Annotated in this window: 95 protein-coding genes and 5 pseudogenes (1 of these 100 running past the window's edge); 49 read left to right on the forward strand and 51 right to left on the reverse strand. The window is 60.7% G+C overall.

What is annotated here, in order from left to right; genetic code table 11:
- On the forward strand, positions 1 to 1,327 hold a 1,327-nt coding region (locus QN219_RS16820; RefSeq protein ID WP_405052157.1), incomplete at its 5' end, for a tetratricopeptide repeat protein.
- A gap of 108 nt (positions 1,328 to 1,435) precedes the next feature.
- Here QN219_RS16820 and QN219_RS16825 read toward each other — a convergent pair.
- The 5 genes and pseudogenes from QN219_RS16825 to QN219_RS16845 form a co-directional block, all read right to left on the reverse strand.
- Entirely contained in the window at positions 1,436 to 1,708 is a 273-nt protein-coding gene (locus QN219_RS16825) for a DUF2798 domain-containing protein (protein WP_309486596.1), read from the reverse strand.
- An 80-nt stretch (positions 1,709 to 1,788) separates the two neighbouring features.
- A complete protein-coding gene (locus QN219_RS16830) occupies positions 1,789 to 2,046 on the reverse strand; it encodes a hypothetical protein (RefSeq protein ID WP_284000894.1) in 258 nt (85 codons plus the stop codon).
- 984 nt (positions 2,047 to 3,030) lie between these two features.
- A pseudogene (locus QN219_RS16835) lies at positions 3,031 to 3,663 on the reverse strand (epoxide hydrolase); the annotation flags it as partial.
- A gap of 200 nt (positions 3,664 to 3,863) precedes the next feature.
- On the reverse strand, positions 3,864 to 5,198 hold the full coding sequence (locus tag QN219_RS16840; protein ID WP_405052158.1) for an epoxide hydrolase family protein: 1,335 nt from the start codon (positions 5,196 to 5,198) through the stop codon (positions 3,864 to 3,866).
- A 391-nt stretch (positions 5,199 to 5,589) separates the two neighbouring features.
- Positions 5,590 to 5,706: pseudogene (locus QN219_RS16845) on the reverse strand (GNAT family N-acetyltransferase); the annotation flags it as partial.
- Between the two features lie 552 nt (positions 5,707 to 6,258).
- On the opposite strand from QN219_RS16845, the gene QN219_RS16850 reads away from it, so the two are divergent.
- Positions 6,259 to 7,299 (forward strand): efflux RND transporter periplasmic adaptor subunit, encoded by a 1,041-nt coding sequence (locus tag QN219_RS16850; protein WP_284000896.1) that lies wholly within the window; start codon positions 6,259 to 6,261, stop codon positions 7,297 to 7,299.
- A 10-nt stretch (positions 7,300 to 7,309) separates the two neighbouring features.
- Positions 7,310 to 10,450, forward strand: a complete 3,141-nt coding sequence (locus tag QN219_RS16855; protein ID WP_284000897.1) for a multidrug efflux RND transporter permease subunit — start codon at positions 7,310 to 7,312, stop codon at positions 10,448 to 10,450.
- A gap of 855 nt (positions 10,451 to 11,305) precedes the next feature.
- Here QN219_RS16855 and QN219_RS16860 read toward each other — a convergent pair.
- The 5 genes from QN219_RS16860 to QN219_RS16880 form a co-directional block, all read right to left on the reverse strand.
- Positions 11,306 to 12,706 (reverse strand): carbohydrate ABC transporter permease, encoded by a 1,401-nt coding sequence (locus QN219_RS16860; protein WP_284000898.1) that lies wholly within the window; start codon positions 12,704 to 12,706, stop codon positions 11,306 to 11,308.
- The gene (locus QN219_RS16865) at positions 12,703 to 13,791 is read right to left on the reverse strand and encodes a sugar ABC transporter permease (protein WP_284000900.1); all 1,089 of its coding nucleotides are present in this window, start codon (positions 13,789 to 13,791) and stop codon (positions 12,703 to 12,705) included. Before QN219_RS16865 ends, QN219_RS16860 begins: the two co-directional genes overlap by 4 nt.
- Positions 13,792 to 13,860: 69 nt before the next feature.
- Positions 13,861 to 15,084, reverse strand: a complete 1,224-nt coding sequence (locus tag QN219_RS16870) for an extracellular solute-binding protein (protein WP_284000901.1) — start codon at positions 15,082 to 15,084, stop codon at positions 13,861 to 13,863.
- A 563-nt stretch (positions 15,085 to 15,647) separates the two neighbouring features.
- Positions 15,648 to 15,977, reverse strand: coding sequence for a hypothetical protein (locus QN219_RS34175; protein ID WP_405052159.1), 330 nt, complete (start codon positions 15,975 to 15,977; stop codon positions 15,648 to 15,650).
- 394 nt (positions 15,978 to 16,371) lie between these two features.
- Positions 16,372 to 16,956: an XRE family transcriptional regulator gene (locus QN219_RS16880; protein ID WP_284000902.1), complete on the reverse strand. Its 585-nt coding sequence runs from the start codon at positions 16,954 to 16,956 to the stop codon at positions 16,372 to 16,374.
- A 163-nt stretch (positions 16,957 to 17,119) separates the two neighbouring features.
- Here QN219_RS16880 and QN219_RS16885 point away from each other — a divergent pair, with 163 nt between their 5' ends.
- The 7 genes from QN219_RS16885 to QN219_RS16915 all read left to right on the forward strand — a co-directional run bounded on the left by QN219_RS16885 (position 17,120) and on the right by QN219_RS16915 (position 22,456).
- Complete coding sequence (locus tag QN219_RS16885; RefSeq protein ID WP_284000903.1) at positions 17,120 to 17,605, forward strand: fasciclin domain-containing protein; 486 nt, start codon at positions 17,120 to 17,122, stop codon at positions 17,603 to 17,605.
- A gap of 29 nt (positions 17,606 to 17,634) precedes the next feature.
- Positions 17,635 to 17,859: a DUF378 domain-containing protein gene (locus QN219_RS16890; RefSeq protein ID WP_284000904.1), complete on the forward strand. Its 225-nt coding sequence runs from the start codon at positions 17,635 to 17,637 to the stop codon at positions 17,857 to 17,859.
- Positions 17,860 to 17,918: 59 nt separating this feature from the next.
- A complete protein-coding gene (locus QN219_RS16895; protein WP_284000905.1) occupies positions 17,919 to 18,407 on the forward strand; it encodes a TspO/MBR family protein in 489 nt (162 codons plus the stop codon).
- A complete protein-coding gene (locus QN219_RS16900) occupies positions 18,404 to 18,913 on the forward strand; it encodes a hypothetical protein (RefSeq protein WP_284000906.1) in 510 nt (169 codons plus the stop codon). The genes QN219_RS16895 and QN219_RS16900 overlap by 4 nt, the downstream gene beginning before the upstream one ends.
- 311 nt (positions 18,914 to 19,224) lie before the next feature.
- Positions 19,225 to 19,527, forward strand: coding sequence for a hypothetical protein (locus QN219_RS16905; RefSeq protein WP_284000907.1), 303 nt, complete (start codon positions 19,225 to 19,227; stop codon positions 19,525 to 19,527).
- A 263-nt stretch (positions 19,528 to 19,790) separates the two neighbouring features.
- Positions 19,791 to 21,551, forward strand: a complete 1,761-nt coding sequence (locus QN219_RS16910; RefSeq protein ID WP_284001128.1) for an adenylate/guanylate cyclase domain-containing protein — start codon at positions 19,791 to 19,793, stop codon at positions 21,549 to 21,551.
- Between the two features lie 68 nt (positions 21,552 to 21,619).
- A complete protein-coding gene (locus QN219_RS16915) occupies positions 21,620 to 22,456 on the forward strand; it encodes an SHOCT domain-containing protein (protein ID WP_405052160.1) in 837 nt (278 codons plus the stop codon).
- Positions 22,457 to 22,764: 308 nt separating this feature from the next.
- On the opposite strand, the pseudogene QN219_RS16920 reads toward QN219_RS16915, so the two are convergent.
- Positions 22,765 to 23,953, reverse strand: a pseudogene (locus tag QN219_RS16920) (epoxide hydrolase family protein); the annotation flags it as partial.
- Positions 23,954 to 24,459: 506 nt separating this feature from the next.
- Here QN219_RS16920 and QN219_RS16925 point away from each other — a divergent pair.
- Positions 24,460 to 27,825, forward strand: coding sequence for an adenylate/guanylate cyclase domain-containing protein (locus QN219_RS16925; RefSeq protein ID WP_284000909.1), 3,366 nt, complete (start codon positions 24,460 to 24,462; stop codon positions 27,823 to 27,825).
- Positions 27,826 to 28,634: 809 nt separating this feature from the next.
- Here the strand turns inward: QN219_RS16925 and QN219_RS16930 are convergent.
- Positions 28,635 to 29,528: a GNAT family N-acetyltransferase gene (locus QN219_RS16930; RefSeq protein ID WP_284000910.1), complete on the reverse strand. Its 894-nt coding sequence runs from the start codon at positions 29,526 to 29,528 to the stop codon at positions 28,635 to 28,637.
- A 329-nt stretch (positions 29,529 to 29,857) separates the two neighbouring features.
- On the opposite strand from QN219_RS16930, the gene argE reads away from it, so the two are divergent.
- The 6 genes from argE (at position 29,858) to QN219_RS16960 (ending at position 36,758) form a co-directional block, all read left to right on the forward strand.
- Positions 29,858 to 30,982 carry an acetylornithine deacetylase gene (gene argE, locus QN219_RS16935; protein WP_284000911.1) on the forward strand — a complete coding sequence of 375 codons (1,125 nt, stop codon included), beginning with the start codon at positions 29,858 to 29,860 and terminating at the stop codon, positions 30,980 to 30,982.
- A gap of 22 nt (positions 30,983 to 31,004) precedes the next feature.
- Positions 31,005 to 31,928 carry a glyoxylate/hydroxypyruvate reductase A gene (locus QN219_RS16940; RefSeq protein ID WP_284000912.1) on the forward strand — a complete coding sequence of 308 codons (924 nt, stop codon included), beginning with the start codon at positions 31,005 to 31,007 and terminating at the stop codon, positions 31,926 to 31,928.
- Between the two features lie 119 nt (positions 31,929 to 32,047).
- Positions 32,048 to 32,401 (forward strand): cupin domain-containing protein, encoded by a 354-nt coding sequence (locus tag QN219_RS16945; RefSeq protein WP_284000913.1) that lies wholly within the window; start codon positions 32,048 to 32,050, stop codon positions 32,399 to 32,401.
- Positions 32,402 to 32,768: 367 nt separating this feature from the next.
- The gene (locus QN219_RS16950; RefSeq protein WP_284000914.1) at positions 32,769 to 34,232 is read left to right on the forward strand and encodes an aldehyde dehydrogenase family protein; all 1,464 of its coding nucleotides are present in this window, start codon (positions 32,769 to 32,771) and stop codon (positions 34,230 to 34,232) included.
- A gap of 9 nt (positions 34,233 to 34,241) precedes the next feature.
- Complete coding sequence (locus tag QN219_RS16955) at positions 34,242 to 35,285, forward strand: tartrate dehydrogenase (RefSeq protein ID WP_284000915.1); 1,044 nt, start codon at positions 34,242 to 34,244, stop codon at positions 35,283 to 35,285.
- A gap of 18 nt (positions 35,286 to 35,303) precedes the next feature.
- Positions 35,304 to 36,758 carry an NAD-dependent succinate-semialdehyde dehydrogenase gene (locus QN219_RS16960; RefSeq protein ID WP_284000917.1) on the forward strand — a complete coding sequence of 485 codons (1,455 nt, stop codon included), beginning with the start codon at positions 35,304 to 35,306 and terminating at the stop codon, positions 36,756 to 36,758.
- Positions 36,759 to 37,004: 246 nt separating this feature from the next.
- Here the strand turns inward: QN219_RS16960 and QN219_RS16965 are convergent, their stop codons facing one another.
- Positions 37,005 to 38,279: an FAD-binding oxidoreductase gene (locus tag QN219_RS16965; RefSeq protein ID WP_284000918.1), complete on the reverse strand. Its 1,275-nt coding sequence runs from the start codon at positions 38,277 to 38,279 to the stop codon at positions 37,005 to 37,007.
- Between the two features lie 17 nt (positions 38,280 to 38,296).
- Positions 38,297 to 38,965, reverse strand: coding sequence for a haloacid dehalogenase type II (locus QN219_RS16970; protein WP_284000919.1), 669 nt, complete (start codon positions 38,963 to 38,965; stop codon positions 38,297 to 38,299).
- A gap of 316 nt (positions 38,966 to 39,281) precedes the next feature.
- Here QN219_RS16970 and QN219_RS16975 point away from each other — a divergent pair, with 316 nt between their 5' ends.
- From QN219_RS16975 to QN219_RS17005, 7 genes are all read left to right on the forward strand, one after another.
- A complete protein-coding gene (locus tag QN219_RS16975; protein WP_284000920.1) occupies positions 39,282 to 40,118 on the forward strand; it encodes a GNAT family N-acetyltransferase in 837 nt (278 codons plus the stop codon).
- A 13-nt stretch (positions 40,119 to 40,131) separates the two neighbouring features.
- Positions 40,132 to 41,508 (forward strand): aspartate aminotransferase family protein, encoded by a 1,377-nt coding sequence (locus tag QN219_RS16980; RefSeq protein WP_284000921.1) that lies wholly within the window; start codon positions 40,132 to 40,134, stop codon positions 41,506 to 41,508.
- A 242-nt stretch (positions 41,509 to 41,750) separates the two neighbouring features.
- Entirely contained in the window at positions 41,751 to 42,464 is a 714-nt protein-coding gene (locus QN219_RS16985; RefSeq protein ID WP_284000922.1) for an HAD-IA family hydrolase, read from the forward strand.
- Positions 42,465 to 42,534: 70 nt separating this feature from the next.
- The gene (locus tag QN219_RS16990) at positions 42,535 to 44,145 is read left to right on the forward strand and encodes an ABC transporter substrate-binding protein (protein ID WP_284000923.1); all 1,611 of its coding nucleotides are present in this window, start codon (positions 42,535 to 42,537) and stop codon (positions 44,143 to 44,145) included.
- A gap of 84 nt (positions 44,146 to 44,229) precedes the next feature.
- Positions 44,230 to 45,180, forward strand: coding sequence for an ABC transporter permease (locus tag QN219_RS16995; RefSeq protein ID WP_284000924.1), 951 nt, complete (start codon positions 44,230 to 44,232; stop codon positions 45,178 to 45,180).
- Positions 45,177 to 46,040: an ABC transporter permease gene (locus QN219_RS17000; protein WP_284000925.1), complete on the forward strand. Its 864-nt coding sequence runs from the start codon at positions 45,177 to 45,179 to the stop codon at positions 46,038 to 46,040. Before QN219_RS16995 ends, QN219_RS17000 begins: the two co-directional genes overlap by 4 nt.
- Positions 46,040 to 47,695, forward strand: coding sequence for an ABC transporter ATP-binding protein (locus QN219_RS17005; RefSeq protein WP_284000927.1), 1,656 nt, complete (start codon positions 46,040 to 46,042; stop codon positions 47,693 to 47,695). Before QN219_RS17000 ends, QN219_RS17005 begins: the two co-directional genes overlap by 1 nt.
- A gap of 179 nt (positions 47,696 to 47,874) precedes the next feature.
- Here the strand turns inward: QN219_RS17005 and QN219_RS17010 are convergent, their stop codons facing one another.
- Entirely contained in the window at positions 47,875 to 48,351 is a 477-nt protein-coding gene (locus QN219_RS17010) for an Lrp/AsnC family transcriptional regulator (RefSeq protein ID WP_283975803.1), read from the reverse strand.
- A gap of 235 nt (positions 48,352 to 48,586) precedes the next feature.
- On the opposite strand from QN219_RS17010, the gene QN219_RS17015 reads away from it, so the two are divergent.
- The 3 genes from QN219_RS17015 to QN219_RS17025 all read left to right on the forward strand — a co-directional run bounded on the left by QN219_RS17015 (position 48,587) and on the right by QN219_RS17025 (position 52,114).
- Positions 48,587 to 49,912: an FAD-binding oxidoreductase gene (locus QN219_RS17015; RefSeq protein ID WP_284000928.1), complete on the forward strand. Its 1,326-nt coding sequence runs from the start codon at positions 48,587 to 48,589 to the stop codon at positions 49,910 to 49,912.
- Between the two features lie 232 nt (positions 49,913 to 50,144).
- Positions 50,145 to 51,140, forward strand: coding sequence for an ornithine cyclodeaminase family protein (locus QN219_RS17020; RefSeq protein WP_284000929.1), 996 nt, complete (start codon positions 50,145 to 50,147; stop codon positions 51,138 to 51,140).
- Entirely contained in the window at positions 51,137 to 52,114 is a 978-nt protein-coding gene (locus QN219_RS17025) for a threonine/serine dehydratase (RefSeq protein ID WP_284000930.1), read from the forward strand. Before QN219_RS17020 ends, QN219_RS17025 begins: the two co-directional genes overlap by 4 nt.
- Before the next feature lie 499 nt (positions 52,115 to 52,613).
- Here the strand turns inward: QN219_RS17025 and QN219_RS17030 are convergent, their stop codons facing one another.
- Entirely contained in the window at positions 52,614 to 53,387 is a 774-nt protein-coding gene (locus QN219_RS17030) for a response regulator transcription factor (protein ID WP_284000931.1), read from the reverse strand.
- An 829-nt stretch (positions 53,388 to 54,216) separates the two neighbouring features.
- On the opposite strand from QN219_RS17030, the gene QN219_RS17035 reads away from it, so the two are divergent.
- From QN219_RS17035 to QN219_RS17050, 3 genes are all read left to right on the forward strand, one after another.
- A complete protein-coding gene (locus tag QN219_RS17035) occupies positions 54,217 to 55,017 on the forward strand; it encodes an ion channel (protein WP_284000932.1) in 801 nt (266 codons plus the stop codon).
- A gap of 294 nt (positions 55,018 to 55,311) precedes the next feature.
- Positions 55,312 to 57,177, forward strand: a complete 1,866-nt coding sequence (locus QN219_RS17040) for an adenylate/guanylate cyclase domain-containing protein (RefSeq protein WP_284000933.1) — start codon at positions 55,312 to 55,314, stop codon at positions 57,175 to 57,177.
- A 758-nt stretch (positions 57,178 to 57,935) separates the two neighbouring features.
- Positions 57,936 to 58,118, forward strand: coding sequence for a hypothetical protein (locus QN219_RS17050; RefSeq protein ID WP_284000934.1), 183 nt, complete (start codon positions 57,936 to 57,938; stop codon positions 58,116 to 58,118).
- A 109-nt stretch (positions 58,119 to 58,227) separates the two neighbouring features.
- Here QN219_RS17050 and QN219_RS17055 read toward each other — a convergent pair whose 3' ends face one another.
- The gene (locus QN219_RS17055; RefSeq protein WP_284000935.1) at positions 58,228 to 58,584 is read right to left on the reverse strand and encodes a low affinity iron permease family protein; all 357 of its coding nucleotides are present in this window, start codon (positions 58,582 to 58,584) and stop codon (positions 58,228 to 58,230) included.
- Between the two features lie 308 nt (positions 58,585 to 58,892).
- A complete protein-coding gene (locus tag QN219_RS17060; protein WP_284000936.1) occupies positions 58,893 to 60,041 on the reverse strand; it encodes a hypothetical protein in 1,149 nt (382 codons plus the stop codon).
- A 490-nt stretch (positions 60,042 to 60,531) separates the two neighbouring features.
- Here QN219_RS17060 and QN219_RS17065 point away from each other — a divergent pair, with 490 nt between their 5' ends.
- Entirely contained in the window at positions 60,532 to 62,271 is a 1,740-nt protein-coding gene (locus QN219_RS17065) for a hypothetical protein (RefSeq protein WP_284000937.1), read from the forward strand.
- A gap of 158 nt (positions 62,272 to 62,429) precedes the next feature.
- Positions 62,430 to 62,972, forward strand: coding sequence for a helix-turn-helix transcriptional regulator (locus tag QN219_RS17070; RefSeq protein ID WP_284000938.1), 543 nt, complete (start codon positions 62,430 to 62,432; stop codon positions 62,970 to 62,972).
- A gap of 258 nt (positions 62,973 to 63,230) precedes the next feature.
- Here the strand turns inward: QN219_RS17070 and QN219_RS17075 are convergent, their stop codons facing one another.
- From QN219_RS17075 to QN219_RS17085, 3 genes are all read right to left on the reverse strand, one after another.
- Positions 63,231 to 66,365: a multidrug efflux RND transporter permease subunit gene (locus QN219_RS17075; RefSeq protein WP_284000939.1), complete on the reverse strand. Its 3,135-nt coding sequence runs from the start codon at positions 66,363 to 66,365 to the stop codon at positions 63,231 to 63,233.
- The gene (locus QN219_RS17080) at positions 66,362 to 67,528 is read right to left on the reverse strand and encodes an efflux RND transporter periplasmic adaptor subunit (protein WP_284000940.1); all 1,167 of its coding nucleotides are present in this window, start codon (positions 67,526 to 67,528) and stop codon (positions 66,362 to 66,364) included. Before QN219_RS17080 ends, QN219_RS17075 begins: the two co-directional genes overlap by 4 nt.
- A 338-nt stretch (positions 67,529 to 67,866) precedes the next feature.
- A complete protein-coding gene (locus QN219_RS17085; RefSeq protein WP_284000942.1) occupies positions 67,867 to 68,346 on the reverse strand; it encodes a YqhA family protein in 480 nt (159 codons plus the stop codon).
- A gap of 305 nt (positions 68,347 to 68,651) precedes the next feature.
- On the opposite strand from QN219_RS17085, the gene QN219_RS17090 reads away from it, so the two are divergent.
- From QN219_RS17090 to QN219_RS17120, 7 genes are all read left to right on the forward strand, one after another.
- Positions 68,652 to 70,079: a basic amino acid/polyamine antiporter gene (locus tag QN219_RS17090; RefSeq protein ID WP_284000943.1), complete on the forward strand. Its 1,428-nt coding sequence runs from the start codon at positions 68,652 to 68,654 to the stop codon at positions 70,077 to 70,079.
- A 418-nt stretch (positions 70,080 to 70,497) separates the two neighbouring features.
- Positions 70,498 to 71,919 (forward strand): basic amino acid/polyamine antiporter, encoded by a 1,422-nt coding sequence (locus QN219_RS17095; protein ID WP_284000944.1) that lies wholly within the window; start codon positions 70,498 to 70,500, stop codon positions 71,917 to 71,919.
- Positions 71,920 to 71,934: 15 nt separating this feature from the next.
- A complete protein-coding gene (arcA, locus tag QN219_RS17100) occupies positions 71,935 to 73,194 on the forward strand; it encodes an arginine deiminase (protein WP_284000946.1) in 1,260 nt (419 codons plus the stop codon).
- 109 nt (positions 73,195 to 73,303) lie between these two features.
- Positions 73,304 to 73,594: a glycine zipper 2TM domain-containing protein gene (locus QN219_RS17105; protein ID WP_284000947.1), complete on the forward strand. Its 291-nt coding sequence runs from the start codon at positions 73,304 to 73,306 to the stop codon at positions 73,592 to 73,594.
- 139 nt (positions 73,595 to 73,733) lie between these two features.
- The gene (locus tag QN219_RS17110; RefSeq protein WP_284000948.1) at positions 73,734 to 74,228 is read left to right on the forward strand and encodes a DUF1269 domain-containing protein; all 495 of its coding nucleotides are present in this window, start codon (positions 73,734 to 73,736) and stop codon (positions 74,226 to 74,228) included.
- Between the two features lie 48 nt (positions 74,229 to 74,276).
- The gene (locus QN219_RS17115; protein WP_284000949.1) at positions 74,277 to 74,474 is read left to right on the forward strand and encodes a hypothetical protein; all 198 of its coding nucleotides are present in this window, start codon (positions 74,277 to 74,279) and stop codon (positions 74,472 to 74,474) included.
- A 155-nt stretch (positions 74,475 to 74,629) separates the two neighbouring features.
- Positions 74,630 to 75,268 (forward strand): HdeD family acid-resistance protein, encoded by a 639-nt coding sequence (locus QN219_RS17120; protein WP_284000950.1) that lies wholly within the window; start codon positions 74,630 to 74,632, stop codon positions 75,266 to 75,268.
- A 72-nt stretch (positions 75,269 to 75,340) separates the two neighbouring features.
- Here the strand turns inward: QN219_RS17120 and QN219_RS17125 are convergent, their stop codons facing one another.
- The 6 genes from QN219_RS17125 to QN219_RS17150 form a co-directional block, all read right to left on the reverse strand.
- Entirely contained in the window at positions 75,341 to 76,399 is a 1,059-nt protein-coding gene (locus QN219_RS17125; RefSeq protein WP_284000951.1) for an AI-2E family transporter, read from the reverse strand.
- 85 nt (positions 76,400 to 76,484) lie between these two features.
- Positions 76,485 to 77,789 carry an amidohydrolase family protein gene (locus QN219_RS17130; RefSeq protein WP_284000952.1) on the reverse strand — a complete coding sequence of 435 codons (1,305 nt, stop codon included), beginning with the start codon at positions 77,787 to 77,789 and terminating at the stop codon, positions 76,485 to 76,487.
- Positions 77,790 to 78,620: 831 nt separating this feature from the next.
- The gene (locus tag QN219_RS17135; RefSeq protein WP_284000954.1) at positions 78,621 to 79,418 is read right to left on the reverse strand and encodes an inositol monophosphatase family protein; all 798 of its coding nucleotides are present in this window, start codon (positions 79,416 to 79,418) and stop codon (positions 78,621 to 78,623) included.
- 81 nt (positions 79,419 to 79,499) lie between these two features.
- Positions 79,500 to 81,014 (reverse strand): sulfatase-like hydrolase/transferase, encoded by a 1,515-nt coding sequence (locus QN219_RS17140; RefSeq protein WP_284000955.1) that lies wholly within the window; start codon positions 81,012 to 81,014, stop codon positions 79,500 to 79,502.
- Between the two features lie 316 nt (positions 81,015 to 81,330).
- On the reverse strand, positions 81,331 to 82,155 hold the full coding sequence (locus QN219_RS17145) for a glycerophosphodiester phosphodiesterase family protein (RefSeq protein ID WP_284000956.1): 825 nt from the start codon (positions 82,153 to 82,155) through the stop codon (positions 81,331 to 81,333).
- 37 nt (positions 82,156 to 82,192) lie between these two features.
- The gene (locus tag QN219_RS17150; RefSeq protein WP_284000957.1) at positions 82,193 to 83,215 is read right to left on the reverse strand and encodes a LacI family DNA-binding transcriptional regulator; all 1,023 of its coding nucleotides are present in this window, start codon (positions 83,213 to 83,215) and stop codon (positions 82,193 to 82,195) included.
- Between the two features lie 111 nt (positions 83,216 to 83,326).
- Here QN219_RS17150 and QN219_RS17155 point away from each other — a divergent pair, with 111 nt between their 5' ends.
- From QN219_RS17155 to QN219_RS17190, 7 genes and pseudogenes are all read left to right on the forward strand, one after another.
- Positions 83,327 to 84,700, forward strand: a complete 1,374-nt coding sequence (locus QN219_RS17155; RefSeq protein ID WP_284000958.1) for an extracellular solute-binding protein — start codon at positions 83,327 to 83,329, stop codon at positions 84,698 to 84,700.
- A gap of 75 nt (positions 84,701 to 84,775) precedes the next feature.
- Positions 84,776 to 85,729 (forward strand): sugar ABC transporter permease, encoded by a 954-nt coding sequence (locus tag QN219_RS17160; protein WP_284000960.1) that lies wholly within the window; start codon positions 84,776 to 84,778, stop codon positions 85,727 to 85,729.
- A 1-nt stretch (position 85,730) separates the two neighbouring features.
- Positions 85,731 to 86,831, forward strand: coding sequence for a carbohydrate ABC transporter permease (locus QN219_RS17165; RefSeq protein WP_284000961.1), 1,101 nt, complete (start codon positions 85,731 to 85,733; stop codon positions 86,829 to 86,831).
- Positions 86,832 to 86,836: 5 nt separating this feature from the next.
- Positions 86,837 to 87,900: pseudogene (locus QN219_RS17170) on the forward strand (ABC transporter ATP-binding protein).
- A gap of 50 nt (positions 87,901 to 87,950) precedes the next feature.
- Positions 87,951 to 88,859 carry a glycerophosphodiester phosphodiesterase family protein gene (locus tag QN219_RS17180; protein ID WP_284000963.1) on the forward strand — a complete coding sequence of 303 codons (909 nt, stop codon included), beginning with the start codon at positions 87,951 to 87,953 and terminating at the stop codon, positions 88,857 to 88,859.
- Between the two features lie 664 nt (positions 88,860 to 89,523).
- A complete protein-coding gene (locus QN219_RS17185; RefSeq protein WP_284000964.1) occupies positions 89,524 to 89,832 on the forward strand; it encodes a hypothetical protein in 309 nt (102 codons plus the stop codon).
- Positions 89,833 to 89,875: 43 nt separating this feature from the next.
- Positions 89,876 to 90,096, forward strand: a pseudogene (locus QN219_RS17190) (efflux RND transporter permease subunit); the annotation flags it as partial.
- A 602-nt stretch (positions 90,097 to 90,698) separates the two neighbouring features.
- Here QN219_RS17190 and QN219_RS17195 read toward each other — a convergent pair.
- From QN219_RS17195 to QN219_RS17260, 14 genes are all read right to left on the reverse strand, one after another.
- Positions 90,699 to 92,012, reverse strand: a complete 1,314-nt coding sequence (locus QN219_RS17195; protein ID WP_284000966.1) for a TRAP transporter large permease — start codon at positions 92,010 to 92,012, stop codon at positions 90,699 to 90,701.
- Positions 92,009 to 92,521 carry a TRAP transporter small permease gene (locus QN219_RS17200; protein ID WP_284000967.1) on the reverse strand — a complete coding sequence of 171 codons (513 nt, stop codon included), beginning with the start codon at positions 92,519 to 92,521 and terminating at the stop codon, positions 92,009 to 92,011. The genes QN219_RS17195 and QN219_RS17200 overlap by 4 nt, the downstream gene beginning before the upstream one ends.
- A 162-nt stretch (positions 92,522 to 92,683) precedes the next feature.
- Positions 92,684 to 93,658 (reverse strand): C4-dicarboxylate TRAP transporter substrate-binding protein, encoded by a 975-nt coding sequence (locus QN219_RS17205; protein ID WP_284000969.1) that lies wholly within the window; start codon positions 93,656 to 93,658, stop codon positions 92,684 to 92,686.
- A 223-nt stretch (positions 93,659 to 93,881) separates the two neighbouring features.
- The gene (locus QN219_RS17210; protein WP_284000970.1) at positions 93,882 to 95,159 is read right to left on the reverse strand and encodes an L-fuconate dehydratase; all 1,278 of its coding nucleotides are present in this window, start codon (positions 95,157 to 95,159) and stop codon (positions 93,882 to 93,884) included.
- Positions 95,160 to 95,181: 22 nt separating this feature from the next.
- Entirely contained in the window at positions 95,182 to 96,027 is an 846-nt protein-coding gene (locus QN219_RS17215) for a fumarylacetoacetate hydrolase family protein (RefSeq protein WP_284000971.1), read from the reverse strand.
- 22 nt (positions 96,028 to 96,049) lie between these two features.
- Complete coding sequence (locus QN219_RS17220) at positions 96,050 to 96,784, reverse strand: SDR family oxidoreductase (RefSeq protein WP_284000972.1); 735 nt, start codon at positions 96,782 to 96,784, stop codon at positions 96,050 to 96,052.
- Between the two features lie 10 nt (positions 96,785 to 96,794).
- Positions 96,795 to 97,241: a MaoC/PaaZ C-terminal domain-containing protein gene (locus QN219_RS17225; protein WP_284000973.1), complete on the reverse strand. Its 447-nt coding sequence runs from the start codon at positions 97,239 to 97,241 to the stop codon at positions 96,795 to 96,797.
- 2 nt (positions 97,242 to 97,243) lie between these two features.
- The gene (locus QN219_RS17230; RefSeq protein WP_284000974.1) at positions 97,244 to 98,323 is read right to left on the reverse strand and encodes a Gfo/Idh/MocA family oxidoreductase; all 1,080 of its coding nucleotides are present in this window, start codon (positions 98,321 to 98,323) and stop codon (positions 97,244 to 97,246) included.
- Entirely contained in the window at positions 98,316 to 98,645 is a 330-nt protein-coding gene (locus QN219_RS17235; protein WP_284000975.1) for an L-rhamnose mutarotase, read from the reverse strand. Before QN219_RS17235 ends, QN219_RS17230 begins: the two co-directional genes overlap by 8 nt.
- An 11-nt stretch (positions 98,646 to 98,656) precedes the next feature.
- Entirely contained in the window at positions 98,657 to 99,769 is a 1,113-nt protein-coding gene (locus tag QN219_RS17240) for a mandelate racemase/muconate lactonizing enzyme family protein (RefSeq protein ID WP_284000976.1), read from the reverse strand.
- Between the two features lies 1 nt (position 99,770).
- On the reverse strand, positions 99,771 to 100,868 hold the full coding sequence (locus tag QN219_RS17245; protein WP_284000977.1) for a sn-glycerol-3-phosphate ABC transporter ATP-binding protein UgpC: 1,098 nt from the start codon (positions 100,866 to 100,868) through the stop codon (positions 99,771 to 99,773).
- A gap of 5 nt (positions 100,869 to 100,873) precedes the next feature.
- Entirely contained in the window at positions 100,874 to 101,740 is an 867-nt protein-coding gene (locus QN219_RS17250; RefSeq protein WP_284000978.1) for a carbohydrate ABC transporter permease, read from the reverse strand.
- Positions 101,740 to 102,636: a sugar ABC transporter permease gene (locus QN219_RS17255; RefSeq protein ID WP_284000979.1), complete on the reverse strand. Its 897-nt coding sequence runs from the start codon at positions 102,634 to 102,636 to the stop codon at positions 101,740 to 101,742. The genes QN219_RS17250 and QN219_RS17255 overlap by 1 nt, the downstream gene beginning before the upstream one ends.
- Positions 102,637 to 102,810: 174 nt before the next feature.
- The gene (locus tag QN219_RS17260; RefSeq protein WP_405052161.1) at positions 102,811 to 104,130 is read right to left on the reverse strand and encodes a sugar ABC transporter substrate-binding protein; all 1,320 of its coding nucleotides are present in this window, start codon (positions 104,128 to 104,130) and stop codon (positions 102,811 to 102,813) included.
- A gap of 167 nt (positions 104,131 to 104,297) precedes the next feature.
- Between QN219_RS17260 and QN219_RS17265 the strand changes: the two genes are divergently transcribed.
- Complete coding sequence (locus tag QN219_RS17265; RefSeq protein WP_284000981.1) at positions 104,298 to 105,086, forward strand: IclR family transcriptional regulator; 789 nt, start codon at positions 104,298 to 104,300, stop codon at positions 105,084 to 105,086.
- Positions 105,087 to 105,196: 110 nt separating this feature from the next.
- A complete protein-coding gene (locus tag QN219_RS17270) occupies positions 105,197 to 106,033 on the forward strand; it encodes an amidohydrolase (protein ID WP_284000982.1) in 837 nt (278 codons plus the stop codon).
- A gap of 53 nt (positions 106,034 to 106,086) precedes the next feature.
- Here QN219_RS17270 and QN219_RS17275 read toward each other — a convergent pair whose 3' ends face one another.
- The 4 genes from QN219_RS17275 to QN219_RS17290 form a co-directional block, all read right to left on the reverse strand.
- A complete protein-coding gene (locus tag QN219_RS17275) occupies positions 106,087 to 107,223 on the reverse strand; it encodes an ABC transporter substrate-binding protein (RefSeq protein ID WP_284000983.1) in 1,137 nt (378 codons plus the stop codon).
- Positions 107,220 to 108,380, reverse strand: a complete 1,161-nt coding sequence (locus QN219_RS17280) for a CaiB/BaiF CoA-transferase family protein (protein ID WP_284000984.1) — start codon at positions 108,378 to 108,380, stop codon at positions 107,220 to 107,222. The genes QN219_RS17275 and QN219_RS17280 overlap by 4 nt, the downstream gene beginning before the upstream one ends.
- Positions 108,381 to 108,388: 8 nt before the next feature.
- Positions 108,389 to 108,940 (reverse strand): MaoC family dehydratase, encoded by a 552-nt coding sequence (locus QN219_RS17285; protein ID WP_284000985.1) that lies wholly within the window; start codon positions 108,938 to 108,940, stop codon positions 108,389 to 108,391.
- Between the two features lie 508 nt (positions 108,941 to 109,448).
- Positions 109,449 to 109,952, reverse strand: a complete 504-nt coding sequence (locus QN219_RS17290; RefSeq protein ID WP_284000986.1) for a DUF2214 family protein — start codon at positions 109,950 to 109,952, stop codon at positions 109,449 to 109,451.
- A 67-nt stretch (positions 109,953 to 110,019) separates the two neighbouring features.
- Between QN219_RS17290 and QN219_RS17295 the strand changes: the two genes are divergently transcribed.
- Complete coding sequence (locus QN219_RS17295) at positions 110,020 to 110,625, forward strand: TetR/AcrR family transcriptional regulator (protein ID WP_284000987.1); 606 nt, start codon at positions 110,020 to 110,022, stop codon at positions 110,623 to 110,625.
- A 70-nt stretch (positions 110,626 to 110,695) separates the two neighbouring features.
- Here QN219_RS17295 and rfbD read toward each other — a convergent pair whose 3' ends face one another.
- The 6 genes from rfbD to QN219_RS17325 all read right to left on the reverse strand — a co-directional run.
- Positions 110,696 to 111,589: a dTDP-4-dehydrorhamnose reductase gene (rfbD, locus tag QN219_RS17300; RefSeq protein ID WP_284000988.1), complete on the reverse strand. Its 894-nt coding sequence runs from the start codon at positions 111,587 to 111,589 to the stop codon at positions 110,696 to 110,698.
- Positions 111,586 to 112,656, reverse strand: a complete 1,071-nt coding sequence (gene rfbB / locus QN219_RS17305) for a dTDP-glucose 4,6-dehydratase (RefSeq protein ID WP_284000989.1) — start codon at positions 112,654 to 112,656, stop codon at positions 111,586 to 111,588. Before rfbB ends, rfbD begins: the two co-directional genes overlap by 4 nt.
- A 13-nt stretch (positions 112,657 to 112,669) precedes the next feature.
- Positions 112,670 to 113,230: a dTDP-4-dehydrorhamnose 3,5-epimerase gene (gene rfbC / locus QN219_RS17310; RefSeq protein ID WP_284001131.1), complete on the reverse strand. Its 561-nt coding sequence runs from the start codon at positions 113,228 to 113,230 to the stop codon at positions 112,670 to 112,672.
- Positions 113,223 to 114,104 (reverse strand): glucose-1-phosphate thymidylyltransferase RfbA, encoded by an 882-nt coding sequence (gene rfbA / locus QN219_RS17315; protein WP_284000990.1) that lies wholly within the window; start codon positions 114,102 to 114,104, stop codon positions 113,223 to 113,225. Before rfbA ends, rfbC begins: the two co-directional genes overlap by 8 nt.
- Positions 114,105 to 114,174: 70 nt before the next feature.
- Entirely contained in the window at positions 114,175 to 115,281 is a 1,107-nt protein-coding gene (locus QN219_RS17320; RefSeq protein WP_405052164.1) for a glycoside hydrolase, read from the reverse strand.
- A 34-nt stretch (positions 115,282 to 115,315) separates the two neighbouring features.
- Positions 115,316 to 115,343, reverse strand: the 3' portion of a protein-coding gene (locus QN219_RS17325) for a polysaccharide pyruvyl transferase family protein (protein WP_284000991.1). The gene runs 1,145 nt beyond the window's last position; 28 of the gene's 1,173 nt are visible here — the last part of the coding sequence; the start codon falls outside the window, past its right edge — the gene reads right to left on this strand; the stop codon is at positions 115,316 to 115,318.

The raw sequence follows: 115,343 nt of genomic DNA on the forward strand, positions 1-115,343 counted from the left end.
ACTCAGGAGTGGAACGACTTCCTCGACAGCTTTGTCGACGACGAAGAACTCATCGCCCGCATCAAAGCAAAATCTCCGCGGTAGCAATCGGCCGGTTACATCCGATGTTTTCGCGCTGCAGGATAAAGTGACGAGTGGCATTGCTGATGCATTGGCAATCCGATTGACGTCAAGCAATGAAACAAAAGAGCCAGGTTATCAAACAGCGGTTTCGGCCGCCTTTGATGTTTTCCTGCGCGGTTGGGAACACCACCGTCGCAGCACGCCCGAAGACCTGGTCAAGGCGATACCTTTCTTCGAACGGGCTATTGAGCTCGACCCTGAATACGGACGTGCCTATGCCGCGGCGGCCATGGTGTATGCCCGTATATATCTGTGGCGTTGGCATTCACAATTGCGAATATCCCGATCCGAGGCGAAAGCCAAAGCGGTCGAGTACCTTGAATCAGCACGGAAAAGCAAAACGGCACTGGGACATCAGGCTGCGAGTCTTCTCTCTGAAGCCGACTGGCAGCACCCCGCAGCACTTGCTGAACTAAAAGAAGCTATCGCCCTTGAGCCTGGAGACTCGTGGAGTTATGCCCTTATGGCCTTTGTGCTTACTTCGTCAGGGCGTCCCGAAGAAGCCATCCCTCACATCCGCACCGCAATGAGACTGGACCCTAAACCTCCTTCATTTTTCATGTATGTCCTCGGCCTGACGGAGTTCAGCATGGAGAATTTCCAGGCGGCGGCGACGGCAGCCCGAACCAGCACCGAACTCAACCCCGAGGATGACAGTTCGCTTCTCCTTCTGGCGGCCGCCTATGGACACCTTGGTCTCAAACGGAACGCTGCGGCAGCCATCACCAGGTTCAACAAGCTGAGCGTTGAGCACGGCGGAATCGCCGCTACGATCTCGACCTGCCCCTCACTGGATTTCGCTCTTCCACCCGATAGAGAACGGCTTCACCGCGGACTACGTTTGGCGGGAGTACCTGAAAATCCGACCGGGATCGATAGTGGGAAAGAACTCGGGCCCGACGAGATACGTTCGCGGTTGCTCGGGCATAGGCTGCGTGGACGGGTGTTAGGATCCGGAGAGGCGCACGAAATGATCATCTCGCCCGGTGGAAGGGCTACGTTATCAGGAGGTTGGACTTCTTTTGGGACCGGCAACCTCACTGACGTTGAGGTCCGCATCGACAAAAACGAGGTTTGCTTTTCCCAGAAGGAGGCCGCTTTGTGCGGCGTGGTCCTCAGGAACCCCGGAGGACTTCCGGCCAGCGAAAACGAATTTGTTTGGTATCAAGGGGATCAGGCATTCACGTTTTCGCCTTTGGACTGACGACGCTCATGTAGCCTAACTGCGCTGGAAGCAGACGGCAGATCTAACGAAGAAGTCGATCCCCAGCTTCGGGATTTGTGGACAAGCTCTCGCGTGCGCACACCCCTACTATTGGAACTCGCAGAGTGAGAAAACGAGGCGCGTTACAAGCGGTCGAACGATCAGCACGCAGACGAAGGCAACGGGCATCGCGAGAGCATACGACGTGATCACTCTAAGCGGATATCCGTCATCAAAACCCGTATTCGCCGCGACAGTCACGCTGGACATCAGCAGCGCCATTATCGCTGACATGAAAAACGCGAACACAACCGGGACCGATTTGGCCGGCATCTTTCGGCTGCGCTGTGTCTCCGACCGCGGAACGGAACCATCCGGCATGTTGACTCCTCACCTGCCAACTTAAAGAGCGAGGAAACGGCCTACGCTTGCGCGCCTGGCCGCTTCTGTCGCCACGTTAGTCAGTTGCGCTGAATACCCCGGTAGTACTCGCCCTCCCCGCCCTTGATGAAACGGTGAGCCTTACCGCCGTCTTGGTCGCTGCTGATGCTGCCCGTGGCAAAGCGATCAATTAACGAACCCTGTTTGGTCGTCCGGATCGTTGCCTGCCGTTGCGTACCTTGGTAGTACTCGCCACGGTCCGGCGCGCGAGCGAACGATGCGCCGGCGGTAGCAGTAATAATCGCCATGGCGATTGCAGATTTCATAAGCGTCTTCATCGTTGATACTTTCCTTTGTTGGATCGGTCCGAGCGGTTTCCGATCTCGGGATAGAACGCTCGGATTTATTCACCATGACCGATCGGGTCATGGGCGATATAGTCCCCTGCGTTCGTATCTTGGGTGTGCCCGAATGGACGGTGAACTGTAACAACGTGGCCTGGTGAGTGGTTGATGAGTTGCAACACCGCAGTAGATGTCGCACCCAAGAATCTACAACAATTACAAGTGATTAATTTCAGGGTTCTGGAACAAAAAATTCACTCAGATGGGCGCGAATTCTACATGGACATACAAAATGTTTAGGCGTGCGACGAAGAACACGAGGCGGCATGCTCGACGGTCCGCATCCCCCCGAAAAGCTTGGACCACATCCCAAGATTCAGTTGGCGAGCACGCGTTCTGTGTAGCCGCCAATAGCGTGAGATGGCTCGTCGAAGGCAGAACGCCCCAGCACCCCGCGCCCCATAAACGAAGAGGCGCTGGGTCTTTGTTGGCGGACGCTATCGCGGCTTTCATCGAGGTTTGTTGATGTTGCTATCGCCAACACGCAAAGTGACGGTGCCCATAGCCCGTCCGGGCCTTGTCGTATTGGTTCAGCCGTTTCGGACCATCGGAGGGAGTTCATTGCCTGTGGAAGGCCCCCCGATGGCTGACGCGTTCTGCTGCGATCATCGAGTGCCGACGCAAATAGTGTCGGGGGGGCTTCACAAGAAGATGTGTCCTTGCAGCCGCCGCGCATTGACACGCATCGATCGACCCGGTGCGAAGGCTCGGATCACTGAGACCTCTGCCGCCGCGATGGCACGTTCTGAACGGCCTCTATTCGGCTGCCGCCGGGGGGCGAGTACGCTCCGCGGGCAGGTCGAGGAGCGATGAACATTCGCCGGTTGTAGGTCCAATTGCGGTGGAGGCATCAGGCCGAACAAAGGGAGAGAGGGAGGGTAGAGGCGACCTCCCGGTTGCCCCCTACCCTGGGACCGACTAACGCAGAGACCTGAACGCGGTCCTCAGTTCTTCGGTGAAGAATTCCGGTTGTTCCCAGGCTGCAAAGTGCCCGCCGTTGGGGAGGCGATTATAATGGATGAGCTTCCGGAACGCCTTTTCCGCCCAGGACTTCGGTGCCTGAGCTCGTCCGGGAAGATACTGACGGCCACCGGGATCTGCACGCCGTTCGGCTGGAAGAAAGCAAGCTTGTTTTCGCAATCGAGCCGCGCCGATGACACGGCGGTATTGGTCACGCAGTAGAGCGTGATGTCATCGAGCACGTCATCACGGCTCAAGCCCTCCGACTGACCATCGAAGACGCGGGCGATCAGTTCGTAGCTGCGGGCGTCATGGTCCAGCATCCAGCTGGCAAGCCCAATCGGCGAGTCCTCGATGCCATAGAGCGTCTGCGGACGCTTACTCATCCTGGGCATAGGAAAGCCCGTTCTTGTAGAAGAAGTCGAGCTGGTCATAGGCGCGACGCTCGTCGGCGGAAAGATTGGATGGCGCTGGGCCACCGGCGTCGAGGCTCCTCTGGATCTCGGCCGGAACGGTCGCCGGCATATTGCTGTGGATGCCGAGCAATCCGGCGGGCTGCTGCAACGCCATCTGCTCCGTGACGGCGGAGCCCGGCTAATGCGGTGGCCGCAATGTAGCGCCGTTTGTCGATGAGCGAGAACGTCCAAACATGTTTTAACTCCGATAGGGAGCCACAATGGAACGCGTCCACATGGCTGCCGTGAAAAAGCAAGGACGCGGACGCCAAGGGCTCGTCCGCGTCCTCCGAGCGCAATTCCGGCGAGAGGAAGCCCGGAATTGCGCAGGACTCATCAGCGAACCGATTTGAACCCGTCGCGGAGCTCCTTGGCGAAGAGCATGGGCTGCTCCCATGCGGCGAAGTGGCCGCCTTTTTCCACCTTGTTGTAGTGGATCAGGTTCGGATATGCCTTCTCCGTCCAACTGCGCGGTGCTTCATACTGCTCGCCGGGGAAGACGCTGACGGCAACCGGGATCATCACGCCCTTGGTGTTGAAGAAACCACCTTTGTATTCCCAATAGAGGCGCGACGCCGAAACGCCCGTGTTCGTGAGCCAGTATAGACTGATGTTGTCGAGGATCTCATCACGGGTCAGTTCCCCCTTGGAACTCGCCTTCCGCGTGAGTGCGGTAGCGACGGCGGCGGCCGGCTGGCCGTCTGCGTCATTATGGTCGAGGAGCCAGGCAGCGAGCCCGACCGGCGAATCCGCAATGCCGTAGAGCGTCTGCGGGCGCGTCGCCATCAATCTTGCATAGTCAACTTGCTTGAAAGTTCGGACCAACTGCTGGTAGGCGCGGTTCTCTTCGCTTGACAGGCTCGAGGGCGCCGGCGCGCCGGCAAGAAGTGCCTTGTCGACATCAGCGGGAACGGTCGCCGGCATGTTGGTGTGCACGGCGAGCAACCCCTTCGGCTTTTGGAGACCCATCTGATCGACCACGAAGGCGCCCCAGTCGCCGCCCTGGGCGACGTAACGCTTGTAGCCGAGCCGCTGCATAAGTTCATGCCAGGCGCGGGCCATCCGCTCGGGTCCCCAGCCAGTGCTCGCCGGCTTGTCGGAGAAACCGTATCCAGGCATCGAGGGGATTACGACGTCGAATGCATCGGAGGCTTTACCGCCGTACGCAGTCGGGTTGACCAACGGGTCGATGATCTTCAGCTGTTCGAAAACGGAGCCGGGCCATCCGTGGTTGATGACGAGCGGCAGAGCGTTCTTGTGTTTCGAACGCACGTGGATGAAATGGATGTCCAGCCCGTCGATCTCGGTAACGAACTGCGGATACGCGTTTAGTTTCGCCTCGCCCTTTCGCCAGTCATAATCCTTCGCCCAATAATCCGCGAGTTTACGCATCGCCGCGAGCGGAACGCCTTGAGAGGAATCCTGTACCGTCTCTTTTTCGGGCCATCGCGTTTCCGCGATGCGCTGACGCATTTCCGCCAGCTGTTCGTCAGGAATATTGACTGTAAACTGGCGGATCTCATCAGATGCCGCCATGACTTGCGAGGGCTGAAGACCAACCGTGCTCACTATGGCCGCAACTGCGAACAGTGCGCCGCGAGTAGCGGTCACTCCAAACACGGTATTGCGATATTGCGTGGCTGTTTTATTCACTTCGTTTCCTTTCGACATGTGACGCATTAGTGGTTCGGACTGCCGAAAGGAGTTGGCGCTTCGTAAGTGTACGGCGTATTTCGTTTGAAGATCCGAAATGTAAAAAACTGCTACTCGGACGCTTATCGGATACAGTGATTTACAAAATCGCCGGCAGGAAATGTGCCGGCGTTCGTCGCGGCGGCCGCATTTTACGCTGCGAGCCTCTTGGAGAAGGCGTCAGCTACAAACGAATTTTCCCCACCCAAACGCGCGGAACGCTGGTAGCTTGTAAACGGTTGTCTTAGCACGGCGACTTAGAAAACCCGCGCGAATACCGATCTGCTTGAAACTCTCGCAGGTGCTGCAGCTCCCGCTGTAGTCGGGAGCGTGGGATACATAACCATGTGCCGACGAAGCAGTCCCTGCATCCGAAGCGCTCAGCCGCACGTTTCGAAGGCAGATTTAGATCGCTGCATTTCCACTCGAACCGGCGGTATTCCAGTCCGAAGACGTAGTCTGCAAACAGGGCCTCAGTCGCTACTTGCGACGCGCCTACGTCAGGGGCGTGCGATCCGCTGTTATTGCTGTTGGATCGCGTTCGCTCGGCCACCCATTCGGCCGAATACCAACGTTTCTTAACTACGACACGCTCGGTCGCCGTAACGCGACCTAGTCCGCGATGCAACGGTCCACCTGTCAACAAGCCGTTGACAGTCAGTTCCCGGCCGCATCCATTGCGCACCTACTAAGACTAATCTAGTCGTAGTTTATCGGCAAACGCTGACGGTCGCGCGTCCTGTGCGGTACTCGACCGAAATTCCACTGGACGATGTCCAGCGACAGAGGCACCAGCATTTCACCGGAGATATCGATGAACCTCCCAAAGGCCCTTTATATCGCTCAGCACTGTCGCCAGGTCCGTTCGTATTGTGTCGAACCTACGCGATCTTCTGCTACGTTTCAGATCCGACCGGACCCAGGCCTGCTTGGGACCATGTTACAGCCGAAGCGGGCCATTTTTGCCCTGGCTCTGCTAGCTTCCGGGACTGCTCTTTCGGCGTGCACCGAGGCTAAATCAGAACCAGGAAGCCCGCCGTTGACCGCGGTCGACGTCGCTCCAGTAGTCGAAAAACGCGTCCTTGCTTGGGACGAATTCAATGGCCGTATCACCGCGGTGGAAACCGTGGAAATTCGGCCGCGTGTGACCGGTTACATCGACAAGGTGAACTATCGCGAGGGCGACGAAGTCCGCCGCGGCGATCTACTGTTTTCCATTGATCAACGTCCCTACCGCGCCGCACTTGCGAGCGCCACTGCGCGTCTTGCGCGGGCGCAAGCGGCCGTTTCCACGGCGGAAGAGCGGAAGGAGCGCGGCGTTTCTCTGCGCAAAAGCCAGTACATTTCGCAAGAGGAAGCAAACGATCGAAGCAGGTCTTACGAGCAGGCCCAGGCAGATGTTCTGGAAGCCGGAGCCGCACTGGATCTTGCCAAACTCAATCTCGCCTTCACGGAAGTGCGGGCTCCGATCGACGGCAAGGTCGGCCAGGCGAAACTGACCGCAGGCAACCTGGCGGTGGCCGATCAATCCTCGCTGACCACCGTCGTCTCGCAGGACACCGTCTATGTCGATTTCGATCCCGATGAGCACAGCTTCCTCCGCTATGCCGCGCAAGCACGAAGCACCGGCTCCTCCATCTCGGATCTCCTCGTCAAGGTGGGGCTGGCAAACGAAGACAGCTTCCCTTACGCGGCCAAGATCAGCTTTCTCAACAACGAGGTTGATGCTGCAACAGGCAGTATCCGGCTGCGCGCCCTTCTCGACAACGAGGACAAGGTCTTTACGCCTGGACTGTATGCTCGCGTCCAGGTGGCCCGAGAGAGCGAAAGCAATGCCCTGCTGGTTGACGACAAGGCGATCCTGACAGATCAGGACCGGCGCTTCGTTTACGTCCTCGGATCGAACAACACCGCCATTCGCAAGGACATAACCATCGGTCGACTGGTTGAAGGCCTCCGCGTCGTCGATGCCGGCCTCAACGCCGGCGACAAGGTGATCATTTCCGGATTTCAGAAGATTTACGCGTCGGGAACGCCCGTTTCGCCTTCCGAAGTCCCGATAACTGCTGCGATCAACTAGGGAGGAGACGATGAACTTTTCACGCTATTTCATCGACAGGCCGATCCTTGCCGTCGTCCTGTCCGTGTTGATTTTCCTCGTCGGTTCCGTGTCCATCCCATTTCTTCCGGTCGGCGAGTATCCCGAGGTCGTCCCGCCCAGCGTCGTTGTGCGGGCGAGCTTTCCCGGCGCAAATCCGAAAGAGACAGCCGAAACTGTCGCTACGCCCCTCGAAGAGGCCATCAACGGCGTCGAAGGCATCATGTACATGAAGTCTGTGGCCGGGTCCGATGGCTCGCTGCAGATCGCCGTCACGTTCTGGCCGGGCATTGATCCGGACACTGCCGCCGTCCGGGTTCAAAACCGCGTCAGCCAAGCCCTGAGCCGGTTGCCGGACGCCGTTCGCCAGATCGGCGTCACGACCCAAAAACAATCGCCGACGCCGCTGATGTACGTCAGCATCACCTCCCCCGACAATTCGTACGATTCACTGTACCTGCGCAATTACATCCGCCTTAATGTCAAAGACGAATTATCGCGCATCACCGGCATCGGGGATGTGGTGGCGTATGGTGCCGGCGACTACGCGATGCGCGTCTGGCTGGATCCAAACAAGCTCGCAGCCGTCGGTCTCACCGCAGGCGATGTGCTCAAATCCATTCGCGAACAAAACGTTCAGGTGTCAGCGGGTCAGCTGGGCGCTGAACCGTCACCGACGACGACAGACTTCCTCCTGTCGATCAACGTTGCCGGACGGCTGCGAACCGAGCAAGAATTTGGCAACATCGTGCTCAAAAGCGGCGAAGCCGGTCAGATCGTTCATCTGTCTGACGTGGCTCGGATCGAACTCGGTTCGGGCGACTACACGATGCGCGTCAAGGATGACAACCAGAACGCCGCCATGGTCGGTATTTTCCTTTCGCCAGGTGCAAACGCGCTCGGCGTCGCGAGTGCCGTTTACGAGAAACTGGACGAGATCTCCAAGACCTTCCCGAAGGGCATCATTTACCGAGCCACCTGGGACCCGACGGTCTTCGTCCAGGATTCGATCAGCGCGGTGCAACAAACTCTGCTCGAGGCGGTCGTACTGGTTGTTCTCGTCGTCATCCTCTTCCTGCAGACCTGGCGGGCGTCGGTCATCCCGCTGGTAGCGGTCCCCGTCTCGATCGTCGGGACGTTCGCCTTCCTCTACCTGCTGGGGTTCTCGATCAACACTCTGACCCTCTTCGGCTTGGTCCTGGCCATCGGCATTGTCGTCGACGATGCCATCGTGGTCGTCGAGAATGTCGAACGCTTCATCGCCCGAGGTTTATCGCCTCGTGACGCGGCGTATGCCGCGATGAAGGAGGTTTCCGGGCCAATCATCGCCATCGGTCTCGTTCTCTGTGCGGCGTTCATCCCGATGACGTTCCTGTCCGGCGTGACGGGACAGTTCTACAAGCAGTTTGCGGTAACGATCGCGATTTCGACCGTAATCTCCGCGTTCAACTCGCTCACGCTTTCGCCTGCGCTGGCAGCCAAGCTCCTGCGCGACCACCATGCACCGAAAGATCAGCTGTCTAAGCTTATAGACAGGATTTTCGGTCCCTTCTTCAGTCGCTTCAACCGCTTTTTCGATAAATCGGCTGCGGGTTACGAAAGCGCCGTCAAAAGGTCGTTCCGGCGCCGGGGACCAGTAATGCTGGTTTACCTGGTCCTGCTGGGTGCTACGGCGGCATTCTTTCAGATCGTTCCCGGTGGCTTCATTCCGACCCAGGACAAGCTCTATTTGTTTTCCGGAGCCAAACTGCCAGAAGGCGCGTCTCTCTCTCGCACCACCGAGGTAGCCGACAAAATGGACGAGATTGCCAAGTCCGTAGAGGGCGTCGCCTCGATCTCATCTTACGTCGGGCTGAATGCACTGCAACTGGTGAACACGCCCAACGTCACGGCATCGTATATCATCCTCAAGCCGTTCGATCAGCGCCACAGATCGGCCCAGGAGATCAATGCCGAGCTCAACAGCAAGCTGTCCACCATCAAGGAGGGTTTCTCTTACGCACTCATGCCTCCTCCGATCCAGGGGCTTGGCAATGGCTCAGGCTATTCGCTGTACTTGAAGGACAAAGGGGGCCTCGGCTACGCCGCACTCCAGCAAGCTGTGAACACAATGCAAGCGGTGATCGCCCAAACACCGGGCATGACCTATCCCGTTACCTCGTACCAGGCGAACATCCCGCAGCTGGAGGTTAAGGTCGATCGCGCAAAGGCAAAGGCCCAAGGCGTTACTCTCACGGATCTGTTCGAGACGCTGCAGACCTATTTGGGGTCGTCCTACATCAACGACTTCACCCGCTTCGGTCGCGTCTATCGCGTCGTGGCGCAGGCCGATACACCGTTCAGGCAACACGCCGAAAGCATCGGCAATCTGAAAATCCGCAACGGCAAGGGGGATATGGTTCCGATCGCGTCGATGATCAGCGTTGTTCCGACCTTCGGTCCTGATCCGGTGGTTAGGTACAACGGCTCCCCGGCTGCCGACCTGATCGGCGACTCGGATCCGCGGATATTGTCGTCTTCGCAGGTCATCGCAAAGATAACAGAACTCGCAAAGGAAAACCTGCCTGCCGGGATTGAAATGGAATGGACGGACCTCAGCTATCAGCAGGTCAACCAGAGCAACTCGGCAGCCATTGTCTTCCCGATCGCGGCTCTGCTTGTCTTCATGGTCCTTGCGTCTCTCTACGAGAGCTGGACGTTGCCGCTTTCCGTCATCCTGATCGTTCCTGTCTGCATGTTCTCGGCCCTGTTTGGAGTATGGCTGACGGGCGGTGACAACAACGTCTTTGTTCAAGTCGGATTGGTCGTGCTCATGGGTCTCGCGTGCAAAAACGCGATCTTGATCGTCGAATTTGCCCGTGAGCTTGAACACCAGGGCAAATCCACAATCGAAGCGGCATTGGAAGCCTGCCGACTGCGTCTGCGTCCCATCATTATGACGTCGGTCGCGTTTATCGCCGGCTCGGTCCCTTTGCTGATCGGTCACGGGGCCGGCGCGGAAGTGCGTTTCGCCACTGGTGTGACTGTCTTTGCGGGTATGCTTGGGGTCACTCTGTTCGGTTTGTTCCTCACGCCCGTGTTCTTCATCATCTTGCGACGAGCCAAGGTCATAAAAGGAACTGAGAACGCCTAGCCAGAAACCTGAACCAACTCCATGACAGGCCCCGTTGCAGACCGCAGCGGGGCCTGTTCGCTGGACTGTCCTCCCGCCGAATTTCGGCTGACACCAGCCAGTGTGCGCCGGCGTACTCGACTACGCTCATAGGCTCTATGAATTGACCCCTTTGTTTCTGTTCCGTTGACACAGCGTTTTCGGCAACGCCTGCGATTACCATTGCACGTTAACTACGACTACCTTAATCTTTGTTTTGAAATCCGATTGTGATCATCGCCAGATCTGTCTCCGCACAGAGACGCGGCCGGGCGAAATGTGCCGACGACCCCTGACGAAGAAGAAAAAGCCATGAGCGAACCAATTCTCATTATGGGGTCTCACGCTGTGGGCGTGTGGCTGGCAACCGCCGCGATACAGTCGCTGGACCAGAAGGGAAAGGCAGGCGGATCTGTCGAGGTTGCACAGGCCACCCCTGCTCGGAGTTGCACCTCGTCTGGCAGCTCCCGCAGTCAACGTTAAGAGCAGACGATGTTGCGGGAACGCGTGTGGGCCGAAAAGCCGATTTCAACCCCTCGCCTTGAGCGGGCTCGAACCCAAGACCCCAAGTTTTGCAGGCCATCTCGCCACAAATTGCGAACGTCGCGATCTCGCAAATAAGACTTTCACTGTTTTGGCCTGAGCGGCCTCTTGGCACCTTCGTAGCGTCCGGGTCCAGCCATCTAACGCTTCTCACAAGGCGTAAAGCTCCCAACGGCTTCTCAAACCTTTCAGACGGTATTTCCGGCCTATGCTTGCCGCCGTCTGACTCTGCGCTGTGTCAGACTGTCCGGCGTGGACGATCTCTTCCGGAAAGCCACCACCACACCGGGGGTTCTATGTGATGTCCTTAGTAAACTGAGTGGGGACAATGTGCCGCTGGAAGAGCACGAAAAGGATAAGGACCGGCACGACCGAGAGGAACGCACCTCCCAGAACGAGTCCCCAATCGCCCTGCGCACCCCCGAACGAACGACGTAAGCTGAGAAGCCCGACTTGGACCGTCAGCGCTTCGGGTGGGCTGGTGATAAGGACAAGAGGCCAGAAGAAGTCGTTCCAAGCGCCTTGAAAGGCGAGAATCGCGTTGACCAACAAAGCCGGCTTGGCGTTTGGCAGGATGATCTTCCAAAACACCTGAAAGTGGTTGGCGCCGTCGACGATTGCAGCTTCCTCTATCTCTCTTGGGAACCCCTCGAAAAACTGCTTCATTAACAGGACATTGGCCGAGGCGACGAAAACCACGATTACGCTCCAGGGGGTATTTAGAAGCGACAGATCCCTGAAAATCAGATAGTTCGAGACGAAGGTCACTTGCGCCGGAATCGTCATTGAGAAGATCAGTGCGGCGAACAGTAGGCGGCTGCCCCTGAACTTGAGCCGCGCAAGCGCATATCCCGCAAGGCTGGCGACGACAAGCGTCAGGAGCAGGCGCCCTGTGGCGATGGCAAGACTATTGATCAGCCAGCTTCCGAACAGGCTCTTCCCTGTCTGCAGGTCAGCCGTCTCGTTTATAACCCGCCGGTAGTTGTTGAAGATCAGCCCGAGAGCGCCTGGTGTGATGTTGTCCCAACTCAGCAGACGTCCCCGGCGCTCGGCTCGCGATGGCGAAATCGGACTGTCTATAAGCGTTTGAGAGGTCGGAGCAGTGAGGTTGAGGGGCGTGCGTTCGATACGGGGTCCGTTCTGACGGTCGCTGCGGTAGGTGATCTCATAGACGAATGTCCGCGTCTGCCACGCTTGCAAAATTCCCCCCTCGTCACGGACCTGCATCGTTGCCGAACTCGAGCTTGTCAGCGCAATTGACGCGTAATCGGCCGCATAATACCGCGTGAGCGCAGCGGCGATACCCGAGCCCGGGCGGCGGCGAGGAATCTCGGCCTTCGGTTCGATGATCGTAGTGTCGGTGGGTGCTGCGTAAGTGACGCTGAAGTCGACTTTGGCGCCAGGAGAAAGCCCTCCCCACAATACGTCACCCGCGCCCTCCTGCCCCAGACGGGCGGCGTCAATCCATGCGGCCGGATTGACCTGATCGAAATAGACGCGGAAGGGTCTCTCCAGTGGATCGACCTTCAGGCTCGCCATGAAGGCAAGAACGAATGTCCCCGCCAGGATGGTCGCCACGGCAAGAAAGATCAGATACAGCCAGGCGCTAGCCGCAAGCTGGCGGCGGCGAAGCGCGCTAGCCGGCAGGCGGCGGCGCGACGGCACGGCCTCGGTAGCGGTTAGCCTCGCCATCATTCGGCCCTTTCCTTCACACCGACCGATTTTTGAACGTAGACGACAGCGATTGTGAGAATGCCAAGGACGAGCGCCGCAGCACTTGCCATGCCGATCCGCGCAGAGGCGCCTGCCGGAAAGGCGTTCTCGTAAATGTAGTAGGCAAGCGTCACGCGACTTGCGAAGGGCGCCGCATCCCCCAGAATCGCGACCTGATCGAACATCTGCAGGGTACCGATGACGCCCATCGTAACGACGGCAAAAGTCACCGGCCTCAGCGCCGGCACGGTTATGTGGCGAAATCGCTGGAAAGCGTTGGCTCCATCGATCTCGGCCGCGTCGTATAAGGCGCTCGGGATCGATTGTAGCCCTGCCAGGAACAACAACATCAGCGTCGGGACCGTTGTAAAGACATTCATCAACGCCACGGACCACAATGTGACCGGCATGAAGAGAAAATGCCGCTGGGTGTTCAGCCAGGAAATAAGCAGATCGCTATCGAAAACAGGCAGCAATCCCGCAAGGGCACAGACAACGGCAAGCGCCAACGCGCCGGCGGCGGCGACGAGCAGAAAGAAGGGATCGAAGATAGAAACGCCTTCGTAGCTCCGCCGGGCGTTGAGAACAAGTGCGCCCTGCAATGCAGCCAGGCCCGCGAAGAAGAAAAGGATGTGCCGGCGATAGGCGAGGACGGCGCTGACGCTCGCGGTCATCAAGCCATCTCTCTGAAAGAGCCATAGAAAGATAAGCGTCATGGCCGCGCTGGACATGATTGATGGCAGGTAAAACACCGTCCGAATGAGTCCCCTCGCCCGGACGGCATGGTTCACGAGAGCCGCCAGGGCAAGCGCAAGCACCGTCTGGACCGTTGTGACGATGAACGAGAAGCCGATCGTATTGCGCAGGGCGATGAGGAAAAGTTCATCGGAGATCAGTGCCGTGTAGTTGGAGAGGCCGACGAAGCTCGGAGCCTTGAACAAGTCGTAATCGGTGAAGCTGTAGAAGGCTGTTCGGACGATCGCGTAGACAAAAAACAGCGTCATCGAGATTGTGAAAGGCAATACGAAGAGCCAGCCGCTCCTCTCTTCCGAACTTCGTCGCGACATGCATGGTCCTCCCGCGGATGCTCCCGCTTCACGCGTCCTCGAACCGTTGGGCTCCAGAGCAAGTCAGCCCTACTTGGCGAGCATCCGGTCAAAGGCGCTTTGCGCCGATGCCAAAGCGGTGTCGGCATCCGCCTCCCCGAGGATGACGGAATTGAGCGCGGCATTGATCGGCTGCATCCAACTCCCTCCGACGTCTCCGAAGAAATATGGCGCGACGTGATCGTCCGACAGGCCTTCGAGAATCACTCGGCTTGCCATCTGTTCGGGCTGGCCGCCCCGCAGCCAGGGGTTGTCAGCCAGAGCGGTTCGGCTCGGGAGGGCCAGTCCCTGCTCCAAAACCCATTGCTGTGCCTCCTCGGTGGTCAGGAGCTCGGCGACTTTTGCAGCAGCCTTGCTGACCTTCGAGGCCGCGTTGACGGTCCAACCGACGGTAAAGACGATATTGCCTCGTTTGCCGCTTTCAGGGTCTTTCGGCATCCGGGCGGTGCCGAGATTCATGTTTGGGGCACTATCGCGCAGGGCGCTGATGATCCAGGCGCCCTCGATCGCTATGGCAGCCCGCTCGGACGCCAAGCAACCGCCGGCCCAGCTTTGACCTGCGTCGGCGGCCATGACGGCAGCCCCAGACTTCACGAGACCGGTGTAAAAATCGAAAGCCCGCCGAAAACGTTCGTCGAGAACGGTTTTTCCCTGACCATCGAAAGGGGTCCAGCCTGTCGACAAGGCAAAGGCGCCGAACCGGGCATATTCCGGCACGATGCAGAGGCCATCGACCTCCGGAAGAGCCTTGTGCACAGCTACCAGTTTCTCCTGCAGCGTTGTCCAGGTGTCGTCGTCGCTCGGATAGGCGACCCCCGCATCATCGAAGATGTCCTTGTTGAAATGGACCGCCAGCGTGTTGAAGTCCTTCGGGATTGCGTAAAGCTTCCCGTCATAGGTGAAGGCCTCGAGGAGATTGGCTGCAAAACCAGAAGCGTCCTGCGTTACCGGTGCTGCTTGACCGGCGCTGAATACGGAGCGCGCCCAAAAGACATCGACATAAAAAAGGTCCGGAGCCGTACCCGCCGACAGACCGTTGAGAATGAACTGCGAAAAGTCGCCATCAACGGGCTCGTACTTTACCGTGATGCCCTCTTTCGCGAGCTTTTCGGCAGAAACGTTCGTCAATAACCCGTGGACAATGGCGACCTCGGACCCGCCCCAACCGGATATGCGCACGGTCTCGTCAGCGAACGCCGGCAAACCAAGAAGCATGGTCGCTGCGGCGAGCGCTCTCGCAGGACGGGACAGCATATCCGTCTTTCCTCCGATCAGATGCAGAACGTCAACGACGGGACAAAGGCGTCCCGCTGCTGAAGAGGTAGATAGCTTCGTATGCGAAAACGTCGAGCGGCGCCCCGCGGCGTTGGTAGCCGCTGCCGGTGTTCGCGAACTCAGGGATCCTTGCCTTCTCCACTCGGCAGGTCACCTGCGGCTCGGCCCCCTCCTATCTGATATCGACTACACGGTTGCCCGCTGCGGGGTCGTGTCAACATGGGCGAGCCGCAACTTCACCGGGCATTCGGCACACTTACGACGCTGTTCCGATACATTATGCGATCTTCTGTAACGGGCTTTGCGTCAATCCCTTGTGAGCTTAATCCCTCGCCGAGTGCTTGCTTCTGTCCGCAGTCGGAGCTGGGCCGCTGCTCTATGGGGTCTGCCTGAGGACCGGTTGGCCAATCTTTAGAGGCGCAGTCACCTCGTGCTGCTGATCGCATAGCGGCCTAACCCGTCCATCGTCCCGGCGAAGGGACCTTGCTCCGGAGGGCTGATGGCTGTGCCCGTCCGAAGGCCTGTCTTGTCGTCTCCTCCGATCAAGCCGCCTGGGCTGGCGCCACCTTATGAGCAATGAAGTTGGTTCTGTCGCTGAGCATGCGATGCGACAGCACCGCCAGCTTGCGGGCCAGCGCGACACGCGGCTTTCTGGGACCGGCACGTCTGGCGACCGCCAACGCCCAGCCCTTCAGATCGGAACTTTCGACCGCTTCCAAGGTCGAATGGCCTGCAATCAGCACGCGGATGCGCCCCGCGGAAGTGCGCCGCGTCGTCGGCCCTACCTTGAGGCCGAAGCCGCGCAGGATGCCCCGGATGCTCATCTCGATGTCGTGAAGCTTACCCTGAATGAGCTTGCGGTCGGTCAGCACGCACCTCCTGGTTTGCAGTGGACCGGTCTGAACCAGCCAAGCCGCATCAGCTGCGCAATGCCCCGTGCATGGTCGTCTCTGCGCGCTGCTATGGAGCAGGCCACTCCTCCGCAAACCACCATTGTGAGGGACGACCACCGGCCCTTCAAACCTGGCGGGCCGCCCGTTACACCATCTTTCTGGCTCAGAACGTGAACATCCTCGCAACAAGCCGTGCACAGGGCTCGTGAAGAACGGCTCCCTTCGACCCTGAGGCGACGTCCACGCTTAAGTCTGTGAACGGCAGCACTGCGCCTTCATCTCGGCCGTTGACTAACCGCGGCTCCCCACCTGAAAGCCGACTTCCTCCACCAACGCTGGCAATGCATAAGGATGAGTTTCTTCAGGCGGCGGCCTATGAAGAAGTCACAACAATAGCGGTTGAAGTTTCCTTGCCTTCACGGCGGTAACTATGCGGAACGCTAGAGTCGAAATATATGGCGTCCCCCGCATCCAGGGCGGCCTCCTTGCCATCCACATTGACTATAAGCCGACCGCTGAGCACGTAGATGAACTCAGCGCTGCCATGCTGATGCGGCTCTGAGGGCGGCGAATCGACCGGGAACTCGGCGTAGAACGCCTCCATGCGGCGGTCAGAAGCGGGATAGTCCAGGCTTTCGAATAGAAACGCCGGATGCTTTTCGCCCGGCGGGCTTGGAAGTTTGAGACGCTGCTGCTTTCGCACGACCGCGATGAGCGGCTCCTTCTTGTCGGCATTGAAGAAGTGATCGAGGCCGACGCCGAAAACCATGGCGATCCGAAGCAGCGTGGGCAGCGTTGGAAACATCTGCCCGCGCTCGATCTTCGAGAGCATCGCAGGCGAGAGCCCTGTATGCCCCGCCAACTGCACCAGCCCCAGCTTCTTTCTCAGACGCAGCGCCTTGATACGAGGGCCGATCGCGTAGCGCTGGAGCTCATTAGACAGCGTGTCGGAGAGCACGTCGCAAACTCCTTTTCGTTTCGCGAAACTATCACAATGATAATTATCTTCACAAGATAATTCTGTTTCTGTTCACGATAATTTGAGTGGTAAGAAAATGAATTTTCTCCCAATGAAAAGGAACGAGGTGCATCTCGCACCCGCCATCGAGAGGAGAAATGCCATGAAGTTGAAGGGCCTTTTGTTCGCTGCAGCGATCACGCTCGGCAGCAGCGTCAGCGCGTTCGCCGCGGAGAAGGATGTCGTCGACACCGCCATGGAGGCGGGTAAATTCAAGACGCTGGCTGCCGCGCTCGAAGCGGCAGGCCTGGTTGCCACTCTCAAAGGAACCGGACCGTTTACGGTCTTTGCTCCGACCGATGAAGCCTTCGCCAAGTTGCCAGCCGGTACCGTCGAGAACCTGCTGAGGCCGGAGAACAAGCAAAAGCTCACTGAGATCCTCACCTACCATGTGGTCGCGGGGAAGGTGATGGCTGCGGACGTGGCAGGTATCGATGAAGCGAAGTCGATAAATGGCAATATGATCGACATCGAAGTCGACGGCTCCACCGTCAAGGTCAACGACGCCGCCGTCACTGCTGCCGACATTGCTGCCTCGAACGGGGTCATCCATGTCATCGACAAGGTGATCATGCCGCCGGAAGGCTGACCCTCATCCCTCGACCCTGGAGAAGAACCATGAAGTTTATCAACATTTTCACGCTCATTCTCGTAATCGTAGGCGGGCTGAACTGGGGGCTGGTCGGACTATTTAGCTTTGACCTCGTGGCCGCGATCTTCGGGGCTGGCTCGGGGCTCGCCCGGACCGTTTACATCCTGGTAGGTCTATCGGCGGCCTGGCAGATCATCCCCCTGTTTTCTGGAATGGGCTCCGGCGAGTTCGCCGCTGGCCAGAACCGATAGGCCTTCGGAGGGACCCGCTTGCCTCGTCGGCGGTTCCTTCCATCTTTTGCCGGATGGACATGCATTCCCTTCTCGTGCTGGTCGCCTTCGAGGTCGCGAGCTTCGCTGCGGCGGCTACCGGCGTGATCTTTAGGCCAGGCGACTGGTACAAGCAGCTCGACAAGCCAAGATGGCGCCCGCCCGATTGGCTGTTCGCTCCGGTCTGGACGGTTCTCTATGCATTGATCGGACTGTCGGGCTGGCTCGTATGGCTAGAGGCAGGCGTTGGCGGCGCAGCACTGCCTCTCAGTGTCTATGCAGTCCAACTTCTGCTCAATGCTGCGTGGACGCCGATCTTTTTTGGACTTCACCGACCGGGGCTGGCCGTGGTGGAGATCATAGTGCTTTGGGTTGCGATCCTGGCGACGATTGTAATGTTTCACCCCGTGAATGCGGCTGCTGCCTTGCTGCTTGTTCCTTACCTGGCGTGGGTGAGTTTCGCGGCGGCACTTAACTTGTCCATCTGGCGGCGCAACCGCTCGAAACCACTGTCGCGGGGCGCCCGATGACACCCCGGTGGGTCGTCGTGAATGATCGGATGCAACAAGGCTACCGGTACGCTCTCGTTGCGCCAATTGGCCGTGACTTTCATCCCGATTTCCGGCCAGACTTGAGGCCCGCCGAGATGCTCGCGATCGGCGTGTTCGGCGGCAAGTACATGACCGATTGTCGCGACGAATTCCCCAACAGTTGGTTTTTAGAGGCCCGGCTGTCGCCGCTGCGAAAAGATCCGTCACTTAACTGGTTCGGTGTCGACGCCAGCCAACCGCTCAGCGTCTGGCTAGCCAAGGGATGGATACATCCCGACGATCCGCGTGGCTGGTTCCAGTGGTACTGCCGCTATCACCAAGGTCGTCGCATGCCCGGCGAGGACGAGCGACAGATCGCCCGTTGGAAAGCTATTCGCCGCCATATCGCTCAGCTTCGCCGAGCCTGCGAGCCTGGGGATTGCTGGTGCCGGCCGCGTCAGCGCCAGGCTCTGCTGCACTGGGCATATGACAGCCGTTCGATTTGACTATTATGCCGCTGCTGTGCAGAAAAATGTCCGGTATGATCGAGAACCGCAAAAAACTGCTCGATCGCGCCGCTATCGACAAGGTTAAGATGTCAACGTAGCACTCGTGATCACGACGTCCAGTAGGTCTGATGACTGCAATCAGAATGCCAGCGCGTGTCGGCCGACTTGCTGCTTTGCTCCAAACGCAGGAGTTATCCCGGAAATGGCCAGTCTCCGCTCTCGACCAATGCGTCATTCCGGATATCCCCCGATGCACGCTACCGCTCGGCCGCTGGCGCGGGTATCATCGGCGTCTTGGATTTCACCCGGTGGCTAAATTGGATTTGCAGACCTTCAGAGATTCGATTGCGAAGCCACAGCCGCCCGCCGGCTTCAGCTCTGCCCTGCAGGCGCTGTGGTGGGATGCGAAGGGCAATTGGAAAAAGGCGCACGAGCGCGCGCAGGAGCACGACGATGCGGCGGACATGCGTGTGCATGCCTACCTCCATCGCAAGGAAGGCGACCAATCGAACGCAGAATATTGGTATCGCCGCTGCGGCGCCGCGCCGTCAATCTTAACGCTTGATGAGGAATGGCAAGAGTTGGCGCAGGGACTTTTGGAGCGAGGCTGAGCTCTGCTCGACCCAGCGTCTGGTTCCGGCGCATTTGAGGCGACGAGCGCATCCGCTCAGTTTCACTAGAACCACGTCGAAGGACAGGCTCGGTTGGAGAGCGGAAGTTCCCGTCCCTCCCTTCAATGAAGATAGGCGTCGCACAAGTGAAGTTGCGCACTTTAACGTTGGTTGTCGACCAAGGCCAGCCTCAAGCCAAATAGACATGGCAGCAATACGCCAGTAAAATTTGGCCAATGGGTGCTAGGAAGGCTCCATTGCATATGACCAACGAAGCCATCAAACGCCGGCTTGCTGCCATTTTGGCCGCTGACGTGGTCGGTTACAGCCGGCTCATGGAGCGGGACGAGAAGGGCACGCACACGCTGCTCATGGCGCGGTGGAAAGAGGTGCTGGAGCCGCTCGTCACAATCCATCAGGGCCGCATCTTCAAGCGGACCGGCGACGGCGTGTTTGTCGAATTCGGCAGCGCCGTCAACGCCGTCGAGTGCGCCGCGGCCCTTCAGCAGGCCATGGCGGCCGCGAACAGAGACATGCCGGAAGACCGGGCCATCGTTCTCCGCGTCGGTGTGAACCTGGGCGACATCCTGGTCGAGGACAGCGACCTCTACGGCGACGGGGTCAACGTGGCTGCCCGTCTCGAGACGCTCGCCACTCCCGGTGGCGTAGCGATTTCGGACGGCGTCCACGAATATGTGCATGGCCGCGTCGGCCTCGATTTCGTCGACAGCGGCTATCACGAGGTCAAGAACATCGAGCGCCCGGTGCATGTCTGGAGCTGGTCGCCGAACCGCGGCGGCGATGCTGTCAGCCCGTTCGTGGAAGACCAGCCGCGGCTTCCGGCGAAGCCATCGATAGCCGTCCTGCCGTTTGACAACATGTCCGGCGACCCGGAGCAGGGTTATTTCGCCGACGGCATCACCGAGGACATCATCACCGATCTTTCCAAGGTGTCCGGTCTCTTCGTCATCGCCCGCAATTCCTCCTTCGCCTACAAGGGCAAGACGCCGGACATCCGCAAGGTGAGCCGGGAACTCGGCGTCCGCTACGTCCTGGAAGGCAGCGTGCGCAGGGCCGCCGACCGCATCCGCATCAACGCCCAGATGATCGACGGCACGACCGGCGGTCATCTGTGGGCCGAGCGCTACGATCGCGGCATCGAGGATATATTCGCGGTTCAGGACGAAGTGACCCGCACCATCGTCGACGCGCTCAGAGTGAAGCTGACGGCCGGCGAAGAGGAGCGGCGCGAGAGCCGCGGCAAGGTCGATCCGGCAGCCTATGACCTGCTCGTCCGCTCTCGCCAGACGATGCTGCAGTTCAGCGCCGTATCGTCCATGGAGGCGCGCAGCATGCTGGAGCGGGTCGTCGCCATCGATCCGGGGCTGGCGGCCGCCTATGCCCGGCTGTCGATCATCGCCTTTGCGGAATACGTCAACCAGTGGAACGGCGCGACGCCTGAAAATCTCACACAGGCGTTTGAACTGGCCCACAAGGCGATCGATACGGACGACACCGAGCCGCTAGGCCATCACGCACTCTCGCTTGTCCTTGCCTGGATGCGGCGTCTGGACGAGGCGGAGGACGCCGCAGAGCGGGCGATCAAACTCGACCCCAATTCGGGCGACGCCTATACCGCACTGGGCACTATAAGGGAATTCGGAGGCCGGTACGAAGATGCCGTCGCGCTCTATACGCGGGCCCACCGGCTCGACCCGCAATTCGACCTGTCGCTGCATTTCCTGGGGCGGGCTCTGTTGAGTCTCGGGCGCTTCGACGAGGCCGAGATCGCCTTCAAGCGACGGCTGACACTTGCGCCACGATCGGACATGACGCGGTTTTATCTCGCCTGTCTCTATGGTCGCATCGGCCGCCACGAAGAAGCGCAACGCTATTGGCGTGAGACACTGGAGGTTAACCCGAACTTTTCTGTCGATCACCTCAAGCGGGCCTTACCATACCGCGATGCCAATCTGTTCGATCGGCTGGTGGACGGGCTCCGCGAGGCCGGAGTCTCCATCTAAATACGAAACTAAATACGAAACGGGACAGACATGCGTCCTCAGCGGAGAGGAGTAAGGAAGCGATCGCGATGAGACAACTCAGTGAAGAGGGCCGACGGACCCTGGGAGGGATTGCGGAGCGGTACGGGGTCAGCGTCGGCGCGGTGGAGCACCTTCTGATGGCGATTATCGCCGGGCAGGCGACACAGGCCCAGTTCAACCATCCCGATCTGGGTGGGATGGGGCAATGGTCGCAGGGCGGCATGATCATGGTTGGCGACATGTTCAACAATGCGCTGAAGGCGAAGGTGGCCGGGATTTGTTCCGAGCTTGCGGCCTTGGTGCGCGGCATGGATTTGCTTGGCCCGCAGACGTCGCGTCAGTCCCAATATCAAGGTCAGGGCGGCGGCGTCAGCCTGTTCGTGCCTGGCACGCTGTCGGCTGGGAACTGGTGGCCCGAGGAGTTAGGGCATCCTGCCTCGACCGGGGCGCAGAATGACCTGCGCTATGCCTTTTTTCCGACAACCCGACGGCTGGCGATCGAGATCGGCGGCCGGGTTACGGTCTATGACACGAAGGACCATCGCATTGGCGGGTTCTCGCAGCAGCAAAGCGGCGACCAGTCGCTGAGCTTTACCTCCCAGCATGGGCTGGTGAAAGTTTCGGAGCTGGATGTGGTACCGCCCGGCGGCAAGAAACCGGCGAACACGCCGGGTACCGGAACATCCGCCGCCACGGCTGCGCCGTCGATATTCGCATCGGAATCCGCCGAGCCACAACAAGGGGCACATCCAGCGCCGGAGGCGGTTCGGTCGGATGAGCACATCTTCGACAAGATCGAACGCCTCGCCGCACTTCATGCGAAAGGCATTCTCACGGATCAGGAATTCGAGGCCAAGAAGTCGGAGTTGCTCAGCCGACTATAGCATCCAATGAACGCGGCCTGCCACACGGAGGTGAATGGAAGGCTTTCCATCGAGCCGCGCCGGGCGATGACGACCGTCAATGACCTCCGACAAAACCACAATCCGATTGAGTTCGCGCTCGCTCATCAAAGCCCATCCCGTCTCCGGGTATATCGGGTGAAGTTTGGACAACGATGTCCGCTTCCGACCACGACCGACAAGCTCGGTATGAGCACAATGGGCCTGCTTTCGGGTGGATAGTAGCTCCACGTCGGTGGCGCTTGGGACGCAGGATGGCGGGCAGCGTATCGCCGCCCGCCATCCTGAGGTCAGCGAACCGACCGGAATCCCTCGCGCATATCCTCGACGAGCACCTGTGGCTGTTCCCACGCCGCGAAGTGGCCGCCCTTCGCATGGCGCTTGTAGAAGATCAGGTTGGGGAAGGCCTTGCGCGACCAGTTTTCCGAGCGGTGTAGATCTCGTCTGGGAAGGCGCTGACCGCGACCGGAATGGTCACGCCCTTGGGCGCGAAGAAGGGCAGCTTGCTTTCCCAGAAAAGGCGGCCCGAAGAGAGCCCGGTATTGGTCAGCCAGTAGAGCGTGATGTTGTCAAGGATATCGTCCCTCGTCAGTCCTTCCGAAGCCCCGTCAAAGACGCGGTTGATCAGCTTCTGGCTTTCCGGATCGTGGTCGATCATCCAGGCGGCGAGCGCAATGGGCGAATCGTCGAGGCCGTAGAGGGTCTGTGGCCGAGCCCCCATCTCCAACGCGTAGCCGACACGGTTCTTGTAGAAGAAATCGAGCTGCTTCCACGCATATTCTTCATCGCCTTTCAAGCCCGTCGGCTGCGGACCGCCGGCCAGCGCCGCCGAAATCTCGTCCGGAAGAGTGCCGGGCATGTTGGTGTGGATGCCGAGCAGCCCTGCAGGCTTCTGCAACGCCATCTGCTCGTTGACAGCGTCATCCAAGTCGCCCCCTGCGCGACATATTTCTTGTAACCCAGGCGGTCCATCAGAACGGCCCAGGTACGTGCGACGCGCTGCGGATCCCAGCCGAGTTCGGTCGGCTTGCCCGAAAAGCCATAGCCGGGCAGTGACGGGATGACCACGTCGAACGCATCGGCTTCAGTGCCGCCATGCGCGGTTGGATCGGTCAGGCGGTCGATGATCTTCAGTTGCTCGATGATCGAGCCGGGCCAGCCGTGCGTGATGATCACGGGCAAGGCGGTTTTGTGCTTCGACTTCACATGGATGAAGTGGATGTCGACGCCGTCAATGGTGCCGAACTGGGGATATTTGCTGAGGTTCGCTTCGGCCCTGCGCCAGTCATACCGCTTCACCCAACAGTCGGCAAGTTTCTGCATGGTCTCAAGCCGAACGCCCTGGATGTCGTCTGCAACCAACTGCTGGCTCGGCCATCGCGTCGCCTTGACCCGCTGCTTGAGCTCGGCCAGTGCCTCCTCGGACGCTTGGAAGCTGAACGGGCGGATCGAAGCATCCTGTGCCGGTTGCGCGGCCGCGCTTCCTGTCCGTGCGTCGGGCTCCGAGGTCGCCGGTTGTCAGCCGAATGGCCGGAAAGCCGACCTCCGCCGGTGTTGGGTTCAATCGGCGCCTTACCAACGACAGCGAAACGTCAGACTCCTCTCGTTCCCGCTGCATCAGCCGGTCGAGCACGGCAAAACCGAAGCGGCAGCTAAATTATCGTAACAAAAGTTCCCAAGGTAACTAAAACGGCCTCGTTTTTACAATAAAGTAGCTATTGGCGCAGGTCGGTCCACTGGCAACAGCCGACCGGTATGGATAGCGTTTCAATTCTGTTACTCCCGCTCCGGGAATTTAGCGTCACGCGGGCAAACCGCGGACTCGGACGAGCCTTCAGGAAAGGCGGTGGTGGTCGGCCGCTTGTTGCTCGTGGGACTGAATTGACGAGGACTGATCAGGGCCACAGGTGTAAACTGTATATCCTCGACTCGTGGGAAAGCGCATCAGAACAAGCCGAATTCGACCATGTCAGAGGATGCTAGTCATGCCCGACATCGGAGACTGGCTCGCCAGCATCAGGCTTGAGCGGTATCGCCAAATCTTCTTGAAGAACGGCATCGATCTCGATGTCGTCGACGAACTCACCGATGCCGACCTCAAGGAGCTCGGACTGTCCCTTGGTGACCGCAAGCGTTTTCTCAGGGCGGCCGCGACCCTGCCTCAGCCGCCGCCCGTCCGCGGGGGGACCAAGCCCCCCGTGTCACTGATCCACACCGAAGCGGAACGGCGACAGCTCACGGTGATGTTCTGCGATCTCGTTGGATCGACAGCACTCTCCGCCCGCCTAGATCCAGAAGACCTACGGCAGTTGATCGTAGCGTACCGTGCCTGCGCCACCGAGATCGTCGGCCGGTACGACGGCTTTGTCGCCAAGTACATGGGCGACGGCGTCCTCGTGTACTTCGGCTATCCGCAGGCTCACGAGGAGGATGCCGAGCGGGCGGTGAGGGCCGGTCTCGCGGTCGTGGAGGCGGTCGACCGGCTGGATGCGGCAGGCGAACATCTGGCTGTTCGGATCGGAATCGCCACCGGCCTGGTGGTGGTGGGCGACATCATCGGCACCGGCGAGGCCGAGGAATGCAGCGTCGTAGGGGAAACTCCGAACCTGGCCGCCCGGCTACAGGCGCTGGCCGGGCCCGGCACAGTAGTCATTGCCGAAGCGACTCGCGCATTGCTGCGTGGGCAGTTCAAGCTCGAAAGTATCGGGCTGCGGCCGATCAAGGGGTTTTCCGGGGCGGCTGAAGCGTTTCGGGTGCTCGGCGAAGTGCGCAGCGACGACCGCTTCGAGGTCGGTCATGCGAGCGTGCTGCCGTTGGTCGGGCGCGACCAGGAACTCGCGCTGTTGGTCGATCGCTGGAATTTGGCCAAGACCGCCGAAGGCCAGGTCGTCCTGCTCGAAGGTGAGGCTGGGATCGGCAAGTCGCGCCTCGCCCTCGCCCTTCGCGAGCGTCTCTTTCGACAACCACACAGATTGCGCCGCTACTTCGCCTCGCCCTACTACGTCAACAGCGCGCTTCGTCCGGTGATCGCCCAACTCGAACAGGAGGCGGGATTTGAACGCGAGGACTCATCGGCCGAGAAGCTCGCCAAACTCCAGGCACTGCTCGAAAAACAGATGGGCGAGGTGAGCGAAATGCTGCCATTGTTGGCAGAGCTTCTCGGCATTCCGGGGACCGACCGCTGTCCAACACTGGATCTTGCGCCCCAACAGCGTAAGAAACGAACCTTCGAAGTGCTCATCGCGCAGCTTGCCGGACTGGCTGCGCAGCAGCCGGTGCTCATGGTGCTCGAGGACGCTCACTGGCTTGACGCGAGCAGCCTCGAGCTGTTCGGTTTGTTAGTGGGCACGATCCGGCGGCTCCCGGTGCTGCTGGTCATCACCCACAGACCCGAGTTCGTCCCGCGCTGGGGTAGCTGCCCGCACGTGACAAAGGTGATCCTGAACCGTCTCGACCGGATGCAGGCTCAATCGCTGGTCGAACGGCTGGCCGGCGGAAAGCGCCTGCCTGCCGTCGTGCTCGACTACATCCTGGCCAACACCGATGGCATCCCGCTGTACCTTGAGGAGTTGACCAAGACCATGCTCGAATCCGGTCTCCTGGAAGTAGGCGGCGATCAGTTTGGACCGGGTGCACATTTGCCGCCGCGGGCGATCCCGGTGACGTTACACGACTCGCTGATGGCCCGCCTTGACCGTCTCGGCAGGGCCAAGGCGGTGGCCCAAATCGGCGCCTGCATCGGGCGCGAGTTCTCCTATGAGATGATTGCGGCGCTAGCAGTGCTCGACAAGCCTGAGCTGCAGAGGGGACTTGATCAACTGGTTGCCACCGAGCTGGTTTTCCGGCGCGGAAGTCCGCCCGATGCGGTCTACAGCTTCAAGCACGCGCTTGTCCGAGATACCGCCTATCAGTCGCTGCTCAAGAGCCGACGCCGGGACCTGCATCGCCGCATCGGCCAGGTTTTCGAAGAACTCGCCCCGCACGTCGTGTCCGCTCAGCCGGAGCTCCTGGCCCATCATCTGACGGAGGCAGGAGAGTTGCCGCAAGCGATCGTGTTCTGGCACCGGGCTGCCGAGCACGCCAACGAGCGGGCGGCGAATGCCGAGGCCGTCGGCCACCTGGCCAAGGCACTCGACCTGCTCGCCCGGATGCCCGAGAACCCGGAGCGCCTCGAGCTTGAGCTAACATTGTTGATCACCATGGGACGAGTGCTTACCGCCGCGAAGGGCTATGGCCACCCGGAGGTCGAGCGTGTCTACAACCGTGCTCTCAACCTGGCGGAGCGCATTGAGGAAACGCCCAGGCTGTTCCCGGTGCTCCTCGGCCTCACCATTCATCATGCGGTGCGGTCCGAGCTATCCGCGGCGCGGGACCTTGGCGAACGGCTTCTGAGGTTGGCGCAGCAGATCTCGGATCCTGTGCTCGTAGTCGAAGCGTCCTATGCTTTGGGCATTACCTGCTCCTGGCGCGGCGAATTCGCCTCGGCATGGAAGCACTTCGAGCACGGGATCAGCCAGTACGACATCGCCCAGCACCGGGCCCATCTCGCGCTCTATGGACAGGATGGAGGACCGATATGCCTGTGCCGTGGCGGCATGGCGCTCTGGTATCTCGGCCACGATGACCGGGCGCTGGAGCTGATGGACGAGGCGCTCGCCATGACCGCGAGACTCGGACATCTGTTCAGCCGTGCCTATGTACTGACATGGGCGGCGATTTTGCACGTGCATCGACGCGACATCGCCAAGGCGCAAGAGGCGGCGGAGCTGGCATTGAAGTTCGCGGCGGAGCACGAATTTCCATTCTGGCACACCCAGGGGGTCTTTCTGCAGGGGTGGGTGCTGGCAGAAGAGGGCCACGTCGGGGAAGGCATCGAGCGGTTGCGAGAGGGGTTGGCTGGGATGCAGGCGATCGGGTCGGGAATGACGGCGCCTTGGGCGATGGGCCTGCTCGCGGAGGCGCATGGAAAGGGCGATCGTTTTGCCGAGGGCAGCACCTTGATCGACGAGGCGCTCACCATCGTCGCGCGCACCGGCAACCGCTGGTGCGAAGCGGAGCTGCATCGGCTCAAGGGCGAACTCATATACTCGAGTTCAGAATGCGATCCCGCCGAAATCGAGGCGTCCTTCCGCCGTGCGCTGAATGTCGCTCGCGTGCAGGAGGCCAAGATGTGGGAACTGCGCTCGGCGGTGAGTCTGGCGCGGCTTTGGCGAGCACAGGGTCATGGAGCCCAGGCTTGCAAGCTGCTCGAGCCCCTTCTCGGCTGTTTCTCGAACGGCCATGGAACGCTCGATCTTCAGGACGCTCAAGCAGTCGTTGAGAGCTGCGGAGGTGGCAAATTGAGCACCTGATTGCTCCGCTGAAACGACTTTGATATAACTCCCGACTAACGCGATGGTTCTGAATTTCGACAGGGGTATTGGGCCGACTGGAACCGCGGCGAACCAGACCTCAGCCGAGGGAGCGTCGAACTTCGGTTTCCCACCCCAACTGAGACGGATCGCGAACCGGAAAGATCGACCCTTTGCCGCCGTCCGCCAATATTACCGGCCATGTCTGGATTAGGGCGTAAAGGCGGCGCACATCTACAAGAAGACAGGCGACCTGCGCGCCGTCCAGCTCTTGCTCGGCCACAAAAAGCTGGAGAGCACCGTGCAATACCTCGGAATAGAGGTGGACGACGCCCTTGCCATTTCCGAGCAAGTGGAGCTGTAGCACTCAAGGGCGGCGCTTCGAAGCGAAGCGCCGCCCGCTGGCCTACTGAGGCGAAAGATCGACCCAAAGCCGCCATTCACCGAAAGCGCTGGGGATGTCCGGTACTGGCCCCCAGAAAGCGGACCTTCACGCGTCTGCGTTCCCAATCGAGGAAACGATTTTTTCCAAGGCACGTCGCACTAAACATATCGAAGCCGGAATTCGCATGGCTGCCTACGACTGCAAGGCAGCTTGTAACAATGCTCAGATTCCGCCTGCCGCAATGAACTGTGTCCGTGAACTTCAATACCATCCGTTTTCTTTCCGAGGGCCGCCACCTCGGCGCTGTCCGGCGGACCTGGCCCGCGTGCTTGAGCCCGCGCCGGCGCTCGACTCGACATAGGGGATATCCGTTCGAGGACCAAAGTTGCTGTGATAATCTTGCCGTTGCAGAAGCCGTAAAGGCTCAGCCAAGAGCGTGGCTTGCCAAGCCGTAGAGGTTTGTTCCCGGTATCACGTCCGCGCGGCCTTTGCCCCGACGGGACATTGCGAGCACCGTGTCGAAGACGGTTAGGCCGGACTGTGAGAGGAATGTGGCGAAAGTGCCGGTCTCGACCGGTGTGTCGAGCCTCAGAAACTGATTTTCGTGAGCGGCGACATGCCGTCGGATAACGGCGATGGCGTCAGCATCAGAGTCCGCAACGACCGGGCCGATAACATGGCCCCTGCCAAAAGGACGGCAAAGCGCGAAAGCGTGCAGCCGACCGTCGCGAAACAACCCGTAGCCTTTGGCTTGTGCGAAGAGTTTGCCAATCAGCGCCGCCCGCAGAATACCGAATGCCCGTGTATCCAGTTCAGCGACGGCGGCCAGGTCCTCCCCTTCCAGCCGCCGAACCGCTGACTGCTCCTCCGGCGAAGACCTCTCGGTCGAGAGGCGGACAATGCCTTGGCATTGATAGATGATCCGCAAGGGCTGGAAACCGAGCGAATGATAAAGACGGCGGGCGGCCCTCGTCGCATTGAGCCTGAGATTGCGTCCCTGGCAATCCGAAAGCACGTGATCCATGAGCCAACGTGCGGTGCCGTTTGTCTGCAGCCTAGGGGAAGTGATCACCATGCCTATGGTCGCGAAATCGTCGCCATGCGGGAACCACATGGCTGAACCTGTTAGCCGGCCAATATCATCGCGTGCGACATAGCCGTGGCCGCACTCGCGCAGAAACTGCAAATCCTCGGAGCGGAGAGGCCACCCGACGGAAACGGACAAGGCATGCAACTGCTCGAGATTGGCGCTCTCGATTGTGGCCACATGCATTTTGAAGCTGTCAATCAATTTAGATTCGGCTGCCGGTGCGTCCACCCCTTGCCTCCCCGCCATTGTTTTTGCTTTCGTCTCGTCTTCGCCAATACGGTTTCAGCCAGGCCGTGGCGAAAGCTTTCTTGCTCACAATAGGACCTGGCGCACGATACGTTTCGCTTGAGACCGCATTGCGCGCACAACAATCCTCCGAATTCGACGCGCTTTCAGCATGTAAATCGTTCACAGGCTTCTAAGGTACCGAGCGAAAAGCGAGCCGCCGGTCGCTTGCCTGTCACCGCATGCGGTGACGCGTCAATATCAAACCTTCGTTGTGAACGCATGATCGACGGCATCGATCTCGACAAGCCGGGCATGTTGTGAGGGCACCGATGCAAGCAACGGAAATCCTGGAGAAGCTCGTTGGCTTTCGTTCTGTCGTGGGCCTGCCCAACGGAGACATAGTGGCTTGGATCCGCGGGTGTCTGGAAAGCCACGGTATCACAGCCACTGTCCTTCCCGGTCCAGAGGGCGATCGGTCGAACATCTTCGCCACCATCGGACCGAACGAGGCGCGTGGCTATATTCTCTCGGGTCACATGGACGTCGTTCCGGCGGCTGAAACCGGCTGGACGAGTGATCCCTTCTGCCTGCGCGCCGAAGAGGGCCGGCTCCATGGGCGCGGCGCCACCGACATGAAGGGCTTCCTCGCCGCCGTTCTCGCCGCCGTTCCCAGGCTTGCGGCCAAGCCGCTTCGCCAGCCGCTGCACCTCGCCTTTTCCTATGACGAGGAGGCGGGCTGTCGCGGCGTGCCGCATATGATCGCGCGCTTGCCGGAACTCTGCGCGAGGCCGCTCGGTGCGATCGTCGGCGAGCCGAGCGGCTTGCGGGCAATCCGCGCCCACAAGGGCAAGGCTGCCGCCAGGCTGACCGTCAAGGGCCGTTCCGGCCATTCTTCACGTCCCGACCAGGGGCTGAACGCCGTCCATGCTGTCACGGGTGTCCTTGCCCGCGCGGTCGCAGAAGCCGACCGACTGAACCGTGGTCCCTTCGAGTATGTCTTCGAGCCCCCCTACTCTTCCCTGCAGATCGGCACGGTAAAGGGCGGCCAGGCGGTCAACATCATTCCGGACACCTGCGAGGCCGAGTTCGAGGCACGGGCGATTTCCGGCATCGATCCGGCGGAACTGCTCGCGCCGGTGCGAGAGGCCGCCGAGGCGCTGTCGGAACGAGGCTTCGAAGTGGAATGGCAAGAGCTAAGCTCCTATCCGGCGCTTTCGCTCGGTCCCGATGCACCGCTCGCGCGGCTGCTTGAAAAATTGACCAGTCTCGAGGCACTCCCGGCCGTCAGCTACGGTACCGAAGCGGGACTTTTCCAACGGGCCGGCATCGACGCGATCATCTGCGGCCCCGGCGAGATCGACCGCGCCCACAAGCCCGACGAATTCATTCACGTCGACGAGCTCCTGGCTTGTCAAGCGATGATCGAGCGGCTCGGCGAGAGTTGCCGCGCCTGAGGCTTCGAGAAGGAGACGCGCGATGACCTTCCTCTTCAATTCCGACGCAAAACGTGGCGCAATCTTCGCCAAGGCTTTTTCGCGTGAACTGCCGGACATTCTTTTCGCCATGGACCCGGCGGCGGTCGATCCGGAAGCGGTGCGCTACCTGATCACCTGGACAGTTCCCGAAGATCTCTCTCGCTATAGCAATCTTGAAGTCCTCTTCTCGATTGGCGCCGGCGTCGACCAGTTCCGCATCGATGCCGTGCCGCCGCATGTGCACGTGGTGCGCATGGTCGAGGACGGCATCATCCGGATGATGCAAGAATATGTGACGCTTGCTGTGCTCGCGCTTCACCGCAACCTGCCGGCCTATCTTGAGCAGCAGCGAGGCGAGAAGTGGCAGGCCATTGCGCCGGTCCAGGCGGCCGAACGCCGCGTCGGCGTGCTCGGCCTCGGCATGCTCGGAACTGCGGTACTCGATCGGCTGATGCCTTTCGGCTTTCCGCTCTCCGGCTGGAGCCGCAGCCCGCACGAAATCGAAGGCGTGAGATGCCTGAGCGGCCGGAACGGTCTTGATGCTTTGCTGGGCTCGACCGACATTCTCATCTGCCTGCTGCCGCTGACCGACGAGACGCGTGGGCTGCTAAATGCCCAACTCTTCGCCAGGCTCCCGGCGGGTGCGGCGCTCGTCCATCTCGGGCGCGGACCGCAACTCGACCACCAGGCACTCCTCCAGGCGCTCGACAGCGGCCATCTCTCCGGGGCCGTGATCGATGTCACTGACCCCGAACCGCTGCCGCCGGGTCATCCCTTCTGGGGCCACCCGAAGATCCTGCTAACGCCGCACATCGCGAGCGTCACTCAGCCGGAAACCGCCGCCAAGGCCGTGATCGAGAACATCAAACGGCATCGGTCAGGTCTGGAGCCGTTCGGGCTGGTCGACCGCGGTCGCGGCTACTGAAGCGGACCCAAGCGGAGCCATGCGTTACGCTTCACGTCTTTTTCATGCTTGTTATCCCGAGGCCGCAGCACACCTCCGGGCGACAAGGCATCAAGTTCTAAACCTAGGAAAGGAAAACCATGTCGCTCTTGAAAACCATCGAGACCAACCCCTCCTTCGCGCCGCGCGAGTCCAGCCCGCTCCCAGAACGTCTGATCTCCGGCGATCCTGCTTTCAAGACCTGGGCCCAGGACGTCGCGCGCGGCGAGATGATCCACACCGGCGTCTGGGAAGCGACCCCCGGAGAGACGCACTCGATCAAGGGCGAGACCTTCGAGTTCTGCCATATCCTTTCCGGCGTCGTCGAACTCACGCCGGAAAACGGAGAGCCGGTCGTCTACAAGAGCGGCGACAGCTTCGTCATGAAGCCGGGTTTCGTCGGCATCTGGAAGACCATCGAGACGGTGCGCAAGATCTACGTGACAGTGATGTGACGGCGATGCCGCGCGACCCGATCGTCGTCCGGGTCGCGCAAGAGCTATTCTCAGTACATTTATGCTGAAGATGGCACGCTCTCTGCTCGTCGGGCGTGTCATCATCGACTGCGCCTTCTCCGCTCGATCATGTGACGGTTCTCCGCTGCCCGCCCCATCTCGGCGAAGCTTTCTCTTCCTCGCGCCCTCCTCGGATCGCCTCCACCTTTGCCGACGTGTGGCACGGCTGGCGTCCGAGTGACCGCCGAAGATTCGGCTGTCGCGCAGCCAAAAACATAATTTTCCGCCACCTCGCCATCGAGACTCGATGCATGATGCTCGCGTTCCTCCACTAGCTTTGGGTTCAAGCCCATGCCGAGGACGCGCGATGATACTCAGCTTTGATCCGGACAGTCTCCCCCTGCCCATCGGGCACTTCATCGGCAGTCGGCTGGTGCCGGCCGAAGGTCTCATCGACATGCACCGCCCCTCCGATGGCAAGCCTTATGCAGGCTGCCCGCTTGCGGATGAGGTGCTGGTCGACCGCGCCGTCGAAACTGCCAAGAAGGCGCTCAAGGCGAGCAACTGGGGCGGCGTGCGGCCGCGCGAGCGCACAGTCGTGCTGCAGCGCTGGGCAGACCTGATCGAAAGCGAGGCGGAGACCCTCGCCAAGCTTGAGGCGCTTTCCTCGACCCGCCCCATTGGTCATCTCGTCGCCGGCGACATTGCCGTCAGCGCCGAGCAGATCCGCTTCTTCGCGGAATTCGCCGACAAAGAAGGAAGCGATCTCGTGCCAACCGACGACAGCAATCTCGGCATGATCATGACCGAGCCCTATGGCGTCGTCGGCGCCATCACGCCGTGGAACTTCCCCGTTTCGATGGCTGCGTGGAAACTTGGGCCTGCGCTTGCGGCCGGCAATGCCGTGGTGCTGAAACCCTCGGAAATGACGCCGTTCTCGACGGTTTATCTCGCGGAGCTCGCGATACGCGCCGGCCTGCCGGCTGGCCTCATCAATATCGTGCTCGGCGATGGCGCAGTCACCGGCAATGCGATCACCGGTCACCCGGACATCGCCAAGGTGAGCTTCACCGGCTCGACCGGGGCCGGATCTGCCATTATGGCCAATATCGCCCGCACCGGCATCAAGCCGATGACGCTGGAACTCGGCGGAAAGAGCCCGCAACTGGTCTTCGCCGACGCCGATCTCAACAAGGCCGCCGCGGCAATCGCCCAGAGTATACTCTCCAATGCCGGCCAGGCCTGCGTCGCGGGCTCGCGCCTGATCGTGGAGGAAAGCATTGCGGCCCCGCTCGCCGAGGCGATCATCGCCCGCTTTTGGGAGGTCGAGGCGGGCCCCACATGGCACGAGACGACGCAATATTCGCCGATCATCTCGAAGCGGCAGTTGAACCGCATCCACGACGTCGTCCAGTCGACCGTTGCTACCGGCGCCGAATGCCTCGCCGGCGGAAGGCCGATGGACTCCTACGGCTATTTCTATGAGCCGACGCTGATCGCCGGCGTTGACCAGAGCTCGCCGGCCGTTGCCGAGGAAATCTTCGGTCCCGTCCTCACCCTGCAGACCTTCGCCGACGAAGAGGAGGCGCTGGCGCTCGCCGATCACCCGACCTACGGCCTTGCCGCAGGCCTCTTCACCCGCGACCTGTCGCGCGCCCTGAGGCTGACGCGAAGGCTCCAGGCCGGAACCGTCTGGGTCAACCGCTACGGCCGCTCGCGCGACCACATCCTGCCGACCGGCGGCCACAAGCGCTCTGGCATCGGCAAGGATCTCGGCCGCGAGGTGTACCACGCCAACCGCAAGAGCAAGAGCGTGCTCATAAGCCTCTAAGGAGCTTCAATGAAATCCTATTCGATCGCACTCATCCCCGGGGACGGAATCGGCCAGGACGTGACGGACGCCGCCTGGCAGGTCCTTTCGACCGTCGCCAGGCATTCCGGCTTCACGCTCACCGGCACGCCCTTTCCCTGGTCCTGCGCCTTCTACAAGGAGACGGGCGCGATGATGCCGGCGGACGGCATCGAGACGTTGCGCGGCTTCGACGCGATCCTGCTCGGCGCAGTCGGCTGCCCGGCAGAGGTGCCGGATTCCGTTTCGCTGCACGGCCTGCTTCTGCCGATCCGCAAGGCCTTCGTGCAATATGCCAATATCCGCCCGCACCGGCTGCTGCCGGGGGTCCAGGGCCCCTTGAAGGCGGAAGCCTTCGACATCCTCTGCATTCGCGAGAATACCGAGGGCGAATATTCCGGTGCCGGCGGCCGCGTCCATCAGGGGACGGTGGACGAGGTGGCGGTCGAAACCTCGATCTTCACCCGCACGGGCGTCGAACGGATCCTGCGCTTCGGCTTCGAACAGGCACGTCAGCGTCGCGGCAAGCTCGCCTCGGTGACCAAATCCAACGCCCAGAAATACTCGATGGTGTTCTGGGACGAGATCACGCGAGAGCTTGCTGCCGAATACGCTGAGGTGGAGGTGACGAGCTACCACATCGATGCCATGGCCGCGCGCATGGTGATGGCGCCTGAGAGCCTCGACGTGGTCGTCGCCTCCAACCTCTTCGGCGACATCCTGACCGATCTTGGCGCCGCCATTCAGGGGGGCTTGGGCTTCGCCGCATCGGCCAACATCAATCCGTACAGGAGCGCCCCATCGATGTTCGAACCGGTGCATGGATCCGCTCCGGACATCGCCCATCTCGGCATCGCAAACCCCATCGCCTCCATCTGGTCCGGCGCCATGATGCTCGAGCATCTCGGGGAAAGAGAGGCAGGGCGGAGGGTCATGGACGCGCTCGAAACAACGACCGCCCGCGGCATCGGCACGGTGCCGGGAAAAGACAGAACCGAAACCATCACCGCGGCGGTTGTCGCCGCGCTCGACTGATTCCAGGAGGGACAGCACATGAAATTGAAGGACAACGAACTTTTCCGGCAATCCGGGCTGATCGGCGGGGAGTGGATCGATGCCGGCTCTGGTTTGGTCGTCGAGGTGATCGATCCGGCCAGCCAGGCGGTCCTCGGCACCGTCCCGGACATGGGAACGGGCGAAACCCGCGCCGCGATCGAGGCGGCGAATGCCGCCTTCGGGCCCTGGAAGAAGAAGACGCATGCTGAACGCGCCGCGCTGCTCGAGCGCTGGTATGCGCTGATGATCGAAAATCTCGAGGATCTCGCGCTGCTGCTGACGATGGAACAGGGCAAGCCGCTCGACGAAGCGCGCGTCGAGATCCGCTACGGCGCTTCCTTCGTCAAATGGTTCGCGGAGGAAGCGCGGCGCATCGGCGGCCAAACCATCCCCTCGCCGACTCCGGACCGTCGCATCGTCGTGCTGAAGGAAGCGGTCGGCGTCTGCGCCATTGTGACGCCATGGAACTTCCCGAACGCGATGATCACCCGCAAAGTGGCACCTGCCCTCGCCGCAGGCTGCACGGTTGTCATCAAGCCTTCGGAATTCACGCCCTTTTCGGCGCTCGCCCTCGGCGTGCTTGCCGAGCGCGCCGGTATTCCGGCCGGCATCATCAACATCGTGACCGGCATGCCCACGGCAATCGGCAACGAGTTCATGGCGAACGAAACGGTGCGCAAGATCTCCTTCACCGGCTCGACGCGTGTCGGGTCGCTCCTGATGCGCGGCGCAGCCGATAGCGTCAAGCGCCTCTCCCTCGAACTCGGCGGCAATGCCCCCTTCATCGTCTTCGACGATGCTGATCTCGATCTTGCCGTCGAGGGCGCGATCGCCTCGAAGTTCCGCAATGGCGGCCAGACCTGCGTCTGCGCCAACCGCATCCTCGTGCAGGCCGGCGTCTATAATGCATTCGCGGAGAAGCTCGGCGCCCGCGTGAACGCCATGAAGGTCGGTCCAGGCATGGAGCCGGGCATCGCTATTGGCCCGATGATCAACGAGGCGGCGATCGAGAAGATCAACCGCCACGTCGAGGACGCATTGGCCAAAGGCGCGACGGTCGCGGCACGAAGCAAATCGCTGCCGGAGGGCAAGCAATACACCGCCCCGATCGTGCTGACCGGTGCCACGACCGACATGCTGCTCGCCAGCGAAGAGACTTTTGGCCCGGTCGCCCCGCTCTTCCGCTTCGAGACGGAGGAGGAGGCGATCGCAATCGCCAACGGCACGCCGTTCGGCCTAGCTGCCTATTTTTACACGGAAAGCCTCAAGCGCTCCTGGCGCGTCGGGGAAGCGCTGGAGTTCGGCATGATCGGACTCAACACCGGCGCCATCTCCACCGAAGTCGCGCCCTTCGGCGGGGTCAAGCAATCCGGCCTCGGTCGCGAGGGCGCTCAAGTGGGCATCGAGGAGTATCTCGAGATGAAGAGCTTTCACATTGGCGGGCTGGAATAGCCCGTCGGTTCTCGGCGCATCGCCTCACCCGTCTGCCGACATCTACAAGTGTCAGCATGATGATGCTGCCGGGCGGTCGATCACCCCTAGACTGGGTCTAGCGCCCGTGCGGGTAGGTAAAGCAAGGGTGATGGTTTACACGCGGTGAGGAGTCTTCGTGATCTGGCATGGGCATCTTCGGGGGCAATCCAGAAGGCTTGAACATGTGCCGGGAAAGTGCATGCGGATATGCCCCTCGCGGCTAGCCTACTGGATCCTGTCCAGCATCTTGTAATACATGCCGACAAAGGGCAGGAACCAGGGCTTGCCGAAATGGCCTGGCACCGCCGGCCATTCGAGACCCTTCAGCGGATTGCGGTCAGGCCGGTCGAGCATCGCGTCCGCCATGATCATGCCGAGATGTGTCGAAAGTTGCGCCCCGTGGCCGGAATAGCCCATCGCGTACCAGACCCCGTCATGATAGCCGGCACGGGGAAAGCGGTCCTTGGTCATGTCGACCAGTCCGCCCCAGCAATAGTCGATCTCGACATTGGCAAGCTGCGGAAAAATTCCCGCGAGGCTCGCCTTGAGGATGGCGCCGCTTTTTGCGTCCGAGCGCTGGTCGGAAGTCGCCGAGAAGCGGGCGCGGCCGCCGAAGATCAGCCGGTTGTCGGGTGAGAGCCTGAAATAGTTGCCGATGTTCATCGACGTGACGCAGGTGCGGTTGCCAGGCATCGTCGCTGCGATCTCCGCTTCGGTCAGCGGCCGGGTGGCGATTATAAAGCTGCCGACCGCGATGATGCGACGGCGGAAAAAGCCGAAGGTCGCAGGCGTATAGGCACCGGTGGCGATAAGCACTGCATCCGCAGTGACGCTGCCCCGCGCTGTTCTCAGGTGATGACGGCTGCCCGCCTGTCGATGTTCTGTTACGGCTGCCTGCTCGAAGATGGTGGCGCCGTGGCGTTGGGCCGCTTCGGCGAGGCCGACGACGTAGCGGCCCATATGCATCATCGCGCTCTTCTTCGAGAGCATGGCGCCGAAGAAAGGCGCGCCAACTTCCTGCTTCAAGTCGTCTGCGCTGAGAAGCGCGGTATCGGGGTCGACCTCCGCGTGCACGGCTTCGAAGTTGCGCGCGACGGCGTCAAAATGCTGCGGCTTGGAAGCGAGCTTCAGCTTTCCGGCGCGGCGGAAATTGCAATCGATCCCTTCCTCCGCGATCAGCGCCTCGAGCGTGTCGATCGAGTCGTCGAAGGCCTGATAGAGTGCAATCGCCCGCTCCTTGCCGAGCTCCGCCTTTGCCGCCAGATAGCTGTGTGCGAGCCCGTTGTTCAAGTGGCCGCCATTGCGGCCGGAGGCGCCCCAGCCGATGTTCTCCGCCTCCAGCACGACGACCTTCGCACCCGCCTTGGCGAGCTGGCGGGCGGCGCCGAGGCCGGTGAAGCCGCCGCCGATCACTGCGACGTCGTAGTGGCCATTGACCGGACCCGGAGCAGCCCCGGCAAAGGCCGGGGCGGTGTCGTGCCAGTAGGATAGGAATTTCATGGCGGTGTGCCTTCTCTCTAAAGACCGACGACGCCCGGTAGGCCGGAGATGTCGGCGATCTCGACGTAGCCGTAATAGGGATTGGCCGGCTCGTGGCCGCGATTGACCCAGACCTTGTTCTTGATGCCGAGGTCATGCGCCGACATCAGGTCATAGCGGAAGGAGGACGAGCAGTGGAGAATGTCCTCCGGCCCGCAGCCGAGCATGTCGAGCATGTATTCGAACGCCTTGAACCGCGGCTTGTAAGCCTGTGCCTGTTCGGCGGTGTAGACGGCGTGGAAAGGAGCGCCCAGCTTTTCGACATTCGACATGATCTGCGAGTTCATCGCATTCGAGAGAATGACCAAAGGAATCTCCTTGGCGACCTTGGCGAGACCGGCAGGTACGTCGGGATGCGGACCCCAGGTCGGGACGCGCTCATAGACCATGCGCGCCGCTTCCTCGCGGAATTTTACGCCATTGCGCTTGCAGGTCCGTTCGAGCGAATTGTGCACTACCTCCGCATAGGGCTTCCAGTCGCCGAGAATCTCATCGAGACGATAGGCGGCGAAATTCTTGATGAATTCAGCCATGCGCGCCTCGTCGAGCTGTTCGCCATAGAGGTCGCGCGCCGCTTCTGCCATCTGGAAGTTCGTCAGCGTGCCGTAGCAGTCGAAGGTGATGTATTTCGGACGGAAGGTCGTCATGTGCATATCCTTGAGAGAGCGGGACCAAGTATGTGTAAGGATCATAAGCCCGGCCCCGCCCGCGCCTCGCCTGATTTGGCTGCGTTCGAAGCAGATTCTATCGTATCGAAAGCCGGCTTTGGCAGAAGGTTGTGCGGCTCGCCGATTGTTGGCGCGGTCGCCCGCCTCGGTGCCCTTCCCCGCGCCCCCCTTGCCAGCATAAGATGCGGCGGCCGGTAAGTGCAAAGCTATAAGATACCGCGCGGGCGAGAGCCTTCAGACGATCTGCCGGCCGGCACTCCTTCAGACTTGCGGGCAGGAAATGAAGGAAAATGCCATGCAGACAAGTCAGATCGACATTGCCGCTTTCGCGCCTGAGCATCTGGAGGCCGCCGTCAAGCTCTCCCGGCAGGCCGGCTGGCCGCATCGCCTTGAAGATTGGCAAATGGCGCTCGCCTTGAGCGAAGGCGTGATCGCGGTCGAACACGGCCGGGTCGTCGGCACGGTGCTTGTTACACTGTACAAGGCGGAGTGCGCGACCATCAACATGGTCATAGTCGACGAGACGATGCGCGGCCGCGGCCTCGGTCGCAAGCTGATGGATGCCGCGTTGAGGCTCTCAGGCGATCGCCCCCTCAGACTGGTGGCGACGACCGAGGGCCTGCCGCTCTACGAAAAGCTCGGCTTCCGCGAGACTGGTCGCGTGTTGCAGCATCAGGGCATTGTCGGAGAAATCACTGCGCCTGGCGAAGCGGTGCCCGCGGCCGCGGCCGACATCGAAGCGATCGTCGCGCTCGACCGCCTCGCGTTCGGCGCCGACCGCGAAGGGCTGGTTGCCTATCTCGCCAAGGTTGGCGAATTCGCGGTGATCCGCCGGAACGGCAGCGTCTCCGGCTTCGCCGCCGTCCGCCCCTTTGGCCGTGGTGAGGTCGTCGGACCCGTCGTTGCCGGCTGTCTCGATGACGCCAAGGCGCTCGTGGCTCATTTCATCGCCCTCAGACCCGGCCGTTTTCTCCGGGTCGATACCACTGCCGACGCGGCCATTTCGCCCTGGCTCGCCGAAAAGGGGCTTGCCCATGTCGGCGGCGGCATCGCCATGATGAAGCCGCCGATTCAGCGCGCCGCCGATCCCACTGCCACCACCTTCGCCCTCGCCAACCAGGCGCTCGGCTGATCCGGAGATCGTCATGTACAGCAATTCCCTCATTGAACTCGACCGCGCCCACCTCATTCATCCGGTCGCCTCCTATCGCGGCCACGAAAAACTCGGCGTGCGCGTGCTCGCCTCGGCCAAGGGCGCGACGGTCACCGACGCATCGGGCAAGCAACTGATCGATGGCTTTGCCGGCCTCTGGTGCGTCAATGCAGGCTATGGCCACGAAGCGATCGTCGAAGCAGCAGCTCGTCAGATGCGCAAGCTTCCCTATGCCACAGCCTATTTCGGACTCGGCTCCGAGCCCGCGATCCGCCTTGCCTCGGAACTCGCCGAACGCGCGCCGGGCGATCTCAACCACGTCTATTTCACGCTCGGCGGCTCCGACGCCGTAGACAGCACGATCCGCTTCATCCGCTACTATTGGATTGCTCGCGGCGAACCGCACCGCGATCAGTTCATCTCGGTCGAACAGGGCTATCACGGCTCCTCGACCGTCGGCGCCGGCCTGACGGCGTTGCCGGCCTTCCATGCCGGCTTCGGCATTCCCTTCGACTGGCAGCACAAAATTCCGTCTCACTATGCCTACCGCAATCCGGTGGGAGGGGATCCGCAAGCGATCATCGAGGCGTCGCTGGCCGCACTCCGGCGCAAGGTCGAGGAAATCGGTCCCGAGCGCGTCGCCGCCTTCTATGCCGAACCGATTCAGGGCTCAGGCGGCGTGCTGGTCCCGCCCAAGGGCTGGATGAAGGCGATGCGCGAACTCTGCCGCGAACTCGGCATTCTCTTCGTTGCCGACGAGGTGATCACCGGATTCGGCCGCACCGGCCCGCTCTTTGCCTCCACCGAGGACGAGATCGTGCCGGATTTCATCACCACGGCCAAAGGTCTTACGTCCGGCTATGTTCCGATGGGGGCCGTCTTCATGGCCGACCACGTCTATCAGACGATCGCCGACGGCGCCGGCGCTTCCGCCGTCGGCCACGGCTACACCTACTCGGCGCATCCGGTCAGCGCCGCTGTCGGCCTCGAGGTGCTGAAGCTCTACGAGAACGGCCTCTTGGAAAACGGTGTCAAGGCCGGTGCTCGGCTGATGGAAGGTCTCGAAAGCCTGAGGGACCACCCACTCGTCGGCGATGTGCGCGGCCGCGGGATGCTGGCTGCCATCGAGATCGTCGTCGACAAGGCGAGGAAGACCCCTTTGCCGGCAGCCGCGGAGCCGGCGCGCCGCATCTTCGACCGTGCCTGGGAAAACGGTCTCGTCATCCGAGCCTTCGCCAATGGTGTACTGGGCTACGCGCCGCCGCTCTGCTGCACCGAAGCGGAGATCGACGCGATCGTCGAGCGCACTCGTGCGACGCTCGACGAGACATTGGAAGATCCAGATGTCCGCCAGGCGTTGAAGGCCTGATCGACACGGGACGCGATATATCGCGGAACCGTCATATTCGAAATTTTGTGCCGCGCTGTGGCACCTTTTCGGAGACTCCGGCGCGGCACAAGTGCCAAACTCAATACAAGGAAGCGGCCGGATCCCAGCATATGCGGCCTTATCCACCAAGAGCGGGGAAAACATCCCGCCGACGGGAACAGAATATTCTTCTTTTAGAAGTCCGCGTCCCGCCCGGAACGCGAAAAAACTGGGGAATTGACGTGCGCAAGAGCCTTCCGGAATTCAAATACATGACCTTCGACGTCGTCGGCACCCTGATCGACTTTGAAGGCGGCCTCAAGGATTGTCTCGCCGGTATTGCCGCCGAGGCCGATGTGGCGATCGACGGCGAGGAGGCGCTGAGCCTCTACCGAGCGGCGCGCTACTCAAAAGACGCCGATCTCTTCCCGGACGATCTTGTACGCGTCTATCTCGAGATCGCACCTAAGCTCGGCCTGCCGGTCGAACGGGAATACGGCGAACGTTTGCGGGAATCCGCGAAGACCTGGAAAGGCTTTGCCGACAGTGCTGATGCACTGGCGCGGCTTGCGAAGGATTACCGCCTCGTCGCCATGACCAACGCCCGCCGCTGGGCTTTCGATTTCTTCGCCAAGGAGCTGGGCAATCCCTTCTACGCCGCCTTCACCGCGGACGATACCGGCACCGAAAAGCCGGACCCAGCCTTCTTCGAGAAGGTCTTCGACTTCGTCGCCTCAGAAGGCAATTCAAAAGACGACATCCTGCATGTCGCACAGAGCCAATACCACGATATCGGCATCTCGCGGCGGCTTGGGCTGACCAATTGCTGGATCGAGCGTCGCCACGCACAGAATGGTTATGGCGGGACGATCGAGCCGTCAGAATTCACCAAGCCCGACTACCACTTCACCTCCATGGCCGGCCTTGCCGATGCTGTGGCCGTCGCACGCAACTGACCAGTTCACCGGATCGGGTCCAAGCCCACGCAAGACGGGCAGCCCGCCAACAGACGAAAAGGGGAATGACATGAACGACAAAATCACCAATTGGACCGGATCCGACGACGCCATGGTCGAAAACGCCATCCGCCGCGGAGCGACACGTCGTGAACTGCTGCAGATGATGCTCGCCGGTGGCGTTGCCCTCTCCGCCAGCAGTCTCGTGCTCGGTCGCGCCTCCCATGCTGTTGCAGCGGCGCCGGTCTCCGGCGGCGCGCTCAAGGCGGCCGGCTGGTCGTCCTCGACTGCCGACACGCTCGACCCGGCCAAAGCATCGCTCTCCACCGACTATGTCCGCTGCTGCTCCTTCTACAACCGTCTCACCTTCCTCGATAAAAGCGGGACCCCGCAGATGGAATTGGCCGAGGCGATCGAGTCCAAGGATGCGAAGACCTGGACGGTCAAGCTGAGGAGCGGGGTCACTTTCCATAATGGCAAGCCGCTGATCGCCGACGATGTGGTCTTCTCGCTGAAACGCCATCTCGATCCGTCCGTCGGTTCGAAGGTCGCCAAGATCGCCGCGCAGATGACGGGCTTCAAGGCGGTCGACAAGCAGACGGTCGAGATCACGCTCGCCAATCCGAACGCCGATCTGCCGACCATCCTCTCGATGCACCACTTCATGATCGTCGCCGACGGCACCACCGACTTCTCCAAGGGGAACGGCACCGGCGCTTTCGTGAGAGAAGTCTTCGAGCCGGGCGTGCGCTCGGTGGGCATCAAGAACAAGAACTACTGGAAGTCCGGCCCGCACGTCGATTCCTTCGAATATTTCGCGATCAGCGACGATAGTTCCCGCGTTAATGCGCTGCTGTCCGGCGATATCCACTTGGCCGCTACGATCAACCCGCGCTCGATGCGCCTTGTCGAGGCCCAAGGCGACGGCTTCGTCCTGTCGAAGACCACTTCGGGCAACTACACCAATCTCAACATACGCATGGACATGGAGCCCGGCAGCAAACGGGACTTCGTTGAGGGCATGAAGTATCTGGTCAATCGCGAGCAGATCGTCAAGTCAGCACTTCGCGGCCTCGGAGAAGTCGGCAACGACCAGCCGGTTTCGCCGGCCAACTTCTACCATAATGGCGACCTGAAGCCGCGGGCGTTCGATCCGGAGAAGGCAAAATTCCATTTCGAGAAGGCCGGTCTCCTGAGCCAGTCAATCCCTGTGATCGCATCCGAGGCGGCAAACTCCTCGATCGACATGGCAATGATCATCCAGGCCTCCGCCGCCGAGATCGGCCTGAAGCTTGACGTTCAGCGCGTTCCGGCCGACGGCTATTGGGACAATTACTGGCTCAAGGCGCCGGTTCATTTCGGCAACATCAACCCGCGTCCGACACCGGACATCCTGTTCTCCTTGCTCTACACTTCGGAAGCGCCGTGGAACGAGAGCCAGTACAAGTCGGAGAAGTTCGACAAGATGCTGATAGAGGCGCGCGGCTCGCTCGACCAAGAAAAGCGCAAGGCGATCTACAACGAGATGCAGGTGATGGTCGCAAACGAAGCCGGCACCATCATTCCGGCCTATATCTCCAATGTCGACGCGATCACCGCCAAACTCAAGGGCTTGGAAGCCAACCCGCTTGGCGGCCAGATGGGTTATGCTTTCGCGGAATATGTCTGGCTCGAAGCCTGATGAAGCGAACGGTCGGGGTTGCAGCCGCGCCGCTGCAGCTCCGATCCTTGGTTTGAAAATCTCGAATGCCGAAAGGGAACGCGCGTGAACAACCGTGTCCTATCGCTTGTCCTGAGCAGGCTGCTCATCGCCGTGATCACGCTGGTGATCGTCTCGTTCGCCGTCTTCTTTGCGACGACGCTGCTGCCGGGAGACACGGCAACGATCCTGCTCGGCCAGGCCGCCACGCCCGAGGCCATTGAAGGTCTGCGCAAGGCCATGCATCTCGACGAGCCGTCGATCTTCCGTTTCCTGCGCTGGATTGTCGGCTTGCTGCAGGGTGACCTCGGGACTTCCTATGCCAATGAGATGCCGGTCGCGGATCTAATCGGCGGGCGCTTCGTCAACACGCTGCAGCTCGCGGGCGTCACCGCGCTCTTCTCCGTGCCGATCGCGCTGACGCTCGGCATCACCGCGGCAATGCTACGTGGCTCGCTGTACGACCGCGCCGTCACCGTGCTGACGATCGGCGTCATCTCCGTGCCGGAATTCATGATAGCGACCTCAGCGGTATTGATCTTCGCCGTCTATCTGAAATGGCTTCCGGCCCTCTCCTTCGCCAATGAAGTCACATCGCTGACAGACCTCCTGCGTATCTATGCAATGCCGGTGATCACCCTTACCTTCGTCATCTCGGCGCAAATGATCCGCATGACCCGGGCAGCGGTGATCGAGACGCTCAACACGCCCTATGTGGAGATGGCCTTGCTCAAGGGCGCCTCGCGGCCGCGCATCGTGTTTCGGCACGCGCTGCCGAACGCGCTGGGACCGATCGTGAACGCGGTCGCGCTTTCGCTCTCATACCTGCTTGGCGGTGTCATCATCGTCGAGACGATCTTCAATTATCCAGGTATTGCCAAGCTGATGGTGGACGCCGTCGCCACCCGCGATCTGCCGTTGATACAGAGCTGCGCGATGATTTTCTGTCTCGGCTACCTGCTCCTGATCACGACAGCCGACATTATCGCCATCCTTTCCAATCCGAGGCTCCGATGACAATGACCCATTCTGAGACCAAGTCTGCCCGGATATCCGGAACCCGGCTCGGCTATCGCTTCAATATCGTCGGGATGGTCGGCCTTTCGATCATCCTTTGCTGGGCGCTCGTCGCGATCTTCGCGCCGCTGATCATCCCCTACCCGGTGGGGGAGATCGTCGACCTCGATTACTTCGGACCGATGAGCCGCGACTTCTGGCTCGGCTCCGATTACCTCGGCCGCGACATGCTTTCGCGGATTCTGATGGGTGCCCGCTATACGGTCGGCATCTCGCTTGCGGCAGTCACCATCGCCTGTTTCAGCGGCGTGGTCCTCGGTATGATCGCGGCGGTCGCCGGCGGCTGGCTCGACACGGTGCTGAGCCGCTTCCTCGACGCGCTCAATTCGATCCCAAGCAAGCTGTTCGGCCTCGTGGTCGTCGCTGCCGTCGGCTCCTCCATTCCCGTGCTGATCCTGACGCTGTCGGTGATCTACATCCCCGGCGCATACCGTTTCGCCCGCGCGCTTGCCGTCAATATCAACGCAATGGATTTCATCACCGTCGCCCGCATCCGCGGCGAAAGCACCCTCTATCTCATCCGCTCGGAAATCCTGCCGAACATCGTCGGGCCGGTGCTCGCCGACCTCGGCATCCGCTTCGTCTTCATCGTTCTCCTGCTCTCCGGCCTCTCCTTCCTCGGCCTTGGCGTCCAGCCGCCCTACGCCGACTGGGGGGCTCTCGTGCGCGAGAACATCGGCGGCCTGCCCTTTGGCGCACCGGCGGTGATGGCTCCCTCCTTTGCGATCGCCAGCCTCACCATCAGCGTCAACCTGCTGATCGACAACCTGCCCAAGAAGATCCGCGATCGGAGCGAATGATGGTCAATCTCGTAGGAATCCGCGACCTGAAGGTCGAAGCCACCACCGATTCCGGTCGCCGCGTCGAGATCATTAACGGCGTCAGCTTCGACATCGCCGAGGGCGAGATCGTGGCGCTGATCGGCGAAAGCGGCTCCGGCAAGACCACGATCGCGCTCACGCTGATGGGCCATGCCCGCCCCGGCTGTCGTATATCCGGCGGCAGCGTCTCCGTCGCCGGAAAGGATATGGTGACGCTGAGTGAAAAGCAGCGCGCGAGGGTGCGCGGCACCGAAGTCACCTATGTTCCGCAATCCGCCGCCGCCGCATTTAACCCGGCCGCCACCATCATGGACCAGGTGATCGAGATCACCCGCATCCACCAGCTAATGTCGTCCGACGAGGCGCGCGCCAAGGCGGTCGATCTCTTCCGCGCGCTGTCGTTGCCCGAACCGGAGACGATCGGCAGCCGCTATCCGCATCAGGTCTCCGGCGGGCAGTTGCAGCGCCTCTCCGCCGCCATGGCGCTGATCGGCGACCCGAAGCTCGTGATCTTCGACGAGCCTACGACAGCGCTCGACGTGACGACTCAGATCGAGGTGCTGCGCGCCTTTAAGTCGGTCATGAAGGCCGGCGGCATTGCCGGCGTCTACGTCTCGCACGACCTCGCGGTCGTCGCCCAGATCGCCGATCGCATTGTCGTCCTGAGGGGCGGCGAAATGCAGGAGACCGGTACGACGCAAGAGATCCTCAACGGCGCCAAGCACCCCTATACGCGCGAGTTGCTTGCCGCCTTCGAGCCAAAACCACGCGGCGCCGCGGATACGGCCGATACCGTCCCGGCACCACTTCTGACGATCGAAGACCTCGTCGCCGGCTACGGCCCGCGTCAGGCGGACGGCCTGCCGCTCGTGCGCGCCGTCGAGCATGTCACCCTCAAGGTCGAGAAGGGCCGTAACCTCGGCATCATCGGCGAATCCGGTTGTGGCAAGTCCACGCTCGCCCGTGCCATTGCCGGCATCCTGCCGGCCGCCGTAGGCAAGGTCGTCTTCGACGGCAAGGAGCTCGGTCCGAGCGCCCGCGAACGCTCGCGCGAACAGCTGCGCGAGATGCAGATCGTCTTCCAATATGCCGATACGGCGCTCAACCCCGCGAAATCCGTCGAGGACATCTTGGCCCGGCCGCTTGCTTTCTATCACGGGATGAATGCCAAGGCGCGTAGCGCTCGCATCGACGAGCTGCTCGACATGGTGCGCCTGCCGCGCAACCTGCGTCATCGCAGGCCGACGGAGCTTTCGGGCGGGCAGAAGCAGCGAGTCAACTTCGCCCGCGCGCTCGCCGCCGAGCCGAAGCTGATCCTTTGCGACGAAATCACCTCGGCGCTCGATGCGGTGGTCGCCACCGCCGTCATCGACCTGCTCAAGGAATTGCAGCGCGAGCTCGGTCTTTCCTACATCTTCATCAGCCATGACCTCTCCGTGGTGGAGGCGATCTGCGACGAGATCGTCGTGATGTATGGCGGCAGAAAGGTAGAGGAAATCACGCCGGCCAAGGTCAAGACACCTCAGCACCCCTATTCGCAACTGCTCTTTTCGTCGGTGCCGAAACTCGATCCCGCTTGGCTCGATGGGCTCGAGCAGGATCCGGAGCTGGTCCGGGCCTATTGCCGGCGCTAAGGCGCGGGCACGCTCCGCGAGACGTGCCGACTCATCCCAAGCTGCTGGCCATCCGTCTGAACCGAAAGCGGACCGAAGACGACGCGTGACGACATCGTGCTTTGTCGCCTGGGCTCCGGAGAAGCGGACCAAATCGCGAGCGCCGGCCGCGCAAGCCGGCGCAAACCGATCCGAAGATCCTACAGCCGAAACAGGCTCGTCAACGGCATGTGCGCCTTGACAATCGGCGATTTCAGCACGACGAAGCTGAAATATTTGTCGATGCCGACGTCCATGTCGGTGAGACGCTCCATGATCGTCTGGTATTCGCCGATCCCGGCGGTGACGAATTTCAGCAGATAGTCGTAGCCGCCGGACACCAGATGGCATTCGATCACGTGGTCGACCTTCTCGATCGCCGCAAGGAAGCGGGCGAAGTCGATCTGCCGGTGGTTCTTCAGCGTGATCTCGGTGAAGACCGTCAGTGTCTGCCCCAACTTGCCGACGTTGATCTGTGCCGAGTAACCCTCAATATAACCCTCCGACTGCAGTTTCTTCACCCGCATCAGGCAGGGGCTCGGCGACAGGTTGACCAGCTCGGCGAGTTCCACATTGGTGATGCGGCCATTCTTCTGCAGTTCGTACAGAATCTTGATGTCGATTCGGTCAAGTTTCATCGCACGCGCCTCCCCGCGGTTGTGAGGTCCGAGCCGCAGCAGATTATGCCGCTATGTTCCCGATGATGACCCTAACACATTGCCGTCACGTGTCGATTCCGTTTCGCTTGTTCGCCCTAAGCAGGAAGGACTGTGATCCTCCAGTAAGACAGAATCTTCTGCTGCCGGGTCGCCGGTCTCCGGCAGCGACGAGGCAATAGAATCTGTAGACTGCACTCATAACGGAGACCGACCCATGCCCGCACCGCTGAAACTCGTCGATACATCGCCGGAACTGCCCGATGCCGCCGATGCCGTGGTGATCGGCGGCGGTATCGTCGGCGTGTTTGCGGCCTATTACCTTGCCCGCCGCGGATGGAAGGTCGCCCTTGTCGAGAAGGGACGGATCGGGGCGGAGCAGTCGAGTCGTAACTGGGGTTGGTGCCGCCAACAAAACCGGGACGCCCGCGAATTGCCGATGGCGACGAAGAGCCTCGAGCTTTGGGAGCGTTTCGCCGCCGAGAGCGGCGAGGACACCGGTTTCCGCCGCTGCGGGTTGTTCTATCTGAGCAACAACGAAGAGGAACTGGCCGGCTGGGCGCGCTGGGGCGATTTTGCCCGGACCATCGGCGTCACCACACATATGCTCGACAGCGCCCAGGCGACCGAGCGCGGCCGCGCAACCGGCAAGCCATGGAAGGGCGGCGTCTTTTCGCCGACCGACGGTACGGCCGATCCGGCGAGTGCAGCACCCGCGGTCGCGCGTGCAATCCTCAAACTTGGCGGCACCGTGCACCAGTCCTGCGCCGCCCGCGGCATAGAGACAGAAGGCGGTCGCCTTTCCGGTGTCGTCACCGAGCATGGCACCATCCGCACGACGACGGCGATCCTTGCCGGCGGCGCCTGGGCCTCCTCCTTCTGCCGGCAGCTCGGCATCCAATTTCCGCAGGCCGCTATCCGCTCGTCGATCCTTGCCGTCTCGCCGGGCGCCATCGGCCTTCCGGATGCGCTGCATACGGCCGCTGTTTCGGTGACGCGCCGCGCCGACGGCGGCTATACACTCGCCATCAGCGGCCGCGGCCGCGTCGACCCGACGCCGCAGCAACTCAGGTTCTCGCCGCAATTTCTGCCGATGTTCGTCAAACGCTGGCGCAGCCTCGCGCTAGGCGGGCTTGAGGGCTTCCGCTCCGGCCATGAGACCTTGGCCCGCTGGCGACTGGACGCCCCCACGCCGATGGAGCGGATGCGCATCCTTGATCCTGCGGTCGATAAGGCCACCATTCGCCTCACCCATTCGCGCGCGCTTGACCTGCTGCCTGCTCTGAAGAACACCAGCATCGCCGCCGCATGGGCGGGCTATATCGACAGCACGCCGGACGGCGTCCCGGGCATCGGCGAAATCGCCGCCATACCGGGTTTCATCCTCGCCGCCGGCTTCAGCGGGCACGGTTTCGGTATCGGTCCGGGCGCCGGCCACTTGATCGCAGACATCGTGACCGGTAACGAGCCGGTCGTCGATCCCCACCCCTACCATCCGGACCGCTTCCGAAAATCCGCCTGGGGTAAAGTCGCTGAATTTTAGATGAGGCCCCGCATGGGGACCAATCTGGGCAGGCGCCTCTTCCAACATTTTCGCCTAAGCTCGGAAAGACGCCTGCCGCAACTCTCTGCCTAAGCTCCTGTGTAATACAAAACAATCTGCTTCAGGTCACGGCGAACACGGCCACCAGTCTCCCAGCTCTCCCACTATGGTGATTGCGATAAAGGCCGTGCTGTGCCGAGGCATCCCATGAATCCAAAGACAGAGGTCATGCATGAAAACGCTGCTGCTTAAGAAGGATGAAGTAAGACGGCTAATCGGCATGACGGAAGTCATCGGAGCGGTGGAAGAGGCTTACAGGGCCTTCAGCAGCGATCAGGTGGAACAACCTGATTATATAGGTATGCATCTCCCATCGCCTCGTGGGGAAATCGACTTCAAGCTTGGTTACTACAAAGTCAATGAAGTGATCTCCATGAAAGCATCTTCTGGAGGGTTCATTAATAACCCGACAGCGCACGGCGTGCCGAGTGGCATGGGGACCATTCTCCTGTTTGATGCCAGGAGCTGTGCATTGATTTGCGTCATGGATGGGAGCTTGATCATTGGCCTCAGAACGGGCGCGGCTGGAGCCGTCTCCGTCAAAGCCCTGGCGAGGAAGAACGCCAGGACGATCGCATCGATCGGCACAGGAAATCAGGCAAGAATGCAAATCCGGGCGATCAACGAGATCATGAAGATCGAAGAGATTCACGCATGGGACAGTACCCCGGATACGCTTTCCAGATACAAGACGGATATCGAAAGCGAATTTGACATTCCTGTAATCGTGGCCAATTCCAAAAAAGAAGCCGTTGAGCAGGCCGATATCTTGATTACGACGACCCGCGGGACGGGGTCGCTTGTGGAAGCGGACTGGGTGAAGCCCGGCACACACATCGTTGCCATCGGCACAGATCAACGCGGCAAACAGGAGCTGGATCCGGAGCTATTCAGGAACGCGAAAATCATCGTCGACTCGATCTCGCAATGCACAGAAAAGGGCGAGACCTGGCACCCGCTGAATAGAAACATCATCGCCAAAAACGACATCCATGGCGAAATCGGCGAGGTACTGTTGGGTAGGAAGGCAGGACGAGAAAGTGATGACGAGATCACGATTTTCGATTCCACTGGGATGGCCATACAAGACAATACGACGGCCAGCAAAATCTATCAGAACGCAATAGCCAATAACGTTGGCACGTTCTTTCAGTTTTTTGAGCAATGAAAATGCGCAACCACCCCACCATTCAGGACATCCGTGAAGCTCGGGAACGGCTGAAACCGCACGTCAGGCACACGCCGCTGTTGCGTGCGGACAAAATCGAGAAAGCCGCTGGTTGTCAGCTATACCTCAAACCCGAAACCCTGCAGATTACGGGCGCATTCAAAATTCGCGGCGCCCTGAACAAGGCTCTGTCGCTTTCGAGAGAAGAGATCGCAAACGGCATTATTGCGACGTCGTCGGGCAATCATGCCCAAGGGCTTGCTTATGCCGCCAGGATGCTGGGCGTAAAGGCGATATTGGTCCTTCCGGTCACCACGCCCAAAATCAAGATCGAAAACACCAAAGCCCTCGGGGCAGAAGTCATTCTTTTCGACGGCGACACCGCCGCCAGATGGAAAAGGGTGTATGAAATCGCGGAAGAAAACAAATACGCGGCTGTTCACGCTTTTGAGGACCCCATCGTGATGGCCGGTCAGGGAACGATCGGGTGTGAAATACTGCAGGATCTGGACGATGTAGATACGGTCATCGTTCCCGTGGGCGGCGGAGGCCTAATCTCGGGAATCGCGACCGCCATAAAGGAAACGAAACCATCGGTGCGCGTCATAGGCGCAGAGCCTGCTTTGACACCGAAGTATTTTCACAGCCGGATAAACAAGGAGCGCACATCGCTTCCCTTGAAGAACACCATTGCGGATGGCTTGAGGATAAGCGTTCCGGGGCAAAACCCGTATCCGATTATCGAAAAGTATGTGGACGAGATTGTTCTTGTTGAAGACGAGCACATCATCGCTGGGATGCGTGCTCTTGCCAAGGATGCGAAATTGATCGCTGAACCCGCCGCCTCGATTGGCGTCGGAGCACTGTTGGCGGGCACCATAGACGTCAAGCCCGATGAAAAAGTCTGTGCGGTGTTGTCTGGCGGGAACTGGGGTCTACGCGACCTTGCCGAGATATACAATTTAGCGGGGTAATCAGTTCCAGCTTCGGTCAGTTCACCACCCCGATCGAAATTAAACGTTTGCGATCTTCTTCGCCAGGCACCAGGCCGGAATGCGGCCCGAACACGTCATTCGGCGATCAGGTTGGCGAAGACCGCTTGCCACCCAGAGCGGGAGTCTTGTCGGATCTTGAGCGCCAGTTTCACCACTAGTTGGCTCCGCGCTGGATCCGGCGGTTGCGGCGGGCGGACGATCACGAAAAGCGGTTACCCGAGGGATTCGATTGGTTGATCGAGGGAGCCTTTGCGTACTGCCGACGTACTCGCGCAAGACGTCGCCGCTAAAAACGCGAAATCCTGCTGCTCCTTTGCCGTCTAGGCTGAATGGCGGTTCGTCCTTGTGGCTGCCGCTAAAGCAGGCCGAGGGCATTCGCCGTTTAAGTCCGCCGTTTGTTCACGGTCGACTTACAAGCCGCGCAGCGCCGTAGTCGCGCGGCGCCATGACATTCAAGCCGAAACTTCGGTCAGTTCCGTCAACGTGATGGTGCGCGGAGCGAGACCAGATCAGCGTCGCTCCGGAAGTAGCGCGACGCCGCCTCCGTCCGGTTGCGCACGTTCATTTTCTTGTAGAGGTTGCGGACATGCACCTTAACGGTGTTTTCGGAAAGCCCGAGACGATCAGCGATGATCTTGTTCTGTGTGCCCATGCAGATGAGATCGAGAATCTGGATCTCGCGAGTCGTCAGGAGGCCTTGGCCAAGGTCGGTCCTGCGTTCCAGATCGACGGCTTCCGAAGACGCCTGTTTTTGCTCGACAAGGCCGCTGCCTGAGAGCGCTCTCGGCGCCAGGCGGCGAAACAACGCGGCGGGAAAATGCTCGCCGCCCTTCATCAAGAGATCGATGGCGGTAAGGCATACGTCGAGACTGAGATTCAGGGGCAGCACGCCGTGAACCAACCCTTCGTTGACAAATCCCGCGATCGACGAGTCGAGCTCGTCCGCATCCTGCGCCATCAGGCCGATCGCGGCTTTCGGATGGAACTCGTGGACCATCCTCATGATCGATGAAAGTGCTGCCACCGGCAGACTGTAGAGCATGATCAGGCTTACGTTGGTAAGTTTGCCGTCCAGGAGACGCTCGGCGCTGGAAAGGCTTACGACGTCCCGATCTTGAAAACGCACGCTGATCGCCTGCGTCAGACATTCGGCGAACAGGTCGGTCTTCGCGAGCACTACAATCTTGCTTTTCTTCGGCAATACCTTGTTGCTATCTTCAAAATTGCTCACGGTCGAGCTCGTGCGGTACATTTATCCCTCCTTGGCACACCCTGTATTTTGCGGATCCTGTGTCGCTACCTGGATGTGTCGTAAATATTCCTGCATTTACGATAGTGTTCTAGTGAGGGCTCAAATATTAATGGTATTGAAATTAAGTACTTTCGGCCAACGCCGTCACTCAATACTTAGAACTAATTATGATTTATCAATACAACCAGCGAGCGCCATTGTCATTATCACCCAGTTCCGATAGTTATCCCGCCGTTCATTTCTACTCAAAATGGACTAACTCAGATCGGTAGACGGCCGATTCGGGACGTCCACTGTTTATCCCTCGCCTTGAGAGGAATCGGACCGAGGCTTCCGCACTATGCAATTATGGCTGGAAACAAATTCTCGAAGATCTTTGCCCCGACGACGAGATGGGCAAGCCGCCCGGTGTCGAAGGAGCCGTCCAGCCCGTCGCGGCAAGGTCCCTGGAACCGCCTTTGGTGGAGGTGACCGCCTCGCCGACGGCGACGTCCAACTCACGGGAAATGTCACGCGCTCTTGATTCACGTGATTGTTCCTCCTTTCCCTCCGTTGCCGTGTGGGCAGCGGTGCAACCAGGCGATCGCTACTCACGCCGCTTCGGCCCTGGGGGCGCTGCTATCTCATCTCCCTCCTCCACGTTCGCACGAGCGACCGCCGCTTCGAAGGGTAACGCGACCCGAGATGGGCGAGCGCGGCGTTCACGCCGGCGGCAACACCGCCGAAGTCATCAGAGGTGAACGCAAAGCCGTTCGGAAAACCAGGTTGCGCCCGCCGAGCGGCATCGGGCCTCCTTGATCCGAGATTCGCCCCCTCTATCTCCCGATCCATGGACAGGATCGATCAGCCGTCCATGCCGCTGTCGATTGTTCGCTCGACGAGGCTGGCGCTCCAACGAATAGAACGGGGCCGGGATGCCTGGGCGTTACGCTGGCAAGCGCTGCTGGCCGTCATTGACCTCAGCATCCTCGCTTTCTTCATCCTTGGCCCCTATCTGAGGGAAGGCCCATCCTACCTCATCATCGACTACACCATCGCCGCATGGATCGGCTGCGAGCTTATCGCTAGGGCTTTGGCCGCTCCTTCGATAGGGCGCTTTTTCCGACGGCCGATGACCTGGGTCGATCTAGTCATTCTCGGCACACTTCTCTTCCCTCATCTGCTGTTCAACTTCGCATTTCTCAGGGTGATGCGGATCTGGGCAATCGGCAAAAGTCCACTGCTTCGGGAAGGCCTGCGCCGCGCCGGGTGGTCGCATCTACAGGACATCGTTCGAGCCTGCTTGAACTTTCTCGTGTTCCTCTTTGTTGTCACGGGGTTCGTCTACACGACGTTCTTTTACCATCGAGAAGGTGGCGAGGGCTTCGTGGATGCCCTTTATTTCACGGTGGCCACTGTCACGACGACGGGCTTCGGAGATATCACTCTGCCGGGCGTGCTTGGTAAGCTCACCTCCGTAGTTACGATGATCGTGGGGATTTCGCTTTTCGTCCGCCTCGCCCAGGCAGTGGTTCGCCCCCACAAGGTGACTTTCCCGTGCCCGCAATGCGGTTTGCAGCGGCACGATGCAGACGCCGTCCACTGCAAGGCGTGCGGCCACCTGCTCAATATTCCCGATGAAGGTGATTGACATGCCAGCGGTGGGTGGCCCAATCGCCGCAGACTTCGCCAAAGGTAGCAGCGGCAGCAGGGCATTGGCGACGATTCTCTCATGAATCAAACGGGCCAGTTGACGCAGCACGCTAGCCTGCCGGGCTGGAGTTCCCAGCGATACGATCTTTCGAGCACGTAGCGGGGACATCTCTCTGTGCCGTTATCGCTTGCGATGGCGTTTCTCTTTGAAAGAACCTTTATTAGACGGCCATGAAATATACGGCAGAGTCGTGTACAATGTTTGCGGGGAATTCATGTTGGGGACTAAGACATGGAGCGCAGATTATCTGCAATCCTGGCCGCCGACGTGGTCGGGTACTCCGCATTGATGGAGCAAGACGAGGCGGCGACCTTTGAACGCCTTCGGGCGCGACGCACTGAGCTGTTTGAACCAGAGATTGCGAGGCATCATGGGCGGGTATTCAAGCTCATGGGCGATGGCCTTCTCGCGGAGTTTGCGAGCGTTGTCGACGCTGTCGAATGCGCCGTGTCTCTCCAGCGCGGAATGGCAGAGCGAAATGCTGCAGTCCCGGAGGAGGAAAGGTTTGACGTCCGGATCGGCATCAATATCGGAGAAGTAATCGTCGACGGCGACGACCGGTACGGAGAAGGCGTGAACGTCGCGGCCAGGCTGGAGCAACTCGCGCGTCCAGGCGGCATCTGTGTTTCAGGAAAGGTGGCAAAGGAGGTCGAGAAAAAGCTCGCCTTTGGCTTCGACTCCGCCGGGCGGCAGAAGGTCAAGAACATCGAAGAGCCTGTCGACGTCTACCACGTGCGCGTCGACGCCCCGCCACGCCGACGCATTCTGCACAAGCGCGGGAGCGGCCGACTGTGGTGGGCACTTGGCGTGCCGGCAGCCGCCGTGGCGGCCGTAGTCGCCGTATGGGTGGCGCTCTATAATCCGCTATCAATGTCCTCTCCTGGGGAAGTCAGTACGATCCCGTCTGTCGCCGTGCTTCCCTTCAAGGATCTGAGTGCCGACAAGAGTCTGGGATACATGGGAGAAGGACTGGCGAACGACGTCATCGCCATCCTTTCGCGGTTTTCCGATATTGCGGTCGTTTCGCGAACCTCTTCCTTCGCTTACCAAGGCAAGGAAGGCGACATCCGCCAAATCGGCAAGGAGCTGGGCGTTGGCTATGTCGTCGAGGGTAGCGTGCGCAGAGAAGCCCACAGGATCCGCATTATCGCACAACTAATCAACGCCAACACGGGCGAGCATGTCTGGGCAGACCGCTTCGACAAGGCCGGAACCGACCCCTGGGCGCTTCAGGATGAGTTAACCGGGAAGATCGTGGGGGCGATGACGGGTGAGTTCGGGGCCATTCGCAAGGCTGATTACAGTCAGGCTTGGGGGAAGGACAGCACCAACCTAGCTGAATACGACTACTACCTGCGTGCGGAAAGCCAGTTGAATCTCTACACGAAGGAAGGCATCGAGCGATCGGGTGAAATCTCTCGACAGGGGCTGCAGGTGTTCCCAGGCTCCCCGCTGCTGACGGTGGAGCTTGGATGGTCTCACTGGTTGAAAGCTGCGCTGCTCTACAGTCCTGACCCGCAGGCCGATCTTCAAGAGGCAGGGCGGCTGGTCAACCAAGTCCTCGCAGACAAGAACCTAAGCCCGCAGGTAACGAGATTGGCAAACTGGCTCAACGCTTGGCTGCTGACGCTCAAGCGGGACCATGATGGCGCTGTTGCCGCAATGAACAGGGCCCTTGCGGCGGCACCCTATAACGCCTTCACCCTCACCGATGCAGGAAGCATCTTCCTACAAGCCGGTCAAACCGAAAAGGCGCTGGAGCTGACCGACACTGCGGCCGCGCGGGATCCAGGCTTGTCTTGGTTCTTTAACTACGTGCGAGGTTTCATCTACATCGTGCTCGGCAAAAACGAAGAAGCCGTCGAGGTGCTGAAGACGACGGAATTTGCCGATGCTCCGTTGCAACTCGCCGTCGCCCACATGCGTCTTGGGCAAGAAGCAGAGGCCAGAGCTGCCGTCGCGAAGATGCTCAAGGCAGCGCCGACGGCGACGATCCAGTCCTGGCGGCAGACCTGGAACTTCCGCGATCCTTCCATTCTCGATCAGGCCGCCGCTGACCTTGCGCGTGCCGGCCTTCCGAGTGGCTCTCCGCAATAGCCTCGATCCAGCTCGGCTGATTGCCTCGGCCTGGAACAGATCCAAACAGCGGACCACTCCACGGACTATGCTCGAACTCTACCAGTCGGGATAGGCAATCCGAACAAAGTTCAGCGCAGATACAAGACGCCTCCATTGTGGCAGCCCGATGCGCTGGTGGGAGGCCAAAATCCGATGTGCGACATTTGCCCCTGACGCCGTCACGCCGCCGATTGCTCCGCTACCACCTGTTAGCCTCGCGTTGGCGCTCATCAACGGCCCGGCGCATAGCCTCCTCGCGACCACATTCGTACTTCTCCATGTAGTAGCGGATGATAGACTGCCGGCGGGCTTCATCCATGATGGCGAAGACGTTCCTGAATTGCCGTTCGACTGTTGATTTACCCCAGGTAGGATAGCCCCACGACCGCCTTCATTGCCGAGCCGCCGACGAAGCGGACAGGCTGACCACGTTCGAGGTCAAAGGGCTGCTCAATCGGTCGATCGTCACGATACGCGACATGCGCGAGCAGACCGGCATACCCGGCAGCAACCGACGAAGGATGTCGTGATCGAACTGCAGGTTGCCGCCGCGCGCGCTGATAGCCTGCCTGCGTCCGAAGTAGAGACGCACTCTTGGATGCGGCCGACATCACAAGAACGTTGAAGATTGTGTTGGATGGGAAGGAGTAGCGGTGGAGCCCATTCCCGCCGCTTGAATACCAAACACGGAACCGCCAAGCTCCCAACACCGTTCTCTCTCCCGAAGGAGATGCTCAATGGGAACGAAAGACACCAATGCAAAGCCTGAGCAGGCGAAGCCGAAAGACGTCCATCAACCTGCGGATCGCAAGAAGCATCCGGACGAGGAGTCGATTGCACCCCCGACGGTCCAGCCTCCCGGTGCTAAGGACACGAGCGAAAAGCCGAGAGTTAATCCGGTTACCGGTGGGGCGGTGTAGTTCGGGCGGGCGCACAGGGCCTCCGCACAAGGTATCGCAGTGTTCGTCGCCGTAATCTCCTGCGTAATAGCGCTCAATATTCTCGGCCGTGGAGCGTACATGAATTCCGCTATGTTGCGGTCTCCCGACCGACCGCGTCTTGCTCGTTAGCTTCCTCTTCCAGCCGCTCGACTGCCGCCGCTATGTGCTCTGGCTCTTCGTGCTCCAGGCCGACCACTTCGTTCCGGGTCTCGCGCAGTGACACGATGATTTCGTCCAGCTTGGCGTGGATCGCCGCCGTGTCGCGATAGCCTTGGATCAAAACGACACTCGTGATCACTATTGCTGCGACTGACAGCGCGTAGGTGATGACGCTTGTAAGGCCGAAAGGCACCAAAGCGGTGCTGACGACCATTGCCGCAATTACAAAATAGAAGCCCGGGGGGCGAGAAAGAAAATCAGCAATTCGAAAAAGAAGGTGATTCACTGTCAGTTCTCCGCAAAATCGGTGCTGTCATTAACGCGCCAAAAGCGATCTAGTTCGGATTAGGTATTGGTCTGGCGAATACTCAAGCCATGCGGTTCGTGGGCGTTGACCGTTAGGGGCCCTCGGCGACGAACAACGTATCGCAAGGACAAAGACCGCGGCGAAGAGCGCACCTGCTCAGCGTCGCCGTGCAAGCTAAGGGAGATGAACGATGGCACCCCCACGTCCATACTGGAAAGGTTATCTCAAGCTCTCACTGGTTCGGTCCGCGCGCGTTTTCGACAAGACCACTTATTCGCCATGGACGCCTACGGGCCGAGTTCCACACTTCCACCCAAATCGAAAACCGCTCGGAGGCTGAAAGCGTGGGCGGTCTCTTCATCGGCCTCGCGTGCGAGCGTATAGGCGACGGCAAGTTTCCACGCCGTCCCACCGGATCGTTCACTATCGTCAGGCTCGTAGATGACCTCAAAATCTGCCAGGTGCTCTCGAGTGTCCGGCCCTCCGTCGACAAGGTTGAATTGTCGCGTGTATGTCGCGACGTAGGTTAACGGCTCGACCTCAATGGCCGCGGAGCCTGTCAGGACCAGGCCATCGTCCGGGCCGCCGTCGAAGTGCCGAAGGTAGGCCGCTTCACCGAGCAGCCTGAACGTCATCTCGTCAAACTCCAGGCCCGCGGTTGCGGCGGCCAGGTAGGCAACTTCGTCGCCCTGGTTTAACCCCTCTTCGTCGTCCTCACCGGCGGGCGCACCAGCCCGCTGATGACGAAGGCCCAACCTGTAACCGAAATCACCGTCCATGTAGCAATCGATCGGCTCTGCCCCACTGCAGCCGTTAAGCACAAGCGAAAGCGACGAAAGACCCTCGGTGTTGCCCGCGCCGCCATCCGATAGCCTTGTCCGGCCCCGGCTAGTGAACAGGGAATCGCTGAAAATACTGCGGTCCGTCGTGAACGCCGTCGCGGCGAGGGCGTGCTCCATTCCAAGGCCGCCGAAGCCGAGCACGACCTCGGCGCCGATGCGCTCGTCCGCATCGAAATCCGAGACCAGGTCCGTCGCGTTGATCCCTGGCGCAACTTCGCTGGCAAGGCTGAAGATCGTATCGAATTTTCCGACCCGTATGGCGACCGGATGCGCTTGGACAGTGGCGTAGAATTCGGCCAGATAGGTACCGACGCCCTCGAAAATTGAATCCTCTCCAGGCCTGGGATCGGCGACAGACTCGGTGATGACTGAAGTGACGAGGCGCAGATGGTCCATCGGCGCGAGAAGTATGTCGATTGTAAGGGTGGGCTCAACCGTGTCGGATTTCAGGAAGGCGGGGTCGGCGGCAAACACCCAGTCGTTCTGAAGTTCCGCAGAAGCTTCATACGCTGCGCAGGGCGCTGTACAGGCTTCGACAAGTGCCGGCGCGGCATCGTCGGCCAGCGCCGCAGTGGAGAGCGCCAGCGCCGCCATGCCGATGCAGGCGAGCAGACGCGGATCGATGCGCGTCAGCACCTCGCACCTACTGCCGCTTGGGCCCTACGCCTCCTGTATCGGCGTGATCGCGAAGCATGAACGGGTGAAACGTAAGAGCGGCCAGGCCGCGGATGGCGAGCATGGAGGAGGTTGAGCCGAGTGCGGACGGACATCCGTCGGTGTCCAGCCAAGCAGATAGAACTCCGCATCCATTGGTCCCTTTTGACGCCTCCGGCAGATCATAGCGCATGATGTAACCATCACCAACGCCGGCAACTGGGGTCTCGGAGTCGGCCTAATACCAGATCAACGGCGCGCACCACATCTCACATTCGTATGATCGACCGTCCAGGTCTTTGAAAGGCCGACTCATTTTTCGCGTGACGCCTGTCGGATTTCCGGGAGGCGACGGCGAACGCATTCTCTGCCGGCGCCAAGCGGGCGGTTGGAGCGCGCTTCGGGACGCGATCACTTCGGAGGACAAGCCATGGCCATCCTGCCCGACTTTAGTGCGGCGACCTTCATTCCCGGAGCGCCGATCAACAATCCTTACCTCCCGCTGATCCCCGGTCACGTGCTGAGCTACAAGGGCGATGAGATCGATCCCGATACGGGCGAGATCACCACGGAGAGAAACGACGTCTTCACCACCTCGGCAACATTCGAAGTACGCGGAGTCTCCACGACAGTGATCCGCGATACCGTGTATGAGGAGGACGTGATTCTCGAGGACACCTTCGACTGGTATGCACAGGACAGCGCCGGCAATGTCTGGTATTTCGGCGAGATCGTCGTTAACTACGAATACGACGACGGTAATTTCATCGGCGTCAATCACGAGGGGCAATGGTCGGCCGACGATCCCGGCAATCAGCCCGGTTGGGCAATGAAGGCGACCCCAGAGTTCGGCCCTGCCTACTACCAAGAATTTGCGCCAGGCATCGCCGAGGATGAAAGCATTGTCGCCGAGACCGGCCTCAGTTTCAAAACGCCCATCGGCGGCTTTGATGACGTCATCAAGACGATCGACAGTTCTGCCCTCTCCACCGGTGTCGAGTTCAAATACTACGCACCCGGCATCGGCGAGATCGCCGAAGTCGCCCTAGCGCCGGATGGCACAATCACCTCGGAGGTCGACATTTACCGACGGGGCGTGGTTGGGCAGGCGGATCCCGACGATAGCGACGATGTCACGCCCGCTTTGGCGACGCTTGAGGAATCAAAGACGATTGAGAATCTTGGCGAAATACGTGATCTCGCTACGCCGGACTTTGCCGGGACCGGAACGACGAAGCAGGTCACGGTAGTCGGTGGCAAGACGGAGAGCGCCGATGCGCTAGGCGCATATTTAATTGATGAGGCGACTGGCGCCCTCGGAGAGGCACGCATACTCGTCGCGGATCTCTCCGATGCGCCGTCCGGTACCTCGGTCGCTATCGACGTACCGGACGGTCAAAGCCTATGCCTGTTCCTAGTGCGCGGAGTCGACGAGATCGGCGTCGATGTGGAGCAATATGCCGACGGCGGACTGCATCTGAAAAATCTGCTGACCGGGGCGCCAGCGAACCTCGCCGACCCCTTCGCTCCAACCGTCATGGACGATGCCGGCAACATACTCCCGATCCAGCCGCTGAGTGCGCTTGGCGCTGATGACGGTGGCAATCTGTTGAACCCCGCCGGCAGCATGCAGGCGATAGGGCTATCCTCGAAGGTGCCGGGCACGGGCGGGATCGAGATCGTTGGTTTCGAGGACCGGCTGAATACCAGTCCGGATTATGATGGCGACTTCAACGATGCAATCGTCGCCGTCAGCGATGCGCCGATCGCCGCCGAAACGCTCGATCAGCTCATTCGCGAAGCAGGCGGTGCAAAACCGGAAGAAACGGACAGTGCTCTGCCGAGCGAAGACGGTGTAGACGGCCTCCAGCACGACGACCCTACCGACAACCCGACTGGCGACAGCGAAAAAGAGGAGGCCAGTAGCGAGCTCGACAACTGGATGGCTGGCGATACCTTGGAGTTCGCGGACGGGCCGCTTCATGCTGAAGGGAGTTCCGACGTCGGTAGCCGAGAAGAGTTTTTCCTCGCGGACGACAATCCGGCAGACTTATCTCAGTTCGCACAGATCTACGATGATCATGTCGACGTGCCCGGTTGGCTCTTCGACGGTGACGCTATATTGAAGGGCCATGCTCCACTCGGCACTGATGGGTTCTTCCTGGCCTGAGCCGCTGCTCGGCGCCGTCTGTTGCGAAGCCCGGCGGACGGGCGCAAAATGGCCGCTGATTTCCGTATGCAGGGATGCAAGCGGGGAAACGAACCATGGACTGGACCAGGGGGCGTGGACGACAAATCCTGATCGCAGGTGCGGTGGGAACCTTCGCATTGTTGCTCGGCCTTGAGGTCGTGAAAGAGGACGAGGAGTGGACCGTCGCGGAATTGCTGACGGAGGCCGTGAGCATCGCGCTTCTCGTTGGCTGTTCGGCCTGTGTGGCGCTACTTTCCTTGCGCCTTCGCGAGCAGGAGGCTGACAATTTGGATCTCCGCAACAAGGTCGCGCGTATAAGAGAAAGCAACGCCCAGTGGCGCGCCGACCTGGCCGACCATTTCCAGGAGCTCGGCGCAGCCATCCAGCGCCAGTTCGCGGCTTGGGGCTGCACGCAAGCGGAGCAGGAGGTCGGTTTGCTGCTGCTCAAAGGCTTCAGCCACAAGGAGATCGCGCGAATTCGAGGGGCGAGCGAAGCGACGATCCGCCAGCAGGCGGCCTCGGTTTACCACAAGGCCGAACTCTCCGGCCGCGCCGCGCTCTCTGCTTTTTTCCTTGAGGAACTGCTTCTGCCGCCACCTGCACCGCACTCACCGGCGGGCGGCGATCAGTTCGCTCGTCCAGAGAGCTCAGGCGTGACCGGCCGCATCACGCCCCGTTGATCTAGGGCACCATGCCACCCACACTGCGGGCGTGGACGCGCACAGTTCGTGGAAAGAAGTCAAACAGCCGTACCATGCGCCAAGTTCCCGACGATACATTATGCGACTTTTTCAGCCAGAACGGGAACTACGGAACGAACCGAACTTCGCTGCGATCGGTCCACGCGATGCTGCGCGCAGGAACAGCACTCCTCGATCCAGTGGAGCAAGCCGTTGGCAATGCTCCCGCTGGACGTCGAGTCGATTGCGCCTGGTGGGTTACGCCTTACGTCCTGCGCGGGTGCGGAAAAATCGTTCCTTGGCCTGCTCCCGGACGGTCTGGACTAGCACATAGAGCACGGGGATTAGAAGAAGACCGACGACGGTACCGACGAGCAGTCCGCCGAACACGGTCATGCCAATGGCGCGGCGGCTGCCGGCGCCTGCCCCGGTGGCGATCACGAGGGGGATGACGCCGAGGATGGATGCCATTGCGGTCATGAGTACGGGGCGAAAACGTTGAGCTGTCCCCGCCGCTGCGGCTGCAGGTGTCGCCATCCCTTCATCGCGCCGTTCCTTGGCGAATTCGACGATGAGGATCGCGTTCTTCGCGGCGAGTCCGATCAATAGAACCAGACCGATTTGGGCGTATATGTTGATGTCGATCGAGGCGAGCATCAGACCCACGAGAGCGCCGAGCACGGCGACAGAGACGGACAGCATCACCGCGAGAGGAACACTCCAGCTTTCGTATTGCCCGACGAGAAAGAGATAGGTGAAGATGAGGCCCATGAGGAGAATGAGGGCGGTCTGGTTTCCGGCCTGCTCTTCCTGCAGCGCCAGTCCTGTCCACTCGAATCCGAAGCCTTCGGGGAGATTTTGCTCCGCGAGCGACGCCATGGTGGCGAGGGCCTGGCCGGTGCTCGTTCCCGTCGCGGCCTGGCCGTTGATCGAGGCCGAAGGGAAAAGGTTGTAGCGGTTAATCGCATTCGGCCCGTAACTGGTGGAGATGGAGAGCAGTGATTGGAGCGGCACGAGCTCTCCGTTCCGGCTGCGCACCCGCAGGCGCTGAATGTCCTCGATGCGGCTGCGGAACTGTGGCTCATCCTGGATCCGCACCTGGTACACGCGCGAGAAGATGTTGAAATCATCGACATAGGAGGAGCCGAGATGGGACTGCATGGAGTTGAAGATCGTCGCGGTTGAAACCCCGAGGAGCTCGGCCCGGCGGCGGTCGACATTGAGAAAGACCTGCGGGACGTCCGCCGAAAAGGTGCTGAAGACGCTGGCAAGTCCTGGGGTCTGGTTAGCCTTGACGATCAGGCCGCGCATGACTTCGGCAACTTCCTGCTGGCTCTGGCCGCTGCGCGCCTGAAGCCTGAGGTCGAAGCCGCCGGTCGTGCCAAGGCCTGGTATCGCCGGTGGGTTGAACGGCACGACGGAGGCGGTGGGTATCCGGCCGAACTCGGCGCGGAGACGGTTCATGATCGCGTCGATGCTCTCCTCGGCGCTCCTGCGTTCGTCCCAGGGTTTTAGCGCTGTGATCACCATTCCGGCGTTCGAGCCGCCGCCGCCCACCATGCTATTGCCGGCGATGCCGACAGAATTCGCAACGCCTGGTGTCCGTTGTAAGATCCTCGAAACGGTATCCAGCGCCTGCTGTGTTCGCTCGAGCGAAGCGGCATTGGGCAATTGCACATTGATAAAAAGGTATCCCTGATCCTCGCTCGGCACGAAACCGGTCGGAAGCGCGCGGAACAATCCATAGACTCCGCCAAAGATCGCCAGAAGAATTACCGAAGCAATCCAGAGCCGCCGGGACATGCGGTCGAGCATCGCGAGGTACCAGTTGCGCGAGACGTCGAGGCCCCGATTGAATGTCCCAAAGATCCGGGACCGCTGCTCGCGCGGTGGCCTGAGCATGAGGACGCACAGGGCGGGGCTGAGCGTCAGTGCATTTATGGTCGAGAAGGTAATCGTGATCAGGATCGTGACTGCGAATTGACGGTAGAGCTGCCCGGTGATTCCGGCCACGAATGCGATCGGCACGAAGAGGGCCGCAAGGACCAGAGTGGTCGCCACGATCGGGCCCGTGACTTGGCTCATCGTACGGCGGGTCGCGTCGTGCACATCCAGCCGCTCTTCGGCCATCACGCGCTTTACGTTCTCGACGACGATGATCGCGTCGTCGACGACCAGGCTGATGGCGAGGATGACGGCAAAGAGCGTAATGGTATTGGCCGAGTAGTCTAGCAGATAAAGGACGGCAAACCCGCCAATCAGGGACACCGGGATCGTCAGCGTCGGTATGACGGTCGCCCGCCAGTCTTGCAAAAAGAAGTAGGTGACGGCGACCACCAGCGCAAAGGTGATCGCAAGCGTGATAGCGATCTCCTTGATCGTTTCGGTGATGAAGGCAGTTGTGTCGAAGACGATCGCATGGGCCATGTCCTCGGGAAACTGCCGCGAAAGCCGATCGAGCTCGGAGAGCACTGCCCGCGACACGGCAAGCGCATTGGCGTCGGCGCTCTGGTAGACGACGACCGTCGCGCTCGGTTGACCGTTGAAAGTGGACGCCGTGTCGTAGGATTGCGCGCCGAGTTCCACGCGCGCGACATCGCGGAGGCGGACTAAGGCACCGTCCGTATTGGTGCGAACGATGATATTCGAAAAGTCCTCCTCGGTCGCGAGACGCCCCTGGGCCATGATTGTGAGCTGCAACTGCTGGCCCGATGTTGCAGGCGGAGACCCTAATTGGCCGGCAGAGGCCTGCGCATTCTGGGCCTGGATTGCGCTCGTCAGATCCGCGGCGGTGAGGCCTAGGGCCTGCATCCGGTCCGGGTTCATCCAGATACGCATGCTGTAGGACGGACCAAAGATACCAGCCTCCCCGACGCCGGCCACGCGGGCGATCGCATCACGGATATTGTTGGCGGCATAGTTGCTGATGAATATCTCGTCGCGCGTTCCCTCGGGGGAATAGATCGCAACGCCCATCAACATGCTGGACGAGCGCGCTCTCACTGAGACCCCCGTCTGGGTCACGGAAGCGGGAAGCCGGGGCGTGGCGAGCGCGACACGGTTCTGCACGTTCACTTGCGCCAGTGCCGGATCGGTGCCGACGGCGAAGGTCACAGTCAGCGAGTAGGTCCCGTTGTTGGTGCTTGAGGACGACATGTAAAGCATGTCCTCGACCCCGTTAACCTGGTCCTCAATCGGGGCTCCGACGCTCTCCTCCAAGACGCTGGCATTGGCCCCAGGATAACTGGCGGTGACCTGTACCTCGGGCGGCGTGATCTGCGGGAACTGCGCAATCGGAATCTGGAAGAGTGCGAGCGCACCGGCGATCGCCATCACGACGGCGATGACCATGGCAAGACGCGGGCGGTCGATAAAGTGCGCCGACAGGTTCATTGGCTCGACGATCCTGGCGCCGGCGCGGCAGTATCCGTTGCGGCGTCGCCGGCCGATACGCTCTGCGCCTCGACGACTGCTCCCGGGGAGACGCGCTGGAGGCCCTCAACGATCAGCTTCTCACCGCCCTGCAGGCCCTCCTCGACCACCCAATTCTGCCCGACCTGCACGGAGGCGCGAATGCGTCGCACGGCGGCACGGCTCTCGCCGTCGACGACGAGCACGAAGCGGCCCTCGCGGTCCTGCTCCACCGACCCGACCGGCACCACCGGACGTTCTTCCCGCTCCGCCGGCTCGACAATCACTGTGACGAACTGCCCCGGCATGAGGAGCGATTGCGCATTGGCGAACAGAGCTCGGATCGGAAGCGTCCCGGTCTGCACGTCGATCTCGTTTTCGAAGAATTCGAGCTTCCCTGACTGCTGGTAAGGCTCACCATTCGACAGGCGCAGCTTGAGGACATAGCCTTTTGCCAGTTCGTCCTTGCCTGCCCCTCCGGCGGTCGTGCGAAGGTCGAGGATGGTGCGATCGCTGACCGAGAAGACCACGCGGATGGGATCCGTCTGAACCACTCGGGCCAACGGCTCCGACGAAGGGCTGACAAGACTCCCCACAGAGTAGGCAGCGCGGCCGATCCGACCGCCGATCGGAGCCTTGATGTGGGTGTAGCCGAGATTGAGCTCGGCCTGATTGACCCTTGTCTGTGCCGACAGGACGTTTGCCCGGGCAGTGTCGCGCGCCGCCTGGCTCTCCTCGAGCACGGCCTGCGAGACTGTGCGCTGGCTTAGCGTCTGGTTGCGCTGGAACTGGCGTTCGGCATTGTCGAAATTGGTCTGGGCGCTGACCAGGGTCGTTTGTGCATCCTCGAGCGCAAGTTCGTAAGTCGTTCGCTCAAGGGTGAAGAGATCTTGCCCTTTCTCGACGTTCTGGCCCTCGGCGAAAAGCCGCCTCTCCAGGAAACCTTCGACTCTGGCTCGGATATCCACGGCGTTGAGGGCTTCGACCCGGCCAACGAATTCATGGGCAGGAGATACATCCTCGACTTGAACGGTCATCACGCCGACGACGGGCCTGGTCTGGGCGACACCGTCTCCGGTCGAGCAGAGCAGGAGACCGCTTACCCCTAGAACGAGATCCACAGATCGAAACGCCGTTTTGAACATCGAAGACCCCGCTTCGAGTTTCCGATCCAAGCCTCCTTTGGAGAGGCAAGCTATCAGGCCGCCTGTCGCGGCCTTGCGATAAAAGAAGAGCCCTGGGGGCGTCTGTCGAGACTTTTGGCACGCCGGAAGCACGATCGCTTCATCTAGTATTGGCCTCAATCGGTAACCCGCTGGGAGCACCTTACGAGAGGTAGGCACGTTCACGGTTGCACGGCGGACGCCGCAACGCTAGAAGTGTATGGCCTTAAGATTAGCAAGTTATACGCGCAAAGCCAGCGTGCTTCAAGAAAAATGAGCCGCGCGCCAGCTGGCACTAACGCGTTTTGGGGGCATTGCTTCTATTTCGGACCCAAATCGTGCGTCGAACTGGCAACAAGCTTCATCGCCGCCGCCAGGAGAAGTGCCGCGCCCGGCAGCACGAGACCGTTCCAGTCCAGCATCCCCTCGGTCTCTGCCACCACGGTCGCGAAATGAACGACGAGATAAAGGATGATCACCTCGATGAAGAGGATCTTCATTTCCGCGACGGTGTTGAGGATCATCCATCGCGGCACCCTCTTACGGACCTCGTCCGAGACGTCGATGACGAAACCGAACGTGATCGCATAGCCGAAAATGGTGAGCACGATGCCGAAAAGAAACTTGTCCGTCGCACGCAATACGGCAGCGGTCACCGAAAGCTCCGGCTCTGTTCTGACGAAGGTGAAGGCGTTGCGCAAAAGAAGCGCGCCTTCAAGAAACATCAGCAGCGCACCGCCCAGGACTCCGATGGACGCGAGGATCATGATGTAGCGGATGCCTAAGAAAAGCGAGATCATTGGCCTTGCTGCCTTTCTGCAGCGGGTCCGGGGCACTCTCGTTAGGAGGGGCGCTTCCCGTTCGAACGCTCTCCCTGACAGCGGCAGCTCGACGGCTACCCAAAGCGGTGGAATACCGTTCACCCACAGTTCTCGGGCGCTGGCGACACGCAAATTAACACAACTAACTCTGGTCTGGTCCCCTGGGATTTTACAGCTTGAAGTTTTGAAGCAAAAGGTACAACCTTTCGGCCCTACCACCTAGGGGCGGCTCATCAGTAAGTGCTTTTCGTTCAACCAGGCAACCGTGCGCAATCGGAGGCCGCGTGACCAGCACTGCTCAGAAACTTTCGCTCGCTTCGCTGTCCGCGCTCGTCATCGGCTCCATGGTGGGAGCGGGCATATTTTCGCTGCCGCGCACCTTCGGCAATGCGACTGGTCCGTTCGGAGCAATCGTGGCCTGGTGTATCGCAGGGGCGGGAATGTTCACCCTGGCTCACGTGTTCCGGGTGCTCGCGGAACGCAAGCCGAATCTCGACGCAGGCGTCTACGCCTATGCGCGGGCCGGCTTCGGCGACTATGCCGGCTTCCTTTCGGCCCTCGGCTATTGGCTGGTCGGCTGTATTGCCGATGTGTCGTACTGGGTGTTGATCAAGGCGACCCTCGGGACCTTCTTCCCGATCTTCGGAGACGGCAACACGGTTGCCGCCGTGCTTGTCTCCTCTGTCGCGCTGTGGGGATTCCACTTCATGATCCTGCGAGGCATCAAAGAGGCAGCGGCCATCAACACCGTCGTCACCGTGGCAAAAATCGTGCCCATCCTGATCTTCATAGTCATCCTGCTCGGCGCGTTCGATGCCGGCCTCTTTCGCGCCAATTTTTGGGGCGGCGCGGGCCTGCCCGAGGCGAGCCTCTTCGAGCAGGTTCGCGCGACCATGCTGGTCACAGTTTTTGTGTTCATCGGCGTCGAGGGGGCGAGCGTCTATTCGCGCTACGCCCGCAATCGTTCCGATGTGGGCGTGGCCACAACCTTGGGCTTCGTAGTCGTGTTGGGACTGATGGTTCTGGTGACGCTGCTGCCCTACGCCGCCCTGGAACGACCGGAGATCGCGGGCATGCGGCAACCCTCGATGGCTTCCGTGCTGGAATCCGTCGTCGGACCATGGGGCTCCGTGTTCGTCAGTGCCGGTTTGATCGTTTCCGTGCTCGGAGCGTATCTGGCATGGTCGCTGATGTGCGTCGAAGTGCTCTTCTGCGCCGCCAAAAACGGAGACATGCCGAGCGTACTCGCCAGGGAGAACAGCAACAACGTTCCGGCTGCGGCTCTTTGGCTGAGCAATGGAGTGATCCAGCTCTTCCTCATTAGCACCCTGTTCTCGGAGGATGCGTTTCGCTTGATGGTAAACCTGACGAGTGCAATGGTGCTGATTCCATACCTGCTAGTGGCAGCCTATGGCTTTCTTGTCGCCAAGCGCGGGGAGACCTACAACATCAGACCGAAAGAGCGGTTCCGCGATCTGATTTTGGCGGGCGCCGCCACGATCTACACGGCCTTTATGATTTATGCCGGAGGCCTGAAGTTCCTCCTGCTTTCCGCCATTCTCTACGCACTTGGAACGGCCCTGTTCTTCTACGCAAGACGCGAACAGAAGAAGATGCTCTTCAGCCCTCGGGAATGGTTCGTCTTCATAGCTGGGGTGGCCGGATGCCTTATCGGCATCTACGGTCTCGTGACCGGCTCCATCACAATATAGATTTCACAGATTCGCGCGATCCAGGCCTCGCCGATCTTCAGCTCAGAGACACTCCGCTGGGCCCCGTTGCCTGTTTCCTTGAAACGAGTCGACTTGAGAAAAAATACAGTAATGCAAAACGTTAAGTGTCCGTTACCCGGATGAAAGACATGCGCGGGGCTGTAGCTGACACGTCCTTGCGTCAGGCTTTTCATCAGCAAATCGATTCGCTCTTGCAATTCTGAGTATTACACGTTAACATTGTGATTAATCCAAGTATGCTATAGCAGTGGCGCCAGAAGCAGATAGCAGCTTCAAAATCCCACGCCGGCTTGCGATATCCGTAATTTCACCCGTCTAAACAAGCTATCTCCAGAGTTGTTCGCGCGTCCGCACCTCCGCAGACGCCTCTTTCATTGGCGAATCCGGGAGTAAAGCGATGGCGCAGAAGCTTTCCCTGTTTGCTCTGACTGGCATGGTCGTCGGTTCCATGGTCGGCGCAGGCATTTTCTCGCTTCCGCGGACATTCGGCGTGGCAACAGGGCCGTTCGGCGCAATCATCGCCTGGTGCATTGCAGGGGGCGGCATGTACATGCTGGCGCGCGTCTTCCAGTCGCTGGCGGAACGCAAACCCGATCTTGACGCCGGCGTTTTCGCCTATGCCAAAGAAGGGTTTGGCGACTATCCAGGCTTCCTATCCGCCTTCGGCTACTGGATCGGCAGTTGCATCGGCAACGTGTCATACTGGGTGCTGATCAAGTCCACGCTTGGCAATTTTTTCCCAGTCTTCGGCGACGGCAACACTGTAGTCGCAATTCTCGTCGCTTCGATCGGCATCTGGCTCTTCCACTTCATGATCTTGAGAGGCATTCAGCAGGCGGCCTTTGTCAACACCGTCGTGACCGTCGCGAAGGTCATCCCGATTATTGCCTTCATCATCATCCTGTTCTTCTTCTTCAAACTCGACCTTTTCCGGCTCAACTTCTGGGGTGGCGAGGGGATGCCGGAGGCAACCCTCCTCCAACAAATCCAGGCGACAATGCTGGCGACAGTCTTCGTCTTCATCGGCATCGAAGGCGCGAGCAACTATTCGCGCTATGCGCAGGCGCGCTCCGATATCGGAACCGCGACGATCATGGGCTTCATCGGCGTCAGCGCGCTGATGGTGCTGGTCACGCTGCTGCCCTATGCGGCCCTGACACGCCCCGAGATCGCCGCCATGAGCCAGCCGTCGATGGCCGGAGTGCTTGCTGCCGTCGTCGGCCCGTGGGGTGCGGTTTTCATCAGCATCGGGGTGATCGTCTCGGTGCTTGGCGCCTATCTCGCCTGGTCGTTGGTGTGCGCGGAAGTGCTCTACGTGGCCGCGCGCACGGACGATATGCCCCGGCTTTTCGGCACCGAGAATCAAAACAAGGTGCCCGCAGCCGCGCTATGGCTCACCAACATCGTCGTCCAACTGTTCGTCATCAGCACCTACTGGTCGCAGGACGCGTTCGCGCTGATGCTGAACTTGACGAGCGCAATGTCGCTGATCCCCTACATGTTCGTGGCTGCCTTCGGGTTCATGCTGGCTCAACGCGCCGAGACTTACGAGGTCCGGCCGCGTGAACGCACCCGCGACCTGATCATCGCCAGCATCGCCGCTGTCTACACATTTTTCATGATTGTCGCCGGCGGCATCAAGTTCGTCCTGCTGTCGGCTCTTCTGTATGCCCCTGGCACGATCCTCTATTTCTGGGCCAGGCGCGAGCGGGGCAAGCGGGTTTTCAACACATCCATCGACTGGCTGATTTTCGCGACTGCAGTCATCGGCTGCATCGCCGCGATCATCGGATTGTCCACCGGCTACCTGACGATCTGAAAAAGGAGATGTGCCATGTCTTCTGAAAGCTCGACCCAGCACACTTTCGGCGTACATTCCGAGGTCGGCCAGTTACGCAAGGTCATGGTCTGCGCGCCGGGACGTGCTCATCAACGGCTCACGCCGAGCAATTGTGACGCCCTCCTGTTTGACGACGTCCTCTGGGTCGACAACGCCCGGCGCGATCATTTCGATTTCATGACCAAGATGCGAGACCGCGGCGTCGAGGTTGTCGAGATGCACAACCTGCTGGCCCAGACCGTGGCGATTCCCGAGGCCAGGAAGTGGATCCTCGACAACCAGGTCGTGCCTAACCAGGTCGGGCTTGAGCTCGTAGACGAGATCCGCAGCTACCTCGAAGGGCTGCCTGACCGTGAGCTCGCGGAGACGCTGATAGGCGGGTTGTCGACCCATGAATTTCCCGAAAGTCTTGGCGGCGAAATGTTGGAGCTGATCAGGGACGCCGCTGGCGTGGCAGAGTATCTCCTGCCCCCGCTGCCCAACACGCTCTTTACGCGTGATACCACCTGCTGGATTTACGGCGGGGTGACGCTCAACCCGCTTTATTGGCCGGCGCGCCACGAGGAGACCATCCTCGCCACCGCCATCTACAAGTTCCACCCGGATTTCGCCGGCAAGGTCAATGTCTGGTGGGGTGACCCGACCATGGACTGGGGTCTCGCCACGCTTGAGGGCGGCGACGTCATGCCGATCGGAAAAGGCAACGTGTTGATCGGCATGAGCGAGCGAACGTCGCGGCAGGCAATCAGCCAGCTCGCCGCAACCCTGTTCGAAAAGGGCGCTGCGCAGCGCGTGATCGTCGCCGCAATGCCAAAATTACGTGCGGCCATGCACCTAGACACGGTCTTCACCTTCGCCGACCGCGACTGCGTGCTTATGTACCCCGACATTGTCAACGAAATCGAGGCATTCTCCTACAGACCCGGTGAGAAGCCGGGCTCCCTCACGCTCCACAAGGATCGTGGCTCGTTTGTCGAAACGGTGCGGGATGCCCTAGGCCTCAAGGAAATGCGCGTGGTCGAGACCGGCGGGAACGCCTATGTGCGCGAACGCACGCAATGGGATAGCGGCGCAAATCTCGTCTGCCTTTCGCCCGGCGTGGTGCTGGCCTACGACCGGAACACCTACACCAATACGCTTCTACGCAAAGCGGGCGTTGAAGTGATCACCATCACGGGCGCCGAACTCGGTCGCGGACGCGGCGGTGGCCATTGCATGACCTGTCCAATTACTCGTGATGCGGTGGACTATTGACCAAGATCGGCGGTTCCTGGCCCGGAGCGACTGTAGCCCTGCCCTAAATCGCCTGATCTCTAAGCCCGACCTTGCAGAGACTGGCCGCTCTCACAAAAGGAGAAATGCCATGGCCCCAAGGACAATACTCCCTCTTACGCTTGCGGCCGTGGCCGCGATTGCCGGTGGGTGCGCCACCGAACAGAACCAACGCGGCCTGGGCGGAGCTCTGATAGGCGCTGGAACAGGCGCGGTGGCGGGCCAGTTGATTGGAGGGAACACAACGAGCACCGTCGCCGGTGCGGCTGGCGGAGCCCTGGTCGGGGCCGCGGTCGGGACTGCAACGACCCCGTCTTACAACCGTGGCAACTGCAGATACAGACAGCCGGACGGCACAATCATTATCGCAAGGTGCCGATAAAGCCGACCGCCTGGCGCTCGCCGCAACCTCATGCCCGGAAGGCGGTGAGTGCCTGCGCGGATCGTCACAGTTGGGCTTTCAGGGTGCGCTCAACGTGACGCATCGAGAACTTCGCAACTCAAGTAAATGGGAGTTAGTCATGTCCAGCCTGATTGCCATCATTTATCCCAGTGAAGACAAAGCCGAAGAAGTCCGAAAGCGCCTGATTGAGCTGCAGAAAGAATACTTGCTCACCTTGGGCGACGCCGTGATCGCGACAAAGACTGACGCGGGCAAGGTCAAGTTGAATCAACTGATGAACCTAACTGCGGCTGGTGCCGCTTCAGGAAGCTTCTGGGGATTGCTCGTCGGTGTGCTGTTCCTCAACCCGCTGATCGGGGTGGCCGTAGGTGCGGCGTCCGGAGCAATCGGCGGCGCGCTGAGCGATGTGGGCATCAACGACGACTTCATGAAGGAACTTGCCAGGGGCCTTCAGCCCGGCAATGCGGCGCTGTTCGTGCTGGTGAAGGAGATGACTGAGGACAAGGTTCTGAAGGATATATCGCCGTTTGGCGGCACCATCCTGAGAACCTCTCTGGATGAAAGCAAGGAGCAACTACTGCGGGACGCCTTGCAGAAAGCGAGCGCTGCTTAGACGCCATTCGCGCCAACAGAACCGGACGCGCAGAAATTGGATGCTCACATGGCAAGATACGGCGAAAACTTCAACCTGATGAAAATGAAGCTAATCGGCTTCGGGAGTATCATTGTTGGTTTCCTCGTCGCGGCGTCCGGCTACCGATATGGCTCGTTTGGAATCGGATTGGCAGGAATAGTCCTTGTGCTCATCGGCATAGCTTTCATCGTGGGCCACGTCCTTCGCCGAAATGAACGGCGATAGTGCGGATTCCCCGCCGGACTGCAGGCGCAAGGTCCGCACAGACGTCTGTTCGCCCGCGGATCGATGCGTCTGCGCCGGTGAAGATTCTTGCCGACGATCGCGCCGCTTCTCGGAGCATAGTAGTGGGAACGAGCAGCCGGAGTGACGAGGAAGCCATGGCATCTTACGACACCATACCGGTCACTGCAGGTGGCGACCCGAGCGGCCCCCCGCCTTCGGTTCGGGTGGTGCTTGGCGGCGTCATGCTTCTGGCGGGACTGGTCGTCCTGACCGATGTGGCGTTTGCATCAGTCGTTACTCCGGCCTTCGTCGGAACCGCTGCCATCTTGGTGGGCGTATTCGAAATCGTATATGCCTTCTGGGCGAGACGATGGGGTGGCCTGTCATGGCAAACGCTGCTCGGATTTTTATATATCGCCCTGGGCTTGATGCTCACCGACGTCGCCGGCTCGAGCGTGATGGAGGTCCTCACGAACATTGTGGCCCGCTCTCTGCGCACACAAGAGCTGTTGCAAACCTACACGGTCGGCCTGCTGTTCATCCTCTCGGGCGTCGTCAGAATCTTGCTCAGTATTAGCCACTGGCGTGAGGCAGGATGGCCCATGATGCTGTCGGGAGCCTTCGGCGCCGCCGCGGGACTTGTCGTCCTGGCCGAGTTCCCGAGGATGAGTCTTTGGCTCCTTGCGCTCTTGCTGGGGATCGATTTCCTGGCGCATGGCGTGGCTTGGCTGAGATTTGCATTTTTCCCCCGGCCGGACAAAGGTGGAAACAATCCGGCATCGCCACCCGCCTGACTGCCGGGACGGCATCGGCGCTATCGTGATCGCTTGACCCACATAGCCGCGATGGCCGAGATGACGACCGCATTATCCGCTGGGCGTAGAGGCGACCTGATCGGCCGCCATCTCCAAACCGAACAATTCCGAAAGCCACTGGCTGGACGGATGCTGGTTGCAGAAAGTCAGCAACGCGATCGTTATCGGCACGCCGATGAAGGCGCCGAAGATCCCCCAGAGATACCCCCATAAGAAAACGGAAAACAGGACCATGACAGGAGACATTGACAGCGCGCTGCCTGAGACTCGTGGCTCGATATAACTGCTCACAACGAACTGAATGAGGTTCAAGCCCGTAAAGACAATCAAGACGGTCTCCACAGTCCCGAACTGGATAAGAGCGAAGAGCGTCGGGAACAAGGTGGCCAGAAGCGGCCCAAGAAAGGGGATGTAGTTGAGGGCGAACGCAATGAAGCCCCATTCCTCGGCGAGAGACAGCCCGACAGCGCGGGTGAAAATCCAAACCAGAAGCCCGGTGACGACACTCATCACCGTCCTGATCATCATGTAGCGGCGAATCTTCATAGCGGTTTGTTGGCTGCCACGAAGAAACAATGTACTGGCCGTCCGGTTTCGCAATGCCCCGATCCTGCGCCCGAAAGCCTCCACCTCCATCAGCCCGAGCAGGACATAGACGAGCGCGATCAGCCAGAAACTGAAGGTGCTGTTAAGCCGGCCGCTTACGGCCTGTACAGTACGCAAGACCCAGCCAACGCCGAAGTTTTCCGACCAAAGCACGCCAGCCGCTACGCCGTGTTCCTCGAGCCAGAGGCGAACCTGGTCATAGAGCTGCTGAAAACGCGCAGCATCCGCGATGATCCACCGGCCGACGTGCCCGAATGCCCAGGCTATGAGCCAGCCGAATGCGACGATGGCGAGCACGACCAAGAGGAAGCTGATGACGAGCGCCAAATAGCGAGGGAGCATAGCCTGCAAGCGGCACTGCGTCGGCCACACAAGCGCGATGATAAATAGCGCAAAAGCTACCGGAGCAAATATCGAACTTGCCATCGAGAGCATCGCGAGGAGGAGCAGAGTCGCGATCAAAATTTGGGTAATGTAGATTATCTTGATTCTTGCGGCGGGCATGCACCTACCTCTCAGACGATCTCCGCAGTTCATCAGTAGCATGCGCCGACAGCAATCTTCGGTGGGGCCATCAGGCCGTCGTTGCTCACTGGGTGAGTGTGTTTTTGTAGATCATGCCGTCCTTCATGATGATTTTGAAGCTGTTGGCAGGATCGGCCACCAAGTCGATATTCTCCAGCGGATTGCCATCGACGAGCAGGAGGTCCGCGAGCGCGCCTTCTTCGACCACGCCGAGCTTACCCGGATAGGGGTTGCGCTTTCCCGACAGTGCCAACAGTTCGGCATTAGTTCCGGTCGCCATGGCGAGCGCTTCGGCAGGGGTGTACCAACGCACGAGCGAGGCCAGAATTGCTCCCTGCTGCTTCGCCAGCGCACGGGAGAACAGAACATCCGTGCCCCACGCCGTCTTGATCTTGTACTTCTTTGCCAGTTCGTATGTCCGGCCGATCCCCGGCCACACCTCTTCGGCCTTGGCGCGCTCGACCGAACCCTCCCGAAGGCCTGTCCTCATCAATTCGGGAAGCGGTTGCAAGCTCAGCCAAATATCCTTTTCGGCGATCAGCCTGGCGGTGGCCTCATCCATGAGGAAGCCGTGTTCGATGCACTTCACACCGGCCGCGATAGCCATCCGGGTCGCATCCGAGGTGAAGGCGTGCGCGGCGACGTAGGTGCCCCAATTCTCGGCAATTTCAACGGCGGCGCGCAATTCTGGCTCGGTGAAGGTGGTGACGTCGAGCGGACTGAAGGGTGAAGAGACCCCTCCGCCTGCCGTCAGCTTGATCAGGACGGCCCCTTGCATGAACTGCTCGCGGACACGCATACGCACCTCGTCGGGGCTGTCCACAACCATGGCACCCCCGATCGTCTCCATGGGGGTAAGCGGACCGCCGGTCCTCCGTGGCAGGTCAGTGAGCTGGCGGAAATCGCCATGCCCACTGGTCACTGTGATCATGGCACCGGACGGATAGATGCGCGGTCCGGGGATGATGCCCTGGTCTATCGCGCGCTTGAGGCCGAACGCCGGCCCGCCCACGTCGCGGACGGTAGTGAAGCCGCGCATCAGCGTATCCGTCGCCTCATCGCCGGCCAGGATACTGGCGAAGCTGACGTCGCCCATTGCCTCTGCCGGGGTGGAAGCAGCCAACATCGCATGCCAGTGCGCATCGATCAGGCCCGGCATCAGCGTTCGCCCGTTGCCGGCAATGCGCTCAGCGCCTTCGGCTTCGATGGGGCTTGTCGAAATCTCCGCGATCACATTGCCCTGGACCAGAACATTCGACGGGGCCGACAGAGCAGCACCTTTTCCGTCGAAGATGCGGACGTTTTCGAAAAGCACGTCCTCGGCGCTGGCGGTGGCGCAAAGCCCGAGCACGAGAGCCGCTGCAAGCATTTCTCTGCCAGAGCGAAGCAAAGTGAAAAGGGGACGCGCAAGAAAGAACAACGCTGCGGCGCGAGGCACCGCATGCACTACAGCGTTGCAATGCGTCAACTGCTGCGATCCAGGGGATTTTTGACACATGACGATCATCCCGCTTCAGGAGGAGAGGTGGTCACGCCGCAAGGACAAGTTGTAGCTTATACGGCACAGACGTCAAGAAGCGTTTCAGACTGGTCTCTTTCGTAGTGCAGGGGTCGAGATCTTGGCACGCCAGATCGCCGAAGATGGGGCAACCTCGCTTCGCCGTCTCACTCATTGCCGACACCAGACACCGCCATAGTGTCCACTTAGCCCTTGGCAGACCACTATCCCACCCCAGGACAGGGACGGGAGGCGGCCGTCAAGAACGCTTACCGTCTATCGCAGACGATACGAGGACCGGACCCATCCACGAGCACTATTGTTTACCTTTTCCAGATCAGAGGACGTCGTACGTGGTGAGTTGATGGGAGACGGTTTCAAAGCCGCGCAGCGATTGCAAACACTATGTTGCTTGCCTCTCTGGCGTCGTTCATGACCGGATCGCGCCACCTCGAATGCGTGGGCACCCAGGCCGACGAAGCGACGTAGCCACCGCTTCCAGTCGATACATTATGCGATCCTTTGAGCACGGAACGAGAACATTCCTTGCTGTGGGCCTCGTGGCCGTGGCTGCTCTCGACCAATTGTGTTCTCTAATGGGCCAAGGGCAGCGGCTCCGTTATGAGCGTATCGACGCATTCGGGTGCCTGCGTCTCTACGTCCTTCATTGTTTCAATAAACCAGCGAAATGATCTGACGTAGTCAATGGCTGTGGATCGCCACCAAGTCAGCATAAGCCGTTGGATTGCTGGCTAGCACTGGGTGGCCGTTAAACAATGCTTCGCGCTCTGTCGGAAAGGACAGATAGTCGCCACCGGCCTCCTTGACGAGGCAGTAACCAGCCATGCAGTCCCAAGCGTGCATGTGTGGCTCGTAATAGCCGACTAGGCGTCCAGCCGCGACATAGGCGAGCATCAGCGCTCCGGAGCCATTGCGGATAAAGTTGCCGCCCATGCCGAGAAGGGCGGCGATGATCTGACCCACCCGCTCCGGCTCGACATAGGTGTTGCAGCCGATGCCGGTCATACCGTTCTGGATCGTACGAGACGGATCGAGGTTCAATTTTATCCCATTGAGACTCGCACCCTTGCCAGCGGCCGAGGCATAGAGTTCTCCATCGCAGGGCACATGGATCACGCCGACCACCGGCACGCCGCCATGCAGCACGGCGATCGACACGCACCACGTCGACATGCCATTGATGAACGGCGCGGTACCGTCGATCGGGTCCACGAGCCAAGTATAGCCCGAGGCGTCCGCCACGTAGCCAAATTCCTCGCCGAGGAACCCGTCGTCCGGAAGTTCGGCGGCGACGCGCTCCCGAATCAGCGCCTCGACATTACGGTCGGCGATCGAGACAACATCCTGCAGATCGCGCTTGGTCTCGATCACCAGGGTGTCGCGCTTGTTAAAGTAGTCGAGCGCGAGCGCCCCCGCCTCCTCGGCAACTGATTTCGCTAGGGCAAAACGCCGATCGAGACCCTCTTCATGCATGCTCATGGCTTTTCCTTTTCATAATGAGAGAAGATACGTCGCGATCGGCGTAACGCTTCGGCACACTCTTTCGGAACGGCAACTCACTTAGCTTTCAATAGCAATACGGGTGTAAGCTTCCGGCGGAGCATCGTTGGCGCGCATGAGATCCTGCAGGAGGCGCGTCATCGCTTGCTCGATATCCGGCAAGGAAAGGGGCGTATTCTGCCCTGGATCGTCAGCGAGATCATAGAGCCGGCTTTCACTTTCAAGGAGCGCGCCGGGACCGTAGTTGTCGAACATTGGCGACCGGTCGATCACCGGTATCTTGAGTATCGGCGCTCCCTTGGTGAAGGGCATCGGATGCGCAAGCGAGGCTCCGGCGAGTTCCTCAGGCGTGAACGGCTCCCAGATATGCGTTGGCATCAGTGTATATTGGTAAAGCTCCTGCGACCTAGGGTCGGGCGGAAAGCGGTGATAGGTATAGCGTCCGTCGGTCACATTGATCGCGCCGCCGAAATAGCCGAACAGTGCACCATGCCGCAGCTTGCGATCGGCGTCGAGCAGCGGCAGGAGCGAATGCCCCTGCATCTCGTCAGCGGCCGGCACGTCGAACAGATCGAGGAACGTCGGCGCGAGATCGATGGTCTGGGTCAGAGCCGACCGCCGGACGCCGGCGCCTGCCGGCCGGCGCGGATCGTGCACGAAGAGCGGAATGTGGACGATCTCCTCGTACATGTTCATGCGGTTTTTCGCCCAGAAATCGTGCTCGCCGAGAAGAAAGCCGTGATCGGTGGTGACGACGAGCGCGGTGTCGCGCCAAAGGTCGTGCGCATCGAAATAATTAAGAAGCTGGCCGATGAGGAAATCACAAAGCGCGATGAGGGCGTAGTAGTTGGCGCGCAGTTCCTCGCACTCTTCCGGCAGCTCGTCGACGCGGCCGTAGCGCGGCCAGTCGCGAACCGGACCGTTCCAGCCCGTCCTGAATCCTTCGCGAAACCGCTCGGGCGCGGTGAAGGGTTCATGCGGGTCGAACGTCTCGATCTGCAGGAACCAGTTGTCTGCCTTTCGGTTCCGCTCGAGGAACTCCAGTCCCGCGGCGAAGCAGCGCACCGACGGGAACTCGCTCTCTTCTTTGATGAACTCGCGGTTTACGATGTTGCGCCGAAACTTGTCGCGTGCCGACTGGCTGAATTGCCGCTCATGATACATCTGGCGCAGGCGTTCCCATGGTGGCTGTACCATGGCCCTCCACGGATCGCCCTCCTGCCCGCGGATGAAGTCGTAGCTGTCATACCGGGTGTGATAGGTGGCGCCGCCGTCCTCGAAATAATGGAAGTGGTCGGTGACGAGATGACTGTAGCAGCCAGTCTGGCGCAGGAGCTCGGGAAAAGAATTGTCGAACGGCTCAAGCGGGCCCCAGCTCCTGTGGAGAAAGCTGAGCCGTCCGGTTTGCAAGTCGCGGCGTGCCGGCATGCAGGGCAGGCTACCGACATAGTGGCGCTCGAGCGTTGCGGCGCGCCCAGCCAGGCGGGCGAAATTGGGCGTCGGCACCCGCTTTCCCCCGTACGGGGCAAGCACGTGGCGGTTGAGCGAGTCAAAGAGTACGAAGACGGTCCTCATCCTAGTTTCGGCTGTTCCTCATTCAGAGCTGCCGAATGCGCAGCCTGTCGTTCAGCGTGTCGCCCAGTCCCGCTGCAGCAAGTGCCTCGCTGCTTCGAAATTGTTTGTCGAACCGCGCCCCATACGTACATGTGACGCTCCCTTGGCCGTCGCCGTGCCGGCCACCGGATAGCAGCAAAATCCAGTACGCACGCGACCGTTAGCGCCACCCCGTATTGTCGGCGAAAAGAAGTCGGCCGCAACTGAATTGTAGACAATCCCGGGTGCCCGTTCGCCACCCGCAGGCGATCAACGAGACCCGTCGGCTGTGGTCGGCTCATCTCGAGGACGCCCCACCCGCGCGGCCGGCGCGCTTGACGAGCATACCGATGAACGGCACGTCGTCACCGGAGATCGTGTCAATGAGCCCATCGGCGATCCACTGCACGAGCTCCGGCAGGGGATCGCGTCCGCCACGCCAATACTGGGCGAGCACGTCGGGGCGAGGCACGTGTAAGCGGTTGCTGAAGCCCGCTTCATGCAACGCTTTCGCATCGTCGCGGTGGAACATGTCAAGCTCCATCGACACAGAGTTCGCGCTGCACGCCTTTAACACCCCGATGAGGTCGGCGTGGCGGGCGTGGGTTATGGCTTCGGTCGCAAGGTCCGGATGGCGCTCGATGACACGCTTCAACAACACGTGGTCGAAGCTGATGACAATGACGCGGTCGACAGTGCCGGTTGCTCGCAGCAACGCTGCCACGCTATCGACGGCAATGTCCGGCCGCTCCGCTTCCTTGATCTCGAGCACAATCCCCATGTCGTCGGCCTTCGCCCAGTCAAGTGCCTCCGACAGCGTCGGTATCTTCGTTCCGGCGAAAGCGGGATGAAAGCGAACTCCTGCGTCGAGTCTGCGGATCTGCTCGAGGCTGAGGTCGGCTGCAAAGCCGTGTCCGTTCGTCGTCCTGTCGACGGTTAAGTCGTGCAGGACGATCGGCTCACCGTCCGCGGTCAGCACGACGTCGATCTCGACCGTCGTCGCCCCGGCGGCCCTTGCCGCTTCGAATGCCGGCAAAGTATTCTCCGGGTAGTGGAGGCTGTAGCCGCGGTGGCCACAGACATGGACGCGTCCCGCTTCGCGGGCAAGGAAGCTGAAGGCCATATTCAACGTGTTCCTTCATCGTTGGAGCACGACCTCCTTACAAGCGTGCTCTGACAGTTTTGCGAACAACGAGTTCGACCGGGAAGTAGACCGAAATCGGCGGCGAGTCGGGCTCGGCGATGCGTCGGTCGAGAATCGATACGACCTCTCGGGCAATCCGGCAGGGATCTTGCCGCAGGGTGGTCAGACGGTAGGAGGACCATGCGGCCATGGGCACGTCGTCGAAGCCGATGACCGAAACGTCGTCGGGTACGCGCAGGCCGGCGTCGCGAAGGTGATCGAGCGTCCCGAACGCCATGAGGTCGTTCACGCAGAAGACCGCGTCGGGCGCTTGGCCGCTCGCCAGCAGCAGCCGCGCCGCCTCTTTCCCGCCATCGTAGTCGGCAAGGCCGGTCCGAACGATCTTCGCCTCGAATCCGGATGCGGCGGCATATTCAGCGAACGCGTGCTCGCGGGCGGCGAGGCTCGGGCTCGGCTTCGCCCTGTTGACCACAGCGAACCGCGAGGCCCCTGTGCTGCGCAGGGCGGCAAAGGCCTGCTGCGCGCCGTCCCCGTCGTCGCAATGGACGCTGTCCAGGCCGGTCTCGGCCCGATTTACCAGGATCAGCGGCTGTCCGTTTCGCCGCGTGAGCTCGACAAGGCTGGCCGGCGGTGAGCCCGAGAGGAAGACGGTCGCCTCGGCCCGATAGCGCAGCAACTGGCGGCTGGCATTCGCAACGTCGCCCGCTGTGGGCCCGATGTTGATGATCGCAGGAACGTTGGAGCGTTCGATTAAAGCGCGCGAGAGGGCCGCAATCATCTGGGCCCGGAATGGAGTATCGGCATCGGAGGTCACGAGTCCGACCAGCCGGCTCCGATTGGCCAGGAGCCCGCGTGCGAGGTCGTTGACCTGATATCCGAGCGCGGCGGCTGCCGCGTGCACACGCGCCAAGGTTGCCGGTGCGATGCTGGCGCCAGGGGTAAAGGCCCGCGAGACCGCCGACCGGGACACACCCGCAAGCTTGGCGACGGCCTCGGCACTGACGAAGCGACCCTGGTTTCTGTCTCTCGTATCCGACACCGCTCGACTCCGCTGGACATTCCCCAAAGCGCATTCATAATTGTGTTGCACAGCATTGCAACAATCAAGGACGACACGATGAAAGCGTGTCGCGGCTGGGAGGAAATCAGGATGTTTCACTGGAAAATCGGAACGGCTGCGCTTCTGAGTGCAGCATTCGCGGCCGGTAGTGCGGCCTTGCTTGCTGCGACGCCTCTGGTCGCGCAAGAAACCGTGAAGCTCGAACTCTGGTCGCGCCAGGATCCCTCGGGACCGCTGCGCCCCGGTAATGTCATTAAGGCTACCGAGCGGCTGAATAAGGAACTCGAGGCCGAGGGCTCCCCGAAACGCGTCGAGGTTGCCGTTCGCGAGAGTCCCGCCAAGGGCTTCGACGACGACGCACTGCAACTTCTCAAGGTATTCGGCGTCGGCGAAGGCCCCGATATGTTCATCGCCGCGCACGAATGGATCTGCGCCTTCCAGGAGGACGGCTTCGCTCTCAAGCTTGACGATTATATCGCCAAGTACCCTCAACATTTCGGCACGATCTTTCCGTCGCTCTGGTCATCGGCGAAGTGTCCAGATGGTACCTACGCGATTCCGCAGGACGCGGAAGCCAGGATGTTCTTTTACAACAAGAAGCTCCTGCGCGAGGCCGGCTACGACGCTGCCTTCGTCGACGCCATGCCGGAGCGGGCGTTGTCGGGCGACCTGACGTTGGATGAGGTGTTGGAGATTGCCAAGCAGGTCGTCGACAAGACAAAGGCGCAATACGGTGTACTTCACCGGCCGAACAAGGGGCCCGACTACATCATGGTGTTCCAGGCCTATGGCAGCGACTTCGTCGATCCGACAACCGGCAAGCTGCTTCTCGAGCGCGACAAGCTCGCCGCTGCCTTCGGCTGGTTCGAGCGCGGAGTGAAGGAAGGCGTCATTCCGGCCAACAACACCGCGATGGAATTCGATGCGCTGCGGAAGGAGTTCTACACCGGCAACGCCGCTTTCTTCATGTACGGCATCTGGGACCTCGGCAGCGTCGCGTTTCCGACCTACGGGCTGCCGCAGGAGGAGAAGGCCTTCTTCGCGGACTGGGGCTGGATCGCCGGGCCGGCACCCCAAAAAGGCGGCTCGCCGGTCAGCTTGACGCATCCGATCGTCTATGTGATTGCCGCCGACACGAAGGAGCCGGAACTCGCTGTCCGCCTGCTTGGCCACGCTTCAGCGGCCGATCTCAACACGGATCACGCGGTCACCACGACGCATCTCGGCATCAAGCCAGAGCAACTTGAAGACCCGCGCTATGCCAAGGCTTGGCCGCTCGCCAGAGCCACCGAACTGCTGAAGATCACCAAGTTTCTGCCGAACAACTCGCAGTTCGGCGACCTCAACGGCATCATCTATGCCGGGATTCAAGGCATAGAGTCGGGGCGGTTGTCGGCAGAGCAAGCAGCCGATTTCGTCATCGAGGAGGCCTCGTCCTCCCTTGAGGACGTGATCGTCAAATAGGTCCAATCGGTCTCGCGCCCGTCGATCCGGACGTGCCGGGCCGACGGTCGCGATGCCCGCCTTGCGAGCTAAACGATGACGACGATAGCGGATGAACTCACGATCGAGCGGCGCGGCCATGCGGGAGCGGCGGCGCGAAGGCGCACGAACTTCGTGATCTTTCTCGGCCCGGCGATCCTGCTCACGGTCCTCTTCTTCGTCGTCCCCGTCATCATCGATATCACAGTGTCGTTCACCGACCTCAGCCGCTCGCTCCGCATCAGCGAGTTCACCACCGAGCAGTACGAGAAGGTCTTTCGAACGGATCGTCGGTTGTCGCAGGTCATAGGGCTGACCTTCATCTATGTCTTCGGCACGCTGGCGATCTTCAACGTCACCTTTGGCCTGATCCTCGCCATCACCACCACGGCGATCCGGAATGTATCCGGCAGCTTCTTCCGGGGTGTGTGGCTCCTGCCGCGAATGAGCCCGTCAGTCCTCTATATTCTGCTCTGGCTTTGGGCAGTGAGCCCCACCGAAGCCGGCCTCATAAACCAGGTCCTCATGCAAGCGTTCGGTCTCGACGCGCCGCTCGACCTGCTCACTTCGGCGCCGATCGCTCTCATCATCATTTCGAACGGCTTCATCGGCGCTTCGATGGGAATGATCATCTTCACCGCCGCGATCCGCGGCATCCCGGAGCACCTGTTCCATGCCGCGGCAGTGGACGGCGCCGGGACCTTCGCAACGATCCGGTTCATCACCCTACCGGCGCTGCGTTGGCCGATCAGCTTTGTAACAATCTACCAGACACTCTCGCTGCTGGTCAGCTTCGAATACATCCTGCTTCTGACCAAGGGCGGTCCGTTCTACGACACGACTGTCTATGCGCTCTATGTGTACCGTCGCGCATTCGAGAGCGGCCAATACGGCTACGGAGCCGCACTGGCGCTTTTTCTGATCGTCATCGGCGTAATCGTCGCGCTCCTCGGCTGGCGCTTCTTCGATATGGAACGCCTGCTGCAGCGCCCGCGGATCGAGGTGCATTGAGATGGCCGCGCAGACGATCCCCCTGGCGTCCACGACGGTTTCCGGGCCGGCGGCTGACTGGGATGCATTGGCAGCGCGGGCGCGTGCCGTGCGGCGCACCAAGGCGGTCGTCCTCTACGCCTTCCTCATCGCCGTGTCACTGCCGATCATCCTGCCCTATTTCTGGCTCGTGACGATCGCCTTCTCGGCCAAGACCGGCGTTGCCGAGACAGCCGTTCTGTGGCGCTCGATGGCCGTTGTGGTGCCGGCCGTCATCGCCTTCTGGCTCACTGCTGCGCTCGCGCAAAGCCGACGCCAGTTATGGATCGGCATCGCAGCAGTCGCCGCGGTCGCTGTCTTCGCCTTCATCCTCCTGGTCGGGCCTGACCTGCACCTCGGCAACTTCATCTTCCTGTGGGAGCCCGACTTCGCCTCGGTGGTGCGGTCGCGGATCGGGGAAGTCAAAGGCGCCGTCCAGTTTCCCAATGTCTGGCATGCCTTCGGCAACTCGATCCTGATCGCCGGCGCACAGACCGCTATCGTCGTCACCGTCGCCTCATTGGCGGCCTACTACCTGTCGCGCTTCCAGTTCCCCGGCCGCTCCTCGATGCTGCGCTCGCTCCTGGTGCTCCACGCCTTCCCGGTGCTGACGCTGATCGTGCCGATGTTCCTGATGCTCTACTGGATCGGGCTTCTCGATACGCTTTCCGGCGTGATTCTTGTCCTTGTCGCCTTCGAGCTGCCTTTTGCGATTTTCATCATGAAGGGCTTCTTCGACGCAGTGCCGTGGGACATCGAGATGAGCGCGCTGACCGATGGCGCGTCGCGGCGGCAGGCATTTGTGAGCGTGGTGCTGCCGCAGGTGTGGAACGGCATTCTCGCCATCGCGGTCTTCACCTTCATCCGCGGCTGGGAAGAGTACATCTTTGTGTTCACGTTCCTGATCAGGAACAGCAACTGGACAATGAGCCTCTACATGTACTGGGTTCGCGATGACGTCATGGGCGTCGACTACGGTGTCGTTTCTGCGGTCGGCGTCTTCTACCTTGTCCCGAGTCTGATCCTCTACATGGCCGCGCAGCGCTATCTCATGCAGATGTCGATCGGCGGCGTGAAGGGCTGACGGCGATGGCGAAGATCGAATTTCGTAACGTGGTGAAGCGGTTCGGCGCCGTCGAGGTGATCCCCGACATGAACCTCGTCATCGAGGATGGCGAGTTCGTCGCGCTTCTCGGCCCCTCCGGCTGCGGCAAGTCGACGAGCCTGTTCATGCTCGCCGGCATCTATCTTCCAAGCGGCGGCGAGCTCCTCTTCGATGGCCATGTCGTCAACGAGGTAGAGGCACGCGACCGCAATGTCGGCATCGTCTTTCAGTCCTACGCGCTCTACCCGCACATGAGCGTGCGCGACAACATTCTGTTTCCACTGCGCTTCAAGAAAACGCCGCGCGACGAAGCGCTCGCCAAAGTGAAGGCCGCCGCGGACCTTGTCCGGGTCGCGGAGCTCCTGGACCGTCGTCCCGGCGAGCTCTCCGGCGGCCAGCAGCAGCGCGTCGCCCTTGCGCGCGCCCTCGTAAAGGAGCCGCAGCTGCTGCTCCTCGACGAGCCGCTCTCCAACCTCGACGCTTCGCTTCGCCTTTCGATGCGAACCGAAATCAAGTCGCTGCACCAGCAGCTCGGCGTGACGACGGTCCTCGTCACGCATGATCAGGTCGAGGCGACGACCATGGCCGACCGTATCATCTGCATGCGCGCTGGCCGAATCGAGCAGGTCGGACGCCGGACGACCTCTACCTCAGGCCTTCGAGCCTGTTCGTCGCCGGCTTCATCGGCTCGCCGCCCATCAACCTCATTGCCGGTGAAGCCGAGGGCGGCACGGTCACGGTCAACGGCGCCAGGTTTTCGGTCGAGGGCGCGTCGGGGTCGCTGACCATCGGGCTGAGGCCGGAGCACCTCAAATTCGGGGATACCGGCTTCGCCGGCCGGATCGCGCAGATCGAACCGATGGGTCGCGAGATCCTCTATGTCGTCGAAACCGAAATGGGTGCCGTTCGCGTACTTGAACAGGGTTCCTCTGCCGGGCACTCGGCAGGCGAGCAGGTAAAGATCGGTTTCCTGCCCGGGAATTCGCTTGTGTTCGAGACGGAGCCACAGAAGCTCATTGCCGGCGCACATGTCCGAGCACCGGTTTGACAGGGGCGAGCGACAGCCGCTCCATTTCCAAGACGCGGACGAGCGGGCGTATGACGACTGAGACAAGCAAGCATACGGCAAGTCCGCCAGTGGCCGTCGAGGGTCCCCATGGCCCCATTCGGCTCAAGTGGCACAAGCTGCGCACGCACCTTACCGAAGCACCCTTCAAGTGTTCGAATCTCGCACTCGGCTGGCAGCTCGGCGCCAGCCTCGAGGTGGACATACTCGCCACCGCCGATGGCCGCTTCGCGGTTCTCCACGATCCGACGCTCGGTCCCTCGACGACCGGCCACGGCCGCGTGTCGAGCATGCCGATCGCCTCGATGAGGGAGCTCCTCCACCGGAACGCCGGCGGCAGTCCAGACCCGGATGCGCCGGTCCTGTCGCTCGCCGAGCTGGTCGCCCCGCTTCGAAAACTGCCGAGAGCGCCGTCCGCCAACCTTCAGTTGGACCTCAAGCTGCTCGAGGGCCACGCGCTTCCGGACTCGGCAATAGCCGATGCAGCGGCGGCCGTCGCCGGACTCGAGGATGCCATCGTTGTCGGATCGCATCATCTGGATGAGGCACGCCGTCTCGTCGCCGCCATGCCCGGGGCCAGGCTAGGATACGATCCGATGCTGGCGGTATCCCGCCAGAGAAGTCTGCGCGACCCGGAGCGGCTGCTGCGCCACATCGAGCGTCGGAGGACCGGCATGAGCCTCGCCTACCTCCAATTCGATGCTATCGTTGCCTCGGAGAAACAGGGAGGCTTCCCTCTCGTCGCGCGTCTGTTGGAGCTCGGCATCGAGACCGACGCCTGGACAGTCAATCCGGGCCGGCAGATCAGCGACGCTGTCCTACGTAGGCTAATAGGAGCGAGAGTGCGGCAAATCACAACCGACGCTCCAAGTGAGATCTTCCGCCTGATCCGCTCGTTGCCCTGCGTGATCGACGCAACTCCGGATCTCAGCTTCGAATAATCGCGCGCGAACGCTGCCGCGCGATCTTATGTTGCGCTGAATTCAAGCCGCCAATGTCCTGGCTGCGGCAGGTCCCGTTGACACATTATGCGATCTTTCCGGAGCATAAGGGGCGTCCGTGGACCTACGGCGCGCACGGACGGCTCCTCTCCCACCGCGGGACGGATGGCAGGGGTAAGCGCCAGCACATATTCAGCCAAAACGCTCGTTGGGTTGTCATGATGAACATTCGTGCTCATAAAACGTTTCTCTTTCGAGTGAGCGATGGAGGAGCTGCCGTGAGTGCCGACCAACGTATCGTCATCTCGATTGCGCTTACTGCGGCGATCGCTATTTTCGCGGCGACGATGATCGGCATCTTCCTGGCCTGATACCCTCGAGCAAGGCCAGCTAAATGTTCCTCTCGGGGCCATTGAAGTACTAATTGAACAAGGTAAGCAGTTGCTTTCGCCGGCGACCTCAAGCTTATGCGGCTGGCGAGCTACCGGGCTGCTCTACTGTGACGTTGCCCTGGAGATCAGCACCCCATGGGAATGCCTTACCGTCTCCGATGAGCGTCATCTCTGGTGGATATGGGTTGGTAACGTTCTGCATGCCTTGCCTTTGCCTGGAGGCTGCGCGAACTTCCCATCTCGTGCATCTTCAGGACTGGCATTCGAGACCGATGAGCAAAACAGTTTTAGACAATTTGACCGGCATGTACTTCACCCTCGACGCTCCCGATGGAAGCTATGGGACCGGCCAGGTAATTCGCCTTGCTGCCGAAGGCGTCTATTTCGTCCGATTCGACGGCAATGAGGTGACGTTACCTCTAGAGCTCGTGACCGTTGGCGAGATGCTGGAAACCACTGAGGAGGAGTACAAGCTCTGGCGATTCTTCGACACGATCGAAGAAAGGGATAAGTGGATCGAGTGGTTGGATGCCCCATCGAAGCCGCGGGTCATTTCTCTCGTTAAGCCGACGACCCCTTGACGCAGGCCGTCGTCGAAGCAGCTTTGGAAACCTACCGACTGCGCCCATCATTATGACGTCCGTGGCGTTCATAGCAGGCTCTGTCCCTCTGCTGATTGGGCATGGTGCCGGTGCGGAAGTGCGCTTCGCTACAGGCGTGACGTGTTTGCTGGCATGCTCGGGGTCCCGCTGTTCGGCCTGTTCCTGACGCCGGTGTTCTTCATCATCCTGCGACGGATGACGACCGCAAGAGGGATGTCTGATAGTCCTCAGCCACCGACTTGAGGTCAGTCCCGACAGCGGCCCCGCTGCAGACTGCAGCGGGGCTGTGCTTTTTGTCGGGAGATGTGGCGACGATGTTGGGCTCTTCCCTATTGGTGTAGCATTGGACCTCTTTCAGCCCCCCAAGCTCGGTTGGACGCTGCCGGCCCGCTCTATCTTGGGGCACATCCCTGGCGCTGCTTGCCGCCGTGCGCCGAAGTGGGCATGGAATGTCGCCTCGCGAAACTTGCCGGTCGCACTGACCGCGCAATGATTGTCGCAGAACAGCATTCGGCGTCATCGGCGGGCTCATCGTTCACGCTCGGTGGCCGAATGGAATGGAATTCGCTGGGATCGCTATACAGATCCGTTGGAGTTGTTCTTTCGTCCCGTGTTTTCCAGAAAGGCAGGTTCGGTTGACCAGAGCTTTGTCGCAATAGTCCTGCGTTTCGCGTCGAAAATCGGCCTTTGAATTTTTGGAGAAATTACTGTCGCAAGCTCACTTGCGATGTTGGTCCCCCGCCTCGAAGAGCCCCGAACTGCCGATCTTTGGCTTAAAGGCGATACTCGTCATTAGATCCAAGCGAATTTGCCGGCCGCAGCTCTTCACCACGGCCGGCAGTCGCTTATTGAACGGCTGTCGTCCCATAAACGAGGTTCGGCAGCCAGAGCGAAAGTTGCGGAAACATGCTGAGCATCAGCAACAACACCATCATCATCACGAGATAGGGCAACACCTCGCGCGCATAGGCCATCATTGGAACCTTCAGCACCATCGACGAGATGTACATCAGGCCGCCGACCGGCGGCGTGATGCCGGCGATGGTCAGGTTGGTGATGAAGACGACCCCGAAATGCACACGATCGATACCGACGCCGTCGATAATCGGGATCAACATCGGCGTGAGGATAATCAACGCCGCCGAGCCCTCTATCGCTGTACCGACGACGATCAGAAGCACGTTGATGAGCAGCAGCATCAGCAGCGGGTTGTCGGTTGCGCCCCCGAGCCAGCTCGACATCGCCTGCGGTACCTGTTCCCAGGCGAGATAGAAACCGAAGGCCGCAGCCGCGCAGATCATGATCATGACCACGGCCGAATCGCGCACGGACTCGGCAAGTACCTCGGGGATTTGACGGATCGTGAACTCGCGATAACCAAAGACTGCAACGAACAGCACGTAGACGACGACGACCGCGCCAGCCTCTGTGGTCGTGAACAGCCCATAGCGTGTACCGACGAAGATGACCACCGGGATCGAAAGCGCCCAGAGGCCATCGACAAGCGCCTTCACGCCTTCGGCGCGGGTTGCCCTCTCCTTGCGCAGCGGCTTGTAACCGCGCTTCTTGGCAATGAAATAGGTGGTGATCATCAACCCACCGGCAAGCACGAGGCCGGGCACAACGCCGGCCGCAAACAGCCTGCCGATCGAGGTTTCGGCAAGGAAGCCATAGACGATGAGACCGATCGACGGCGGTATGAGGCTGGTGATGATGGCGGCTGAAGAGGTGATTACCGCGGCGAAAGCACGGCTGTATCCCCTCTCCGACATCTCTAAGCCGAGGGTCTTCGCCAGCATGGCCGCGTCCGCATTTGCGGAGGCAGTCAAGCCGCCAAGCAGCGTGCCGAGGACCGTGCACATCTGAGCGAGCGCGCCGGTCATATGGCCGACGAGGACGTCGGCAAGGTTGAGCAGCCGACGGGTGATGCCCGACGCGTTCATGATGCAGCCCGCGAGCACGAAAAGCGGCAGCGCCAGCAGAGACACGGACTGGCTTCCTTCAGCCATCTCCTGGGCGAAATTGGCAAGCGGGATCATGTCCATGTTAAGCAGGAAGAAGGCCAGCGCTCCGATCGCCATCGCCCAGGTGATCGGGGTCGACAGCAGGAAGAGCACGACGACGAGCAACGATGGGCCGGCAAGATGAAAGAAGGTCATATCAGCGATTCCACATTGCGATGCACCCGGGCGGTCCACGGTCTTTCGACAATGAGGTGCTGGATGAACATGCCGGCGGATGCCACGGCGAGCGGGCCGTAGGAGAGGCTGCGCGACAGGTCGAGTGCGATGGTGTGGACCTGGCGCGACGTCCAGGCCTGCCACGCAAACAGTACCGTCATCACCACGAAGAAGGCGGCGAGCAACAGGTAATTGAACCAGGCAATCGCCCTCTGCCAGCTCGCAGGAAATGCCGTGACCAGCACATCGATCGCCGCATGCGTTCCCAGACGGACGCCGGCCACGGAGCCGAAAAAGACGAGATAGGCGAAGGCCATGATTGCCAGCTCGTAGGTCCAGGCGGCCGGTTGGGGGAAAATATAGCGGCTGACAACGCCCCAGAGGATCGAAAAGACGACGACGATGAGCGCGGCAACGCCAATCGCCTCGTCGGCGCGGCGAAAACTGAGAAGAGGAATGGTCTCTTCCCGCAAGCGTGAGGTTTCCATGGCGGCCTCGGTCATTTGAAGAGAAGGAGATGGGCGGCTCAATGCGCCACCCATTTTCGGCTCGGCCGTGCCTGTCTCACGTTCTGCGTCGGTCCCCATCGCCGATGCGGTGTCGACCGTCAGGCCAGCGCCGGGCTACCGGCAGTAGACGGCTTCGTCGCCCTACTCGGCCATCGCCTTCTGCACGCGGTCGTAGATGCCCGGGGTGATATTCGGCACCTTGTCATAGGCGACGCGCGAGGCTTCGACGAAAGCCGGAATGTCGACGTCCGTTACGATCTCGACACCTGAATCGGACAACTGCTTTGCATAGGCATCGTCGGTTTCAAGGGTCATCTGCGTAAGTTCCTGGGCGATCGTCTGCCCCTCCTCCAGGAGGATCTTCTGCAGGTCTTCGGGCAAGCCGTTGAAAAGCTGGGTGGATGCGACCCAAGCGGTGAACATGATCTGGTGGCCAGTCTTCGAGATGACCTTGCGGGTTTCGTTCAACTTCGCGCCGGCGATCGATCCGAATGGCCCCTCAGCAGCGTCGACGACGCCGGTCTGCAGCGCATTGTAGACATCGCCCCAGGGCAGTTCCGTCGGGCGCGCGCCGTAGCTGCCGAAGGTCGCCATCATGATCGGCGAGGACGGCACGCGGATCGTCACGCCGGAAAGGTCAGCCGGGGTACGGACCGGTTTGTTGGAGATGATGTGGCGGTATCCAAAGAGACCGTTGGGCATGATGATCTTGATGCCCTGCGCCTCGAGCTTGCCGGACAATTCCTTGTAGAGATCGGATGCGAACAGACGATCCGTGGCCTCGAGGCTCGGATAGACGTAAGGGCCGGCCAGGATCGACATGTCGGGCACGAACTGGCCGAGCTGCCCGTAGTCGGTGGCGCTCAGCAGGCTGGCGCCGCTCATCACCATTTCGTTGACCTTCTTCTGGGCGCCGAGCTGATCACCGGTCATCACGGTAATCGAGATCCGGCCATCCGAACGCTTCTCGACGCGTTCGGAGAAGGTCTTCATCGCCTTGACGATCGGCTCGTTCGGATTCACCTGCGAGGTCGAGAAACGCAGGCTGTATTCCTGCGCGTTCGCGCCGCAATAGGATAGAGCGGCCATGGCGGCGGCGAGCATGAACTTCTTCATTGATCCTCCTCTTCCGGACTCCCCTCCGGATTTCATTCATAAGCGAATGAATGAGTTATTTACGAATGATACGGGGGCGTCAAGAGGAATGTCTCGAGGCGACCCCGCCAGCTTGCGGTTTGCGGACAACATAAAGCCGCCGCAGGATTCCTGCGACGGCCGCGCGCACTTGAAGGTGAATAGGTGCGTTATATATGAATACCTGTGCGAACGGGTCTGAACACTAAACTCGAAAGATGTAGTCCTTGATGGATTGTGGCTTCATCTCGATCGAAAAGCCCGGCCGCAGCGGCGGCATGTAGGCCGCGTTGCGGATGACGCAAGGCTCAAGGAAGTGTTCATGCAAGTGGTCGACATATTCGATCACCCGGCCATCCTTGGTCCCTGACACGGCGAGATAGTCAATCATCGACAGGTGCTGGACGTATTCGCAGAGCCCTACCCCACCAGCATGCGGCCAGACCGGAAGCTCATACTTCGCCGCCACCAGCAAGACCGCCAGCACCTCGTTGAGACCGCCCATGCGGCAGGAATCGATCTGCACGATGTCGATCGCACCTTCGGCGATGAATTGCTTGAACATAATCCGGTTCTGGCACATCTCGCCGGTCGCGACTCTCACCGGGCTGATTGCCTCGCGGATCTTGCGATGGCCGGCGATATCGTCGGGGCTCGTCGGTTCCTCGATGAAAAACGGCGTGGCAAAGGCCAGTCGCTTGACCCAGTCGATCGCTTCGCCGACTTCCCAGACCTGGTTGGCATCGATCATCAGATAGCGGTCCGGGCCGATTACCTCTCGGACGATGGTCAAGCGGCGAATGTCGTCTGTGAGATCGCGCCCGACTTTCATCTTGATATGGTTGAAGCCCTGATCGATCGCTTCTTGAGCGAGCCGCCGCAGCTTGTCGTCATCGTAGCCAAGCCAGCCGGCCGAGGTCGTGTAGCAGGCATACCCTTCCCTCTCCAGCGTCGCGATGCGCTCGGACTTGCCTCGCTCCGCTTTCCGCAGAATGGTGATCGCCTCGTCGCGGGTCAGCACATCGGTCAAGTAGCGGTAATCGACGATGTCGGCGATCTGTTCCGGCGTCATCTCCGCGACCAACCGCCAGACGGGCTTGCCGGCTTCCTTGGCCAGGAGGTCCCAGATCGCGTTAACGATGGCACCCGTCGCGAGGTGGATCGCCCCCTTCTCAGGGCCAATCCAGCGCAACTGGCTGTCACCAGTCAGATGCCGCCAGAACCGACCCGGATTGGCCAGAATGTCCGCGGTGTTCTGGCCGATGACGAGATGACGCATGGCCTTGATAGCCATGCAGCAGATGTCGTTACCTCGTCCGATCGTGAAAGTCAGGCCATGCCCTGCCAGTGCCGGATCATCGGTGTCGAGGATGACATAGGCCGCGGAATAGTCGGGATCCGGGTTCATGGCATCGGATCCGTCGAGGCTCTGCGAAGTGGGAAAGCGCAGATCGAAGACGCGCAGATCGGTGATGCGGGTCATGTTTGCTCCAATCACTACGCGTTCAGGCGTCGGCGCGAACGCGTTGTTTCTGACTGCCGAGGCCCTCGATACCGAGTTCAACGACGTCGCCAGCCTTCAGATAGCGCGGCGGCTTCATGCCCATGCCGACGCCCGGCGGCGTGCCGGTCGAGATGATATCGCCCGGCTGCAACGACATGAACTGTGAGAGATAGGAAACGAGGTAGGCAACGCCAAAGACCATCGTCTTGGACGAACCGTTCTGCATCGTCTCACCGTTGACCTTCAGCCACATCGGCAGGTTCTGCGGATCCGGCACCTCGTCCTTGGTGACGAGCCAGGGTCCGGTCGGCCCGAACGTGTCGCAGGACTTGCCCTTCGTCCATTGGCCATGGCGCTCGGTCTGGAACGCGCGCTCGGAAACATCGTGAATGGTGCAATAGCCGGCGACATAGTCGAGTGCATCGGCCTCGCTGACATATTTCGTCGTGCGGCCGATGACGATGCCGAGTTCCACTTCCCAGTCGGTCTTTTCCGAGCCGCGCGGCAGGACGAGATCGTCGTTCGGCCCGCCGATCGCCGACGTCGCCTTCATGAAGATGATCGGCTCGGGCGGCACCGTCGCTCCGGTCTCGGCGGCGTGATCGGAATAATTGAGGCCGATGCAGATGAACTTGCCGGTGCCCGCCACGCAGGGGCCGAGCCGCGGATCACCGGCGACCGCCGGCAAGGTCTCCGCGTTGAGCCTGGAGAGTTTCGCCAGTCTTTCGGGGTCGAGGATATCCCCGGCCAGATCCGCCACTTCTCCGGAAAGATCGCGGATCGTGCCGTTGGAGTCGATGAGGCCCGGCTTTTCGCGGCCCGGTTCGCCATAACGAAGAAATTTCATGTGCTGTTTCCTTGGATGGAGGTCAGATGGTCCAGCCGCCGTCGATGGCGTAGGCCTGTCCGGAGGTGTAGGTTGCGCCGGCGAGATAGAGGGCGAGATCGGCAATCTCCTCGGGCGTACCGAGGCGCCCCATCGGCTGGCGGGCAATGAAGGCGGCGCGCGCCGTCTCGTAATCGCCCTGCGCGCGCATGCGGCTTTCGAGCGACGGGCTCTCGACCGTCCCCGGGCAGATCGCATTGCAGCGAATGCCATCGGCCACGTAGTCGGCGGCGACCGACTTCGTGAGCCCGATCACCGCCGCCTTTGTCACGCCGTAGGCGAAGCGGTTCGGCACGCCCTTTATGCTGGAGGCCACCGAAGCCATGTTGATGATCGAGCCATCCTTGCGCGCAAGCATGCCGGGCAAAACGGCGCGGATGGTGCGAATCATGGCCTTGACATTGAGGTCGAAGGCGAATTCGAAATCGGCATCCTTCATCTCGAGGATCGACCCCGCGTGCACGAAACCGGCGCAATTGAAGAGTACGTCCACTCGGCCGATTTTGGCAACCAGCGCGTCGACCGCGCTACCGTCGAGAACGTCGAGCCGATGGGTTTCGACATTACCCTTAGTCGCCAGCGTTGCGAGCGCGTCGGCGTTGATATCGGTGGCATGCACAGTCGCGCCGGCCTTGGCAAAGGCGAGTGCGGTGGCGCGGCCGATGCCCTGGGCAGCGGCGGTGACAAGGACGACCTTGCCAGAAAGATCCGTTGTCATTGTTGATCCCTCATGCTTTGCGTTCGACGATCAGGATATGGTCGGCGGCAAGGACGACCTCGCCACGCTGGTTGATGACTTCGCATCGTTCGACGACGCGCCCCGCCGTCGGTCGCTTCGGATCGTCCTCCTTGGCTGAGATCGTCACGCGGGTGCGGATGGTGTCGCCGATATGGACCGGACGCACGAACCGCAGCCGATCATAGCCATAAGAAAAGGCGACCGGATTGATCAGCGACGCCGTGAGGCCGACGCCAATCGAAAAGATCATGGTGCCATGGGCGATGCGCTGCCCGCCGGGCAGGGTCTTGGCGAATTCAGCATCCATGTGATGCGGAAAGAAGTCGCCCGTATGTCCGGCATGGACCACGAAGTCGGTTTCCGTGATCGTTCGGCCCGTTGTCAGCCTGACATGGCCGAGCTCGTAGTCTTCGAAATGGATTGTCTGTTCTGCCATCGTCAACGTCCAGGAAGTGGCGCGATCGGGGTTGCGGGCCGCGCGCTGGATTGGTAGGCCGCTTCGACCAGCGCCATGGTCTGCCAGGCGTCGTCGACAGAGCCGATCAACTGCTCGTCCTCGCCGCTGGCGAAGCGTTGCAGGTTGGCCATGCGATTGGCAAAAGCGTCCGGGAACCAGGCGCCGGTGAGCGGTACCTCAATCCATTCCACGCCGCCGGCAGACCGGATCCAGAGTTCGTCGGGCTCGCCGCGCGGATAGTCGAGATTGACACCCAACTTGACGTATGCCGCGCCCTCCGTCCCTGAAATGCGGAACTCGCAGGCCTGGAACTTGCGGCCGAAATCATGATCGTGATTGACCGAAAGCACACAGCGCACGCTGTCTCCGTAGTCGAGGATTGCGGCCGTGCGGGTCTGCGCCACCTCATGATTGGGGTGACCTATCGTCTTTGCATGCACACCGTTCGGATTGCCAAGGAGGCCACGGATCAGGTCGAGATAATGGATCGAGTGCATTGCGATCTCGATCCGCGGCAGGCCTTTCAGGAATGGCCAGAGGCCCCAGGGCGTAGCGAGAGCAAGCCATGCATCGAAATCGACAACCTGGCCGAGATAACCCTTGCCGATTGCGTCGCGCAGCGCCAGCATCATTGGGGCGAAGCGCAGCTGGAAATTGAGTGCCGCCTTCAGCTGCCGCTCGCGGCAGATGTTGAGGATTTGCGTTGCGGCTGCGAGATCTCCGCCCATCGGCTTCTGGATCAACGCGCCCGATCCGGTTGGCAGTTTCGACAGGATCGAGGCATGAGCGGCCGGCGGCGTTGCCAGGTCGAAAATCGCGCCTGGACTGGCCAGCGCCTCCGCTTCGGTGGCAAACGCCCGAATGCCCCAGTCGGCAGCAAGCGAAGCCGCCTTCCCGGCGTTCGGGTCGAAGATGCCGGCAACGGGAAAGCCTGCCTTCCGATAGGCTGGAAGATGCGCGTCACCGACGATGCTGCCGGCACCGAAGATGACGATCGGCCGCGGGTTTTCAGGTGCCGGCCACCATTGCTGCAGGGATGTGGGGTCGAAGCCGTCAGCCATGATGGAAGACTTCCTCCATCATGGCCCACCATTCGCCGTCCTTGCGCGTTTCAAGCGGCTTCTGGCAAGGCATGCACACCGACCACCATACCTGGTTCTTCGGGTGCGCCGCCATCTTGGCCATATCCGCGGCGAAATCTTCGCCGACATATTCCCAATAGCCGAACAGCAGGTTCTCCGGCTCCTTCAAGAAGATGGAGTAATTCGTGACGCTGCAATTGGAGATCAGCTCAAGGATCTCCGGCCAAACGGCAGCGTGCAGTTTCTTGTATTCGGCGATCTTTTCGGGCTGAAGGCCGATCACCATTCCCATCCGTTGCATGGCAGCCTCCCCTATTTCGTAAATTCGCGGGTGAACTCGTCGATCGAGCGCGCGTTGACCGCATCCCAGTCCCAGGCAATGCCGATACCGGGTTCGCACGGCGCGATTGCGCGTCCGTCGCGGATCTCCATTCCCTTCGTCGTCAGTTCATCAAGCTGCGGAATGTATTCGACATATTTGCCGTTCGGCACGGCGCAGACGAGGCTGACATGCAGCTCCATCAGGAAGTGCGGGCAAACCGGAATATCAAACGCCTCGGCAGCATGCGCAACTTTCAGCCAGGGGGTAATGCCGCCGATACGGGCGACGTCGACCTGCACGATCGAGCAGGCCCCCTTCTGCATATACTCCCGGAAATGCCGGATCGAATACATGGATTCGCCGACGGCGATCGGGGTCGTTGTCGAGCGGGTCAGACGGATGTGGCCATCGAGATCGTCGGCCGGCAACGGCTCCTCGATCCAGGCCAGATCCAGCTCCCTCAGGCGTGCGGCCCGGCGGATCGCCTCATCGACGGAGAAACCCTGGTTGCAATCGGTCATGATCTCGAAGCCATCGCCGACCGCCTCGCGCATGGCCGCAAGGCGGTCATAGTCTTCGGATCCGTGTGGCTTGCCGACCTTGACTTTGGAGCCGGAAAAACCCCTGGCCTTGGCTTGGAGAGCATCCTCGACGAGCGCTTCCTTTTCGATATGCAGCCAGCCGCCTTCGGTGGTGTAGAGCGGGCTATTGTCCTTGGCGCCGCCGGCGAGCTTCCAGAGCGGCAGGTTCTGCTTGCGGGCGCGCAGGTCCCAAAGGGCGGTGTCAACGGCGGCCAGCGCCAGCGCCGTTATCGCGCCAATCGTCGTGGCATGGGTGGCAAACTCCATCTTGCGCCATACGGCCTCGATGCAATCGGCGTCCTCGCCGATCAGGATCGGAACGAGGTGGTCGGACAACAGGCGCATGACGGAGGATCCGCCGGTTCCGATGGTGTAACTGTAGCCGGTGCCGGTCGCACCGTCGGAATCCGTTATCGTGACGATCGGCGTTTCCTGGCTGACGAAGCTCTGGATCGCGTCGGTCCGCTTCACCTTTGGCTGCAGATCGACCATGCGCAGTTCAATTTTCTCGATTCTTGCCATGTCAGGCTCCCAGCGCCTTGCCGGTCTCGATATCGAAGAGATGGACGCGAGAAAGGTCGAAGCTCATGGGCACACTTTCGCCGGAGCGCAGGGGACGCGGATTGAGCATGCGCGAAACCCAGTCGCGGCCATTGAATTGAATAAACACCAGAGTCTCGTTGCCGAGGGGTTCGGTGATCGTGACGGGCAGATTGATCTCATGCACGGCAGCGGCATCGCCTGCATGAAGACCGTGCCCTGAGGGATAGATGTCGTCCGGGCGCAGGCCGAAGGTGACCTTCTGTCCTGCACGAACAGCACCGACAAATCGTGGCGGAATTGGAAGGCGGATGCCGGTCGCAAAGACCAACTGTCCTTGATCGACGATGGCTTCGTCCATGTTCATCGGCGGCGAACCGATGAAGCCGGCGACGAATTTCGTGGCGGGCCGCTGGAACACTTCCTCCGGCGTCCCGACCTGCTCGATATGACCGTCGCGCATGATGACGATGCGATCGGAGAGCGTCATCGCCTCAACCTGGTCGTGTGTCACATAGATCATCGTCGCCTGCATGCGGGCATGCAGCTTCTTGATTTCGGTGCGGACCTGAGTTCGCAGCTTCGCGTCCAGGTTCGACAGCGGCTCGTCAAACAGGAAGACATCGGGCTGGCGCACGATCGCACGTCCCATGGCCACGCGCTGACGTTGCCCGCCCGACAGTTGAGACGGGCGGCGCTCCAGCAAATGGCCAAGATCGAGAATGGTCGCAGCGTCTTCAACGCGCGTTTTGATTTCATCCGCGGAGCGGCCGGCGATCTTCAGCGAGAAACCCATGTTCTCCGCGACAGTCATATGCGGATAGAGCGCGTAGGACTGGAAGACCATCGAGATGTTGCGGGCGCGCGGCGGCAGGTCATTGACCTTGCGGCCGCCGATCTCGATGGCGCCGCCGCTGACGTCCTCGAGGCCAGCGATCATGCGCAGTGTCGTCGACTTTCCGCAACCGGAGGGGCCGACAAGTGCGATGAATTCGCGGTCCTTCACCTCGAGATCGATGCCGTGAACGACGTCGAGCGCACCATAGCGCTTGACAAGTTTCCTGAGGGTGACAGGAGCCATGAACGTTATCCTTTCACCGCGCCAAAGGTGAGTCCCGAAACGAGGTGCTTTTGAATGATGAAGGTGAGCGTGAGCGCCGGAACGATCATGACCACGGCGAGCGCGCACATGCCGCGCCAATCGATCGTAAACTCGGCGGTATAGTCGAGCAGGCCGACGGGCAAGGTTTTCGAATTGACCGAGCGGGTGATTTGCGAGGCCAGGGCATATTCGTTCCAGGAAGTTAGGAAGGCAAAGATGCCGGCGGACGCAATTCCGGGACCGGCAAGCGGAAACTCCACTTGCCAGAAGGCCTGCCAGGGCGTGCAGCCGTCGATCTGCGCGGCTTCGGCGAGATCCTTCGGAACCTGACGGAAGAAACCGTCGATCAACCAGATGGTGAAGGGGACGTTCAGCGCGACATAGGTCAGGATCAGGCTGAAATGCGTATCGATGATGCCGGTGCGGGCATAGATCATGAAGAGCGGGAGCGAGAGCGCGATGCCGGGCACCGCTCGCGTCAGCATGAAGCCGAGAAAGATCGCCGACTTTGCCTTGAAGCGATAGCGGGCAAAGGCGTAACCGCCCGCCATGCCGATCGCCAGAGCAATAACCGTCGACGTGACGGAAATGATCAGCGAGTTGCGGAAATAATCCCAGACAGGAACCCCGCCCTGCCCGGCCCCGGAAAACATGGCTCGATAGGCGTCGAGTGACAGGCTTTCCGGGATCCAGACCGGTGGTTTTGCCATGATCTCGACCGTTGGACGCAGCGACGAAAGCACGATCCACAGGCCAGGCAGGCAGATCACGGCCATTGCAAGAAAGAGCCCGATCAGATGCGCCGTTTTCAGCAGGCGCCGGCGCAGGCGATGTGACGAATTGATATCCATTACCACTCGGCTCCGATCTGCTGACGCGCGGCGGCGAGCTTGCGGAAGAAATAGACGGTGAAGACGATCGAAAGCAGAATGGCGACGTAGGCCATGGCGTTCGCCATCCCCATGCGTGCGTCGGCATAGGCCGTACGGCCTATCAAGGTCCACAGAAGCTCGGTGCGCTTGGCCGGTCCCCCATCGGTCATGATTTTCACGATGTCGTAGGCACGTGCGACGTCGAGCGAGCGGATCGTCATGGCGATGAAGGCAAACGGCATCAGATAGGGCCAGGTGACGTAGCGGAACGTCTGCCACGGCGTGCAGCCGTCGACATGCGCGGCCTCGACCGGATCCTTCGGCATGGCCAGAAGTCCCGCAAGGATGAGGATGGCGAAGACTGCGGTCGATGACCAGACCTCGGCAATGATGATCGAGACCAGCGCAAGATTGCCGTCAATCAGCCACGGGATCGCGCGATCCGTCACCCCGAGCGACTGCAGCGCATTGTTCACGAAACCGATGTTGTCGTTGAACATGAACTTGAATTGGAAGCCGACGAGCACAGGGGAAAACATCATCGGGAACATCATCACCGTGCGCAGCAGCCGCTGACCCTGAGTGGCCTTGTTGACGAGGAGCGCCAGGCCCAGGCCGAGCAGCATCTCCGTGTTCAGCGCGATGGTGAGCAGGACGACGGTACGGCCGAAGGCAATCCAGAAATCCCAGTTGCTCAATACCGCGACGTAATTGCGCAGACCGACGAAGATCCAGAGGGATTCAGGCTTGGTCAGCCGAAACGGCGTGAAGCTCGAATAGAATGAAAAGACAAGCGGCAGCACGATGACCGCTGTCAGCACGACAAAGGCCGGCAGCAGCAGAAGGACCGGCGCAGACAGTTTCTTGAGCTTCATCAGGCATTCCTGAGGGTGATATGACAACGCCCCGCGCCACGCGCAAGGGGCCCTGCAAGGCATTAAACTTGCGACATAATTTTCCTTCGGATCGCTTTGGTCCGAGCGGCTATGCAAGAACAGGCGAAGGCGGCGCCGACACCTTGGTATCGGCGCCGCCTTCTTTATTGGCGATCAGAGCTTTCCGGCATCTTCCAGAATGTCGGTTGCCTTTTCGGCCGCGGCATCGAGCGCCTCCTTCGACGTCTTGTCGCCGAGGATGGCGGCCTGGAGTTCAGGATAGACGGCGTTGGAGATCTCGATCCATTCAGCCGTCTGCGGGACCGGGAAAGCGTGTTTGGCCGCTTCCTGGAAAGCCTGCAACACCTCCGTCTTGTAGGCGTCGCCTTCGGCGGCCTTGATATTGTACTCCCACACGGCCGCGCGCGTCGGCAGCGGACCGGTCGCGGATTCCAGTTTCTGGCTGTCCTCGTTGGTCAGCCACCAGACGAGCGATGCGGCCGCCTCCTTGTTGGCGCAATCCTCGGTGACCGAGAAACCATGGTGACCGGACCAGCCTGTGCGCTTGCCCGAGGAGCCTGCCGGTTGAACCTTGACGCCGACATTGCCAGCAATCTTCGATGACTTCGGATCGTTGAAGAAGCCTGCCCAGCCAGGCCAGTCGAGATTGACGGCGATCGAGCCGGACGCAAAGCCTTGACCGAGATCGTCCCAGAGATAGTTCGTCGTGCCCGGGGGGACAGCCTTGTCCCTGTAGAGCTTGACGAACCAGTCGAGCGCCTTGACACCCGCCTCCGAGTTGAAGGCCGGACGACCATCTTTGTCGAGGTATTCGCCGCCCTCGGCGACCAGCATTTCATAAAAGCGGCCATTAATGGCCTCCTCCTTGCCAGCAAACTGCGTGCCGTAGAAGTTCGGAGGGGCTGCGAAGAATTCGGCCTGGTCGCTAACCTGGGCCCAGGTATCCGGCGGCGCAAGGTCGTAGCCGTACTTTTCCTTGAAGGCGGCCTTCTTAGCGTCGTCCTGATAGAGGCTCTTTTGATAGTAGAGCGCCGATACGTCGAACTGCGCGCGCGGAAGCATGACGAGCTTGCCGCCGAGCGTCGAGGCGTCGATTACGGCTGTAACGAACTTCGCGATCTCGTCCGACGGAAGCAGGGCGAAGAGATCGGTGTAGATATCGGGATACTGCGGGGCGAAGGAGGAGTGGTTGGAGCCGACACACCAGTTGATGCCGCCCGTGGCGATATCCGATTTGATCTCCTTGTCGAGTTCGAAGTGGTTCTTCTTCGACAGGATGTTGACCTTGGCGCCGGTCGCCTTCTCCCATTGCGCGATCCGCTCATAGAGCTTTTCGTATTGCTGTCCGCCGATCAGCTTGGCGTCGATCGTGACGCCCTCGAACTTGCCGGGCAGTTCCGCGGCGCTGGCCGCTCCCACTGCGCAGGCGAGCATGATGACTCCGGCCGAGACGCCGGAAAGCAGCCTGTTCATAACCTCTCCTCCACTGAAGCGCCCCTATTCCCGGCGCCGCCATTTCTCATTTGTGAGAAATTAATTTATATACAAACAATCATTTTATCGCTCGTCAAGGGCAAACTTTCTTTTGTCGGCGGCTTTGCCTGCGTATATGGATATTTATATTCACCAAGGAGTACCCCATGGACACTGAAGAGTCCGATCGCTACCGCGCCCCCGCGCTGGACAAGGGACTTGACATTCTCGAACTGCTGGCGAGCGTCGATGGCGGCCTGACGCAGGCTGAGATATCGAAAAGGCTCAATCGCAGCCCGAACGAATTTTACCGGATGCTCGACCGGCTCGTGCGCCGCGGCTATGTCACGCGAATCGATGGCGACCGCTATGCCCTGACACTGAAGCTTTTTGGTCTAGCCCAGTTGCACGCGCCGGTGCGGCGCCTCGTCTCCTATGCGACGCCTTTGATGCGTGACCTTGCGCAAAAGTCCAAGCAGGCTAATCAGTTGACCGTGTTCGATCGAGGGTCCGCCGTGGTCATTGCCCAGCAGGAAGCACCGGACTACTGGGGCATCTCGATTAGGGTCGGCTCACATATCAGCCTGTTCGACACGGGCTCCGGGCATGTCCTGCTTGCCTTCCGAACGCCTGCGGAGCGTGAGATGATGATTGCCGAGCATGCACGCAGCAAGGACGAGATCTCGCTTGGGCCGGAATTCTATGCGCGTCTCGACCAGATCCGCGAGCGTGGCTATGAAATGATGGCGAGCGCGCAGACCGCGGGCGTCTACAACCTTTCGGCTCCCATTCTTGGTCCCGACGGACGCGGTATCGCAGCACTGACCATTCCCTATATCGCGCTGGTCAACGCGCCATCTGCTCCTGATATCACCGAGACGATATCGCTCTTGCGCAACGCGGCGACACAGCTTTCGGTGCTCGCGGGATCGAATGTGGCGCACTCGTCGGAATGAGCAGGTGCCGACAATGCGTCGGCGCTTGACTTCACGATCACTCTGCAGATTTCTTATTTGAATGAGCTCTTCTTATGTGAGAGGGTGAGACATACGGAGGAGGCCTCATCTTGATCGTCGACACCCATCTGCATCTCATCAACAAGTCCGCGCTGACCTATCCCTGGCTGGCGGGCGTTCCGGCGCTGGATCGGGACTTTCTCTATTCGTCTTATGAGGCGGAAGCTCGGCGTGTCGGCATCGACACCGCGTTGCACATGGAAGTCGATGTCGATCCGCGTGAGATCGAGATGGAGACCAGCGAAGTTAGGCAGCTTTCACAACGGGAGGGTAGTTTGCTCAAGGGCGCGATTGCCGCGTGCCGCCCGGAAGAGGATGGCTTCGCCGCCTATCTCGAACGGCAGCAGAGTGATCCTCTCGTCAAGGGTTTTCGTCGCGTCTTGCACGTCGTCCCCGACGATCTGTCTGAAGGTGCCGTCTTCCGCGAGAACATCAAGCGGCTTGCCGGCAGCCGCTTTACCTTCGATCTCTGCGTCTTGCCGCACCAGATCCCAAAGGCCATCGCCCTTGCCGATCTCGTGCCCGATCTGCAGTTCGTGCTCGACCATTGCGGTGTTCCCGATATCTGCAGCGGCGGCGAGCATCCCTGGCGCGAGCACATGAGCGAGATCGCGCGACGGCCGAATGTGGTCGCCAAAATTTCCGGCGTCGTCGCCTATGCCGATGAAAGCTGGAATGTTGAGACGCTACGACCTTACGTCGAACATGCGATCGCCGTCTTCGGCTGGGACCGTGTCGTCTGGGGCAGCGATTGGCCGGTCTGCACCCTCGGCGGCAATCTCTCCACCTGGGTTGCGACCACCCACGCGCTGCTCAACGCCTGCAGTCCTGAAGAACGAACAAAGCTGCTTTCGGCAAACGCGCGTCGGATCTGGAAGCTCGTCTAAGGCAGCGCGCGGCCGCATCGTAGCCGCACACCTGCAATGCAAGGACTTAAGGGTTACACGGTCGCGAAGCTTTCGGAGAAGAGCCGGTTGAGATCGTCGACGACCTGCCTCGCCTTCTCCCTGCGCAGCAGCCCGTTATTGATGCGATCCGAGGCCGCCTGCTGGAATGGCATGTAACCATCGTGTCGGGGACGCACCCAGGCGGTTTCCAGCGTCTCGCGGGTCGCGCGGTAAAAGTCGGCCGTTGCCGCGTTCACTGCATCATCGTCCCAGGCGTCGCCGTGTCCCGCTTGTCCGCCGCCAAAGGCGTAGGCTTGGCGCTGCACCTCTCCGCTTGCAACCCAATAGGCAAAATCGCTCGCTTGCCTGATGGACGAAGAGAAGGCGGAGACGGCAATTCCTGTTCCACCAAGCGCAGAACCGCTCGGGCCATTCTGGCCGGCAACCGGGATGTTGCCAAACTGGATCAGCGATGGCCTGAAACCGGCAATGGAATAGCTGACATAGCCGTAGATCAACGGGGCGCAGGCGGTCGTTGCCTCCGGGCCTGACATCGCCTCCAGTACCGCGATAGGATCCATCTCGAAGCAGGCTGGATCGATAAGCGAGACAAGCTCACGAAGCATCTCGAAGGCGGCCACGCCCCCTTCATGGTCGACGAGCTCTGCTTGTCCATCCACCGCGCAGGGATGACCGAGATTGCCGCAGAGAGTATAGACGCTCATCAGCGAATGCGGCGGCCGCAGCGGCAGCAGCACTGCACCCGTGCGGGCGAGGTCCACCAGGTCGGACCAGCTCGAAACACGATCGCCAAGGTCCGGACGCCAGGCCTGGACCTGTGTCGCAGCATCGATCGGAAAGGCCCATTGGCGCCCGTTCCAGGCGTAGCTCGGATAGGATTGCCCGACGGAGCTCGTAGCCAGCGCCTGACGTTCGGCCTCCCGGCCAGCCACGTCGAGGGGCGCGAGGCACCCTTCGTTGGTGATCTGTCCTACGTGCGGATGATCGATAACGATCAGGTCATAAGCCTTGGCGAGTTCCTCGACCGGGTAGGTCTCGAAATCCTGCAGCGATCGCTTCTCCCAGTGGATGACAACCCCGGTCTTTTCCTGCCAGAGCCGGGAACACGCCACCATGGGATCGTAGCCGCGCGGATGGCTCCACGTCATGCCTTTCAAAGTGATGCTCATAGGCCGAACTCCTCGCGGATGGATGCACTGTGTTCGCCGATTCGTGGGGCCGCGCGGTCAACCTGAGCGCGCCGACCGTTGACCCGCAGCGGCGAACGCGTCGTCAGGATCGACACGTCGTCTTCGCGATTGACGGTTTGCAGCATGTCGAGGACGCGAAAACCGTCGCTCTCAAGCAATTCGTTCCAGTTGAGCACGCGAGCGCACCAGATGTCGGCCGGTTCGAGCACTGCCAACCAATGGTCAACGGTGTTGTCGCCCATGCGCTCCGCGATCAGGGTCTTGATCTCATCGCGCGCGGAGAACCAGGAAGACGGGTCGTCGCAATAGGGTGCGAGCTGCGGCATCTCTAGCAGCTGGGCAAGTCTTGAGATCGGCGTCATTGCGATGGCGAGATAGCCATCCTTGGCGGGATAGACCCCGTAAGGTGCGGATAGGTAAGCATGGGCGCTGCGGAAATCGGAGCGCTTTGGCAGCCGTCTGCCATCGTTGAGGTGGGTAGTCAGCACCTCGAACTGGAAATCGACCAGGGCTTCGAGCAGGCTCGTTTCAATGAGGCTGCCCTTGCCGGATATGCCACGGCGGACGAGGGCAGCGAGAATGCCCTGCGCGGCAGCGGCGCCGGCAAGCATGTCGCCAACGGCAAGACCGAAGGGGACCGGCCCTTGCGCTTCGTCGCCGTTCAGCCACATCACGCCGGAGCGTGCCTGCGCCAGAAGGTCTTGCCCGGGGCGCGTGACCCACGGGCCCTCTTCCCCATAGCCGCTGATCGAAGCGTAGACGATGCGTGGATTGATCGCCCGAACGGCCTCGTAGTCGAGCCCGAGCCGTTGGATGACACCGGGTCGGAAATTCTGGATCAGGACGTCGGTACTGGCGAGCAGCGCCTTCAGTGCCGCCACATCCGCTTCGTTCTTGAGATCGATCGCCAAACTCTCCTTGGCACGATTGATCGCGTGGAAAATCGTGGAGTCGCCACCGATCTCGGTGTCGCTCAGATAGAGGCGGCGCGAAAGATCTCCGCCATCCGGGCGCTCGATCTTGATGACGCGCGCGCCCAGGTCCATCAGTCTCAGGGAGCAATAAGGACCGGAGAGAAACTGGCTCATGTCGACGACGACAAGACCGGCAAGTGGCAGTTCGTTTTTCTCGTGCATCGCTATTCTTATTTCTCTGTCTTGCCGACGAAGTCGGCCGGATTCCTATACCTCACCGTCTGCAGGTGCTCGCAGTAGAGCACCAGTTCGCCCTCGTTCTTGAAGACCTGGTAGCTGGCTCGGGTCAGGCCCAGCTCCTCGTAGCGCGGTGTCTTGTCCATGTTGGTGCGGATCGTGTAGATCGTGTCGCCCAGAAACACCGGCTTGATGAAGCGCAGCTTGTCGTAGCCATAGGAAAAGGCGTTGACACAGTTCGTGGCGACGAGGCCGAGACCGGCCGAGAAGACGAAGGCGCCAGCCACCAGGCGACGGCCGAAGATGCCCTCGCGCTCCGCGAACATCTGATCCTGGACGTAAGGGTGAATGTCGACGACCAGTGTATTGAACAGGTGACTGTCGCTCTCCGAGATCGTCCTGCGCAACGAACGGATGCGCTGACCGACCGGCCAATCCTCGTAATACCAATTCTCCGCATTCCAGACCGGAAGGGCCGCATGATCCTCCGGCATGTCGGAGGGGCGCGTCGTGGAGACGCCGACGGTCGGCGCGAATTCATCCATGAGGAAGCCCTGTGCCGGTTCGTGCCAGCGTCTGCAGCTGGCGATTCTTGATCGTGCTTATCAAACGGGCGCGACTGCGGTCGTTGAGCAATATCTCCTCCTCTATTTTCTTATGTAAAGATCTTGTTCACATATGGAGCTATTTTGCAAGATGCAAATGGGCGGTCGCTCAGCCTCCAACCAAGCGCACCGACCAATCAACCCCGATCCACGGCGGGATGTCCTGAGCAAACTCGAAACCCCTATCCACTTGCTAGACACTGGCGAGATGCTCGAGGGGACGCCGCGCCCAGCGCCCGCGCCAGCAATATAAAGGGCATACCCGGCGCAGGCGCTTCAGCGCCGCAGCCAGTTCATTGTTTCAATGGCCTAGGCTCTGCTACTGGCGTTATCCACAATCATCCGCTCGCCAGGATCCGGTCTTCGACGTCACGGTCGTGGAAATCCTCAATACGTAGGCAGCGTGCAGAAAGACCACGGACTGCCGTGCATACTGTCGGACGACGGCTCAATAGCCGTATCGGGCCATCGTCGCGGCAAAGATTGGGATGAGCGGAAAGATGGCGCCCTGCGCGATGATAAAGCCGCGTGTTGCGGCTATTTCCTTGGTCGGGACGGTAAAACCCTCTTCGTCGGCCGACATGCGCCATTTCCGGATTTGAAGCGTCGGGCGGACGGAGAGGAGTCCGACCGCCACGAAGGCCGCCATCTTTGACCAAAACGCCCAGTTATAAATGTATGCCTCCCATCCCTTGAGGCCAAAAATGATGCGCCCGATGCCGACGAGGATCACGAGGACGGCGATCGCTCCGTAATATGCATCGATGCGGGAGAGCCGTTTCACGCCCGCTGCAGACAATCCGGGGCGTATCATTGCCGCTTCCGTGGCGATGATCGCCGCTAGCAAAAAAATCAGGACGTGGTGGGCGCTGGCAAGAACAAGATCTGTAAACATGGGCATTCCCCGATTCAGGTGACGAAGGATCGGCAGCAACGCCTGCGGATCATGCAAGAATTTCGGATAGACAGCCTGATTTTAACGGTGTTAAGATAGCGGCGTTCTTAACAGTGTCAAGATTATGATTCAAGTTGTGCCGGAAATGCAGGCTCGGGGATATCATCACGGCGATTTGCGAACCGCGCTGATCGAAGCAGGACTGGCGCTGCTCGAGCGCGAGGGGCCGGGTGGGGTGAGCTTGCGTGCGGTGGCGCGGCAGGTCGGTGTCAGCCAGGCCGCCCCCTACGCGCATTTTCACGGCAAGCGCGAACTGATGTCGGCCATCGCCACCGTGGGATTTTCTCGGCTGCGGGATCTGATAGCACCACTCGCATCCGATCCTGCGCGAAGCCTCGGCGAACTGGGCCTGGCCTATCTCGACTTCGCGACGGCGAATCCGGGTCTTTACAGATTAATGTTCGGTTCCGACGAGCACATAGACATGCGGAACGAGCACCTGTCGGCGGCCAGTCGCCAAGCACTGGATCTCCTAGCCATGAAAGCCGGCCGGAAGGGGTCGGATGCTATTCGCGATCCCGGCCCGATCGCGGCCTGGTCCTTGGTGCACGGGCTCGTAATGCTTCTCATGGACGAAAAGCTGCCGTCCGGTTTGGACCAGAGCATGCCAGCAATTCTCCGGCTTCTGGAACCGGGGATCGCCGAGCACATCCACGAAGGGCAGCCTTAGGAGAAGGTAACGTCCGCGACCTACTTCTCCCTGGAAATCGCCGGGCGCGAACTGCCCGTCGCCACCCTGGTCAGCCGTGCTTTGCCTGGACAAGCTGCTCGATGGTGCTTTCGACCGAATGCTGCCAGTCCGGCATGGTCCAGCCGAACGTTGCGGCGAACCTGGCGGTTGCGAGAGACGAATTGGCGGGACGGCGTGCCCGCGCCGGAAATTCCTCCGTCGCCACGCTTCGAACACGTGACCACGGCCCACCTCGAGCACGACTTACCGAAAGGATATGGCGCGCGAAATCCGCCCGGTTGACCTTACCCGTGCCGACGAGGTGATAGACCTCGGGGATTTCATCCTGGCGGGACCGGATCAGGAAGGCGGCCGTCTTGAGCACTGCGTCCGCGATGTCGAGAGCCGAGGATGGATTTCCCCATTGGTCGGCTACGACTGCAATCTCTTCGCGGTTCTTCGCAAGCTGCAGCATGGTCTTTACGAAATTCTTGCCGAAAGGGCTGTAGACCCAGGCCGTACGCAGGATGATGTGGCGGGGATTTGCCGCCGACACGGCCTTTTCTCCGGCAAGCTTGGAGGCGCCATAGACGTTCAGCGGAGCTGTTGCATCGTCTTCCGCGTAGTTGCCCTCCTTGAACCCGTCGAAGACGTAGTCTGTCGAAAGGTGGATAACCGGAACCCCGAGGCGGGCTGCCGCTTCGGCGACGGCGCCAGCCCCGACTGCATTGACCGCGAAAGCCAGATCCGGCTCGTCTTCGGCTTGGTCGACCGCGGTGTAGGCAGCGGCGGAAACGACAAGATCGGGGCGATGACGCTCGAGCGCCGGCAAGATCGTCTCCGGGCGCGCCAGCTCGAGGTGCGGCCGCCCGACCGCAACCACGTCGAGATCCGGCCGCCCGCGCGCCCTTTCCGCGAGGCTGAGCGCCACCTGCCCGGTGCAACCTGTCACGACGATCCTCATGTGACGCTCCGAAGTCGTCCTCCAAGGCGAGCGCCCGAATAACGTTCTTGCCGTATCGGCTCCCACCACCAACTGTTATCGAGGTACCAATCGATCGTGTCGCTCAGACCCGCCTCAAACCCCCGCTTCGGTCTCCAGCCAAGCTCTCGCTCAACCTTCGAGGGATCGATCGCGTAGCGTCGGTCGTGGCCCGGCCGGTCGGCGACAAGGGTGATGAGATCCCGATGGCTCTTGCCGCCCTTGCGCGGTCGGCGAATGTCGAGGAGATCGCAAATGCTCTCCATCACCGACAGATTATTACGTTCGGCCCGGGCACCGATGTTGTAGCTCTCCCCTGGCCTTCCCTGCCTTATGACAAGCTCCAGCGCGCGTGCATGGTCGTCGACATGGAGCCAATCTCGCACGTTCGCTCCCGATCCGTAAAGCGGCAGCGGCTTGTTCTCGACCGCATTGATGATGGTGAGCGGGATCAGCTTCTCGGGAAAATGAAACGGGCCGTAATTGTTGGAGCAATTCGAGAGCACCACAGGCAGTCCATAGGTCTGGTGCCAGGCGCGGACGAAATGATCGGCGGCCGCCTTCGACGCCGCATAGGGCGACGACGGCGAATAGCGTGACTCCTCGGCGAATACTCCGCCACCGAAGGGAAGATCGCCGAATACCTCGTCGGTCGAGACATGGTGGAAGCGAAACCGCTCGCGCGCTTCTCCCCCCAATTCGCACCAATAGGTCAGCGCGGCAGAGAGCAGGCGGACCGTGCCGAGGACGTTCGTCTCGGCAAAAACATTCGGCCCCTCGATCGAGCGATCGACATGGCTCTCGGCCGCAAGGTGCATCACCGCATCGACGCGCTCGCGGCGCATGATGTCCAGCAGCGCGCCCTCGTTGCAGATATCAAGCCGATAGAATGTGTAGTTCGGCCGCCCCTCGACTGCCCGCAAGGAAGCAAGATTGCCGGCATAGGTCAGCTTGTCGACATTGACGACGCGCGTCGCGCCGCTCGCTACCAGGTGCCGGCAGACCGCAGAACCGATGAAGCCCGCGCCGCCCGTGACCAGAACCCGCATCGCCGCCATCTCCCTACGCGAACTGAAAAGAGGCGGAGTCGACCAACAGCGGCGCGTTCCGGTCCTTCGCGGAGAGCCGCAAGTGGTCGGTATCCACGGGCCACGCGATCCCGATTTGAGGATCATCAAAGCGGATCGCTCGCTCGTGCTCCGCGGAATAGTGCTCACTCACCTTGTAAATGACCTCCGTCTCCGGCTCGAGGGTGACAAAGCCGTGGGCAAAGCCCACAGGCACCAGAATCTGGTTCCACGCCTTGGCGGAGAGTTCGAGCCCGACCCAGCGGGCGAATGTCGGCGACCCTTTGCGGATATCCACGGCGACGTCGAACACCCGCCCCCGAACGACCCGGACGAGCTTGGCCTGTGCACGGGGCGGAAGTTGGTAATGCAGGCCGCGGAGCGTTCCCGCCGCGACCGAATGGGAGTGGTTGTCCTGCACGAAGGTCAGATCGATGCCGTGCGCAGCAAGCGTCGAGGCATTATAGGTCTCCGAAAAGAAACCACGCTCATCGCCAAGTCTGCCTGGCACGATTTCGAGGACGCCGTCGAGGCCGAGGGGGCGTAACTCAAGCATCTGCAAGCTCCCTTATCCGTCGCTGGAGATAGGTCGTATAGTCGTTCTTTCCGAGCAGATCGGCACGCGCCAGCACCTGGTCAGCCGAAACATAGCCGAGTTCGAAGGCGATCTCTTCCGGGCACATGATCTTGATGCCCTGGCGGTGTTCGATGGTGCGCACGAAGGAAGCCGCATCGTGCAGGCTGTCGTGGGTGCCAGTGTCGAGCCAGGCGAAGCCCCGACCGAGACGGCAGACATGAAGATCGCCTCGAGCTAGATAGGCGCGGTTTACGTCGGTGATCTCCAGTTCGCCGCGCGCAGACGGTCTGATCGAGGCGGCGATGTCGATCACATCGTTACTGTAGAAATAGAGGCCGGTGACGGCCCAGCTCGACCGCGGCCGCTTCGGTTTCTCCTCGATCGTTTCGGCAAGCCCGCTCTCGCCGCTGAAGCTCACCACCCCGTAACGCTCGGGGTCATCGACGCGATAGGCGAACACCGTGGCGCCGGTCTTGCGGGCCGCGGCTTCCCGGCAGAGTTCAGGCAGGCCCGCGCCGTAGAAGATATTGTCTCCGAGGATCAGGGCGACGGCACCGTCCCCGATGAAATCCCGGCCGATGATGAAGGCCTCCGCGAGCCCGTTCGGCTCCGCCTGTTCGGCATAGGAAATCGATAGGCCGAAGCCGCTGCCATCGCCGAGCAAACCTTCGAACAGGGGCCTGTCCCTGGGCATGGTGATCACCAGGATGTCGCGAATTCCAGCCAGCATGAGCATGCCAAGCGAGTAGTAGATCATCGGCTTGTCGTGGACGGGAAGCAACTGCTTCGAGACCGAGATCGTCACCGGGTAAAGCCTGGTTCCTCTGCCGCCCGCAAGGATGATGCCCTTCATGCGGTCTCTCCGGTAAAGTTCGCGCATCCAGGTGAACGCCGCCCGCGGGCCCGACCTTTTTGTGTCACGGTCATCTTGCGCTCGCGCCCCCTCTTTCGGCCGGTCTGATCGCCGCGGCGCCGGCGGGACTGAGCTTGCCGCAGCGCCAGAGGCTGTAGGAAGGCTCCGTGTCCCAATCGTAGTAGAAAGCCGCCGTCAGCCGCCCTGCCTCCATCAATTCGCCAAAGGCCGCGCGCACGGCGCCGATCGCACTTTCCCGTCGCCGATCATCGATCGGGCAGGAACGTGCCTTGTTGGCAATCCCCCATTCCGTGACCCAGCAGGGCTTGCCCAGGGCGGAAGTTAGGCAGAAATCGAGGAGGCTCGTCACCCGGGCGTTCAGCGCCGCCGGTGCGATCCGGCCCGGATAGATGTGAATGCCATAGGCATCCACAAGGCCGTCGATCCCCCGATCACGAAGAAGCGTTATGACTTCGCGCGGGTCGAGCCGCTCCATCCCGCGCCTATCCGCCTCCTGGGCAGCCATGTCGGAGAGACCAGCGCTGATGACTGCCGCATCGCGGCTATGCAGCGTTGCGCGCACTTCTTCACGGCTGATCTCCACGGCCTGAACATAGACATCGAGGCCTCGTTCGAACGCGGCTCGGTCCTTGAGATCGGCAACGGTGCGCGGGGTTCGACCGCTCGGCTCCCGATAGACGAGAAGATCGCCATTATAGGCGGCGTAGTTGATCTCGTTTCCGGGCTCGATCGCCTCAAGGCGAATACCCAGCGCATCGATACGCTGAAGCGCCGCGCGCAGTTCCTTGCGGTACTGGTCCAGGTCGAGATCGGATAGCCGGTGGACATCCCAAATCCGACCGAAGCCGGTTCGCGGACGGGCGCTCTCGGCATAGAAGCTCTTGTTCGAAAGCTGGATCTCGAGAAGGATGCTGAGGCCGAGCCTGCTGGCGATCGCCAGCGCCTCGATGCTCTTGTCTACCGGCCGCGATAGCGACAGGCGAACGTTGGTCGCGCCGCTCGCTGCGATCTCCTCCAATATCCTTTCCTGCTCGCTGCGGGTCAGCCAGGCAAGATTAAGCCGGTTGACACCAACGCGAACCGTTGATGTCTGCATGGCATAGGCGGTCGTCAGCTCCGCAAACGGCGCGAGTGCAAGCAGCGCAGCAAAAGGCAGCGCCGCGCCTGAACCTGCCACTCTTTGCTTGAGCCTAGAGACCGACATGCGCGAGAGCGCTG

Source organism: Sinorhizobium sp. 8-89 (assembly GCF_030124325.1).
Classification (GTDB): Bacteria; Pseudomonadota; Alphaproteobacteria; order Rhizobiales; family Rhizobiaceae; genus Sinorhizobium.

Coding starts and splice junctions, on each gene's coding strand:
- QN219_RS17135 (WP_284000954.1), bottom strand. CDS start 79,418: ATGAGCATGCATGAAGAGGGTCTCGATCGGCGTTTTGCCCTAGCGAAA.
- QN219_RS16825 (WP_309486596.1), bottom strand. CDS start 1,708: ATGCCGGATGGTTCCGTTCCGCGGTCGGAGACACAGCGCAGCCGAAAG.
- QN219_RS16940 (WP_284000912.1), top strand. CDS start 31,005: ATGACCTTCCTCTTCAATTCCGACGCAAAACGTGGCGCAATCTTCGCC.
- QN219_RS17260 (WP_405052161.1), bottom strand. CDS start 104,130: ATGAACAGGCTGCTTTCCGGCGTCTCGGCCGGAGTCATCATGCTCGCC.
- QN219_RS16980 (WP_284000921.1), top strand. CDS start 40,132: ATGTACAGCAATTCCCTCATTGAACTCGACCGCGCCCACCTCATTCAT.
- QN219_RS17255 (WP_284000979.1), bottom strand. CDS start 102,636: ATGAAGCTCAAGAAACTGTCTGCGCCGGTCCTTCTGCTGCTGCCGGCC.
- QN219_RS17130 (WP_284000952.1), bottom strand. CDS start 77,789: ATGCTTGCAGCGGCTCTCGTGCTCGGGCTTTGCGCCACCGCCAGCGCC.
- QN219_RS17085 (WP_284000942.1), bottom strand. CDS start 68,346: ATGATCTCGCTTTTCTTAGGCATCCGCTACATCATGATCCTCGCGTCC.
- QN219_RS16895 (WP_284000905.1), top strand. CDS start 17,919: ATGCATTCCCTTCTCGTGCTGGTCGCCTTCGAGGTCGCGAGCTTCGCT.
- QN219_RS16955 (WP_284000915.1), top strand. CDS start 34,242: ATGAAATCCTATTCGATCGCACTCATCCCCGGGGACGGAATCGGCCAG.
- QN219_RS16840 (WP_405052158.1), bottom strand. CDS start 5,198: ATGTCGAAAGGAAACGAAGTGAATAAAACAGCCACGCAATATCGCAAT.
- QN219_RS17195 (WP_284000966.1), bottom strand. CDS start 92,012: ATGACCTTCTTTCATCTTGCCGGCCCATCGTTGCTCGTCGTCGTGCTC.
- QN219_RS17180 (WP_284000963.1), top strand. CDS start 87,951: ATGACGACTGAGACAAGCAAGCATACGGCAAGTCCGCCAGTGGCCGTC.
- QN219_RS17120 (WP_284000950.1), top strand. CDS start 74,630: ATGGCATCTTACGACACCATACCGGTCACTGCAGGTGGCGACCCGAGC.
- QN219_RS17275 (WP_284000983.1), bottom strand. CDS start 107,223: ATGAGCATCACTTTGAAAGGCATGACGTGGAGCCATCCGCGCGGCTAC.
- QN219_RS17265 (WP_284000981.1), top strand. CDS start 104,298: ATGGACACTGAAGAGTCCGATCGCTACCGCGCCCCCGCGCTGGACAAG.
- QN219_RS17040 (WP_284000933.1), top strand. CDS start 55,312: ATGGAGCGCAGATTATCTGCAATCCTGGCCGCCGACGTGGTCGGGTAC.
- QN219_RS17215 (WP_284000971.1), bottom strand. CDS start 96,027: ATGAAATTTCTTCGTTATGGCGAACCGGGCCGCGAAAAGCCGGGCCTC.
- QN219_RS17050 (WP_284000934.1), top strand. CDS start 57,936: ATGGGAACGAAAGACACCAATGCAAAGCCTGAGCAGGCGAAGCCGAAA.
- QN219_RS17230 (WP_284000974.1), bottom strand. CDS start 98,323: ATGGCTGACGGCTTCGACCCCACATCCCTGCAGCAATGGTGGCCGGCA.
- QN219_RS17140 (WP_284000955.1), bottom strand. CDS start 81,014: ATGAGGACCGTCTTCGTACTCTTTGACTCGCTCAACCGCCACGTGCTT.
- QN219_RS17005 (WP_284000927.1), top strand. CDS start 46,040: ATGGTCAATCTCGTAGGAATCCGCGACCTGAAGGTCGAAGCCACCACC.
- QN219_RS17035 (WP_284000932.1), top strand. CDS start 54,217: ATGGACAGGATCGATCAGCCGTCCATGCCGCTGTCGATTGTTCGCTCG.
- QN219_RS17245 (WP_284000977.1), bottom strand. CDS start 100,868: ATGGCTCCTGTCACCCTCAGGAAACTTGTCAAGCGCTATGGTGCGCTC.
- QN219_RS16830 (WP_284000894.1), bottom strand. CDS start 2,046: ATGAAGACGCTTATGAAATCTGCAATCGCCATGGCGATTATTACTGCT.
- QN219_RS17155 (WP_284000958.1), top strand. CDS start 83,327: ATGTTTCACTGGAAAATCGGAACGGCTGCGCTTCTGAGTGCAGCATTC.
- QN219_RS17205 (WP_284000969.1), bottom strand. CDS start 93,658: ATGAAGAAGTTCATGCTCGCCGCCGCCATGGCCGCTCTATCCTATTGC.
- argE (WP_284000911.1), top strand. CDS start 29,858: ATGCAAGCAACGGAAATCCTGGAGAAGCTCGTTGGCTTTCGTTCTGTC.
- QN219_RS16890 (WP_284000904.1), top strand. CDS start 17,635: ATGAAGTTTATCAACATTTTCACGCTCATTCTCGTAATCGTAGGCGGG.
- QN219_RS17080 (WP_284000940.1), bottom strand. CDS start 67,528: ATGTTCAAAACGGCGTTTCGATCTGTGGATCTCGTTCTAGGGGTAAGC.
- QN219_RS17165 (WP_284000961.1), top strand. CDS start 85,731: ATGGCCGCGCAGACGATCCCCCTGGCGTCCACGACGGTTTCCGGGCCG.
- QN219_RS17220 (WP_284000972.1), bottom strand. CDS start 96,784: ATGACAACGGATCTTTCTGGCAAGGTCGTCCTTGTCACCGCCGCTGCC.
- QN219_RS16855 (WP_284000897.1), top strand. CDS start 7,310: ATGAACTTTTCACGCTATTTCATCGACAGGCCGATCCTTGCCGTCGTC.
- QN219_RS17160 (WP_284000960.1), top strand. CDS start 84,776: ATGACGACGATAGCGGATGAACTCACGATCGAGCGGCGCGGCCATGCG.
- arcA (WP_284000946.1), top strand. CDS start 71,935: ATGTCTTCTGAAAGCTCGACCCAGCACACTTTCGGCGTACATTCCGAG.
- QN219_RS17000 (WP_284000925.1), top strand. CDS start 45,177: ATGACAATGACCCATTCTGAGACCAAGTCTGCCCGGATATCCGGAACC.
- QN219_RS17235 (WP_284000975.1), bottom strand. CDS start 98,645: ATGCAACGGATGGGAATGGTGATCGGCCTTCAGCCCGAAAAGATCGCC.
- QN219_RS16915 (WP_405052160.1), top strand. CDS start 21,620: ATGAGACAACTCAGTGAAGAGGGCCGACGGACCCTGGGAGGGATTGCG.
- QN219_RS16945 (WP_284000913.1), top strand. CDS start 32,048: ATGTCGCTCTTGAAAACCATCGAGACCAACCCCTCCTTCGCGCCGCGC.
- QN219_RS17240 (WP_284000976.1), bottom strand. CDS start 99,769: ATGGCAAGAATCGAGAAAATTGAACTGCGCATGGTCGATCTGCAGCCA.
- QN219_RS17200 (WP_284000967.1), bottom strand. CDS start 92,521: ATGGAAACCTCACGCTTGCGGGAAGAGACCATTCCTCTTCTCAGTTTT.
- QN219_RS16950 (WP_284000914.1), top strand. CDS start 32,769: ATGATACTCAGCTTTGATCCGGACAGTCTCCCCCTGCCCATCGGGCAC.
- QN219_RS17250 (WP_284000978.1), bottom strand. CDS start 101,740: ATGGATATCAATTCGTCACATCGCCTGCGCCGGCGCCTGCTGAAAACG.
- rfbA (WP_284000990.1), bottom strand. CDS start 114,104: ATGAAGGGCATCATCCTTGCGGGCGGCAGAGGAACCAGGCTTTACCCG.
- QN219_RS16925 (WP_284000909.1), top strand. CDS start 24,460: ATGCCCGACATCGGAGACTGGCTCGCCAGCATCAGGCTTGAGCGGTAT.
- rfbB (WP_284000989.1), bottom strand. CDS start 112,656: ATGCGGGTTCTGGTCACGGGCGGCGCGGGCTTCATCGGTTCTGCGGTC.
- QN219_RS16910 (WP_284001128.1), top strand. CDS start 19,791: ATGACCAACGAAGCCATCAAACGCCGGCTTGCTGCCATTTTGGCCGCT.
- QN219_RS17295 (WP_284000987.1), top strand. CDS start 110,020: ATGATTCAAGTTGTGCCGGAAATGCAGGCTCGGGGATATCATCACGGC.
- QN219_RS17125 (WP_284000951.1), bottom strand. CDS start 76,399: ATGCCCGCCGCAAGAATCAAGATAATCTACATTACCCAAATTTTGATC.
- QN219_RS16960 (WP_284000917.1), top strand. CDS start 35,304: ATGAAATTGAAGGACAACGAACTTTTCCGGCAATCCGGGCTGATCGGC.
- QN219_RS17145 (WP_284000956.1), bottom strand. CDS start 82,155: ATGGCCTTCAGCTTCCTTGCCCGCGAAGCGGGACGCGTCCATGTCTGT.
- QN219_RS17185 (WP_284000964.1), top strand. CDS start 89,524: ATGAGCAAAACAGTTTTAGACAATTTGACCGGCATGTACTTCACCCTC.
- QN219_RS17115 (WP_284000949.1), top strand. CDS start 74,277: ATGGCAAGATACGGCGAAAACTTCAACCTGATGAAAATGAAGCTAATC.
- QN219_RS17025 (WP_284000930.1), top strand. CDS start 51,137: ATGAAAATGCGCAACCACCCCACCATTCAGGACATCCGTGAAGCTCGG.
- QN219_RS17010 (WP_283975803.1), bottom strand. CDS start 48,351: ATGAAACTTGACCGAATCGACATCAAGATTCTGTACGAACTGCAGAAG.
- QN219_RS17095 (WP_284000944.1), top strand. CDS start 70,498: ATGGCGCAGAAGCTTTCCCTGTTTGCTCTGACTGGCATGGTCGTCGGT.
- QN219_RS17030 (WP_284000931.1), bottom strand. CDS start 53,387: ATGTACCGCACGAGCTCGACCGTGAGCAATTTTGAAGATAGCAACAAG.
- QN219_RS17075 (WP_284000939.1), bottom strand. CDS start 66,365: ATGAACCTGTCGGCGCACTTTATCGACCGCCCGCGTCTTGCCATGGTC.
- QN219_RS16990 (WP_284000923.1), top strand. CDS start 42,535: ATGAACGACAAAATCACCAATTGGACCGGATCCGACGACGCCATGGTC.
- QN219_RS16900 (WP_284000906.1), top strand. CDS start 18,404: ATGACACCCCGGTGGGTCGTCGTGAATGATCGGATGCAACAAGGCTAC.
- QN219_RS17105 (WP_284000947.1), top strand. CDS start 73,304: ATGGCCCCAAGGACAATACTCCCTCTTACGCTTGCGGCCGTGGCCGCG.
- QN219_RS16870 (WP_284000901.1), bottom strand. CDS start 15,084: ATGCTGTCCCGTCCTGCGAGAGCGCTCGCCGCAGCGACCATGCTTCTT.
- rfbC (WP_284001131.1), bottom strand. CDS start 113,230: ATGCTTGAGTTACGCCCCCTCGGCCTCGACGGCGTCCTCGAAATCGTG.
- QN219_RS17065 (WP_284000937.1), top strand. CDS start 60,532: ATGGCCATCCTGCCCGACTTTAGTGCGGCGACCTTCATTCCCGGAGCG.
- QN219_RS16885 (WP_284000903.1), top strand. CDS start 17,120: ATGAAGTTGAAGGGCCTTTTGTTCGCTGCAGCGATCACGCTCGGCAGC.
- QN219_RS17210 (WP_284000970.1), bottom strand. CDS start 95,159: ATGACCCGCATCACCGATCTGCGCGTCTTCGATCTGCGCTTTCCCACT.
- QN219_RS17060 (WP_284000936.1), bottom strand. CDS start 60,041: ATGGCGGCGCTGGCGCTCTCCACTGCGGCGCTGGCCGACGATGCCGCG.
- QN219_RS16865 (WP_284000900.1), bottom strand. CDS start 13,791: ATGTCGCGACGAAGTTCGGAAGAGAGGAGCGGCTGGCTCTTCGTATTG.
- QN219_RS17020 (WP_284000929.1), top strand. CDS start 50,145: ATGAAAACGCTGCTGCTTAAGAAGGATGAAGTAAGACGGCTAATCGGC.
- rfbD (WP_284000988.1), bottom strand. CDS start 111,589: ATGAGGATCGTCGTGACAGGTTGCACCGGGCAGGTGGCGCTCAGCCTC.
- QN219_RS16970 (WP_284000919.1), bottom strand. CDS start 38,965: ATGACGACCTTCCGTCCGAAATACATCACCTTCGACTGCTACGGCACG.
- QN219_RS17110 (WP_284000948.1), top strand. CDS start 73,734: ATGTCCAGCCTGATTGCCATCATTTATCCCAGTGAAGACAAAGCCGAA.
- QN219_RS17280 (WP_284000984.1), bottom strand. CDS start 108,380: ATGCACGAGAAAAACGAACTGCCACTTGCCGGTCTTGTCGTCGTCGAC.
- QN219_RS16965 (WP_284000918.1), bottom strand. CDS start 38,279: ATGAAATTCCTATCCTACTGGCACGACACCGCCCCGGCCTTTGCCGGG.
- QN219_RS17015 (WP_284000928.1), top strand. CDS start 48,587: ATGCCCGCACCGCTGAAACTCGTCGATACATCGCCGGAACTGCCCGAT.
- QN219_RS17225 (WP_284000973.1), bottom strand. CDS start 97,241: ATGGCAGAACAGACAATCCATTTCGAAGACTACGAGCTCGGCCATGTC.
- QN219_RS16975 (WP_284000920.1), top strand. CDS start 39,282: ATGCAGACAAGTCAGATCGACATTGCCGCTTTCGCGCCTGAGCATCTG.
- QN219_RS17285 (WP_284000985.1), bottom strand. CDS start 108,940: ATGGATGAATTCGCGCCGACCGTCGGCGTCTCCACGACGCGCCCCTCC.
- QN219_RS16860 (WP_284000898.1), bottom strand. CDS start 12,706: ATGATGGCGAGGCTAACCGCTACCGAGGCCGTGCCGTCGCGCCGCCGC.